This is a genomic window from Paenibacillus agaridevorans (assembly GCF_018604145.1).
GTDB classification, from domain to species: Bacteria; Bacillota; Bacilli; order Paenibacillales; family Paenibacillaceae; genus Pristimantibacillus; species Pristimantibacillus agaridevorans.
On sequence record NZ_CP075889.1, the window covers coordinates 5981855 to 6097197 of the forward strand.

The 115343-nt window shown below is 45.5% G+C and carries 101 protein-coding genes, 1 tRNA gene, 1 other RNA gene and 4 pseudogenes (2 of these 107 running past the window's edge); 35 read left to right on the forward strand and 72 right to left on the reverse strand.

Annotated features, from left to right (window positions below; genetic code table 11):
- Positions 1 to 123 carry the 3' end of a glycoside hydrolase family 55 protein gene (locus tag KJW29_RS23855; protein WP_214626511.1) on the forward strand. 2973 nt of this gene lie to the left of the window's left edge, so 123 of the gene's 3096 nt are visible here — the last part of the coding sequence; its start codon lies beyond the left edge, outside the window; it ends in the stop codon at positions 121 to 123.
- A 1153-nt stretch (positions 124 to 1276) separates the two neighbouring features.
- On the opposite strand, the gene KJW29_RS23860 is transcribed toward KJW29_RS23855, so the two are convergent.
- Together KJW29_RS23860 and KJW29_RS23865 are read right to left on the reverse strand one after the other, a co-directional pair.
- Entirely contained in the window at positions 1277 to 1567 is a 291-nt protein-coding gene (locus KJW29_RS23860) for a hypothetical protein (protein ID WP_214626512.1), read from the reverse strand.
- Positions 1568 to 1830: 263 nt separating this feature from the next.
- On the reverse strand, positions 1831 to 1992 hold the full coding sequence (locus KJW29_RS23865; protein WP_214626513.1) for a hypothetical protein: 162 nt from the start codon (positions 1990 to 1992) through the stop codon (positions 1831 to 1833).
- 413 nt (positions 1993 to 2405) lie between these two features.
- Here KJW29_RS23865 and nrdJ point away from each other — a divergent pair.
- The 6 genes and pseudogenes from nrdJ (at position 2406) to dcm (ending at position 9278) form a co-directional block, all read left to right on the forward strand.
- A pseudogene (gene nrdJ / locus KJW29_RS23870) lies at positions 2406 to 4629 on the forward strand (ribonucleoside-triphosphate reductase, adenosylcobalamin-dependent).
- Between the two features lie 23 nt (positions 4630 to 4652).
- A complete protein-coding gene (locus tag KJW29_RS23875) occupies positions 4653 to 4868 on the forward strand; it encodes a TM2 domain-containing protein (RefSeq protein WP_214626514.1) in 216 nt (71 codons plus the stop codon).
- Positions 4869 to 5160: 292 nt separating this feature from the next.
- The gene (locus KJW29_RS23880) at positions 5161 to 5370 is read left to right on the forward strand and encodes a helix-turn-helix transcriptional regulator (RefSeq protein WP_214626515.1); all 210 of its coding nucleotides are present in this window, start codon (positions 5161 to 5163) and stop codon (positions 5368 to 5370) included.
- A gap of 29 nt (positions 5371 to 5399) precedes the next feature.
- Positions 5400 to 7529 (forward strand): S-layer homology domain-containing protein, encoded by a 2130-nt coding sequence (locus KJW29_RS23885; protein WP_214626516.1) that lies wholly within the window; start codon positions 5400 to 5402, stop codon positions 7527 to 7529.
- A 310-nt stretch (positions 7530 to 7839) separates the two neighbouring features.
- On the forward strand, positions 7840 to 8394 hold the full coding sequence (locus KJW29_RS23890) for an AAA family ATPase (protein WP_214626517.1): 555 nt from the start codon (positions 7840 to 7842) through the stop codon (positions 8392 to 8394).
- Positions 8391 to 9278, forward strand: a complete 888-nt coding sequence (gene dcm, locus KJW29_RS23895) for a DNA (cytosine-5-)-methyltransferase (protein ID WP_214626518.1) — start codon at positions 8391 to 8393, stop codon at positions 9276 to 9278. Before KJW29_RS23890 ends, dcm begins: the two co-directional genes overlap by 4 nt.
- A 1334-nt stretch (positions 9279 to 10612) precedes the next feature.
- Here the strand turns inward: dcm and KJW29_RS23900 are convergent.
- Positions 10613 to 11167 carry a hypothetical protein gene (locus tag KJW29_RS23900; protein ID WP_214626519.1) on the reverse strand — a complete coding sequence of 185 codons (555 nt, stop codon included), beginning with the start codon at positions 11165 to 11167 and terminating at the stop codon, positions 10613 to 10615.
- Positions 11168 to 11194: 27 nt separating this feature from the next.
- Positions 11195 to 11431: a hypothetical protein gene (locus tag KJW29_RS23905; RefSeq protein ID WP_214626520.1), complete on the reverse strand. Its 237-nt coding sequence runs from the start codon at positions 11429 to 11431 to the stop codon at positions 11195 to 11197.
- A 275-nt stretch (positions 11432 to 11706) separates the two neighbouring features.
- On the opposite strand from KJW29_RS23905, the gene KJW29_RS23910 reads away from it, so the two are divergent.
- Positions 11707 to 12255 (forward strand): hypothetical protein, encoded by a 549-nt coding sequence (locus KJW29_RS23910; protein ID WP_214626521.1) that lies wholly within the window; start codon positions 11707 to 11709, stop codon positions 12253 to 12255.
- A 267-nt stretch (positions 12256 to 12522) separates the two neighbouring features.
- Here KJW29_RS23910 and KJW29_RS23915 read toward each other — a convergent pair whose 3' ends face one another.
- From KJW29_RS23915 to KJW29_RS23980, 14 genes are all read right to left on the reverse strand, one after another.
- Positions 12523 to 12906 carry a hypothetical protein gene (locus KJW29_RS23915; protein WP_214626522.1) on the reverse strand — a complete coding sequence of 128 codons (384 nt, stop codon included), beginning with the start codon at positions 12904 to 12906 and terminating at the stop codon, positions 12523 to 12525.
- Positions 12907 to 12935: 29 nt separating this feature from the next.
- Positions 12936 to 13250 carry a hypothetical protein gene (locus KJW29_RS23920; RefSeq protein WP_214626523.1) on the reverse strand — a complete coding sequence of 105 codons (315 nt, stop codon included), beginning with the start codon at positions 13248 to 13250 and terminating at the stop codon, positions 12936 to 12938.
- A gap of 31 nt (positions 13251 to 13281) precedes the next feature.
- Positions 13282 to 13599, reverse strand: a complete 318-nt coding sequence (locus tag KJW29_RS23925) for a hypothetical protein (RefSeq protein WP_214626524.1) — start codon at positions 13597 to 13599, stop codon at positions 13282 to 13284.
- Positions 13596 to 13889 carry a hypothetical protein gene (locus tag KJW29_RS23930; RefSeq protein ID WP_214626525.1) on the reverse strand — a complete coding sequence of 98 codons (294 nt, stop codon included), beginning with the start codon at positions 13887 to 13889 and terminating at the stop codon, positions 13596 to 13598. The genes KJW29_RS23925 and KJW29_RS23930 overlap by 4 nt, the downstream gene beginning before the upstream one ends.
- Before the next feature lie 45 nt (positions 13890 to 13934).
- Entirely contained in the window at positions 13935 to 14231 is a 297-nt protein-coding gene (locus tag KJW29_RS23935; protein ID WP_214626526.1) for a hypothetical protein, read from the reverse strand.
- A complete protein-coding gene (locus KJW29_RS23940) occupies positions 14212 to 14760 on the reverse strand; it encodes an AAA family ATPase (protein ID WP_214626527.1) in 549 nt (182 codons plus the stop codon). The genes KJW29_RS23935 and KJW29_RS23940 overlap by 20 nt, the downstream gene beginning before the upstream one ends.
- A gap of 598 nt (positions 14761 to 15358) precedes the next feature.
- Positions 15359 to 16483: a site-specific integrase gene (locus tag KJW29_RS23945; RefSeq protein WP_214626528.1), complete on the reverse strand. Its 1125-nt coding sequence runs from the start codon at positions 16481 to 16483 to the stop codon at positions 15359 to 15361.
- Positions 16484 to 17076: 593 nt separating this feature from the next.
- Positions 17077 to 17232 carry a helix-turn-helix domain-containing protein gene (locus tag KJW29_RS36900; RefSeq protein WP_425517574.1) on the reverse strand — a complete coding sequence of 52 codons (156 nt, stop codon included), beginning with the start codon at positions 17230 to 17232 and terminating at the stop codon, positions 17077 to 17079.
- Positions 17233 to 17393: 161 nt separating this feature from the next.
- A complete protein-coding gene (locus tag KJW29_RS23955; protein WP_214626530.1) occupies positions 17394 to 18998 on the reverse strand; it encodes a DNA primase family protein in 1605 nt (534 codons plus the stop codon).
- An 8-nt stretch (positions 18999 to 19006) separates the two neighbouring features.
- Positions 19007 to 19663, reverse strand: coding sequence for a hypothetical protein (locus KJW29_RS23960; protein ID WP_214626531.1), 657 nt, complete (start codon positions 19661 to 19663; stop codon positions 19007 to 19009).
- Between the two features lie 232 nt (positions 19664 to 19895).
- The gene (locus KJW29_RS23965; RefSeq protein ID WP_214626532.1) at positions 19896 to 21221 is read right to left on the reverse strand and encodes a hypothetical protein; all 1326 of its coding nucleotides are present in this window, start codon (positions 21219 to 21221) and stop codon (positions 19896 to 19898) included.
- Between the two features lie 94 nt (positions 21222 to 21315).
- A complete protein-coding gene (locus tag KJW29_RS23970; RefSeq protein ID WP_214626533.1) occupies positions 21316 to 23625 on the reverse strand; it encodes a hypothetical protein in 2310 nt (769 codons plus the stop codon).
- A 142-nt stretch (positions 23626 to 23767) separates the two neighbouring features.
- Positions 23768 to 23929 carry a hypothetical protein gene (locus KJW29_RS23975; RefSeq protein ID WP_214626534.1) on the reverse strand — a complete coding sequence of 54 codons (162 nt, stop codon included), beginning with the start codon at positions 23927 to 23929 and terminating at the stop codon, positions 23768 to 23770.
- A gap of 270 nt (positions 23930 to 24199) precedes the next feature.
- A complete protein-coding gene (locus KJW29_RS23980) occupies positions 24200 to 24436 on the reverse strand; it encodes a hypothetical protein (protein WP_214626535.1) in 237 nt (78 codons plus the stop codon).
- A 329-nt stretch (positions 24437 to 24765) separates the two neighbouring features.
- On the opposite strand from KJW29_RS23980, the gene KJW29_RS23985 reads away from it, so the two are divergent.
- The gene (locus tag KJW29_RS23985; protein ID WP_214626536.1) at positions 24766 to 25110 is read left to right on the forward strand and encodes a helix-turn-helix domain-containing protein; all 345 of its coding nucleotides are present in this window, start codon (positions 24766 to 24768) and stop codon (positions 25108 to 25110) included.
- 181 nt (positions 25111 to 25291) lie between these two features.
- Here KJW29_RS23985 and radC read toward each other — a convergent pair whose 3' ends face one another.
- From radC to KJW29_RS24005, 4 genes are all read right to left on the reverse strand, one after another.
- Positions 25292 to 25900, reverse strand: coding sequence for a RadC family protein (radC, locus tag KJW29_RS23990; RefSeq protein WP_246608352.1), 609 nt, complete (start codon positions 25898 to 25900; stop codon positions 25292 to 25294).
- 740 nt (positions 25901 to 26640) lie between these two features.
- Positions 26641 to 26856 carry a hypothetical protein gene (locus tag KJW29_RS23995; RefSeq protein ID WP_214626537.1) on the reverse strand — a complete coding sequence of 72 codons (216 nt, stop codon included), beginning with the start codon at positions 26854 to 26856 and terminating at the stop codon, positions 26641 to 26643.
- 310 nt (positions 26857 to 27166) lie between these two features.
- On the reverse strand, positions 27167 to 27376 hold the full coding sequence (locus tag KJW29_RS24000; protein ID WP_246608353.1) for a helix-turn-helix transcriptional regulator: 210 nt from the start codon (positions 27374 to 27376) through the stop codon (positions 27167 to 27169).
- A gap of 676 nt (positions 27377 to 28052) precedes the next feature.
- Complete coding sequence (locus KJW29_RS24005; protein ID WP_214626538.1) at positions 28053 to 28661, reverse strand: hypothetical protein; 609 nt, start codon at positions 28659 to 28661, stop codon at positions 28053 to 28055.
- 729 nt (positions 28662 to 29390) lie between these two features.
- Here KJW29_RS24005 and KJW29_RS24010 point away from each other — a divergent pair.
- Entirely contained in the window at positions 29391 to 30179 is a 789-nt protein-coding gene (locus KJW29_RS24010) for a hypothetical protein (protein WP_214626539.1), read from the forward strand.
- 23 nt (positions 30180 to 30202) lie between these two features.
- On the opposite strand, the gene KJW29_RS24015 is transcribed toward KJW29_RS24010, so the two are convergent.
- The 5 genes and pseudogenes from KJW29_RS24015 to KJW29_RS36910 all read right to left on the reverse strand — a co-directional run.
- The gene (locus KJW29_RS24015) at positions 30203 to 30754 is read right to left on the reverse strand and encodes a DUF4209 domain-containing protein (RefSeq protein WP_214626540.1); all 552 of its coding nucleotides are present in this window, start codon (positions 30752 to 30754) and stop codon (positions 30203 to 30205) included.
- 22 nt (positions 30755 to 30776) lie between these two features.
- A complete protein-coding gene (locus KJW29_RS24020; RefSeq protein WP_214626541.1) occupies positions 30777 to 31109 on the reverse strand; it encodes a hypothetical protein in 333 nt (110 codons plus the stop codon).
- A gap of 380 nt (positions 31110 to 31489) precedes the next feature.
- The gene (locus KJW29_RS24025; RefSeq protein WP_214626542.1) at positions 31490 to 32089 is read right to left on the reverse strand and encodes a hypothetical protein; all 600 of its coding nucleotides are present in this window, start codon (positions 32087 to 32089) and stop codon (positions 31490 to 31492) included.
- Between the two features lie 189 nt (positions 32090 to 32278).
- The gene (locus KJW29_RS36905; RefSeq protein ID WP_214631291.1) at positions 32279 to 32407 is read right to left on the reverse strand and encodes a lecithin retinol acyltransferase family protein; all 129 of its coding nucleotides are present in this window, start codon (positions 32405 to 32407) and stop codon (positions 32279 to 32281) included.
- Between the two features lie 69 nt (positions 32408 to 32476).
- Positions 32477 to 32578, reverse strand: a pseudogene (locus KJW29_RS36910) (hypothetical protein); the annotation flags it as partial.
- Between the two features lie 801 nt (positions 32579 to 33379).
- On the opposite strand from KJW29_RS36910, the gene KJW29_RS36915 reads away from it, so the two are divergent.
- A complete protein-coding gene (locus KJW29_RS36915; RefSeq protein WP_214626543.1) occupies positions 33380 to 33562 on the forward strand; it encodes a response regulator in 183 nt (60 codons plus the stop codon).
- 183 nt (positions 33563 to 33745) lie between these two features.
- On the opposite strand, the gene KJW29_RS36920 is transcribed toward KJW29_RS36915, so the two are convergent.
- The 5 genes from KJW29_RS36920 to KJW29_RS36925 all read right to left on the reverse strand — a co-directional run bounded on the left by KJW29_RS36920 (position 33746) and on the right by KJW29_RS36925 (position 35814).
- Complete coding sequence (locus KJW29_RS36920) at positions 33746 to 33856, reverse strand: hypothetical protein (protein ID WP_425517452.1); 111 nt, start codon at positions 33854 to 33856, stop codon at positions 33746 to 33748.
- On the reverse strand, positions 33841 to 34239 hold the full coding sequence (locus tag KJW29_RS24045; RefSeq protein ID WP_246608354.1) for a response regulator: 399 nt from the start codon (positions 34237 to 34239) through the stop codon (positions 33841 to 33843). Before KJW29_RS24045 ends, KJW29_RS36920 begins: the two co-directional genes overlap by 16 nt.
- Before the next feature lie 186 nt (positions 34240 to 34425).
- Complete coding sequence (locus KJW29_RS24055) at positions 34426 to 34773, reverse strand: hypothetical protein (protein WP_214631457.1); 348 nt, start codon at positions 34771 to 34773, stop codon at positions 34426 to 34428.
- Positions 34774 to 35180: 407 nt separating this feature from the next.
- Positions 35181 to 35378, reverse strand: coding sequence for a hypothetical protein (locus tag KJW29_RS24060; protein ID WP_214626545.1), 198 nt, complete (start codon positions 35376 to 35378; stop codon positions 35181 to 35183).
- Between the two features lie 97 nt (positions 35379 to 35475).
- A complete protein-coding gene (locus KJW29_RS36925) occupies positions 35476 to 35814 on the reverse strand; it encodes a JAB domain-containing protein (protein WP_425517454.1) in 339 nt (112 codons plus the stop codon).
- A 1756-nt stretch (positions 35815 to 37570) separates the two neighbouring features.
- Here KJW29_RS36925 and KJW29_RS24070 point away from each other — a divergent pair.
- The 3 genes from KJW29_RS24070 to KJW29_RS24080 all read left to right on the forward strand — a co-directional run bounded on the left by KJW29_RS24070 (position 37571) and on the right by KJW29_RS24080 (position 39693).
- Entirely contained in the window at positions 37571 to 37930 is a 360-nt protein-coding gene (locus KJW29_RS24070; protein ID WP_214626546.1) for a zinc-ribbon domain-containing protein, read from the forward strand.
- Between the two features lie 25 nt (positions 37931 to 37955).
- The gene (locus KJW29_RS24075) at positions 37956 to 38264 is read left to right on the forward strand and encodes a hypothetical protein (protein WP_214626547.1); all 309 of its coding nucleotides are present in this window, start codon (positions 37956 to 37958) and stop codon (positions 38262 to 38264) included.
- Positions 38265 to 38334: 70 nt separating this feature from the next.
- On the forward strand, positions 38335 to 39693 hold the full coding sequence (locus KJW29_RS24080; protein ID WP_214626548.1) for a hypothetical protein: 1359 nt from the start codon (positions 38335 to 38337) through the stop codon (positions 39691 to 39693).
- Positions 39694 to 40245: 552 nt separating this feature from the next.
- On the opposite strand, the gene KJW29_RS24085 is transcribed toward KJW29_RS24080, so the two are convergent.
- Genes KJW29_RS24085 through KJW29_RS24100 form a run of 4 tightly spaced genes read right to left on the reverse strand, consistent with a single transcriptional unit; the run spans position 40246 to position 48581 of the window.
- Entirely contained in the window at positions 40246 to 42372 is a 2127-nt protein-coding gene (locus KJW29_RS24085) for a dynamin family protein (protein ID WP_214626549.1), read from the reverse strand.
- The gene (locus KJW29_RS24090) at positions 42332 to 47137 is read right to left on the reverse strand and encodes a right-handed parallel beta-helix repeat-containing protein (RefSeq protein WP_214626550.1); all 4806 of its coding nucleotides are present in this window, start codon (positions 47135 to 47137) and stop codon (positions 42332 to 42334) included. The genes KJW29_RS24085 and KJW29_RS24090 overlap by 41 nt, the downstream gene beginning before the upstream one ends.
- Positions 47138 to 47175: 38 nt before the next feature.
- Positions 47176 to 47589 carry an SMI1/KNR4 family protein gene (locus KJW29_RS24095; protein WP_214626551.1) on the reverse strand — a complete coding sequence of 138 codons (414 nt, stop codon included), beginning with the start codon at positions 47587 to 47589 and terminating at the stop codon, positions 47176 to 47178.
- A gap of 14 nt (positions 47590 to 47603) precedes the next feature.
- On the reverse strand, positions 47604 to 48581 hold the full coding sequence (locus KJW29_RS24100; RefSeq protein ID WP_214626552.1) for an HNH endonuclease: 978 nt from the start codon (positions 48579 to 48581) through the stop codon (positions 47604 to 47606).
- A 564-nt stretch (positions 48582 to 49145) separates the two neighbouring features.
- Between KJW29_RS24100 and KJW29_RS24105 the strand changes: the two genes are divergently transcribed.
- Positions 49146 to 50378, forward strand: a complete 1233-nt coding sequence (locus KJW29_RS24105) for an IS110 family RNA-guided transposase (protein WP_214626553.1) — start codon at positions 49146 to 49148, stop codon at positions 50376 to 50378.
- Between the two features lie 98 nt (positions 50379 to 50476).
- Here KJW29_RS24105 and KJW29_RS24110 read toward each other — a convergent pair whose 3' ends face one another.
- The gene (locus tag KJW29_RS24110; RefSeq protein WP_214626554.1) at positions 50477 to 51601 is read right to left on the reverse strand and encodes an outer membrane protein assembly factor BamD; all 1125 of its coding nucleotides are present in this window, start codon (positions 51599 to 51601) and stop codon (positions 50477 to 50479) included.
- A 65-nt stretch (positions 51602 to 51666) separates the two neighbouring features.
- Positions 51667 to 51852: a hypothetical protein gene (locus tag KJW29_RS24115; RefSeq protein ID WP_214626555.1), complete on the reverse strand. Its 186-nt coding sequence runs from the start codon at positions 51850 to 51852 to the stop codon at positions 51667 to 51669.
- A gap of 686 nt (positions 51853 to 52538) precedes the next feature.
- On the opposite strand from KJW29_RS24115, the gene KJW29_RS24120 reads away from it, so the two are divergent.
- From KJW29_RS24120 to KJW29_RS36240, 3 genes are read left to right on the forward strand one after another with little or no spacing between them, the layout of a single operon-like run.
- Positions 52539 to 54044 carry a dsDNA nuclease domain-containing protein gene (locus KJW29_RS24120; protein ID WP_214626556.1) on the forward strand — a complete coding sequence of 502 codons (1506 nt, stop codon included), beginning with the start codon at positions 52539 to 52541 and terminating at the stop codon, positions 54042 to 54044.
- Complete coding sequence (locus tag KJW29_RS24125; protein WP_214626557.1) at positions 54041 to 54694, forward strand: hypothetical protein; 654 nt, start codon at positions 54041 to 54043, stop codon at positions 54692 to 54694. Before KJW29_RS24120 ends, KJW29_RS24125 begins: the two co-directional genes overlap by 4 nt.
- A gap of 4 nt (positions 54695 to 54698) precedes the next feature.
- Positions 54699 to 56777 (forward strand): coiled-coil domain-containing protein, encoded by a 2079-nt coding sequence (locus KJW29_RS36240; RefSeq protein ID WP_246608355.1) that lies wholly within the window; start codon positions 54699 to 54701, stop codon positions 56775 to 56777.
- A 358-nt stretch (positions 56778 to 57135) separates the two neighbouring features.
- Here the strand turns inward: KJW29_RS36240 and KJW29_RS24135 are convergent, their stop codons facing one another.
- The 4 genes from KJW29_RS24135 to KJW29_RS24150 all read right to left on the reverse strand — a co-directional run bounded on the left by KJW29_RS24135 (position 57136) and on the right by KJW29_RS24150 (position 59971).
- Positions 57136 to 57588, reverse strand: a complete 453-nt coding sequence (locus KJW29_RS24135) for an ATP-binding protein (protein ID WP_214631294.1) — start codon at positions 57586 to 57588, stop codon at positions 57136 to 57138.
- Between the two features lie 141 nt (positions 57589 to 57729).
- The gene (locus KJW29_RS36245; protein WP_246608357.1) at positions 57730 to 57834 is read right to left on the reverse strand and encodes a DNA cytosine methyltransferase; all 105 of its coding nucleotides are present in this window, start codon (positions 57832 to 57834) and stop codon (positions 57730 to 57732) included.
- 213 nt (positions 57835 to 58047) lie between these two features.
- Positions 58048 to 59364, reverse strand: coding sequence for an S-layer homology domain-containing protein (locus tag KJW29_RS24145; RefSeq protein WP_281426386.1), 1317 nt, complete (start codon positions 59362 to 59364; stop codon positions 58048 to 58050).
- A gap of 406 nt (positions 59365 to 59770) precedes the next feature.
- A complete protein-coding gene (locus tag KJW29_RS24150; protein WP_214626559.1) occupies positions 59771 to 59971 on the reverse strand; it encodes a hypothetical protein in 201 nt (66 codons plus the stop codon).
- 149 nt (positions 59972 to 60120) lie between these two features.
- Between KJW29_RS24150 and KJW29_RS24155 the strand changes: the two genes are divergently transcribed.
- The 4 genes from KJW29_RS24155 (at position 60121) to KJW29_RS24170 (ending at position 64009) form a co-directional block, all read left to right on the forward strand.
- Positions 60121 to 60528, forward strand: coding sequence for a MarR family winged helix-turn-helix transcriptional regulator (locus tag KJW29_RS24155; protein ID WP_214626560.1), 408 nt, complete (start codon positions 60121 to 60123; stop codon positions 60526 to 60528).
- Between the two features lie 143 nt (positions 60529 to 60671).
- Entirely contained in the window at positions 60672 to 61958 is a 1287-nt protein-coding gene (locus KJW29_RS24160) for an IS110 family RNA-guided transposase (RefSeq protein ID WP_214626561.1), read from the forward strand.
- 574 nt (positions 61959 to 62532) lie between these two features.
- Positions 62533 to 62682: a hypothetical protein gene (locus tag KJW29_RS24165; protein WP_214626562.1), complete on the forward strand. Its 150-nt coding sequence runs from the start codon at positions 62533 to 62535 to the stop codon at positions 62680 to 62682.
- Positions 62683 to 63070: 388 nt separating this feature from the next.
- Complete coding sequence (locus KJW29_RS24170; RefSeq protein ID WP_214626563.1) at positions 63071 to 64009, forward strand: WG repeat-containing protein; 939 nt, start codon at positions 63071 to 63073, stop codon at positions 64007 to 64009.
- A gap of 629 nt (positions 64010 to 64638) precedes the next feature.
- Here KJW29_RS24170 and KJW29_RS36250 read toward each other — a convergent pair.
- A pseudogene (locus tag KJW29_RS36250) lies at positions 64639 to 64854 on the reverse strand (transposase); the annotation flags it as partial.
- Positions 64855 to 65072: 218 nt separating this feature from the next.
- On the opposite strand from KJW29_RS36250, the gene KJW29_RS24180 reads away from it, so the two are divergent.
- Genes KJW29_RS24180 through KJW29_RS24190 form a run of 3 tightly spaced genes read left to right on the forward strand, consistent with a single transcriptional unit; the run spans position 65073 to position 68588 of the window.
- Positions 65073 to 66416, forward strand: coding sequence for a spore germination protein (locus KJW29_RS24180; protein ID WP_214626564.1), 1344 nt, complete (start codon positions 65073 to 65075; stop codon positions 66414 to 66416).
- Complete coding sequence (locus tag KJW29_RS24185) at positions 66409 to 67482, forward strand: GerAB/ArcD/ProY family transporter (protein WP_214626565.1); 1074 nt, start codon at positions 66409 to 66411, stop codon at positions 67480 to 67482. The genes KJW29_RS24180 and KJW29_RS24185 overlap by 8 nt, the downstream gene beginning before the upstream one ends.
- Positions 67479 to 68588: a Ger(x)C family spore germination protein gene (locus KJW29_RS24190; protein WP_214626566.1), complete on the forward strand. Its 1110-nt coding sequence runs from the start codon at positions 67479 to 67481 to the stop codon at positions 68586 to 68588. The genes KJW29_RS24185 and KJW29_RS24190 overlap by 4 nt, the downstream gene beginning before the upstream one ends.
- Before the next feature lie 253 nt (positions 68589 to 68841).
- Here KJW29_RS24190 and KJW29_RS24195 read toward each other — a convergent pair.
- From KJW29_RS24195 to KJW29_RS24215, 5 genes and pseudogenes are all read right to left on the reverse strand, one after another.
- A pseudogene (locus KJW29_RS24195) lies at positions 68842 to 69291 on the reverse strand (GNAT family N-acetyltransferase); the annotation flags it as partial.
- A 261-nt stretch (positions 69292 to 69552) separates the two neighbouring features.
- Positions 69553 to 70824, reverse strand: coding sequence for an ABC transporter substrate-binding protein (locus KJW29_RS24200; RefSeq protein WP_214626568.1), 1272 nt, complete (start codon positions 70822 to 70824; stop codon positions 69553 to 69555).
- A gap of 16 nt (positions 70825 to 70840) precedes the next feature.
- Positions 70841 to 71998 carry an efflux RND transporter periplasmic adaptor subunit gene (locus tag KJW29_RS24205; RefSeq protein WP_214626569.1) on the reverse strand — a complete coding sequence of 386 codons (1158 nt, stop codon included), beginning with the start codon at positions 71996 to 71998 and terminating at the stop codon, positions 70841 to 70843.
- A 37-nt stretch (positions 71999 to 72035) separates the two neighbouring features.
- On the reverse strand, positions 72036 to 72875 hold the full coding sequence (locus KJW29_RS24210; RefSeq protein WP_214631295.1) for a carbohydrate ABC transporter permease: 840 nt from the start codon (positions 72873 to 72875) through the stop codon (positions 72036 to 72038).
- Between the two features lie 57 nt (positions 72876 to 72932).
- Complete coding sequence (locus KJW29_RS24215; RefSeq protein WP_214626570.1) at positions 72933 to 73799, reverse strand: carbohydrate ABC transporter permease; 867 nt, start codon at positions 73797 to 73799, stop codon at positions 72933 to 72935.
- Between the two features lie 168 nt (positions 73800 to 73967).
- Here KJW29_RS24215 and KJW29_RS24220 point away from each other — a divergent pair, with 168 nt between their 5' ends.
- Together KJW29_RS24220 and KJW29_RS24225 are read left to right on the forward strand one after the other, a co-directional pair.
- The gene (locus KJW29_RS24220) at positions 73968 to 74681 is read left to right on the forward strand and encodes a response regulator transcription factor (protein WP_214626571.1); all 714 of its coding nucleotides are present in this window, start codon (positions 73968 to 73970) and stop codon (positions 74679 to 74681) included.
- A 1-nt stretch (position 74682) separates the two neighbouring features.
- Complete coding sequence (locus tag KJW29_RS24225) at positions 74683 to 76050, forward strand: ATP-binding protein (protein WP_214626572.1); 1368 nt, start codon at positions 74683 to 74685, stop codon at positions 76048 to 76050.
- 98 nt (positions 76051 to 76148) lie between these two features.
- Here KJW29_RS24225 and KJW29_RS24230 read toward each other — a convergent pair whose 3' ends face one another.
- A complete protein-coding gene (locus KJW29_RS24230; protein WP_214626573.1) occupies positions 76149 to 77885 on the reverse strand; it encodes a HAMP domain-containing sensor histidine kinase in 1737 nt (578 codons plus the stop codon).
- Positions 77882 to 78607, reverse strand: a complete 726-nt coding sequence (locus KJW29_RS24235; protein WP_214631296.1) for a response regulator transcription factor — start codon at positions 78605 to 78607, stop codon at positions 77882 to 77884. The genes KJW29_RS24230 and KJW29_RS24235 overlap by 4 nt, the downstream gene beginning before the upstream one ends.
- Positions 78608 to 78804: 197 nt before the next feature.
- On the opposite strand from KJW29_RS24235, the gene KJW29_RS24240 reads away from it, so the two are divergent.
- Together KJW29_RS24240 and KJW29_RS24245 are read left to right on the forward strand one after the other, a co-directional pair.
- Complete coding sequence (locus KJW29_RS24240; protein ID WP_214626574.1) at positions 78805 to 79491, forward strand: ABC transporter permease; 687 nt, start codon at positions 78805 to 78807, stop codon at positions 79489 to 79491.
- Between the two features lies 1 nt (position 79492).
- Positions 79493 to 80401, forward strand: a complete 909-nt coding sequence (locus tag KJW29_RS24245) for an ABC transporter ATP-binding protein (protein WP_214626575.1) — start codon at positions 79493 to 79495, stop codon at positions 80399 to 80401.
- 436 nt (positions 80402 to 80837) lie between these two features.
- On the opposite strand, the gene KJW29_RS24250 is transcribed toward KJW29_RS24245, so the two are convergent.
- The 12 genes from KJW29_RS24250 to KJW29_RS24305 all read right to left on the reverse strand — a co-directional run bounded on the left by KJW29_RS24250 (position 80838) and on the right by KJW29_RS24305 (position 98321).
- Positions 80838 to 82208, reverse strand: a complete 1371-nt coding sequence (locus KJW29_RS24250; RefSeq protein WP_214626576.1) for a PAS domain S-box protein — start codon at positions 82206 to 82208, stop codon at positions 80838 to 80840.
- A 1613-nt stretch (positions 82209 to 83821) separates the two neighbouring features.
- Positions 83822 to 86035, reverse strand: a complete 2214-nt coding sequence (locus KJW29_RS24255) for an S-layer homology domain-containing protein (protein WP_214626577.1) — start codon at positions 86033 to 86035, stop codon at positions 83822 to 83824.
- 537 nt (positions 86036 to 86572) lie between these two features.
- Positions 86573 to 87139, reverse strand: coding sequence for a hypothetical protein (locus KJW29_RS24260; RefSeq protein WP_214626578.1), 567 nt, complete (start codon positions 87137 to 87139; stop codon positions 86573 to 86575).
- Positions 87140 to 87787: 648 nt separating this feature from the next.
- Complete coding sequence (locus KJW29_RS24265) at positions 87788 to 88624, reverse strand: hypothetical protein (protein WP_214626579.1); 837 nt, start codon at positions 88622 to 88624, stop codon at positions 87788 to 87790.
- A 264-nt stretch (positions 88625 to 88888) separates the two neighbouring features.
- Positions 88889 to 89254, reverse strand: a transfer-messenger RNA (tmRNA) gene (gene ssrA, locus KJW29_RS24270).
- A 258-nt stretch (positions 89255 to 89512) separates the two neighbouring features.
- Positions 89513 to 89995, reverse strand: coding sequence for an SsrA-binding protein SmpB (smpB, locus tag KJW29_RS24275; protein WP_087572268.1), 483 nt, complete (start codon positions 89993 to 89995; stop codon positions 89513 to 89515).
- 222 nt (positions 89996 to 90217) lie between these two features.
- Positions 90218 to 90418 carry a cold-shock protein gene (locus tag KJW29_RS24280; RefSeq protein ID WP_068678946.1) on the reverse strand — a complete coding sequence of 67 codons (201 nt, stop codon included), beginning with the start codon at positions 90416 to 90418 and terminating at the stop codon, positions 90218 to 90220.
- A 324-nt stretch (positions 90419 to 90742) separates the two neighbouring features.
- Positions 90743 to 93913: a ribonuclease R gene (gene rnr, locus KJW29_RS24285; protein WP_214631297.1), complete on the reverse strand. Its 3171-nt coding sequence runs from the start codon at positions 93911 to 93913 to the stop codon at positions 90743 to 90745.
- 177 nt (positions 93914 to 94090) lie between these two features.
- The gene (locus KJW29_RS24290) at positions 94091 to 95581 is read right to left on the reverse strand and encodes a nicotinate phosphoribosyltransferase (RefSeq protein WP_214626580.1); all 1491 of its coding nucleotides are present in this window, start codon (positions 95579 to 95581) and stop codon (positions 94091 to 94093) included.
- Positions 95578 to 96396: a ribose-phosphate diphosphokinase gene (locus KJW29_RS24295; RefSeq protein WP_214626581.1), complete on the reverse strand. Its 819-nt coding sequence runs from the start codon at positions 96394 to 96396 to the stop codon at positions 95578 to 95580. Before KJW29_RS24295 ends, KJW29_RS24290 begins: the two co-directional genes overlap by 4 nt.
- A gap of 274 nt (positions 96397 to 96670) precedes the next feature.
- The gene (locus tag KJW29_RS24300; RefSeq protein WP_214626582.1) at positions 96671 to 97690 is read right to left on the reverse strand and encodes a Gfo/Idh/MocA family protein; all 1020 of its coding nucleotides are present in this window, start codon (positions 97688 to 97690) and stop codon (positions 96671 to 96673) included.
- Positions 97691 to 97703: 13 nt separating this feature from the next.
- Complete coding sequence (locus KJW29_RS24305) at positions 97704 to 98321, reverse strand: TetR/AcrR family transcriptional regulator (protein ID WP_214626583.1); 618 nt, start codon at positions 98319 to 98321, stop codon at positions 97704 to 97706.
- A gap of 151 nt (positions 98322 to 98472) precedes the next feature.
- Here KJW29_RS24305 and KJW29_RS24310 point away from each other — a divergent pair, with 151 nt between their 5' ends.
- The gene (locus KJW29_RS24310; RefSeq protein ID WP_214626584.1) at positions 98473 to 99681 is read left to right on the forward strand and encodes an MFS transporter; all 1209 of its coding nucleotides are present in this window, start codon (positions 98473 to 98475) and stop codon (positions 99679 to 99681) included.
- 287 nt (positions 99682 to 99968) lie between these two features.
- Here KJW29_RS24310 and KJW29_RS24315 read toward each other — a convergent pair whose 3' ends face one another.
- From KJW29_RS24315 to KJW29_RS24325, 3 genes are all read right to left on the reverse strand, one after another.
- Entirely contained in the window at positions 99969 to 100148 is a 180-nt protein-coding gene (locus KJW29_RS24315; RefSeq protein WP_214626585.1) for a DUF2961 domain-containing protein, read from the reverse strand.
- A gap of 391 nt (positions 100149 to 100539) precedes the next feature.
- Positions 100540 to 100776, reverse strand: a complete 237-nt coding sequence (secG, locus tag KJW29_RS24320) for a preprotein translocase subunit SecG (protein WP_087571782.1) — start codon at positions 100774 to 100776, stop codon at positions 100540 to 100542.
- 88 nt (positions 100777 to 100864) lie between these two features.
- A complete protein-coding gene (locus tag KJW29_RS24325; RefSeq protein ID WP_246608358.1) occupies positions 100865 to 102076 on the reverse strand; it encodes a YhgE/Pip domain-containing protein in 1212 nt (403 codons plus the stop codon).
- Positions 102077 to 102227: 151 nt separating this feature from the next.
- On the opposite strand from KJW29_RS24325, the gene KJW29_RS24330 reads away from it, so the two are divergent.
- Both KJW29_RS24330 and KJW29_RS24335 read left to right on the forward strand, forming a co-directional pair.
- The gene (locus KJW29_RS24330; RefSeq protein WP_246608359.1) at positions 102228 to 102866 is read left to right on the forward strand and encodes a TetR/AcrR family transcriptional regulator; all 639 of its coding nucleotides are present in this window, start codon (positions 102228 to 102230) and stop codon (positions 102864 to 102866) included.
- A gap of 68 nt (positions 102867 to 102934) precedes the next feature.
- On the forward strand, positions 102935 to 103246 hold the full coding sequence (locus tag KJW29_RS24335) for a YbjQ family protein (protein ID WP_214626586.1): 312 nt from the start codon (positions 102935 to 102937) through the stop codon (positions 103244 to 103246).
- A gap of 188 nt (positions 103247 to 103434) precedes the next feature.
- Here KJW29_RS24335 and eno read toward each other — a convergent pair whose 3' ends face one another.
- The 6 genes from eno to KJW29_RS24365 all read right to left on the reverse strand — a co-directional run bounded on the left by eno (position 103435) and on the right by KJW29_RS24365 (position 110755).
- Complete coding sequence (gene eno / locus KJW29_RS24340) at positions 103435 to 104727, reverse strand: phosphopyruvate hydratase (protein ID WP_087571780.1); 1293 nt, start codon at positions 104725 to 104727, stop codon at positions 103435 to 103437.
- Positions 104728 to 104788: 61 nt separating this feature from the next.
- On the reverse strand, positions 104789 to 106327 hold the full coding sequence (gene gpmI / locus KJW29_RS24345) for a 2,3-bisphosphoglycerate-independent phosphoglycerate mutase (protein ID WP_214626587.1): 1539 nt from the start codon (positions 106325 to 106327) through the stop codon (positions 104789 to 104791).
- A gap of 1 nt (position 106328) precedes the next feature.
- Positions 106329 to 107084 carry a triose-phosphate isomerase gene (gene tpiA / locus KJW29_RS24350; protein WP_214626588.1) on the reverse strand — a complete coding sequence of 252 codons (756 nt, stop codon included), beginning with the start codon at positions 107082 to 107084 and terminating at the stop codon, positions 106329 to 106331.
- Positions 107085 to 107096: 12 nt separating this feature from the next.
- A complete protein-coding gene (locus tag KJW29_RS24355; protein ID WP_214626589.1) occupies positions 107097 to 108281 on the reverse strand; it encodes a phosphoglycerate kinase in 1185 nt (394 codons plus the stop codon).
- 327 nt (positions 108282 to 108608) lie between these two features.
- The gene (gap, locus tag KJW29_RS24360) at positions 108609 to 109619 is read right to left on the reverse strand and encodes a type I glyceraldehyde-3-phosphate dehydrogenase (RefSeq protein ID WP_214626590.1); all 1011 of its coding nucleotides are present in this window, start codon (positions 109617 to 109619) and stop codon (positions 108609 to 108611) included.
- A 101-nt stretch (positions 109620 to 109720) separates the two neighbouring features.
- Entirely contained in the window at positions 109721 to 110755 is a 1035-nt protein-coding gene (locus KJW29_RS24365; protein WP_087571775.1) for a sugar-binding transcriptional regulator, read from the reverse strand.
- A gap of 316 nt (positions 110756 to 111071) precedes the next feature.
- Between KJW29_RS24365 and KJW29_RS24370 the strand changes: the two genes are divergently transcribed.
- A tRNA-Arg gene (locus KJW29_RS24370) sits at positions 111072 to 111146 on the forward strand.
- 192 nt (positions 111147 to 111338) lie between these two features.
- The gene (locus KJW29_RS24375) at positions 111339 to 111980 is read left to right on the forward strand and encodes a ThuA domain-containing protein (RefSeq protein ID WP_246608360.1); all 642 of its coding nucleotides are present in this window, start codon (positions 111339 to 111341) and stop codon (positions 111978 to 111980) included.
- A gap of 208 nt (positions 111981 to 112188) precedes the next feature.
- Here the strand turns inward: KJW29_RS24375 and KJW29_RS24380 are convergent, their stop codons facing one another.
- On the reverse strand, positions 112189 to 115182 hold the full coding sequence (locus KJW29_RS24380) for a family 78 glycoside hydrolase catalytic domain (RefSeq protein ID WP_214626591.1): 2994 nt from the start codon (positions 115180 to 115182) through the stop codon (positions 112189 to 112191).
- A gap of 144 nt (positions 115183 to 115326) precedes the next feature.
- On the opposite strand from KJW29_RS24380, the gene KJW29_RS24385 reads away from it, so the two are divergent.
- Positions 115327 to 115343: the start of a helix-turn-helix domain-containing protein gene (locus tag KJW29_RS24385; protein WP_214626592.1), read on the forward strand. 958 nt of this gene lie beyond the right edge of the window; only the first 17 of its 975 coding nucleotides appear in the window; it begins with the start codon at positions 115327 to 115329; its stop codon lies off the right edge, out of view.

Here is a 115343-nt window from a genome sequence, read left to right on the forward strand (position 1 = left end):
AACCAGGTATATATCGATGCTGCGATAACCGACATATCCCTCTTTGCCAATATCGGGCTGGGCAGTTTTGCAGCGACGAACAACAAGAGCGATCCTGACATCTGGATGAACATCAGGAAATAACAAGCTTGTCCGTAAAAATATGGCGCATATTGTCGGAAAGACCCCGGCATGGTCGGAAGGGATTATATATGTGTAGGTTATGGCTGGACTGGAGGGAAAGATTGGAAAGAGGACTATAATATTCATCAAAATGCCCCTCCAATAAAACCATTTTCCGCCCAATTATCCATTCGAGTGTTGTCCGCGCTGCCGGGGTATTGAATATCCACCCGGTCTACATGACCGGCGGATTGCTGTATTTCTTCCGGTCGTTCGGCAAATTCAGTATCTAGCTCTTGAACGATTCGGGAAAGCGGCTTTACATCGGCATCCGTACTTTCACCAAGATACTGAAGGGAGAGGAAATGACAGCAACTATGGCCATTACAAAGCACATCAATACAATAACAGTGCTACTAAAGTGCTGCCATTCCTTTGACAAGCAAAGCGGCTGCTTTTACGACCATTTTAATAACCCGTAGATTTAATCGCGCAGCTGCCTGCGCTCTTTGAAGCGTTCGCGGTTAGCAGTCATTCGCCGCGCATTTGTTCATAGCCTATTTGATTGGCGTTTCACTGATTTCATCTACTCCGATTTTAACAACCGTGCCAACTGCTTAAGTCCACGCTCAATGGATTTGCGCACCGTACTCTCATCTATTTGTTCCGACCGCGCTATCGCAACTTTGCTCATGCCCAACTATATCTGTATTAAAAAAATGTAGATATAATGTCTACAGATTCTTGTCAAAACTCGTATCATAATTTTTGCGTCTACAATCCGTCTACAATTTCCGCCCACAGAAAAACCCAGTCCTCACGCGGACTGGGTTTTCATGGTGGAGGCGAGGGGATTTGAATCCCCTGTCCTGCACTTTTCACTACGTTTTGCGTTACATTATTGAATCACGGGAAGCCTTATCCAATATGGTTTCCAGGGATTCCGACCGTTACGTAATCCCGTTCTGTTTTAACCATGTTTAGTTCTTGTTAAAGCGTTTGACTACATCGTATCTACACGTTTCGGACAGGATATCTGATCAATATCCGGCATAAATTAATGCGATTTGCGAAATATTATCGCGTATTCAAGTAATGTCGAGGCACTTCTTGATCTTGAACAGGATTCAGATATTTCAGCCCAAAGACCTCAGCTACTTGCTTAAAATCTTCATCATTGAGACAATACCCCTAATTGTTTGGCCTTCTGAGTAATATCAACATCTTGATAAGTCCTTGCACGAATTTCTTCAGGCACCTCGCTCTCTGGAACAATTCTTGTTTCGCTTTCAATAGTAATGATTTGCTGATGACTACTATATTTCCTTATACACATGCGCGACCAGGACTTAATTTTGTACTTAATGGTATTGACCCAGCTTTTTACATTTTCCCAGAACGCACTAAGCGCGACTCCGGCAATCAGTCCAATTATAATCCACTCAATAATTAACACTGCTTTCAAGACAACTCAACTCTTCTTTGCTTACATCTGTGGAACACTAGATATTCCAATAGTTTTAATATCAAAGAACTGTTCCAGGAAGCCATAAAAGTCCTCAAATTCGTATAGAAGCATTGCGTAACATAATGCTGTTTCTGATTAGAATTTAAGAGCTCTACCGAAAGTTTTTTCCGGGTTGTTGACTGCTTATCAATAACTGATTTACCATTGCATTCTCGTAATGAAGCTCATTTTTACGTTGAATAACATTAGTGATGAGTTTTTCATCTTTCCTCAATGAGTTGGAAAGAAGTTTGGCCAGAAACATATGTCATATTGCCCTTAGAAAGCTCTTCAACAATAGTTCTATCAGTACTTGCTGAGTAATGCTCAATTAACCCTTCCAGCGAAATTGCCTTTTTTTCGAAGATTTTAATGCGTTGCATACGAGACCTCCTGTTGCTATAGCGACAATTACTCCTCCAATTATGATCCACTTCGTCATTGCTCCAACATCCTTATCATTTTATTCTTCGAGAGGATTAGTTGCTTCATATTCAATTCTTTTTTCCCTCTTTAGCTTAGTTCTATTATCAAGAAGTAGGAGCGACAAATGTAGCTTATCACTTCTCCATGACTTACAGACCCACTCGCCAGAGTGTTGGAAAAATAATTCCATATAAATCCCAAAGTGTTCTTCATCAGGACCTATCTCAAAGTAGAACTTCCCTCCGACGTATTGCAACGTACGGAGAAGCGGCGGCTAGTGGTCGACGAGTGCGTGCAATGCAAGGAATACATCTTCGCAGGCGATGACGTTGCCTTATTCGATGAAGAGGAATTATTACACGAGGAGTGCGTGGAGCAATACCTATCTGAGCGTACCAGGTACGGCGAGATCGACATTCACGCAGAATATTACCGCACGTATAGCCGTTACCTCCTTGATAAGAAGCGTCGGGAAACGTGGAAAGAAACGGTTCGCCGTTCGGTCGAATATAACGTTGGCTTGGAGCGCAAGCACATCGAGAAAATCGGATATCCCGTCGACTACGGCCGTCTTCGCAAGGAAGCGCAAGAACTGTTCGACTCGATGTTCGATCTAAAACAATTTTTGTCTGGACGGACGTTATGGGTCGGTGGCGCAGAGAACGGCGTGGCCGACAAGTATCCGCTCGCTAACTTCAACTGCTCATTTATCGACGTTCGCTCGTGGGAAGACTTGGGCGATCTGTTCTATTTGCTCCTCGTCGGTACTGGCGTAGGATTCAAAGCGACAAAAGCGAACATTGCTAATCTGTCGCCGATCTGCACCAACACGACATTACTTCATTCCGACTATAAGCCGGTCGAGAAGCATCAACGGTTGCAGAGTACGGAGTTGCGTCTGCTGGATAATGGCTTCGCCAAAATCTATGTCGGAGATTCGAAAGAGGGTTGGGTGCAGGCGTTACGAACGTATTTCGTGCTTCTGACACAAGAGCGGTTCGAGAATATTCATACAGTCAAAATTTCTTATAATTCCGTCCGTCCGCTCGGTGAACGTCTGAAAACGTTCGGCGGTACTGCGTCGGGTCATACGCCTCTGCAGGAGATGTTCGATGGTATCGACAAGGTGCTGAAAAACCAAATCGACCTGAGCCTTGAGCCGTTGGAAGCCGTCTACAACACGACTTACAGCAAGGTGCGCCCAATCCATATTCTTGATATCGGCAATCTGGTAGGGAATAACGTTGTGGTCGGCGGTGTTCGTCGTACCGCTGAAATTTTCCTATTTGATGCCGACGACTATGAGTCCATGTTCGCCAAGTACGGCATCAACGGTATTTGGAACGAGGTTCAGCACCGCAAAGTAATCGCCCTGACGAAGAAGATCGGTCTTGAGGCGCAGGCAACGTTCTTAGGGAATCTGCCGCTGCTTGACGCCAATGCTCGGCCACTCCATCACCGTCGCATGTCGAACAATTCTATAGCTTTCGAGAAGCAGCCATCAAGAGAATTCTTGAATCTCGTATTCGAGATGATGCAAGCGGAAGGCGAACCTGGCTTCGTCAATCTCGAAGAAGCACGTCGTCGCCGTCCAAACGCGGAGGGTCTTAATCCTTGCGCCGAGATACTGTTGGATTCGTATGGCGTCTGCAAACTTGACGACGGTCAATATCGTGCAGTTCGTCAAATACGACGAGGTGCGTGGCAGATATGTTCTCGATGTATTGGGACTAGTCAATGCGCAACGACGTTCGGCGCGAGCTGGACTTCGCATGACGTTGGCGACGTTGGAATTGCCGCATTGGGACGCCATTCAACAACGTGACCGCCTGCTAGGGACTTCGGTAACGGGGTGGAAGGACGCTTTGGCGATGCTTGGCTTCAATGAAGAAGAAGAGAGCCGGCTTATGTCGGTGCTAGGGAATGCCGCTAGAAATGAAGCTGACGATGTGGCGAAGGGGCTGCGTGTAAATAGTCCATTACTCGTTACAACGGTTAAGCCCGAGGGGACGATCTCTCAAGTGGCAGGCGGTGTATCGTCGGGATTGCATTGGTCGCATTCTCCGTACTATATCCGTCGCATCCGTATTAACGCTGCCGATCCGCTGGCGAAGGCGGTTCAGTTCCTCGGTTGGAACATCAATCCCGAAGTAGGGACACCAGGCGCGAATCGCGAGGAGCAGCTTGCTAACGCTCGGACGTTTGTTATCGATTTCCCTGTCGCCAGTGGCGCATCGGAAACGAAGGATGACGTTTCGGCGGCTCGGCAGCTTGAGACGTACTTCATTTTCCAAGCGAACTACACCGAGCACAATTCCTCGAACACGATTACCGTCAGACCGGACGAGTGGTCGGAAGTCGAAGAGATAGTTTATGAGGGATGGGAAGATTTCACCGCAGTATCCTTCTTGGCGTTGGATGGCGGTTCGTATCAGCTCGCACCGTATGAAGCGATCACCAGAGAACAGTACGAAGAGATGGCGAAGGCGATGAAGCCGTTCGATACGTCGATTCTTGAGTACTTCGAGGTGGATGGTACTAGCGACCTTGACGGCGCTGATTCGTGTGAAGGTGGAGCATGTCCCATCAGATAGATAACGAAAGGAAGATAGACTTGATGACATTCAAAAGCGATAAATCATTCGTAGCTGCCCTAGTACTCGCGTTCCTGTTGGGAACATTCGGCGTACACCTTTTTTACGTCGGCAAATACGTGACGGGCGTTCTACAGCTCGTGACGCTCGGCGGTCTTGGTGTATGGGCGTTGATCGACATTATCCTAATTGCCGTTGGTAATTTCGAGGACTCCAAAGGCAATGTGATTAAGCCGTAATGGAAGAGCGGATCAGAAAACTACACGAAGATGCCGTCATACCGTCGTATGCATCGAATCTAGCCGCAGGTTTCGACCTAGTAGCGACCGAGGACGTTTTTATCGCACCAGGCGATACGGCGGTTGTCAAAGGTCATTTTCATCAACTCCATACTCACTATAGTTCACAAAACGTGATTGATCTATAATGTTCACGAAAAGTGATTATTTTTCATTGACAGTATTTGCCTTAACATGTAATATAGGGATGTAAAGGGAATCACGAAACGTGAACATCGTAGGGAGTGATAGAATGGCCAACAACAGGCTAGTTGCTTTACGGGCTGGCCTAAAACAGACACAAGCAGAGGTCGCTCAAGCGCTCGGAGTATCCAAGAGTACTTATGCGATGTATGAATTAGGCAAGCGATTTCCTCGCCGGCACATACAAGCCAGGATCGCAAACTATTTTGGAAGAACGGTCGACTATATTTTTTTTGTCTCAGAGAATCACGAAACGTGATTATTATAATTAGGGAGAGAAACCGACTAATGAAAAAACCACTAGCTACACTAACACTCGCAGGACTTATCGCATCCACTATTGCAACGACAGGCGCATTCGCAGCCGACCATGGCTTCACTGATATTGAAGGATCATTCGCAAAGAAACAAATCATTGAGCTTGTCGAGAAGGGCATCATCAAAGGTATTGACGCTGATACGTTCGACCCGAAAGGTCAGCTCACTCGCGCACAATTCGTTACTCTAATCGTTCGTGCGCTAGAATTGCCGATCGAGGACGTTGAGACAGATTTCACCGACGTCGAAGGATGGGCGCTACCTTACATAGAGGCGGCATTAAACGCAGGCATCATTATAGGTAATGGTAACGGCACATTCGATCCGAACGCTCCGTTGACTCGTGAAGCGGCCATAGTAATGATGGTACGTGCTCTACAAGCGCAATCGGATATCGAATTGGAAGACGCAAGCGCGCTCGACTTTACGGATTCCGACAGCATTTCCGATTGGGCGGCGGCTTACGTTGCTACGGCTAAGAAGCTCGGACTCATTAGCGGAAATCCGGACGGATTGTTTAATCCGCAGGGAACGGCTAATCGTGAGCAAGCGGCGGTCATGATGGTCAACGTGATCAAGGTATACGAAGAGATTACTTCTGAGCCTACTGAACCGACGGAGACGCCTGAGCCTACGCCGACTCCTACGCCGCCAGTTACGGGCGGTGGTGGCGGTGGATATATCCCTCCTGCGTCTGACACGACAGCCCCTAGCGTTCCGCAATTTGAAAGCTTTAATCCTGGTTATAACTCGGTTATCGTAAGATGGCTGCCCTCTACGGATAATGTAGGCGTGACGGGCTACGAGGTGTATAAAGACGATGAAAAGATCGCGACTGTATCTGGCACAGAGTACAATCTTACAGGCCTGGCCCCATCAACGTACTACAAGATCACTATCAAAGCGCGTGATGCGGCAGGTAACGTATCGAACGTAAGCCCTCCAACCCACTTAAGAACGGCGGCATACGCAACCAACGCTGAGGAGTTAACCGCCTTGTTAGCAGAGGGTGATAACTTTGATATTATTTTAGCAGACGGAGAATATACTGGTCAGTTCATAATCGATGGTCACGTAAGCATAAAAGGCGAGGGTGACGCAGCCATCATCAAAGCACCTGAGACTGCGGTCGCGCCGATTGAAGGGTTTGTTAATCATAACGGAGCTTCTATTCGTCCATTGATTTATGTCGCACCGGGCGCAGGTGCTATCATAAGGGGCATTACCATTGACGGGGCACATTCCGAAGACGTGAACCACCCCGAAGTTATTACCGGGGTCGGCGTCCAAAGCGCGGAGCATGTACGCCTAATCAACGTTACGATTAAGGGCATGATTGACCCCGATCCGAATCATCTCGGTATACAGAACGGTTACGGCGTGTACGCGGCTAATGCGGACCTGCGAGATTCGACAGTAATTATAGAAAACTCCAACATTAGGGAGTTCCAAAAAAACGGGGTATTCTTTAACGGTAACATCGAGGGAGCTGTCAATGATAACATGATAACAGGCTTCGAAGCACACCCACATAACGCCCAAAACGGCATCGTATTCTACAATGGAGCGTATGGTTCGATCCAACGTAACATACTCAGCGGTTTCCACTATACAGGAACGGCGAACGCTGTAGCGACTCCGATCCTAGTATTGACTGACGGCGAGGTCGTGGTAAGCGACAATAACGTGTTAATTCCTAACCCCGAAGACTTCGTAGCAACCGAAGACTTTAGCTTCACAACGGACATTGACGGCAACGGGACAGCGGCGTATAACGTAGGATTCAAGCTCAACACGAACGCTATTGACTACGCTAATATCACAGAGATCAAAGTATTCCTAATCGACGCCGTAGGAAACGTACTGGCGACTCGCACCGCTACAGGCGCTCAGATCGCGAAGCTCGCCGCTGACGACGTCGAGTACGGCGGTAAGGACGGACAACTCAGCGCAGCATTCAAAGAGCGCACAGCGGTTGACGCTAACGAATGGTGGACAAGCTCCACATATGCGTTCACAGAACCCGCTAAAGCCGTAATCACGATCAAGCTGAAGAACGATTCTGTATTCACGGTGGAGAACACTAATCTAGTGAAATAACGGAGAACCAAATAGATCAACAACAACAGCGATGATCGAGATAGAATTGCATTAAAGCTAGGGGAGGTGTTGGGAATTGTCGGGTTATCTGATGTTTACTGAGTTGCCAACACCGCTCAAGCTATTCGGTATACGCCTGTTTCGGGACGAGGACGGGCGATACTGGTACAAGATCAGAAACAACAGACGTAAGCGGTTATTTTAACTTGGGGCCTCCATTCGGAGGCTCTTTTTCTATGTCCTGAGACGGACAATCCTCGGTACCCAAGAGAAATCTTCTGTAGGGAAATTACACCGAGGAGGACAACATTTGCTAACGATTTTTCTATACGGTCCAATGGGCAGCGGCAAAGATACCGTCGCCGAATATTTGGAGCGTGAGCACAAGTTCTATAGCATCGCCCTAGCCGATGGCATCCGAAACTATATCGGCCACAACAATCCTGACTACGTTCCAAAGTCGGATCGAGCGCTTGGGATCGAGGTAGGCGAGAAGCACCGAGATTGGTTCGGCAGGGACTTTTGGTGCCATTATGCCGACGACTTGATCTTCAAGGAAACGGTTCACTTCCATGCTCCTTCGTACAATGGCGTCATCATCCGTGACGGACACTTCCCCCACGAATACGACCATTACGTCAACAGGCTCGGTTATGTGCCGGTACAGATCATCTCACACGAAATCAACCGTAAGAAGCGTCTCATGGAACGTGACGGACAGCTCAACGTGACACACTTCTACGACAAGAACGACATGGCGATTACTGACGACCCTGAATGGATCTTGCGGAACAACGGCGACCTGGAATCATTATACGAGCAATGCGACCGTATGTTGAAGGCGTATTGGGGCGGTGAGCTATGAGCTTCCGCTATGTATCGCTATTTGCCGGTATTGGCGGCTTCGACACGGCTCTGAATGAGCTAGGCGGCGAATGCGTCATGGCGTCGGAGATCGATAAGTACGCCGTCCAAGCGTATGAGCTGATCTATGGTCACAAGCCTGCAGGAGACGTCACCAAGATCGACGCTGTCGATGTTCCCGACCATGACGTGCTAGTCGCAGGATTCCCATGCCAAGCGTTTTCGGTCGCCGGTCAACGTAAAGGCTTCGAGGATACACGAGGGACGCTGTTCTTCGAAGTAGCTCGGATCGCCAAGCACAAACGGCCGTTGGAGAATGTAAAGGGGCTTATGTCGCACGACGGCGGTCGAACACTCGACGTCATCATCGCAACGCTGAATGAGATCGGATATACGGTAGATTTCGAGGTATTGAATTCGAAGTACTTCGGCGTTCCTCAGAACCGCGAGCGGATCTTCATTGCCTGCGTATTGGACGGCAAGGAGCAGCCATGGAATATCGAGGGGAATAACATGGTGGCGAAAGCCAAGTGTCGCCTGCAGGAAGCCGCCGCAAAGGTGTTCAACTTCGATTGGCCGACGAACAACACCGTCACAACTCGCCTGAGAGACATATTGGAGCCGGTAGTCTCCGAGAAGTATTATCTCGATAAGACGAAGACGGCAGCTCTGATCGTAAAGCTCGAAGCAGACCTGGATGCCGCTAGAATCCCCGTCACTGACGATCCCGAGGTTCAAATCGTTGGCAACCTCAAGCCTGACGATTGTACACGATTAGGACAGAGAGACGAGGTATATGCCGACAGCGGCGTCATTGGCGCTCTAAACGCATCTGACTATAAGGTGCAGCGGCATAAACGATCAGCCCGTTTTATTTATCATTAAGTTATCAAAGTAGGCAACGAGGGAAGCTTTAGTTCATACCAAATATCGCAAGTAACACATTCAACCTGATCTATGTCTGGGTACTCTAAGTCGTCGGGATCTTTATGGAACGTAGCCTTGAGCATAGAACCACATTCTTTACAATGGAAAGCTACCATTATCTCTGATTCGTCGTACTCGGAAGCTATCGGTGGTTTTCCTACGCCGAAGACTTTGCCGCATGAGCATGCTACCTGGTGCTCGTCGAGAGTATACTCATCTGATGTGAAGTTCTCCGTATGTGTTTTTCCGCATGAGCAAGTAAAGGTGACGCTGCTTGAGCTTCTATTATCAGAATAATTTTCCATAAAAACATCCTACTCCAATCTATTATTTTAATCGACGAATTAACAAGACTACTTTCTTAACTCGACCTTACCGTCGTCATAAATGTTCAACGACAGCTTGCGTCCATCCCGAACATGATAGCTGTAGACGCAGTATTCGTAGCCAAATCCGTCACGACCGAAAAACTCTAGCCTGCCGTATTGCTCGTAGAAAGCGACTGCTTAGGCATGAGACGAGAATTGCGGAAGGGGTTTGTTATTCGTCATTTTGTCCTCGTATCGTCGTACTGCGACACATCTAAGCATTACTGGAGAAAAAGATTAAACTTACGGGTAGGATATTTCAAATACAACGCGAATTTAAGTCATGGCGAGATTATGAAGGAAGCGAAGTCATGATATTTTTCGAAAAAACCAATAAACTGTCCAATGTCTTATTTTGTATTTTTATACTATTTCTCATTCTAACTGTAGTTTTCTTTGCGAGTAGCCAATTCACAGAAGTTCTTTCGCATAACTTCACCAATGATCTAAGAGGAACAATCTGGATGCTAGTTTGTTTAATGATTTCGATTTCTTCATTAGTTGCAGGAGTATCACTTAAGTATTTGATAAAAGAAGCTAATAATGAGATTCAAATACTTGAAGATAGAATGAAGAGGCATAAAATTTAGGTTTATACTTGAGGGATTTCTAAGTGGGCTATGACATCGTATAACACCTATTTACGCTTCTAGCAATTCGGCTCTCGGACAGTCGGATTATTAAGCTATCTGGAGACGATAGTTCAATTGACCGCCTTATCACAGAGGCGGTTTTTCATTCCTCTCTTTCGCAATATGGATCTACAACTCTACCTAAAACATATCGCGACGGTTTATTAATGCCTGAACGAGTAGCTTATACTCTTTGTCCCCAGCGTTCCCCAAGCCAGCCCATCAAGTCAAAATAATGCTGACGCCCCGAGTACAGTTCAACGGCAGCTCGCACGAAACCACTGGGATTACACTACCCTCTGTAACTGGTTTTATATGGCTTATTGCAAAGACATGCTCCGCAATCGCATCGTACCCATCTACATGTATAACAAGAATTATGCGTTTCCCTCGAAAGCCTTTTCTTGCATCTAAAACAATGTGTGGTTTTAGATTTAAGAGATTGCATCTTAAAAGCGCCTAATTGCGTTTCCTGATGTTTTTTTTCTTTGGCTTGCCTTCTATTTTCAGAAGCTAACTCTTCGGCTTTAACCTTCTCTTCATAATAAAGTCTAAGCTCTGTTACTGAGATAGATGGCGAAAGTGCTATTTTTAATCTTAACTTACTGCCTTCCTCACTTATTCCTACTATTATACCTCTTCTAGCGTCTGACTCATTTTTGTGCTGATCGCCTAAATGAACAAAATTCCCAGTCCATATACTAAGGACATTAATTTGATAATAAGTTGAGTAAATCCCTTTCATAAATCTACATTCCACTTCATGTAGATGTGCAACATGCCTTCTATCTATAAGGCATGTTAGTTCCATTTCATATATTCTTTTTTCTAAATCGATTAGATTCAACGCTCCACCTTCTTTCGCAATATGGATCTACCTTGCATCCCTGCGCCTAATTAACTCCTCCACTAGCTTTCGACACAACCACTCTTCCAGGCTTTCTCGCGTCACTACGTCTCCGTCAGCTCGTCTTAGTGCTGTCTCCAGCCCAACGAGTAGGTCGGCATAGGCGGATGCGTATATGTCATCTCTGAGCGTTTTGCGGGCGTCCAACTGCTCGGGGGCGAACTCAAACCGTCCGCCGCCCATGTTGCTTAAACGCTTAGACACTTTACCCCTCCTGTGGTATCCACTGGCGCTGAGACGATTCGGTCGTCCCGGCGCCTTTCGGCATGATTTGTTATGTCGCAATAAATCTAATACTGCAACCCTTAGTTCTTCAATGTGTCCTTCCGTATTCAGTACTATAATTTCCAGCATTCATTCAAAAGTGCCTTGATTGATTCGCTGTGCTAGTTGAACAGCGTAATTGAGAGAATGCAGGAAAATGGAATATACTTGTCGAAACTTGTTAATCTAAAACTATTAAAGGTGGATCAAGTTCAATGGAAACTACCCCAAAGCTGGAGCATAAGTCTTTTAATTGCATGTACTGTGGAGTATTTTCAAATCAAACTTGGCATACGGTGTTTTTCCTTCTAGAAGGAAAATACAATAACCCTGGAAATTATCATGCGTGTCGCTGCTCGCACTGTTTTAAAGTTTCTTACTGGTCAGGAGATGGAGCAATGTTATTTCCTAGAACTACATTGGCCCCAAAACCACATAACGACTTACCAAAATCAGCCCTAACGGACTACCAAGAAGCAAGGGCAGTGTATAACGATTCTTTCAGAAGTTGCATATTTCTTTTAAAAATCTCTTTAAGTAAATTGTTAAAGGAATTAGGGGAATCCGGTAATGATATTGAAGCCGATCTATCCTCCTTAGTATCCAAAGGTCTTCATCCTGAGGTATGTCAGGCATATATTAACTTGGCAACATCAGCGACAAATTTGGAAATCGTAAATAAACTGTTTGAGTTAGTCAATTTTATAGTCGAAGACCAAATTACAAAGAAAAAGCAAATCTCCTCGTTTTTCTCTATAAATTAACTAAGAAAGTTACAGGGTTTGTACCAATGTACAACCCTTTCCCCTTAATCTGCTACGCCTGCTGCATACTTGGTAAAGGTGCCTGCTTCTACGATTTGCTTTCCCCATTGACTGGTTCACCGCCTATCCAATATCGTCGTGCTACGCATTACTTTCTGTTAGACGCCCAGTGAAATGTAACTGTCAGATGAGACAGATTCATATCATCGATTTATTAAACGGGACTTGAACAAATTCGGACATTCAAAACACTCTCCATATTACCTTCTAAGGCAAGCGGTGGTATTTATGAAAAGCACCTATATATACAAGCTTCTTATCTCCCACATATACCTCTGATATATTTATCCACCCCAAATTATGTATTACGTACTCGGACTCCCCCATTAGTGCTTTGGTGAAGGATTCATCCCCAAAACCAATAGCAGTAAGACTTACTGAATAATCTTTGGATACTGCTTCTTCAAGTTCAGGCAAAGAAGGGTTAGAAGCGTACATTCCACTGAAAAAAAATGTAAATGATATGATAACAATGTATGTATTTCTGTTTTCGGTTTTTCTTCCAGACAAGCCCCGAATTACGGCAATGACGAAAGACAACGATATAATAATAAATACCACGCCTGCAAATAATAGTACTACTTCTTTCAACGGAAACACTCTCCCTCTATTGAATCACGCTAACCCAAGTAGAACTCCTTACGCTCGGGTACGCCCCAAGCGCCATTCGGATTGGCGATATGGTATCGATCGGCAACGGCTTTTTCTGGATCTCCGTCCTGGTACGTATCAAGCCATTCCTCGGCCAACGCCAATAGGTCGGATAGCTCGCCATTACGAGTAATCCACGCCTCAAGCGTACATAACCCGAGTACTTCACCTTCCCAATAGAATTTTATGACGTAAGAGCCGAAATGCATCTTCTCCAAATAAACGACGGCTTTGCCCGAACCTGCTGATAATAGTTCAAGTCGGGATTTCCGCTGAAATGCCATTCAGGGATCTCATACCCCCAATAAAGCAACCTCATGATTGATCCCCCTTTACACGTCGATGGCGTTCTGTCTGCGTCAATGCCGACTCAATAGCTTTCCCCGCAAGCATCGCCATCAGCTCTGTAACCTTTTCGACACGAATGCCTTGAGCAACGAGCTTACCGAACATAGCGGTCATCTGCGCTTCGATCATACTGAGAGACTGTGAGTCCGTCAGATTGCCGAAGCAAATAACCTCGATTCCTCGGTACTCCTGTGTAGCTGCGCCCGACTCGAAAGCCCCCATAACACCCTCGAACTCGAATAAATGACGCTCACCGTCAGCCTCTTCGATCAGAACCTTAATCATGCGCTTGTCTTGCTGATGATCTTGTCTGCGAATAGTTTGGCAGCATCGTGGCCACTATTGAAAAGCGCTCCAATATACGTATCGAATATGCCTTCGATGACGATTTTACGCTGCTTATCGAGCTTGCCGGCAGAATGGATCGCAGTTTCTATCGCTCTGTTGTATTCCTGGACGCTGAGCCTACGACCATAAACGTCTTCCATGCGCTCAGCTTCCTCGGCGAACTCCTCGAATATCTGCTTGAACAACGTAGCTTCCTTTTCCATTTCATCGAGCTGAATGAGTCTCATACGAAACACCCCCTAGTGGATAATTCCGACCTTGGCCAGTCGGATTTAATAAACGATATGAATGTTGCCGTCGTTGCCAATCTCGATTCTGGTGCGTTCGTCGAGGAATTGTTCGAATATCTCCGACTCTTCTTCGGTCGAGTAACTGCCAGTCGGCAGCGGCTCCTCGCGCTTGATGCTCGCCATGAAATCGGTGTACGCATCGATGTTGTTGACGAAATAATACGCCTGTCCTGTGTAATCTTCGCCTTCGCCGAATTTATCGCCCTCATACAGCTCGTAACCTTGGCGATTGAACCAGTTCAGCACGTCGACCTTGCGCTTATAGTTTTTCTCGCCCAAGATGCGCCTGATTAACACTAGTGTCTGTAGCGTTGTTCATATTTGTAACTCTCTTACTTAGCATTGCATCTGCTTCATCAAAAAACAAAATACTGTCAGTCCCTTCAGCCACTCGGAAAGCTTCTGTAATATTCTTTGGTGTATCCCCAACATATTTTGATTCGATATCAGCATAATTGACAATTATCATTCTCTTTCTAAAAGCATTCGCAAAGGCGTGAGCTTCCATCGTTTTCCTTTTCCCAGGAGGGCCATAGAGGTTAATTCCTACCTTACTTGAATATTTATGAGTCTCGCTTAACCCCCACGTATTGAACACGAAATCACTTTTTTCAAGTAATGCCATTGCATTTTTAATGGAGAGAATTGTTCTATCAGACAGAACTATATCCTCCAATCTATATTTCGGTAGCACAGCCTCAAAGATCGGAAGATTTGATTTTTCATCTTTTTTGACAGGTTCGACACTTGGTGTTGAAGTTGAAATTGGCCTGTATAAAGTCGAGCTATCCTTTTCTTTAAGTCCCATAACGTCATCCCCTTCTGCAATAAAAAGGACCGCTTAAATAAGCAGTCGCAGTTGAATGCTCTAAAAACAACCCACATTATCAACTAATTCTAAAGAACCATAAATTACGCCCTATAGCTTTTTCGATATTGTGTTTCTTTTAGATGTCCTATTGTTTTTCATTATAAATTTTTACAGCCTTATCAAACCAGTTCTTTTCTCCTATGTAAAATATACCATGTAGGGATTTGAATTTGAAGCGATTTTTATTATGAAATAAAACAGATTAGTCCTCTGGATATGTGCGTTGCGTACGTGTAGATCCTACTGTAATCTTCCTTGGTTAGTCTGAAGTAATAGGTTACAGTTAAAACAGCAAGATTGGGGTCTCCTTACACGCCCCACTTCTCATAACACACGCAGATGGCGAGGAACTCTGAGCTCTCTTCTCTTTTGACCGTAATTCTCACCGTCAAATGTAAGTTTATTGTCTGTTAGGGTTTACTATCAAATACTCGACCTATCGTCAGGGGCTTCTTCTTTTCTCGTGAGGATTACTAAATTTGAAGGCGGAGAGAGATGGGCGTTTACACTCGTTTAAAGGTAAACGCCTCTACATCTAACTATGATCACTCTTTTTTAATGCCCTGCTCATAGCAGTAACTGTATTCTTGTGCGTTTTATCAAATATGTGGGTGTAGATTTTGTTTGTTGTTCCGATGTCGGAATGACCAAGCGCTTCCGAAATGGATTTCAAATCAACCCCTTCGTTATGAAGAATACTTGCAAACGTATGTCGCAGGTCATGTAATCGAATTTGCGGCAAACCGTGGCGTTTGAGAAACACTGTGAACTGTTCAGTTACCGTGTTCACTCGATAATGCTTTCCATCTTCCCTTGTATAAACAAAGTCACTTTCAACATAATCTTTGCCGAGCAGTTGTTTATACTCATCTTGCTTCGCCCTTACTTTTTTCAGTAACTCCAGAATTTCGTCGTCGATATACAAAGACCGCTGACTCTTTGCAGTTTTCGGCTTCTTGATGACAACATTATCCCCAGCGCTTGTACGAACTGTTTTAACGTGTAGTATGCGTTGCTCCATATTAATGTTCTCCCACTGGAGTCCAGCAATCTCTGACCGCCTTAGTCCCAAATACGCCGCTAAGTAAACAGGAAGTTCAAGCTTTGTATCCTTAACTGTATTTAACAAATCGTGAAGTTGTTCTTTAGTAAGAGCCTTTCCCTCATAATCAATTTTTCGTGGCAGTGCTACCGCATCTGCCACATTCCTATATACATATTGCTGTTTCAAAGCATAATCCAGTGCTTTGCGAATATTGGCATGATGCTTTCGAACAGTATTCGAAGATAATCTTTTTTCTTCAAGGAGATGCTTATAGTATTGCTGAATGTGAGTTGGATTTAGCTTTTGTAACTCAATTCCACCTAGAAATGAATTAACATGCTTTAATATATTGCGGTAACCGTAAGCGGTTGTTTCTTCGCAGTTATATTTGACATAGATGTCGAACCAATGTTCAAAGAATTCGGAGACAGTAATTTTACTCGACTCCACATGAATATTCCTTTGTTGATTGTAATTGAATTCCGTTAACAACTTCTCTGCCTCGGCCTCAGTACTGGCGAAAATATATTCTCGCTGTCTCTTACCATCCGCACCCTTTCCGAGCTCTTTTGTCACCCGGAACCTTTTCCCAATTTTTTGTATACTTCCAGCCATGTTCTCTCTTCCCCTCATAATTAAGTTTGATTTAATTGTTTATTTGCAACCTTAAGCGCAATACGATTTGAATTCCTTTCGAATCCGTATTGCTTGGAGTGCTACTTGATAAACATCCTTGTCCCATAAAGATGAAGCTTGGGCAAGGTTTAGTCCCTCGTATTTATTCCAAAGATTAATCGCAAGCAGAACAAGAGCCTCCGTCTGCCCCGTTAACGCCTCTACTTTGCTGGTAACGTTCGTGTTTTGGCTGTTAGAATGATGCAGTGCTTCGAAAAACCAATCAAATGGACCATCCTTGTATTTCGATTGAAAAGCATTTAAAGATCTCTGGTACAGCGGCAATATAGGATGCTGCTGCGTATTCCGCATTACAGTAAGGGAACTTCTCAAACATTTTTGAGCAATGCTTTACGTGATCATCATTTAGGAAGTGTAAAGTGCCTAGTGGCATTCCGAATACTTTCATAAGAGTCCTCCCGATACAATTGAGCGTCACTTGAAACCTTATAGGATTCTCGATTGTGTGAGTTATCACTATCTTGTTACTACTTGTGCATCTCGTACAATAAGGAACGAGATGCCCTTCACACTTACTGTACCTCGACTCTTGCCTCAGTCCATTCCTTGAATTTTTTAGCCGGGATAATGATTCTCCTTCCTACTCTGATTTTGGGAAATCCCTTTTCGTTGACTAACTTGTAGATAGAATTACGACCCAAGGGCAGCAACTCATAAAGATCCTGCATTGTGTACCATTCTTTGAGCTCTGACTTTGACACGACTATCACTCCCTCTAATAATGTATAAATAAAGATCTCAGCGTTACGTTCTGAAGATACTCGTAGCCCTCATGTAGCCTTAGAGGGCTACGAATATTTGAAGCAAATGACCGTTAATTAAGGGGCTTTTAGGCTTCCGTAGACCTTGTAGACGTTGGTGGATACACCGTTACACCCCAGGATTGTTCAGCACTTGACTGCACAATAGCGTCATGCTCGTCTTCTTTAAGTTGAATACCCAGGAATCCTCTGAGCGGATTCGAAACATTCAGTCTGAATTTTTTTTGCTTCAAGCCAAGATTATTTAATTGGTTGAAGAAATCACTTTCACTCATCACTCGAAGACAATTGGATTTACAATATTCTTTGTATGCCTTTATAAGCGTACGCCGATGCTCCCGCAGGTTAATATCAGCTTTATTCACGATACATGCTTCATTAATAAAAGCCTGAACCGAATTTTTTTCATTTTTGTAGGCCTTACGAAAGGCAATAGCATCTCTACATTCCGTGAAAACGTAGTTATTGCCATGCAAGCGTTGTAAGCCTTCAATTGCCCAGGCAGCGATTATGTCCTTTTCCATTAGAAGCTTGGGAATTAACCCCTTATCACGCTTATCTTCAGGCACTTGATAATCAAAAGTTAAAAAATGTATCCGATCTAAGAAGGCATCTGTCATATCCGATCCTTCCGGAAGAGGCATACGATTTCCAGCTACAACAAGCTTGGATCTAGGATAGAAATGGAAAGGATCCTGTCCCTTTCGTTCGCCTGTCATCATATCACCACCGGTAATCATTTTAATTAAGTCTACCCCTTTAAGCATGCCCTTCTCGTCTAGCTCGGCGCTTATATTGAGCTTTGAGCGCGACAACTCCGCAATCATAAACCGATTGCTGCCTAGTTGATTCAGAGACACTGCCGTAGTAAATTGAGCACCAATTAAGCTTCTCCATATCTCTAACCAGACGCTTTTCCCGGTATGTGGGAGCCCAATTAACGCAAAGAACTTTTTAGCCCTCCACTCGTTGCTTATGATATAACCAGTCAATTCCTGTAACGATTGAATTTTTTCAGGATCTCGATCTGTGCAATCAAAAAGGAATTTTTGGAAGTGACTTTCATAGAAGTAATCATCAGCATTTCCGAGATATTCCGCATCGATGAAATTCGTAAACTTCCAATCTGGGCTGTGATGCTCAAGTTTGCCGGTTAGAAGATCAAAAACACCGTTTCGGAAATTAATTACTTGAGCATTACTATCCAACGAACTCAACTCAGCTTGAAGGGTTGGTTCACTCTTTATACGATGTAATACATCGCTCATCTTCGCCCGATCAAGATATATGCTTTGAGCTTTTGAAATACCCTTTCTAATGAGAACAGTCAGTGAAAGTTCATCATATTCATTAAAGTATCCATGAACATCGTCATAGACCAGAATCCTACCTTCTACACAGATCACCTCATAATAGGAAAGAACCGACTTTACAACCTCATATGCCAGTGGGTGTCGTAATTCTTTGGTATTTTTATTTTGGTCACCCATTTCTTGTTTTTGGGCATGCTGAGACGTATTTTGAATTGATTTTACGACATTCATAACATCATAGGATGGTGTATAGTCGTAGGGAGAGGTAGATTCTTGAGCCTTGCGAGCAAACATTCTTCTCGCTTCAGTGCTACCTAGCTTTTTCAGCTGATAATCCGGTATTTTCCGGGTTTCGTCCATAATTTCCTTTAGCCTCCTTGGGGTTGAGTGCCATTAGATTTGTCCAACTGACCAGCCAATTCGGGGAAAAGTTCCAATAAGTAGCCATATGCCAATATCCGATAAGTATTACTTTCCTTTGAGGACATAGTAAATAGTTCGGCCTCTTGATTTGGGGTAGCCCTCGAATCGAATATTCTTACTTGGAACGCATCAGGATCGCCTTTATATTCGGCACAGATGATTATCCGCATGCCATTTCCCCGATGCGCCCCCCCCACAGTTAACGAATAAATTTGTTTACCCGTTGAACAGTAATATCGATGATCACCATATTTCTTGTCTTGAATGATCATCTGAATATTGTTAAACGTCTCAGGATTACTACTACAAAATACATCTGCTTGGTTGAATTTCCCCATGCAAATTCTGAATTCGTCTGTGACAATCGCCACTACTGCTGTTTTAATATCTACCAGTTGGCCATTTAAAATGAGTGAGATTTTCCCCGATTCAACCTGAATAATCGAGATTGCTTCATCTCCTTTTTCAGCCTTTGAAAGCAACTTCATCATTTTTTTTGAAAGGGTACTTTGCTCTTCATTAAAGAACTCCCTTTGCTCTCCATGAATCTCGCTGCTCAAAACAATTTGATTGTCTGATTCCTTTACGTCTACTTTTTGCATTTTAGTACCTCCAGTATTTTTTGCCTCCCTTTCTCCACAATCTAAAGAGTAGGCTTGAATCAAAATTTACAAAAAACAGAGCAATAAAGTAAGATCAGTACCGTATTTACTTTTGACTTGAAATCATTTCCTTTCATTCCTTTCAAATATAAAAGACGGCATATGAGAAAAACTCATATGCCGTCTTTTATTTCAAAACTAGAGACTGCCCGTCTCTTTAAATCGAATGCTTTCAATAACGCAATTCTAATTCTTCAATAAACAGCTTCTCAACTCTGACTAACTCATTGATTATATTGCTTAACGAATCTATTTTACCTGACCTTTTAACCGCTTCATAATCTGTATCAGTACTTACCAGCGGCTCCCCTTTCAAACTTAAAATAAAATCGAATGGATCATTAGAATCGCGCAATTTACTATTCATTTGAATATATCGTCGTACTTGATCATATTTTGAGAATGACTCTTCATTAAACGGTTCATCAAAAAAGTTTTCAATCATTGGCTGTACTTTGTAAAGACTATCCAGATTCCTATTTCTACTTTGAAGTGACAAATTAAACAGACTAGAATGAATAACTTCAAACACAGGAATCGTGAAATAAGCTAACTGTATTATCATTCTTACAGCTACCCGATACCATGCAAATTCCTCTTCAATTGATATCTTTACATCAAAACTCTCCTCCTGTGAATCCATCTTATACTTCTTCCTGTTACTTAATCTCTTATCTATAGGCAGTCTACAAAGATAATTAACTAATTGAATTCTGCCAACTACATTAGGCAATAATGAAATTAAACTTAAGACTTTAAATACGTTATCCTTTTCATTAAAATGAGAAACATCAGCATTAATAATCGATTTTATCAAATTATTGTTATATTCTCTTTCAAACAAAAAATAGTTAACATCTGAAAGATCATCTGTCAGTTTGGTCATGAATTTTTTATAGAGAGATATATGCTGCAATATATGTTTGTCGTCTTTCTCTGAAAGTTTATTCTTCATGAGGACATAATGCCCTTCGCCGTATTGAATACATTGAAACGAAATATAGGGCCAGGCTGGGTGCTTAATAATGAAATTTGTAGCTTCTTCATTTTCCTGAAGCTTCAAATGAACCCCTAGAGACCCCTTTAAATTCTTAGTATAGTTTGTGTAATACTGTTCATAATGCTTCATTCCATCTTCATCTTTTTCAGCACTGACTATCGCATACAAAATATCTCTTGTTTCCTCAATGTAATCTTTAGTACTAGATTTATCAGGCTTTTTATATTCATTGCTGAATTCCGTGCTAAAAACAAGATACTGCGCTAATTCTTTTTTAAATTCAACATCAATTTCAAAACCATAATCGTTTGCGCCATACTCCTCAGGTAAAGACTTCGGAAAAAAAGAGTCCAATTCCTTTACAACTCTTAAAGCAATTTCATTTGACTCCTGATGCTCCCTAAAATTCATATGCAATCCATGTAGGTTCGGGTGCTCTATCCTTTCAATGAACTCTCTATACTCTAGAATATCTACCAAAGGTTGCACGTACTTCATTTAATCATCTCCTTCTGCATATCTAGAATAAATTATATAAAAAAAACATCAACCCAACAATTGTCAGGCCGATGTTTGTATCGGTGATTAAGATTTAGTACATACTGACAATCTGGTAGTGAGTCAGCACCAGACGTCCGTCATTTGCTTCCCTGATAGTTGCATTTGCAGTACCGATTAGCAAATAATTGGGATTTAGAGTGGAGGCTAAGTCTATTGGGTTGAATCTCGCTTCTTTCCTTTCCAACTTAATAGTATCGTCAGAGTCAAAGGACCAATCAATGTCATCATTCATAGATGTGTAATCGTCATAGATGCTTATTTCAGCAGTATATGTTCCATCGGCATTCATATATATTTGATTAACTTGTGAAAATTTTGTTGCGTCTACTTTAGCCCAACGATAAGTGCTCCATAAATATGCATTGTTCTCATATTGGTAGCCACTAACGCTTTTATGACGGATGTCTACGTCAAAAAACGTCTTTACGGTTTCAGTAATCATTTCCTCAGGCATAAAAAAGTAATCACCGCCCTCCAGCATAGCTGAATAGTCATCCGGGTAAATTTCGATGTTATGAGCAATTGCAAACCTGATTAAGTCATCTGTGCTGAAGTTGGCTATGCTTGAATCCTTGAGATAGGGATTGGTACCAAATTCAACCTCACTGAAGAAACTAAAGTACCTGTTTAACTCTATTTGTTGATCGATGCTCAGAGAAGACCAAATATCTTCAGTAACATCATCTTCCTCAAATGTCACTTCCTGCTCTTCAGCTTCTAAAGATTGAAGATGAATCCGATTAATCTTTTGGGTGCCCCCATCAACTGTTATATCCACTATGACAGACAATGAAAGCAGTTCCATCGAATTGTCCACGTAGCGATATTTTGTTTCTTCATCACTTCCCTCAATTGGAGTGCCTAATGCATCAGTAGCTTTATTCAAGTCATCGCCAATTCGAAGTCCATAAGCATTATACACACTTTTGGAAGACAAAATTATTTCCTTCACCGTAAAATTATTGTTGTCAACAATGATTTGGGTGCCCTCTAGCAGGTACGTAGTTTGATCAGAAGAGGTTTGTGTGTCCTTAACTTCATAGTTTTTGGTTATTTTCTCTTCCACTCCAAGCGGATTCAATAATTCCGAGAGATCCAACCCAGTAATTTCTGTACTTTCATTGTATGCGGCATAATTGATACCAAAGATCGCGTCCGACTTATAGTCGCTCCCAAAACTAAGCAAAAAATCATGATCTACCATGTATAATGCCGTTTTTTTATCATCGACTGTAAGAAGCATATCTGGCTTTCCTAATCGGGAGACATTTTCATCAAATGATGAGTTAAGATAGATGTCGGCAATTTTGTACTTCCCGTATGACTGCTTATCAACAAAATCTTTGATTAAGGTTACTTCTTCTGCTCCCCGCTCAGTTCCACGAACCATAAAACCGTTATCAAAGCCATACCAAAAGTTGTCGTTCTCATCAAACGTTATTTCATCCGGTGAGCCGAATTTTTCTTTAATTTGTTCTTTGTTCATTGTGCGTAATTCAGTCAACTCATAGACTTGCGTTCTCCCTCCTACCAAAATAATTACTGCTGCAAGAGCAATTACTCCAAACAGGATCCAGAACCAAAAACGTTTATAGATTGGTATAACATTTTTTTGAAACGTGACAGGATTAACCTTCGCAATCGGATCAGTAGGGGCCTCAGTAACGCCAGTAAAATCAACGAATGTATCTTCTTGTTTGAATTGACTCGCGGCACGCCCAGCAGACAGTACTAATTTTTTAATCAGATGATTCATAATCAGCGTATAAACGTACTGTTTGACTGAACCAATTCCATATCTTGTAAACAACAACTTTCTTGCGATCATCCTCGATCCAATTGTGTAACTACGGTTTCCTTCATCAATGAATAAGGTGTGAATAGTAGCTTTCATAAATATGAGTCTGATGTATTCAATTCCAATTAACCTCTCTTTTTTAACCTCAATATCTGAATGAATATGTGACCGTGATAAATACTCATAAAGTTGTGCTTCAGTAAGCGAGTCAGGAAATACTAGCTTTCCAGATCTCATTTTTATGCCAGTAGTTAAATTGTATACCAGGATAACGATCCCTATCCCAGCTAAAACAAAAAACAAGTAAAACATAATCCAACCCAAAACACGAAAACCTTGATTCTGAGATTGTTCAAGGCTTAAGCTCTCTCTTAAAGTATTGGCCCATGATTCAGATAGATAGAGTGCAGGTAGAAGAGCCACAACAATTCCCAACAGAATATACATAAAGAAGTGAAAACGCATATTTTTCAGCAATTGTTTTGTTACATTTGATGTCGGAATGAGCGAATTAAAATCGGATTCATTAAATTGAGTCTGCATGTACAGAACTCCTTTCCAATAGTATTGATTAGATGACCACTCTGGAAATTGCTTTATCTCTAAAAAGAAAAGTCCAGCAATAGAAAGAATAGAAGCGATGGCTGCCTCATTATCATTCCAGCTGGACCTTTCTATTATAATTCTATGCCTTGCTCTTCTTTCCCGAAATCAAAAAACCAACCCCTGACAACAGTGCTGTTAACGCCCCAATAATAGCAGCAATACCAATGTCACCAAACATCATCCCTCCTAAAAAGAGACCGATTATACCCAGAACTAATAACAGAATACCAATAACCTTCATCGTTCATTCCTCCAACTTTTATTAATGAAGTTCAAATGCTAGTGCGCTAATTTTAGGAATGGTTATTTGTCCACCCATTGTAGATTGATAAGTTTCCAATCCTTTTGACAAGCCCCAAACGCTAACTATATCATCTTCAAGAATGCGGAGTTCATCTTTACTTCTCTTATAGGTAACGTAAATCGTATCCTCGTAGCCATACTCTGTTTTTGTAATATCAATCCGATAGGCAACATTATTACCTGATTCGATGACTTGAATGACTTGGCCTCAATAGCCGACCTTCTTATCCATGTACTCTTTCGGATTACGAGCAAGATCTTTATAGGGATAAGAGGACGCTTCCAACTTGAATTGTGCTAGATCGAAAGGTTCTTCGGTTGGCTTGGTTGTTTGAATGTCATTGCCATTAGCAGTAGTAGTCGGTTCCTCATCACTGGCAAAGTAACCAATTAAAATAAAATTCCAAAGATGACACCGATTACGATAATGATGGATTTCAGGCATCCTCCGCGTTTCTTTGGACCTAGCAATTGATTTCTTGACTCCAAATCCTCTACTCTTACGTTTTGCATTTGTCCTCGATCTGCCGTAAGTGGTGATCCGTAATTGTTACAAAATTTTGCTTGGATATCGTTTAATGAATTGCATTTGAAACAGTTCAAATTTCCCCCTCCTATTTACCTAATTCATCCAAGCCGATTATACCCGCATTAGTCGAATAATGTCAATAACTATAGTTATTATAGTAATTAGAAATAATAGTTCGTTGATACGTATTTCAATACCTACTATGGTTTCCATAGATACTTATGGGTACCGTAGGAGTGATACATATGAATAAAATTTCAATTCTCATCGGTGATAAACTTCGCTCCCTTCGTCAGCAGCAGGGGCTAAGCCAAGAAAGTCTCGCTTTCAGGGCCGGTATTACTCCCACCTACTTAGGCCAGGTTGAACGTGCCGAGAAAAGCCCTACATTAGAAACACTTGAGAAAATTGTATCTTCCTTGGGAATATCATTCGAGGAATTATTCCGTTTTGACTTTGATCTAACTAACACCGTTGACTATACCATTGTACAGAAAATTGCTATACAGCTTCATGGCCGGTCTCAAGAAGAGCAGGATTCACTATATCGGATTATTAAGCAGTTAATTTCTTTTAGAGATCTAAAATAAGATTTACAGCCTTCTCGAAACACTGGTATGTTCCGTGTGATCAATGATCGCTATCTAGCATAGCGTCTACAACTATAATATATAAATTAATACTCGGATCATGCGAAGCTACCAGTGTTCTTGCTATTCCGATACAAATAGTTTTTTGGTTTAGCCTTGCTGTATGACTTGAAATTCCCCTTCATATAACTCCACGCTCTTTTAAACTTACATATGTTCCATTACCAACTACAATATGATCAAGTACCTCAATTCCAATTATCGCTCCTGATTCAATTAATCGTTGTGTTAATGAGATATCCTCTGGGCTGGGATCTGGATTACCGCTCGGATGATTATGTGCACATATAATCGATGCACAGCTTCGTTTTATGGCTGGGCGAAAAACTTCTCTTGGATGAACAATGCAAGCATTTAACGAACCGATTGATATAACTTCTTTTGCAACTACTCCGTTTTTTGTATTGAGAAATAGACAAACGAACTGCTCCTGCTTTAAATGCCGAAATTCCGGTTCTAGCAGCCTGTAAACGTCCTCGGGGGACCGAATTGTATCTATAGAAGGCAACGGCGCAGAAATGAAGCGGGAAAGCTTGAGCGTGGCTACAATTTGCCTTGCTCTTGCTTTCCCGACTCCTTCAATAGATAGAAGTTCTTGCTCTGTTACATCAATTAGATCAGCAAACGTCGGAAATCGGTGAAGAATTTCTTCGACGATATAACTCCCAGGCTTTTCGCGTAGCGAATACGCTAATAATGATTTCAGGTCATCAGAAGTGGATTTTATCAATGGCCCTTATCTCCTTCTCAAATAAAGTGATACTTTATGAAAAACAAAAAGAGCCAACCCTTATGAAACAGTTGACTCAATAACTATCTAACCTCCTATCCTAATACTTTAGATAACATAAACCCACGTCCCGATCGTTTTTCGAGTCTATGCTGTCTCCTCGAAATATCTACTGGATTTTTAACATCTCCTCTGAATTCTTAGACCTGGATAAATAGTCATATTATAATATAGACTTGAATATTAGATTAATACGTGAGATTGCACTTCATCAAAACTGCAGGGTCGGCCCCTTCGTTGCTCGGCAAGATTATGCCACAGCCAAGCTGCTCGAGCAGTCCCATGTAAATATGCCTCGGGGTCAGTTAGAAGTCCGACAATCAGGGCACATTGTACCTGACGGACAGTTAGTACCAGACAGCCGGAGGCTTCCCCGTCGTAATATCCGATAAGACGATGATGTGCAGACTGCGAAAAAATAGAGGACTTCTCCACGAGGCTATAAATGGATAGCAGCAAAAAAATCGTCCTTCCCTGTATGGTTGTGTGGTAACTTCCATTTTACAAGAAAAGACGATTTTTTTGCGTTTTTTACATACAACGAAAAACAGGGGCGGACCAGAAGTCAGTTTTCACTGACTTTCTGGACAACCCCTTTCATGGTGGAGGCGAGCCGTGGCTGTGCAAAACCACAATTCGCCGGAGTGTGATGATTCGGATGTTTGGGGTGGTTGCTTGATCTAACCAATTGAACCATGCTTTCCGAGATCGATCTTCTTCCCTTTTTTTATGGCGTAAAGCGCAATGCCACCAACAGCCGCTATTGCCAGAGTGCCAAGAAAAACAACCCCAACAGGATTTGCAACAATAAGAACACCTATAGGCCCAGTGCTGGCGGCAGCTTCTACAATTGTAGTGGCACCTGCTACTCCCGCACCAGCAATTAGTTTATTCATCTTTATTTGCCCCCTTATCCCCGTTTTTTCTCCGCTTCTTTTCGAATTGTACCGATTAGCTTATCACTCCGAGTATCTCTACCGTTATTATTTCTAATCGTCCCCGAAGGTAAACCATGCTTTTTCTCAAAAGTCCCTACCGTGCAATCACTTCGTGTCTTTCTAGTCATTGTTTCTCCCCTTGTTTCAAAATCAGGTTATTCTCCATTTTACAATTTTCTTAATTTCTTTACGTTCGAAGTGACGGTCTGTACAGCAACCAAAATACCAAGAATCAACCCTGCTGCTTTAATTACTTTTTCCAAGTGTATTACCCCTCCTTATTTCTAAATAAATCTGTTACTAGCCACCCTACAATACCAGCTATCAGAAGGGCAAGCAGAACATTTGGAACGGACTTTCCGTTTTCAATGTTTCTTATAGTTTCTCTACTCACGTTAGCGCGACGCGCCAGTTCCTCCTGAGAAAACCCTGCTTTTTCCCTAGCTTCAGCTAGATTTGACAAAAATTTAGGTTCCAAATCTTACCACCCCTTGCTTGAATTTATCTTACCATACTTGTCCAATTTACTGCAAGTATTCTTTGCAAAGTTTTATATGCAAAGAATACTTGCAAACGTATTAAAGCAAAGTACCATCAACAGCGTTGCCTTGACTCAACTAACGGTACTCTCAAAAAAGTGAAAAATTAAATGGAATCGAATTGAACCTCTGTCCAGCAATAAATGCTGTGGTCTTACATGGACAAGGATTCAAAACCACAATTCGCTACAGTGTAATGTTGAGGTTGCTTGGGGAGGTAGCTTAGGATGCCTGCCAATTTGGCAATCTGAAATACGTCATTCCCTTGATAGTACGGCCATCCTTAGCGTGACGACCAAATCCCCAGGTTTCAGGACGTTGGAGCATTACTTTAAACAAGATAAGGCCATAAAATTTTGCTGCAGATATATCGTCATATCCGAGTGCATAATACAGGGGTTAATAAACCGTTCCATGCCAGTCGTGTCTAGGGATCCAACTCGATGTTATAACTTCGTTTGAATCGGCTATGTCATTCAACGCATTTCGCACCTGATCATAAGCAGTATTATCGAATTTTTGCAGCTTCTTCAATCATTTTGCTTACTCGGTACGATGTGGAACATAGTTTATTTCCTTACCCGACTCAACTCTAAAAATCATTAGACACACCCCTTAGCTCTTGAAATATTGTAACAATGCAATTGCAGCGCGTGTTTTCCTCTCAATATCCTTTGAATCCATTTCTTCAGCAAGTATCGAAAGAGCCTTGCTCAGTAACTCATTGGTTTCAATGCCTAAAGTGACTGATTGTTGATTGAGGTATCTTTCAAGTTTTGCGACCTCAATCGGATGTTTGAACTGTGTTATACTTGGACGATTTCGGATGAACTCCTTCAATTCAGGTATCAATTCACTTCGAGGAATGACTGCTTTCCAATCGACAGAACGCTGATGGGATAATCCCACGTCATCCAAATCCCCCTTGAAACTATAGACCCCTAACACACCAACATGAACGTTACCGTTGTTTCGATCCTCAATAAGAACGAAATCCCCTGGCGACATGGTGTTACAAAAAGCATTAACCATCCCAAGATGATAACGGGTTCGTGCGGGATCTTCATGATAAACACGCTCTAAACGTTCGCGAATTTCCTTTTTGTTTAGACCGCTTAAATCACCTAAACCAGGATAACCAATTGCAACAAATTCTCCGGTCAAAAATTCATTAAATTTATCCTCTACATTTAGAGGATATGTTTTGCATTGAAACAACTCCATTGTAGATTACTCCCTTCGATCTAATCATCCTTGAAGATAACCCTCAAGGACCTCTATTCAAACAATAACATTCAGATATCTTATTGTCAATCTTGGAGATGTCCTTGAAGATACCCTTCATTTTGTTCTTTGGATGACACTTGAATTCTATGTTCTTGTTAGTTCTGAATATTGCTGCAGCTTGTGGGTGAATGAATCTTTCTGTATTCCATTTTCATCAAAAAAGTAAAAAGACAGTAGGGACAAAAGCGTCACTAAGACGCAATCGACGGTACTGTCAAATTGAAATCTGTACGTTACGTCATTGGAGAACGAAGTTGAACCCCTGTCCAACATAAACCATTGTTGTTTTATATGGACAAGGGTTCATAAATGCAAACCGTGTCTGTGCAAAACCACAATTCTCCGACGTGTGTTGCTTAGATTGTTTGGGGGAGGTAGCTTAAGACTATTCTATTAGGGGTTCCCCGTATCTCACTTGTTCAACAATAATCCTGTCGAAATATTCAACACGTTGCCTGGCCACTTTTATGACTTGATCATCAAAACCCCAAGCACCCCCATAATAAGCGACCATATCTTCAATTGTTAGCATTGTTCGACATTTCTTCATTATCTTCTCCACTTTCTTCATTGGGATTCAATGAGGTGTCGTTTTTTTATCGTTCCAAGAACTTCGACCACATGGTATCATATGGATATATGTCTATTGTCGGAAGGTGTCGTCTTATGAATATCAGTTCAAAAGAGCTTATAAGTAAAATGAAAGCTACTCTAAATAATATTGGCTATGATCTGAGCAAGGCGATCATCGAGCTTGGTCAAGTAAGCAGGTCAGAGCGTAGAGATCGAGGGGAATCATTTTCAATAGAGGAGCATCTAAAAGGATTAATTCTGGCGATGTTGAGTAATCAAAGACCTTGGGGACCCATTGTTGAGAACATGGAAAAGATTACTGAAATCTTCTACGGTTTTCAAATTGAAAAGATTAAGCAAGCTGATAAGAGTTCGCTGGCCACCCAATTAAAAGACATAAAATGCGGTAATCGTTCTATTGATAAGCAGATGGAAAGTCTTGATTATAACATTCGCATATTTGAGCAGATTGAAGTTGTTTATGGTAGCCTTGATCAATATGTCGTAAATGATACTCCGGATAATATTGCATGGGAATTAGGCCAAGGCAGAAAGTACAAGCTCAAACAAATGGGCTACACATTGGCACTTGAATATTTAAGAAATGTCGGTGTTAAAGCAATTAAGCCTGACTTGCATATTAGGCGTATCATTGGTGATGAAAGATTAAATTTATACAGCGGCTATCCATCAGAGATTGAGACAGTCAAAATAATGGGTACTATCGCTGAAGAATCCGGTGTAAACCTCACTTATCTGGATAACTTGATGTGGCTTTATTGCGCAGTCGATTATGCCAATATCTGTGGAAGTGACCCAAAATGCAATTTATGTGAGCTTCAACAAAGCTGCAATATGGGAGTATCAAAGCAAGCAGTATAAAAAATGCCTAAGAGCCAATCAGATCAACGGCTCTTAGGCATTTTTTGTACACGTAATTCTAAATAGTTGGTTGGTAACCCGTAAATTGTTAGCACCAAGAAAAGATGAAGTACAAGAACATTTATTGATTTATTACAGGCTTCAGCCTTAATTAATCCATGAGCAATGTTATTCCGCAAATTCATTCCTGATTGCTCTACCATAACAAATTGAATATACTTATGAACTGCGTCCCCTAACGATTGAATAACATCTTCTCTTTTTAAGAACTCGTTAAATGTTTCTTCATGTTGGGCCATTCCTTTCTTGATAGAAGATGTTGCTGCACCAGCTTTAACAAACATATGCCTTACACATACTTCAAATTGTGGAACTAGTACATGAAGTGAACTGATAGAATCTTCGTTGAAAAAGCTCCTAACACCCACTGATATAATAGTGAAGTTGTTCTCGTTCATTAATTCCCATGATTTTAACTTCTCCAGAAATACATCTGCATTAAGTCCCTTTTCTTCTGTGGTCAAATTAAATACAGATAACAGTGCTAATTCAAGAATAAGTTGTACATTAATCATGTAGTTACTGTTAAGACTCATTTCAAAATTTTCTTCGTCGGATGTTGGTTGGAAAATCTTTTTTCCATCCGATACAGCTCTTACTAATAAGCCATTGGAGAGTAAACGTTGACGCTTGGTCTTCTGTTAATTTTCTTATTCTATCAATATTCGGTATTAAGTCCTTGTCAACAGATATTAGCATTAATATCTTTTCTAATGTTAATTGCCGATACTTATCTAAAAGCCCCTCAATTTCTTTTTGTTGTCGTTCATCGAGCTTTAAGGGTACTGAAACTAATTTGAATTCAGGTTGGGCATCGACATACGCATCATATACTTGCTTTTTAATTTTTTCTATTTTTCTCGGTTTCACCAATATCAGCATAATGCTTCAACGCAAGCTCTAGGAAGTTTGCTTTTACAAGGTTACTTGTGTCAGCTCTCCCTTGTTGAAAAACTGTTTCTTGTTCAAATGACTTACCTATTTCCATCTCATAAAAATTCTGCCGCTTTAATGGTGACAAACAACGTTTTTACGTTTTCCTGGAGCCTCGCTTTCTGCTTCACGACTGGAACCCATTTATAAAAGCCATTTTGAGAGTTCTCTCTTAGAACTCGGCCTTACCATTAGTGATACGGAGTCGGAGTCTACAACATCGGGCGAAGCCATTTTACACAATAAATACGGACTTCACTCAGAATTCGGGATACTCTTCCTACTTTCTTTTTGCGTAACGGCTTGTCAGTTCTACCTTAACTTTCTTCCACTTTAATTTGTTTTTCAACATCTGTTATTTTGCTGAATAACTTCTCGTCGACTTTCAAGCTAATAGAAGGATCTTTGCTACCAAAGTATGCGAGAATAGTATGTAGTTCTACTATTTCGACACGATTCATGAGATCAACAATTCGCCCTACATCTTGTTGTACGAGTTTCTGAGGGTTGACTAAGATGTAATATTTCTTTTCAATTAGTCCTCTATCATTCCAGATCTTTAAATCGATTATGAAGGCATCTTCAATTTCTCGAGACTGATCTAGCTTAAACTTAGGCCGTCCCTGAACTACCTTAAGTTGGTTATATAGATTTCTAACATCTGGAGGAATATCTATATGTTTCGTGATTTGATTATGTAAAACCATATACTTACCAGGCTTATAGATTTCATACTTGTAAATCTCTCGACCATCAAAAAATCTGCTAATGATTACTAACACATTTTCTCCTGAGTTAACCCTTTCAACTCTGAGATACCCCTCGCAAAATTTATACGAGTCACGAATTTCTGTATTCTTCCCCTTATCTGTGACATAAACTAGTCCAGACCTTGTTACATTAATTTTCAGCTTCATTGATATGCTCCCCTTCCAAGTCCATTTTGCAACGTTAAACCTCTACTAAAATGACATACGTGAGTCCTCATATTGTCAAAGTATGGACGTGATCCAACCTATTCAATATTCATAACTCATAAAGTAGAAGACGACATCCTGTGATACGTCTAAACGCATTTCCAGATACAGAACAAATCAAAAACAGACTCAGTTTAAAGAATCTGTATACTTACCACCGCTTCTACACCATTTTACGAAATGTTCGCAGTTATCCTGAACTAAGGTATAATCACTTTCTCCGATCAGCGACTCGGCTCTTGAGATTACCTGTTCAATATCTTATACAATTTCACTGTCCATTACTTTAATTCCAGACAAGTAAAATATGTTGTCCATTGCCTCTACCTAATCTCGCCTACTTGAGCTATTGAAATTATGAATGACCTGGTCATCGCCTATGTAGAGAACGTGATGATAATGTCCAATTTGCCTGACGTAAATGTGATCCCCGCGGCATAACTTGACGGTGACCTATCAAGTTAACTACTAGGTAACTTAAACCGCGGAAAAGTTGTCGGTTCTATAGTTGGGGGTAATGGGATAGATCTTCTCCCGTTATTTTTGGTCTGGACTGCTCGATCCTTGTTATTCTCAAGTATTTCTTCTGAAAACCAATTCATTATCCTAATTTCCCATAATTCACTGACAGAGAGGAATTATACAAACAACAAACTGTACCTTGATTAATGTGACTCAAGTGTGACTTTATTTACTGGGTTGAATAAAGTCATCTGGTCAATAATAAATAATCTGCTAGGTTTTTAGCGATATGCAGAATAAGAGGAATCTATTTCAATTTAAGCGAAACCATGTGAACCAATGCCTCACGAATACAAATAAATCATCCCTATGAAAGGGAATGTAACCACTCCTTCCATCCCTAGTATAAAATATTTCATAAGGTGTGAATAGGAGCAGATAGAACATCCATAAGAGGCACGGCTCTAGCCCGGAGATTTGTAGTACTTCCCAAAAATTGTTTATTGGTGTTTCATCCCTTTGTTTACAGGTTAATTATTTTAATGGATAGAACATTGCGAAGGGATTTTCTTTCTTCCTTTCAGCCCTCGAAAAAGGATAATATAAACAATGAATATATTGATTGTAGACGATTACGAAACCAACCGCGTTGTACTGTTTCATATCCTCCAAAAACTGGGCTACACTGCTGAAATTCGCGACAAATGGCTTGGTAGCTATCGAGGCTGTTAAAATCCTATCCTATCAACTTATTTCCAAATGCCTCAGATGGACGGAATAACGGCTGCTAAATGGATTCTTTCCAATACGGTACCCTCTCCCCGCATCATAGCCGTCACAGGGAATACGTATGATAAGAATCAATGCTTGACCTTAGGTATGGTAGATTTTGTTGAAAAACCCGTTAATATGCTTAGAATTAGACAAGTCATCGATTCCCTTATCTTTTAAGAAGCAATTGGCTTTTTCGGCTGTCTAAAACTCAAAAGAATGTTCTATAGAAAATACATCAGCGTACTATACAAGGTAGCTACCGTACTTAAACATTACATATCTTTCCACTGATCTATTCGCTTCCTTATGCACGCAGCAACGACTGAAGCAGCACAATCGCCTGCACGCGGTCGGATACCTTCAGCTTGGAATACAGCATGCTGATATAATTCCAGACCGTGCCTCCGCAATGTATAGCTGCGCCGCAATTTCACGGTTGCTGCAGCCCTTAATGATCAGTGCGGCCACCATCTGTTCCCGCTCTGTATCGCCGACAACTGCTGCGCTGCACCGCCGCTCTCCTTCGACAACTCCGCGATTCGAATGGCCAGCTTCGCGGCCACCTCCGACGTCAGGATGTGTCGACCTTCATAGGCATCGCGAATGGCTTCGATCATTCTGTTCGTGTCCATATCCTTTAGCAAATACCCTATAGCGCCTACAATAGATTTCTCTTTCAGGTAAGTCGTTAGAACATGCACTTTCGTCTCTGGATAATCAGACTTGATACGCTTGAGTGACGTAATGCCATCGATACCCGGCATCTGGACATCCATTAGCACGATGTCAGGAGCAAGTCTTGCCGTCATCTCGTAGGCCTCGCTCCCGTTCATTGCAATGCCCAGCACCTCCATATCGTCCTCCAGCCCGATAATCGTAAGCTTCGTTCATGTAATACCTTAAAATCACAGGCTTGTTTCGCGCAATATCGTACTTGGCGTAGCATTCGGCAATCATGGCGTAATCGTGCAAGAATCCGCCTTCGTACGCAGCATTCAGTGCTGCGGCATACGCCGTCTCCGCCGCCGTATAATCGCACATCAGTCGGGATAACTCCGCCTTGGCCAACTGGTATTTGTGCAGATGATGTCCTGAACCTTCTTTGCCAACGCCCTGGAGCCGACAAACTCCGTTTGATCCGATGGACGTAGACATTGCGTTCCGTATCGGTCGCGGTCCCGTAAAGCTTCTTTTAGCACGAGAACAACATAATAATGCTGGCTGGATATATCCAAAATCTGATTGGGGTTCGACCGAATCATAATCTCGCATTGATCAAGCGCCCGCAGAGCTTTCTTATAATCACCGAATAAATAACTCGTAATATAGAGGTTTATGCACAAATTCGTGCTTCGAACAAAGCTATCCGCGTTCGCTACCAAGTCCATGGCCACATCTCCATGACCGGCAATCGGTGGAAATGGATCTCGCTCCGACCTTCTCCCTGTCAGCTTCGCAAGCAAGTCAGCGAGCATTGCTGCATGCTGGATATGATTGTCAGCTTTCGGCAATAAAAAAAGCCGGCATTGGCCATCATACTTTCATAGATTGATCCTAAGGGTAGCTGAATTCAATCTGTAACGCCCAGTTAAACATCAACGTCCAGTTAAACAAGGCCAGATTGCCAGTCTGAATCACGGAATCTCTCACTTCGTTTTCGTATTTCATCAGAAAGTCTGGCTCATGCTTGCGCCAACTCAGGAAACAAATCGAGAACTCGCTATACACGTGGGCCTAGATATCCGGTTTGGTTCGTGCAACGTCGCAGGCAGCCTTTCCCCAGCGGTAAGCCGTATCATAACGATGAAACGTAATCCAACAGCAGCGCGTAGCCTGCGAAGCCATGTCCGGATTCGGGCACGAGACTGTGCTCGGCCGTCAGCTCGATCATGCGGAAAATGGCGAAAACCCATTGCCTTTTATGCTCCACAAAGCTGGCCTGGCTCATATAGACGAGAATGGACATGACAAGCTTGAAACGTTCGTCCATCATGGGCGCAGACTTGCCGGTCATGCTTCAAGATACAAATAGATTTTTTGTTTAGCCATACTGTACGACTTGAAATTCCGCTTCATATAACTCCCCGCTCTTATAAACTTACATATGTGCCATTACCAACTACAATATGATCAAGTACCTCAATTCCAATTATCGCTCCTGATTCAATTAATCGTTTTGTAATTGAGTTATCTTCCGGACTGGGATCTGGATTAGCACTTGGATGATTATGCGCACATAATATCGATGCACAGCTTCTTTTTATGGCAGGACGGAAAACTTCCCTTGGATGAACAATGCACGCATTTAAAGAACCGATTGATATAACTTCTTTTGCAACTACCCCATTTTTTGTATTGAGAAATAGACAAACGAACTGCTCCTGTTTTAGATACCGAAATTCCGGTTCTAACAGTTTGTAAACGTCCACGGGGGGAACGAATAGTATCTATATCAGGCAACGGAGTTGAAATGAAGCGGGAAAGCTTGAGCGTGGCTATAATTTGCCTTGCCCTTGTATTCCCAACTCCTTCAATAGTGAGAAGTTCTTGCTCTGTTACATCAATAAGTTCGGCGAACGTATGAAATCGATGAAGAATTTCCTCGAAGATGTAACTTCCTGGTTTTTCTAGAAGCGAGTACATTAATAATGATTTCAGGTCATCAGAAGTGATTTTTATCAAAGTTCCTTATCTCCTTCTCAAAAAAAGTTATACTTTATGAAAAACAAATAAAGCCAACCACAATGAATCAGTTGAACTCAATACGAATGTCTGGACCTTTCTTGTATTTTTGTAGTATATTCCATCTCCTCACTACTGGATGTTCAATCGAGCCTCATCGAACTTCAACTCGCTCTGATTTCTGAGTACCTCCTCTAAATTCTATAAATCCAGATTGATAGTCATGATAATAATATAGATATAAATTTTAAATTAATACGTAACATTGTTTTTTCAAAGATATTCCTGCCCACTGATATTGCAAAAAATACCGTTCAAATGGGTACGTCGAAAGTTTCTTGAATTATTTCATGCACACAACTTGCCCACGAACTTCTATGCACACATCGTATTCCCATGGATTTATAAGCTGATTACTGAAGACAGTCGGACAAATAACTCACAAATAGACTCAAAAAACTGATAAAACGATTTTGTCTCATAGAAATGATGAATGCTATCTTTCGAATATTTACGGTATTCAATGGGGAAGACTATTTTATGTGGAAAGATCTAGTAGATAAAATTGTCGTCTCGTAGTAAAATTGACCTAATAATGACGCAATGAAGGTCAATAATTTTGCGGAGAGAGGAATAGTATTGTTAAGTAGCCAAACACCATCTCCTAGAGAATAACAAAGTATCATTCAATCACTATGCGAGATGAATCTTCAAAGTTATGATAGGCGCAGTTTAGCGCGTTCAATAAATCAAAATCCAGAGGACATATTTGGGAAGGACAGAATAATCCGCAAAGGGCTGACTCTCTCGTTACATGCGCGGTCCGGCATGGTATGAGTACGGAGTTAAGTTTTGAAATAGAGCAGACGAGGAGCAAAAATGCTCAATTTGGTACTACGAACATAAGTAAACTGGATGCACATATTGCCATCCAACTTTCCAAATTATATTCAGTACTACTTGAAAAGCTAGATGTAATAAACGCAATTGAAGAGCCGGCCTCGCCTAATTTATCGAAAGGAACGGTTGAAGATTTTACTCAATTTCATAATAAGTTGAAGAATAAAGCTAAATTTCCTCCAACAAATCAAGCTCTGGCATCGGTTTCGAAGATCATTTTGTTCTGTTAAGCGAAAGATTCTAATTTTTTTTCGAAGCGTATTCTCCTACCAATGGAGGGGCTCGTTTTATTAAGCAATGAAAACCTTTTCAATGCTTCTTCGCCACACTGAATCGGTTACTGCGTTTTTATTATGACTTGGCTGGCAAGATAAGATGGTTAGCTTGTTTGAAATTCCACCTTTAGAAGCCTTATACGTCCAGGTTCGCAACAAACCTTGATGGACTCAGAAGAAGCTTTGGAACACGAAAAAACAAACATCAACTTAACGGTAAAATCGCCATAAAAAACTCTTTATGTTATATTTTCAGCACACCTATTGTTTCCGTAGATTTCCATTGACTCGTATGGTGACAATTATCTCAGATAGGGTGATGACTAGCATGTCTTACTGTAACAAGTGTGGTCATGAAGTTCCAAATGGTAGTGCATATTGTTCAAAGTGCGGAAATGAATTACCCAAAGAGCTACAAGAAAACTCGATAGAGGAGAAGAAGCCAAACATAGCGGTTAATGCGGGCAATGATAACCCAAATAGTACAACCAACAAAGATGCAAAGCAGGGCCTATTTGGTTGCCTTGGATGTTTAGGTTTTATTTTATTATTCGCAATAATTATTGGAAGTTGTGGAGCAAGTAATAATAACGTTGTACCAAATGATTGGGACTTTGATGGGGACACTTTTGATAAAGGTGATATGAGAGAATTCTTTAAATATAAGGAAAGTCAAAGCAATGATTGATAATTGATAAGAACAGAGGTGAACTATGGTTATTAAAATGGTTGAGTTTGCACTTATTAAAGAAGGCACTAAGTTTAACCAAAAGCAAAAAGATGATTTGAAAAAACATATTATATTCGATCACCATTGGAGAGGCTTCACCGGACTAGAAGAGGTTCATTTTGTTGCAATCAATGACAACTCTTTTACAGTAAAGGTTGCCGAAGTTGAACGTAACTGGCACCAGCAGTTTTCTAATAAGCTATGCCAACTCTGTCATCTACAAGAACATTACGTGCCTGGTCAAAGCGGGAACAATCGATTGCTTCATGTTATTAACGAGCAAGTGATTTGATGCATCTTTTAACAATGGGGCGATAGTGCCCCATCACTGTTTTTTACAGCTACAATTTGGGGGGAGAATTTTGAGATTTGTATCTACACTTATCATTTGCTTTGCTATACTATTGAGCGGTTGTACCAAATCGAATCCTGAAGAAGATTATATAAACACTTTAAATGCGTTATTCGATAAGTCTGACCAAGCAATAGACGATATCAATTCCATTCTTGATACCGCAATAGAAGGGGAGTATTGGCAGCTCAAAGAGCCAGCAAAGAAACAAAAAGAAGTCTTAGATATGTTTTACAAAGCCCTTGAAATTGAACCGCCAGCTAAATTTGCTGAAGATCACAAAACAACCACCTTACTTTTAAATTCAATTAAAGAATTCAACAATATCATGGTTGATTTTAGTCAAAGCGGCAATAAGGCCGCCTTTGAAAAACTTGGCGTAGTAACGGAGAGCGTCGATAAATACATGAAACAATCAGTATTTATGAAAGAGTATCGTGTCGATGGATATGAAGAAAAATTTGATACAAGAGCAGCAATGAAAGAGATCGAGGAAAATTCTCGAATGAATGAAGATGAATACGCTACATTTGTTCTCAATAATTTCAAGAATTATACAATTGCTATTGAGGGATTAATTGAAATCATAAAAACCGTTCAGATGGGGATTGAAGACCCATTAGTAATTGATACAACTAAAACTATTATTTTGCAATTACAAGCCGTTCGGGAAACTTTTGGCCTTGCTAAGCCACCAAAAAAATATGAAACCCGCCACTCAGATTTTGCCAAACTGATTGATCATTACATTCTAGCTGCCGAAGAACTTGAACGAGGGATTCTTACTGGCGATGTATCTGCCCATGAAAAAATGAATAAATACTTAAATGATGCAAATATATATCTTGAAAGTACGCGCAAACTTGTCGATGAAGTATCCGGCACAGAGTTGTCAATTAATACACCTAACGCTACTCAAGCATCTACACCGACTCCTAAACCAAAATCAACACCTGAAGCAACTAATGCACCCGCTAATTCTTCCATAAAAATGAATACTTACAGCAACGGCAGATTCGGTTTTACAATCAACTATCCAGAAGATTGGACTCTTGGTGAAGAGCCAACAAATGGCGATGGTATTGAGATTACTGGAAAAGATGGAGCCACGATACTTGCTTATGGATCGATCTTTATGGAAGAATTTGCACCTGATTTAACCGATTACAAAAAACTCGATATAAACAATAATAAATTTTCTACATACCATAACTCCATTCCTCATAGCGATGCAACTCTTCATCACGCAGTATTCATTCGATCAGATAATCAAGTCATTTATCAACTAAAAATTACTGTAAAGAAGCAAGACAAGGAATTAGCGAACACCATAATTGAATCCTTTTATACATTCGAAGGGCTTGAGTAAGCTTGGGGAAAGGAATTTTGATGCCTTAGAGTGCCTTTTAACCATTCTCAGGTGTATCATCTGAATCCCAGTATCGGAGGGCTTTGTCCGAGAATCCTCCACCCACGGCATACGTCCTATGTTCGTTGTTTATCAGTATCGAGCAATATCGAAGATACAAAGATTGATTCATTAATGGTTTTCCAGGAATGTTCCCTGGCTTCATTAGTGCCAATTCAATGTTGACATCATTAAGTGCAGCCCATCAAGATATGTCAAACCTCATGGCCGACAAATACGATATTATGAAAGGTCATTCCTCACTATTCATCCATACTACGCACTATTTAAAAAGTCGCCATCCTATTATAGGGAGGGCGACTTTTTAAATTCATTAGCAAAATTATTCATTTCAGTCACATTGGGCAACATAGCTCATTTCCATCTACGAAAGTGAGTGTAAAACCATCATCAAAAACTCGCCGCATCTATCTCATAGACGATACGTTCGAGAACGGCTTTGGAAAGCATCGCATGACCCCTCATAAATAACTAAACCTATTAACCTTTTGCTTATGCGATTGGCTGTAGCAATGAAACGTGAGATAATTCTTCCTCCGCCGCGGCGAGCGCTTCCTTTATTTCATTCATATGCAGAAGGTGTTTCTCCAGGTTGTCTTTGTTGTTGTCATAGTCTCTGATGATCTTGTCCAGCTGGTTCTTAAGATTGGCGGAGAATAGGTTGAGCTGCCCATCGACGAATTTGACATAGCGTTCATTGGATGTGTGGATATTGGCCGAGAGCTCTTCGATCAGCTTGTCAATATGATCGTGCACATATTGGTTGAGACTGTCCCGAATCGGCGCAAGCTCAATGCGATGGATCTCCTGCGCACTAGCCCGATTGCTGAATAAATTTTTGAACAATCCGACTACCCCGCCGACAATGGCTCCCGCGATATTGCCGATACCCGGCAATATAATGCCCGAACCAAAGCCGATGCCAGCTCCTTTGAGGACATCCTTCATCATGCTTCCTTGCTCCTGCGTCTGCTCTTCCCGATGCGATTCGATGTTCTCCTCATCAATGTTGATCTGATTGGTCATCGTGTGTTCTAAATCGCCCATGCGGAACACTTGGAACTGAAGATTCATTCTTTTGCCGACTATCGCGTTGGCTTCTTCCGACAAGTCTGCGAAGGCTTTAACGAGCTTGTCATTGATTTCCCCTTGCGTATCCATGACCGATCGTTGGATCTTATCCGTTTCCCGGTTCAACATGACTTGAAGCGCGGACACGACGGTTTGTTGCATGGATTGAACCTGCTCGATCAAATAATTCTGGTCCGGGCCTTGGACATACTCTCGCGACATGTAGGTATTCAGGATCTCTTTTGACTGAGGAACCAAGGTAGCCAGAATCCCGTTAATACGCTGCTTCAAAACATCTATTACCTGTTTAGGAATGACTTTCAGTCTTTCCCCTTCTTGGCGAAGCTGTTCGATTCGTTTTTTGCTCTCTTGAACGTTCGTCAACAATTCCGCGTTATTGCGGGTCGATAGCTCGATTTGGGATTGGACGGCATTCCGGGAATTTCCAATGACCTGCTGCAGGCGGTCCACGGCATTATCGACCAGTTTGACGCTGGCGGTGCCGAAAATTCTGTCGATTATATTACGCTCGACATGAAGAATGCCGCTGTCTTCCAGAAGCGTCGCGGCAAACCGCTCCGGTTTCGGAACTACGGTGAAAAATTCGCCATCCATCTCCACTTCCCTTGCATACTTGACTCCATAATCCTTTTTCATCGCTTCTTTGGCTTCAGCGGTCGCCGTTCCGAGCATAACGCTGCGCGCAAGCTGGGCTTGCTTGGCCGAGAAAGCAAATACCTGAGGATCTTGGATAACGGGCGCATACGTCCGAATCAAACTCCGCACGCTCTCGATGACCTGTTCGACGGTGCCATCTTTGGCCTGCAGGGCATCAATCTTATTGACCAAGAAATAAATCTTGTTCTGGTCTCGCGCGAGATCCTCCCGATTCTCGAAGATGTTCCTCAAGATGGTTGCGTTGGTGTCCGTCTTTAATACTTGAAAATCAAGCAGCATAATCAATGCGTCGGAATCCCTTAATTTCTCCAGGGCGACTCGTTGAAGTTCGGATACATCCACGTCCGTTACTTGCGCTTCATTCGGTCCCGGCGTATCGACAAGAATAAAATTTTGCACCAAATCACGGTATTGCGTCTGTTCGAGAGCAAGCACGGGGCTTTCCACAAAATATTTCTCGATGTATGGTACTTCGTTTGTAGCGCGGGAGGCTCTCACATCCAGATGGAAGTTTTGCTCGAGCGTACGTTCGGCATCCGCTGAAATTTTGACGGAGCGGCCATCTTTATATACTTTAATTACTTCCTCTCCCCGCTTCCCCGCATGCTTGATTTCGGTGATGGCGGCCGTACAAGCCTGAGTTTCATTGGGAAGCAGATCCCTGCCGAGCAATGCGTTAAACGTTGTGGACTTGCCGGCCTTCATGGCGGCGATGATCGATACGACATATCGGCGATCATACAAATTGCTGCGGGTTTGAACGAGTATGGCTTGGGCTCGCTCGTCGTTTTTGAGAAAATCGTCTTTCGTAATGAAAGCTTCAAGCTTGTCAATCAATGATATGAGTCCCTGAATCTGATCGAGCTGCATGTGATCCCTCTTTCCGAGTATTCCTTCGCTTTTTTGTGTTGCGTTTGCTGATTATCATGTTCCAGCGGTTTGAAATTCCGCTTCGGCTTATGCCTTTGACGCCATTTTTTTCGCTCTTCGTTTTATTTATAAGTATCGAAGTCGTCCGTTCGACATAGACGGCGTGCATCGCGTTCTGCATGCACTCATTCCTCGTCAAGATTCCCGACGCTTGATTTTTCAAAGAAATTCCATGACCGCCATTGGCGTTCGCTGCGTTCTGCTCAAAGACAATTTGGACGTCATCTTCAGCCCGGATGCCATCGCCGCCATTCTCGTTTATTCTATTATTCACGATTGACGCGACGGATTCCCTTGTTACATGAATACCTGTCGACCGGTTTTTGACAATGCTGTTTCCGTCAGCTCTCACGTTCGCGTTGCCGCTGAGCAAGAAACCTTGTCCGTTCTCGCTGGCGGTATTGGACAAGAGCACCAGACTCGTTCGACCGTCGGCTCTCAGTCCGATTTGATTGACGCTAATCAGGTTGGAACGAATGACGCATTCCGCCTTGTCCTCGCTCAGAATTCCGATTTCGCTGCCAGACACCCGATTGTCGACGAGCTCGGGACATGCTTGCTCACCTATGTAGATACCCGTCTTCACATTGCCCGTCACGGTGTTCCTCTGGACGATACAAGCACTGTTGCTCCCAAGCAGAAGTATGCCTCTCTCCATGTTCCTGTCAACTCGATTCTCCCGAATAATCGCACCGGCACGACCATTCGCTTGCATGCCAATCTCATTCTCTTGGATGCTGTTGCCGGTAAGAACGGGATGGCTGCTTCCCCTGCACATAATGCCGACAGCGTTGAACTCTATACTATTCTCCGTTGCCTCGCCGGCGCCCGTGTCCCCATAAATCAAGCCAACTTTATTACGCATCAGCCTATTCCGTGCAAGCACCGGAACAGCTTGATCGTAAATGGCGATACCCTGTGCGTTTCCGCTGCAGAAGCTCTCTTCGACCTGAAGTTTTCCGTTGCTTCGAATTCGAATGCCGTCACCCGAACAACTCGCAATGTCCAATGAATGAAGCGAGCCGCTTGTCCGTCCATTCAACTCCATTCCCGTCGATCCACCTTGGATATGGATGGAGTGAAAATTGACGGCAGCGTCCTCTTTGGCCAAGATGCCCGTGGCGCAGGAAGACACCTTAAGTTCCGACGCTGTGCATAACGAGCTACCTGCGAGGGTAATAGCTGTGTCGGCGTGATAAGCAAAGCGCGAGCGATGGAGCGTCAACTCAGCCTCATCTGAACAACTTACTCCTTTATCGGTATGCGAGCATTCCCCGTTCTCGATCACGGCCGAGGACTTCTTGGAAATTACGTAACCGACCTTTCCTTGCCTAACGGCTCCACCATGGCTCTTCAGCAACGCTTGATCGGTGACGGCCATTCCTGTTCCATTGTTCTCGCAGACTGTGTTTTGAAGACTAGGCTTAGCAGCCCCGCTGACCATAACTCCAATGTTGTTGTTCGAACAGACGTTATTGCTGAAGTTTCCTGCCGCGCTTTCGCTGACGGCTATTCCGGCGGCCCGGTTGCCAATGCACCGATTATTGAATAACTTCGCTTCAGACTGACCTTGAAGCACAATGCCGTTCTCGTTATTCTCGCATTGGTTCTGAGATAGCCTAGGCTGTGCCTTGTCTAGCACGACGATGCCGGCCAGACGGTTGTCCACGCACGTATTAAGGTCCATTTGCGATTCGCTTGAGCCGCCTATGCATATTCCTGCCTCGTTGCCCTCGAATCTATTGTTCGTTACCTCAGGCTTCGCGCTCTCTCTCACTTCAACTCCGAACCGGCTATTATTTCTGTAAGTATTATTGTGGAGCTTCCCCGCAGCTGTGCCCTGCACGAGCATCCCCGTCTGGTTACTCCGGCATTCATTTCCATAGATGTCCGGATTTGCTTCATTCTCGAATTGGATTCCCACGGTATTGTCTTCGAATAGATTGTTCAAGATTTTTCCCATAGCTTGCCCTCGGACCGCAATGCCCGCCTTCTTGTTCTGGTGAAACTGATTGCCTGATACGTAGGCAGCCGACGCGCCGTCGGCTGCTAATCCGGTGGCATTAGCTTTGAATATGACACTTTTTATGATCGGCATCGCCTCGTCCGTCACATGCACAGCGGAACTTGTATGGACTGCGAGCTCGCAGTCCGTTATGGTCCCCCCTGCTTTCCCGGCGAATTGCACGCCTGTCCCATTCCTTTCGAAGCGGGTGTCGTTTAATTTAACTATACTTCCACCGGATCCTGTTATCCCGCTCTGCTTGCATTCCGTCAAATGGCTTCCGTATACCCGCAATTGGCAATGATCCGATGCCTCGATACCGACCGAAAAGCGATTGAATGTGCAGTTCCGAATCTCCGCTTCCAGATTTCCTTCCAGGCGTAAGCCTATCTGCCCGAGCTCGCCTTCAAAGGTGCATTCGTTAAAGGTCGCGAATCGGCCTCGAAGACTTACCGCCGGGCCGGAAGAGTGAACGGTTAAACGAACCTTCTCCATGGAGAACAGCGCTTCTTCACTCGCTAAATTGAACGCGCCTTTGGACTCCAATCGAATGACCGTATCGTTCCCTGCTCCTCGTATGACGAGACCGTGCTTAAGCTCGTGCCTCCTCTTGATTGTGAATGTTCCGGCAGGAAGCTGGATGAGTTCATCGGGGCCTGCGCTTCGGATCAAGGAGTCTAGCACGCCGTTTTCAGGCAACCTGACAGGTTCCATTTGCATTAGTGAAGCCGTGTGTCGCAAGAAGGCATTCGTCTGCCGTGCAGTGCTCAAGAAAATCGATTTGGATTGGATCTCGCTTTCGTATCCGGCCAACTCCGCGTCGATTGCTTTTATACTTGATTGAGTTCGAGTCAACGCTTCCATTATAGGGCTGATAACCAAGGACAACAAAGCTTTAGGGTAGCGTTCGTATTTCACTTGAATGATTTCGTCTTTCAGTTTTCTATCATACTTCTTGAGCGCCTCTCCCATCGCCAGCTTGGCATGTTGTACGGCGCTTGCAATCGAATACGAATAATTCGTGTCCGTAAAAAATAGCAAAAAGCTTTTCGTATGCGCTTCAGTCACAATTTCATTGCGAAATTGCTGTTGGTGCAATTGGACCGCATCCGCACGGTGCTCGCGGAGCATGTCTGGATGTACTATCAGCGATTCCGGCAATGCATCAAGACGCAGACGCTCGCCTAATTCCTGCTGGAGCGTCATTAATTGCCGATTCAATTCTTGCGCTCTTCTCCCGAAAGCAGCTGCCGTTTCGCCAAAGAAATTGCCCTTTCCTATCGTCGATAGCTCGCTTCTAAGCGAATTGTACAATTGTAATGGGTATTTCGAGGCCATATCCTCATACCACGCGTCAAAGATCTGAAGACCTGCCTCCCTAGCAGACGACGAAGCAGGGTAGGCAGCCCCGGAACTCATAGCGACAGGGACGGGAATGGACGGTACGTTATATTTGTGCGCGTTAAGCGCGGTCTGCTCCGTTGAGGCCTTCTTCGTTAAGCCTTCAAAATCATGAATGGCTTCCTCCAAAGCGAGAATGATGTTCTCAAGTGCTTTAAGCTGACGAACACCACGCTCAATTCGCTCTGTGATCCCCTTCATGTCCGAATGGGTTGCATCTTGCAGCTGATCAATTATATTCGAATAAAAGCGCAGAGTGGACGAGAGTCTATTGCCTGCCTCTCTCTCCGCTTCAAGCTCTATATGATCGTAGAGATGACCGAGTACTTTCTCTTCTAATGCAGAGAAACCGCTTTGTTCGAATATCAGTTCATGGTTCTTCTCTGGAGCTGCTCTGACCATGATGTGCTCCCCGTCGATCAGAACCGTCCGTTCCGGCATGTACGAGAGCATGACTCGTCTTTGTGACTCCGTTAGCTCTCCTTTTGGGGTCAGTCGGGCTATGAGAGCTTTTCTCGCGCTTACGGGATAAATCGGATTGCCTTCATATCCCCATGCGCGCAGTGTTTCCCTCACGTCCTCGACGAATTGAACTATGCTTGCGTCCTTGCTTTCATCTAAACGATCCACTTTATTAAGCGCAAAGATAACATGCGGGACAAGATCCGGCCGCAACCGTCGGAGCGAGGATAAGATCTCTTTGTTTTCTTCTGCCCGATAATACTGCGTATCGATAATGTATATAATAACCTTTGCTCTCGAGAGCGACTGATGAAAGATAGATTCGATATGGGCTTTCGTCAATCCGCCATGCTCCATCTCATTAATGCCGGGAGTATCGATGAGGTGAAATGGCATCGCTTTGGGCGCCCTGTCTTTCAGTGCATCCAATTCGTACCGCACCTCGTAGAAGTACGGCTCATGCTGAGGATTTCTTCTGCTGTCGCGGACATCTTCATGGAAGCTTACCGCGAGCTGCTCGCCTATTATAAATTCCGTTCGGTCAGCGAAACGTTTGGCCACCTTCCCGTCATGCGGGGCATGAATGACATCCGTTGTCGTTAATGTGCATGCTTCGGTCTCATTCGGCATGAGGTCGGTGCCTAGCAGCGCGTTAATAAAAGTAGACTTTCCGCTCTTCATCGCTCCAATAACAGCAACAGTAAACGGGCTGCTGTCTGGAGGCTCCGGTTTTAGCTTGCTTGGATCAATAATGTCACGCAGCGCTGGCTCCATATTCAAGCAGCTGGCTAGTAAGTCGTATATTCGATCGAGATGGCCGGTATAGCCGAATGACATCTGTTATGCTTGCTCCCTTCATTCAAGTCCGCCTTCCTCTAATAAAGCAATCCGAGAAATTCGCCAAACGAATCGGCGACAAATTCATAGGTGTATTCTTTTTCATGATTCCATAACACAACAACGGGCTCGCCTTGGCGATACTGATAATATAAACATAAGTAGTTGCCCGCTGAGTCCCCCGCGAAAGGGATCATGTTCGCTCCAATGCGGCCGCTTAACCAGGACGCCACGTCAAACACGTTGACAGTGTAGTCCTCGGTAACCGGCAGGAACGACTTGATCGCCGCCCCCGTTCTTTGGTCTGTGTTAAAACGGGTCAGGCAAGGTCTTGCTCCATGATGTTGTAATTGCACGTCAATATATAGAGCTGGCAAACGGATGTCAAAGGACGATTCAATTACTTTCATGTCCGATATGCTTGCCCTCTTTTTTTCATCAGACCATTGCATGCGCGCGAACTCCTCTATCCCTGTCTAAAATCGGATCCACCGCCCCATAAGGAACGGCCGCCGTCATGTCCGGACTGCATATGCAACTGCTCATCGACGAGCTCCATCTGACCAGGCACTTCGGTATGATGCCATACATAGCCATCCGGCGTTTCCCCGCGCAATATTTGAGCCAGATGGACTTCGTTGAATTCACCGGCAAGCTCCGGCTCGTTTTGAACGGAAGCTGCAAGTTGATGATTCATATAGGCGAATTGCTCTGCATCGGATTCCATGTACATGTCAGGGGGCAATTCACCTGCATATACGTACGGAAAATCCGGAAAGACGCCTTCAATGATGTCCCCGCTCGGCATCGTGACGACGACTGATTCGTAAGGCACTCCCGATTCAGGGTGCTCGATTCCCACCAGGTGGTCGTTAATCGTATCCAAGTGGTGGATGTCTTCTGCCGCTGGTTCAAGGACATCCGTAGGCATGACGGTTTCTGAATCGAGGGGAAGGGCATGAATAGGGTCGACAGGGCCGCTTTCCGGCGCCGCTGAATTCGCTGCATCCGAACCATCCAAAATTTCGAATAGACCGACTCCGATCGTACCGGCTACGGTAAGTTTAAGAAGGTTGGAAACTCCACGCCTTACCTTGGTCCGGTCGTTTGATGCAATCCCCCGTTCGACCTCTATTCCATCCTTGATCAGCTGTCGCACGCCATGCTCGGTATTTGAAATCGTTTCTTCGATTTGATTTCTAATCGTTACCTTCCCGGAGGCAAGCTTCTCTTCATCGCGGTCAACCAGGCCGGCTCCGATAATCAGCGCACCATCAGCCAGATTTCCAACCGATTCGAAAGTATACGCGGTCGACTGTTTAATCCTTTGGCCGAGTTCCCTTAGCGTTTCATTTTTTGCGAGATTCCCGATATTTTGAATAGAACCGCCTAAGACTTCCCCTGCAGACTCTCCAAATATCTTGCCGGCCTTATTCAGAGACATGGCTATTCTCCTATCCATGGATTTGTTATTGATTAGGTATTTTACAGGAGATTTATAATCATATATTTAACCACTAGTGGATCTTTTGTTCAGTATTTAACAGGACTATATTCCTTATTTTCGACATGAGACATCAAATCCCTCCTAAAGGAGTGAATTATTCACATTCCCATAATTAATTCAAAATATCTAAAGAAATATAAATGATGACATAGCCGTCCAAGCTTAATTAACATGTTGAGAGAAGAAAAAAAAGCACATTAACGCTGGAATATCCAATTATTCGCGATCCAGTTACTTGTGAAGCCGAAGGGGCTGTCTCAAACTACCATGGCCTTACGGCCACCACCATTAATGAAAATGAACTTGGCCTGTGACACTATTTGTTCCATACTGGAACTGCAGGTCACAGGCCGTTACTTTATTGGTAGGCCACACTCTGGGTCTCAAACCGGCCGACTGTATCCCACGAGCACCGCCGATTGTGCCAAGAGCACGTGTATAAAAAATCTTTTTCTATGAGGATACATGGCCTGCATAAATCCTACGGATGAGGTGATGGGGATGGAGGCGATTTTAGAACGCTGTGCAGGACTGGATGTTCATCAGGAGACCGTTGTTGCTTGTGTTCTTTACGGTGAATTAGAGCGCAAGCCAAAGCAAGAAATCCGTACCTTTTCTACAACCACAAGGGGATTACTTGCGCTTAATGATTGGTTGAATGAATGGGAATGTACGCATATCGCCATGGAAAGCACAGGAGTGTATTGGAAGCCGGTCTGGAACATTTTGGAGGGCGCGTTCACACTCATACTTGCAAATGCCAGAAGGATTAAGAATGTGCCTGGGCGTAAGACGGACGTTGCCGACGCTTTCTGGATTGCTCAACTCCTTCGCTCAGGACTCATTTCTCCTAGCTTTGTACCTCCCGTGGATATACGGAATCTTCGGGACCTGACGCGCTATCGCCGAAAATTACTTGGCCATGCAACAGCTGAGAAAAATCGAGTGCATAAGATTTTACAGGATGCAAATGTGAAGCTCACGACGTATATTAGCGATATATTTGGCGTATCCGGTCGTGCACTTTTAGAATCCATCATTAATGGAGAAGTTTTGGATGCTGATGAGGTCCGAGAAAAGGTAAAGACTTCCCTAAAACGCAAAGTCCCTGAGCTACTTGAGGCGTTAGATGGACGAATGAACAAACATCATCGTATGATGCTGGGAATGCACATTGACCACTTGTCCTACATCGAGAGGCAATTGGAGAAAGTGGAATCGGAAATTGATCAGTTTCTTAAGCCTTACTTGCCATCAATGGAGCTGTTGATCACGATTCCTGGTATTCAGAAGGATGCGGCGGCGGTCATCTTAGCTGAGATCGGGAACGATATGACTTGTTTTGGAGGCGATCCACAACTAGCAGCTTGGGCCGGGTTAAGTCCAGGCAATAACGAAAGTGCTGGAAAAAAGAAAAGCTCGCGAATTGCTAAAGGAAACAAAAGTCTGAAAGCTGTACTTTGCCAAGCAGCCTGGGCAGCAAGTAAATCCAAGGGCACGCGACTGGCATCTTTCTTTTACCGAATACAGAAACGACGAGGGCAGAGGAAGGCAACCATAGCGACAGCACATCTTATTCTAAGAATCATCTACCGAATGCTCAAGGAAAGAGTAGCCTACCGTGAAAAAGGCTGGGACTATCTAACCTCTTCAACACTATCTGTGGAATACTGGATAAAAAAAATCGAGGCCCAGGGATTCAATGTAAAAGTAGAATCCGCCGAAGCCTCTTAAAAAATTTTGACATTCTTGTTTAAGCGGAGAGTGTCTTTTTGCGTTTTTTTGAGGGGGCTATTTTCGTATAAAAGTTGAGTTACAACTTAATATAAGCACTACTTTACTTTTTTAGGCAACGTCGATAACTTTATCACATCATTACCATCGATATACCCTAATTCATATCCATCACGATCTGTTGTAAATACTAGATTAACTTGTCCGACATCACCTGGTAGAAGTTCTGCCGAATTTAATTCGTAATACCCCATTGAACCAATGAATCCTTGAGTGAATTCATTAATTCTAACAGATTGCTCTCCGACTTTTATGAGTACAAAATTACGAACATAAAGAGACTGTAATTTGTCAGTATTATTCTTGATCTTTAGATTGACGGTATAGCCAAGAATGGATATTTCGCTCGATATAATTTCAATATCATATTCAGTAGAAAAATTCATATCTCTTTCCATTGTGCTACCGTCACTCTCACCGATATCCGCATCTTCAACAGCATAATACTCAGAATAGAACTCGATAGTCGATAAGTTTACAAAATTATATGATGAATCTTCACCTACATTCATGGTCAATAGAGTACCGAATTTGTTCTTTCTGAAATAACCATCATTTGAGCCCTGAACCATGTCTGTTATATTAGCAAAACTTTTAGCAATCGTCTGAGGGTCATAATTGCTTACCACAATACTCACACTTCTGTCATTCTCATCAAAAAACATTGTCAGAAACCTACCACTAATCTCCCACTCATATGAAAGTGGGAGCTTTTTCCCTGTTGTATCTGATGTTATATTTTCTCTGCGTTCGCCTTCTCCAATAAGTCCTACAACTTCATCAAGCGTCATGCCTAACTTGAACCCCTCGACGTAAAAACCATCTGACTTCTCGTATATAGTATTTAAATCGATTGGTGCAATTGTTGGACTCGCCATTGGCGAAGGGGATTGAGTTACCCGAACCTCGCCACTATCCATATTGACCGATTTAGATTTTTCATTCTCGATCAACTTATTAGTCGCATCAATTTTTTCTAGAGCTGCTTTATCATCAGGTCTTGAATTCAGTGATTCTTCAAAAAAGATAATCGCTTTATCGTATTCGCCATCGCTCATTGCTTCAATACCTGATTTCATCATGCTATCATACATATCATTATCATTGGAGCAACCAATCAGCATCACTATTGCAACGATAAAGTACAACATTTTAAGGCGCATGATATTCGCATCCCTTCATCATTCTTGAATTACCATCATCTATCTTATTCTTGATCATACCATAATCATCCAAATTTAAGCATTGAATAAGAACATATATTGAAATAAAAAAGAGCAAAGCTCAGATTTTTACCACGGGCTTTGGGAGTTCCACTCTGCCGCCTTTCATTTTCTTGCGCTGGTAACTGGAAACCACGTTGAAGTCCTTCAGGTGCGGAAGGAGCAGCTTCAGTTTCTGCTTCATCAAACAAAGACAACTGCTGTGATTGTCAGAAGAAAATAAAGTTCTAGACTGAAAATGCTTCATTAACGGGCAGTTTAGTGCAGTACTAACGAATCCGTCTATTTAACCTTAATGACTCATGTGAACCTTAGTTCGTCCACGGTTTTTCTTTCCTTATCCATGAGGTCAATAAGATAGGTTTCGAGCCGGCCGAAATCAGACATAGCATAATTAAACGGCATGTTTGGAAATAACGTCAGTTCAAAGTTTCGATCACACGGCCCGGTATTTTATTAGACTAGTATTGGTGTAGATATTATATTGTTTTGTTTATCTTGAGGTGCCAAAATGACAATAATTAGGAGTCCTTAATGGTATGATTTAGACCAGAGCGTAATTGTTGGTAATATTCTCTACTTTCATCTGCCCACACAAGGATGAAAAATCTTTTTCCAATGGTTAAGCAACTGCTGATAAAAGCTATTTCCGGCCACAGAGAGTTGGCTTTCCTGCCTAAGAGGAAGAGCCACTCTTTGATAAAGGCGGCTCTTGCTTATTTGTTTAGGAGGAAGAGGTCGCTTTTTTGCCCCAGCCATAATCTCCAACGCTGGGATAAAAATCAATGACGATGACATTTCATAAGAATTTTGTGTTAATCTTTCCCAAGGTTTGATATAATTTTATGCAGATTTGAAATTATTATTGGAGGGCAAAATGGGTCACGATCTTATTGTTTTTAAGACCGAAACAGATGCTTATGGTACCAATAGAGGATTTGTGTATCAATATTTGAAAACGTTAATTCAGTGGCTAAAGATTTACAGTAATAACTCCACGTATGAACGTATTTTTTGTGAATATGAAGATGATACAAAATTACTCAATGAAGAAAAAAACACTGTAAGATTCACGCAAATGAAATGCTACTCAACGGTGTTTAACCTTGGTCACAGTGATATAAAAAAGTCGCTATATAATTTTTTTATTCTTTATCGTATGTATCCAGAATATGATGGCTATTTTTCATTCGAAACGAATTCACGTGTTTCTTCAAGAGATTATCTCTTGGACGAATGGACTAAAGCACAAAGCACTCTCAGTCAAAATACCAGTCTATTGGGGAAATGTATTGTAGAAATTCGCGATATTTTGAATGAAGCAATTATTGAGACTAGAGATGGTTTGATTACTGGGTTATCAAAGAAAATCTATAAGCTCGAAACAAACGCGAAAAGAATAACAAAAAAAATAAAAGATCAAAAGGCTGCATATAACAATGAAATCGAAGATCTTAAACAAAAAGCTAATGATGTATTAAGTAGCATAGCAGATACCGAAGTGTTAAGTGACTTTGTAACAAGAATTAATTGGCACTTTGATGATATTGATGCCGAAAAGTCAGTAGAGGTTTTAAAGTCAGAAGCCCTTAGTTACATAACAGGTCTAGGGTTAACGTACCCTCCAAACATGATTTTTGGTCGTTTGGTTTCTGAAATAGTATTCAAGTCAAAAGAAGTGACACCCGAAGCCCGTTGTTTAGACTGCTCATTAATGAGGGGGATACTAGCTGAAACTGAAACTGAAATTAAATCTAAGGTAGATCAAAGTATACTTGAACAATTTCAAGACATTATGAATAGGTTAGATTCGGGTTTTGAAGACGTTTCAATGGGAATTGAAGCTATAAAAACAGCTGTGGAAAGAATTGCACCTGCGTCACAAACTCCACTACCATTAGAATACATTGACCTACCAGATACGGATACTTTTGAACCTGAGAAACTTCAAGAAATACTAGATAAAGATCCCGATAAGCAAAGTAACCTTGAAAGAAAAATTAAAAAAATTGTTGAAAATGAGATCGATGAAACCGAACAAGTTAAATTCCTAGTTCAGGTCGCGACTGAACTGCGATGTCGCTATTTGCTGTTTCTTCAGGAACTAAAAGTTAGCAATAGACATAATACATATTCCAACGTAAAGACTCTAGAAGGTAAAGTGAAATATGAATGTACCACCTCCGCAATCAAGCTGAAAAGAGTAAATGATTTAAATCCAATTGATTTTTGGAGTTCGTTTCAAGAGGAATTAGTAAGCTTGGGTAAACAATTCAATCTTCGGGTAAATAAGGATATAGATAAAGAAATCGTTTATGCCCAAATGTATCAAATGGCTGCCGAATGTCATTTAAAGTGGCATAAGGAGGTTGCAACTAAATGAAAGATTACTCTGAATCAATAGATGCAATTAACTTATTTTTTGAAAAACTCGCTAATAACAGTATGGTTCCTGAGGCTGCATCTCTTGAAGAACAGGTTGTTTATGTAGAACCTGATGACGACTTTGACTTTCATGCTTATCGAATTCTTTTGCTAATTAGAACTTGTGGAATTATTAAAGAGCCATTCTTTAATAATTATACGATATACGGACGTAGAAAATTTTCATTTTTCGATTTTTTAATCCGCTATCCTTTTTATTTACAAAAGGTAATCCAAAAGAGTGGAAAGCATTATTTGTTAAATATTATGCATATGCAACCGTACGAAACTGAAAAAGCTTTTTCCCCAATGATCAAATATATTCGCGGGCCGTGGGATCCACGCTATGAGTCAATTTTTAATTATATGATTTGCAAAAAATTAATTGAAGTTAAGTTTTCAAATTATTCCATAGGTCAGAAGGCTTTCTGTATTAGCCTAACTAGCTTGGGGCTAGAAATATCAGAAAAAATCCGTGATATAGAAAAAGAATGGTCAACTAGGATGGATGTTATTAGTAAAATTTTTGCAGACAATACAACTGAAAATTTTATGGAAAAATACATTATTGAAAATTTCCCTGAATTGATCTTAGGCAATTGGAGATGAACCAATGTTTATTGAAGCTGTACTAATCAGGATAGTTACAAGAAATGGACAGAAATATGGCAGATTTATACCTTTTTTATTTAACCATGAGATACACGAGTTTAATATGATTTATGCGGAAAATACTTTAGGCAAATCAACCCTTGTAGAAAGCATTATTTACGGTTTGAATGGTGAAGATATTTATGGTTCGAAAAAAGAAGGAATCGTTAACTACAAAGACATTTTAAGAATGTATATCACTAAAGAACCTATAATAAACGCTGAGATTTTTTTACAACTGAAGTCACAAGAACTTAGAGTAGTAGTTATGAGAGATGCACTTAATCAGGGTCAACCTGTGGTTGTTTTTGAAGATGTACATCTAGAAGAAAAAGATGAGCCAGAGTCTTTATTTCAGAGAGCGCCTAAGCATCATTTTTATAAAATTAAAAAAGATAAAGGGATTAGGGGTAACAAGACATATCAGGAGTTTTTGTTTGATTTTATGAATATTTGTTCTCTAACTGCTCCGACCGATGAAGTTGATTTAATGGATGAGGAACAAGAGATAAAAGATGAACGATTAATATTTTATATACAAAATCTCATGCCCCTTTTTGTAGTGCAACAAGGGGCATGGCATGATATTCAAGCTGTTAATCCACGATATGGGATTCCTGAAATTAAAAAAACAGCTTTCGAAATGATATTAAGGCTATCTGGTACAGAATCCGTTCATTTAAAGAGTGAAATAGAAAAAACAAATGATTTATTAAGAAGTAAGAAGTCTTCTATAGAAGAAGTAGAACAGGTTTTAGGCTTATTGTCTGTCAAATCAATTCAATCTGTCGAGCAAGAAATAAATCGTACAAATGAGTTGATTGATAACTACAGAGACAGGCTTTCTAAAATGGAGCAGAGTGAGGATGACTCCAAAAACGTCATTGCAGAAATTAGAGAGAAATTTAGAAGGTCATCTCAGATTTATAAAAGACATCAAGAACATTTAAATACACTTGATTCTGAAATAGATGAATATACTTACTACATAAATAAGATTGCATCTGACATAGAGAAAAATGATAAATTAAGAACAGCTAAAAAGTTAATTGGAATTTTGCCAATTGAAATGTGCCCACATTGTATGTCAAATCTAAAACTCGATGTGGACCTGGAACTATTTCAGGATAACTGTGGGTTATGTGGAAGTCCCTTGAAAAAAATTGGTGTTTCAGAAAATGAGCAATATATGAACTATTTAAAGGACGAACGAAAGGATTTTGAAGGTTTAAGGAAAAAGAAGCTACAGGAGAAAAAGAATGCGCAAGGACGATTGGTGGTAGCCGAACTGGAGCAAGCAGAATTAAAATCAACATTGGACAATTATGAAGAACAACTCACGCCTAAAAATCTACAACAATACAGTTATTATTCCCGAGAAATAGGTAGATTGGTTAATCAGATAAAACAATTTGAAAAGGATAAAGAAGTCATTCGTCGTTATGATGCTTTAATCGATGAAATAAAAGTTCTAAACGAACAAGTAAAAGAGAAACGAAAAGCGCTTAGAGCTTTGGAATCTAATACCGAACAAGATGAAAACAAACTTAAAAAGTTTGAAGAGTATTTTAAAGCTAACTTAAAGGCGTTGGATTTTTTAAAGAAAGGTCTTGATGAAAACAAAATTGAAGACGAGAAAACAACTAAGAAAAAAGCCAAGATAGACATACAAACTATTTACGATAATATACAAATCGATCGAGATGATTATTTACCAAAAACCGAAGGGAAAAACTTATATTATTTAACTTCAAGCAGCGGTTTGATACGTATAATTTTGTCATACTACGTAGCTTTATTAATGACTGCACTTGACTTTAAGAATGATGTAAACCATCCATTTTTGCTTATCATGGATGAACCTAGGCAGCAGAATTTAGATCTCTTTAGTTTCAACGAATTCATGAAGCTTTTTAAAGAACTACAAGAAAATCACCCAAAAAAGTATCAGGTAATAATTGCTTCATCTGAAAAAGGTGATTGTGATGAAGAAGATATTACTCTGAACATGGGTAAAGAATATCTTATACAAGAAATGTGAACAACGAAAATTGCTTACTCATTGTATCGTGGTGCTCTTATATTCGTTTTATAGGATCCTAGTGGGAAACGATAGTTGAAAAGCAATACTAAAGCTGCCGGCTATAATCGGTAGCTTTTTACGTTAACCGGGAGCGTGGATGCAGCAATACAGCATTTTAGTTGGTTAATCGCTTGTAAAGCCTTTTGTTGGGTCTGCCAAACATTTAACGGGACTGGGAGTATCTTAACGATACTAGTTAATTGAATATTTCGGCGCGGTATAGCCACTCGGTTAAAGAGTGAGAGCCATGTTATTAATGAAATTGAGCCATGATGTTAAAGGGGAGAGCCCTCGTAGTGGGCAGCCACTGAAGGATTTAAGCTTCAATTAATTGTGTTTTGCGCTTTCGCATAGAATCTTCGCCATCAATAAGGATCTGATAGGAATTATGCACAATGCGGTCGAGAATGGCGTCTGCCATCGTATGCTCTCCAAGTTTGTCATGCCAGTCGTCTGGCGCAAATTGAGAAAAAAAGATGGTTGAAGCGCTCTGATGACGAGCTTCGATGATTTCAAGCAAATAACGCGACTCCATCTGAGCCAAAGAAACGAGAAGCCATTCATCCACGATGAGAAGGCGAACTTTCTTGTAGTGAGCGATGACCTTCTTATAGGTCCCTTCTCCACGAGCAATAGCTAAACACGAGCAATAGCTAAATCGGTTAAGAGTTCGGGCAACCACAATGTATTTGGTCGCGTAGAGACTGCGACAAGCGGCGTTTCCGAGCACACAGCCGATAAAGGTCTTACCTGCACCGGATGCACCTATCCCCGGGCGCTTAAAGGTGGCCTTACTCCTTCAAGCTGCTAAAGGAATCGTCACCAATGATAAGGTAATCGAGCACTTCAATACAGACGATATGAACAAGCGCTGAATTAACGGTTCCGACTGATATAATATGGATCCCGGCTACGGCCTAAGGTCGCTCTTAAAGGTGAACTTATCATCAAGTCCTTGGAGCTTCGCACATTCACGGATAGACAGGATCCGATTCTCTTCCGGATGAAGGAGCATCGATTTTCACGGGTTAACTAGCGTGTGACAGTAGGCTCATCCCATGCTAATTGCTTATACATATCGAGCGCCCAATCACCCGCCCAGGAACTTCCATCGAGATAATCCAGCTTAACACTGCGCTATTCCGAGAGATTCCGCGTAAAGCAAAAAAACTTGAAAAGCAGGCAACCCCAACCATTGGGATTGCCTGTTGTCATAGGTTTGATGGCATTAATCCATTTCGTTCATAATCCTTGTCAGCATTATAACCGCCTCGGCACGAGTAGCGGTTTCCTTCGGCGCGAACAAGCTTGGGGTGCGACCTTGTATAATCTGGAGCGAGGCCGCGGCTCTAACGGCATTTAGACCCCATGATGCAACTGCGGCTTCATCGTTAAATGCAGAAGCTTCCGTTTCATTTAGGTCGGTACCTTTCAACACCCTATAAGCCCGCATCATTACGGTTACCATTTCTTCACGAGTCATTCGTCCATTCGGATCGAATATCGAATCGCTCTTCCCTGTTACAATGCCAGCACCAACCGCCGATGCAATTGCTTCCTCGTACCAAGAGCCGGGGCGAATGTCCGTAAATGTAAGCTCACCCTCTGCTTCAATCTTCAACGCCCTCATCAACATGGCAATGAATTCAGCCCTCGTCGTCCATTTGTCCGGATCGAGGGTTTCCTTGCTCGTGCCGTTCACTATAAGCATAGCCGCTAGACGTTCAATCGCGCCGGAAGCCCAATGACCTGACGGCACGTCAGCGAAAGTCTTGTGAAGCGATAATACTCCGTATTGTCCTTGATGCTGCACTTCCGCGACCCATTGCCCGCCTTCCAGCTTCCCTCCAATAAATCCGAGAGTTCCATCCATATCAATTCGATAGATCCCAGATGCTTGAGGTCGAATGGATGGATCAACCGGGAACCGAAGGATTACCGGCTGATTAATCGTTTTTTCCGCACCATCATTCGCCACAAGCTTGATATCGATCTCAAATAAGGGACCGAACGGCTTCAGTTGCGCATATTGACTTACCATAGCTCGATTCAACAGTTTTTGCGCTTCAAACTCCTCAAGCTCGCTTATATTTATTTCCAAAGAGCCGTTCATCCATTGTTGGGCTGAACCCCTCCGACTACCAATCAAGTCGGTTGGCAAATCTAACGTCAGATTCGGCATTTCAACGCGCAGCCCCTTATGCTTCACAATTTCCGCTACCAAGATGGAAAGTTCGGCACGATTCTCATCTTTGTTGCTCGACATAATGATTGTATCGTCTTCTATAGTTTTGGTCCAAGCTACAGGATCGATTTGTCCCGAGTTACCTTCGCCGCTTCCATTGCCATTGTTTCCATTTCCGCTCGAATCGGAACGAATCACCGTAAGCGTATGGAACTTGTAATCTCCGTTACCGGCGGTAACTTTGATTTTGATCTTGTTTTCGCCAATGCTCAGCGGAATAGGCGCGGATGCTCCAGCGCTCTCCACGTCGACCCCATTAACCGTTATGGACTGTTCAGGGGAGTTGCCGACTGGCGTTATTGTTAACTTTTATTCTGGCTGTTCATGGCGGGAATGATGGTGCCTTACCAAATGGGCATAACGGTCCGGGAATGAAGCCAAAGCAGGCGGAGCACATTCTAATGTCAGTTTTCTATACCACGATATGTCTTCGGGAATAGGTTAAAGTTCCTGTCAAAACCGGGAATGGGATAAGGTTTTTATCTCCCGACAATTTCTAATATGCAGTGTCAGAACTTTTATCTTTTTCAATATCTGATTGTAAAATAACTTATCCTTCCTTCTAAATAAAATATAGTACTATAATAAAAAATTAAAGTGTTAGACTGAGAAAATAATATATTGGACTAGGAAAATAAAGTTGTAGACTGGCGCCCATTGGTTAAACGGGCAGGATAGTTGAATTGGGGGTGGGGGAATTTGAAAATTATAAAGTCTGCTTGTTTTTTTTGTCTTTCTTTTTCAATTTGGGAAATAGGAAAGGCGGCACCCCCACCCATTCATAATATTCAGTCAAACCATATATTTCAGCCAAACTGTAAACGACTAAAAATGGTAAAAGAACAATAGCGAAAACACCAAAAAATAATCCGAGGGAAATAGCTTTCACAATCTCGCTTATTTTCATAAAACTCAACTCCCAATCTAAATAGGATTTTGAAGACAAATCGCCATAGCCAATGGCATAATGTGATTAAATATCAACTGCAATAATGAATCGCTGGGCCTCAAATTAATATCGTAATACGATATAAATATGAAAAGGAGCATGTATAAATGCCAAAGCAAAACTTATCGAAATCCTTGTATGAGCAGTTGGCGGATTTTAGATATAAGCTGCGCATATTTGTTCACTTCAGTGAAAATGCCGCCAGGGAGGTAGGTCTAACCCCACAACAACACCAATTAATCCTTGCCATTCAAGGATATCCGGGACGTGATTACGCAACCATCTCCGAGGTGGCCGAAAAGCTGCAGATCACGCACCATGCTTGTGTTGGTTTAGTAACTCGCTGTGAAAAATCCGATCTGGTCAAGCGACGTCCTAATCCGGAAGATGCACGAAGCGTTCATATTGCATTAACGGATAAAGGCATCGAGCTCTTGGCGCTTTTATCGTCCGTGCATCTAATGCAGCTTCAAAATCTCCAATTTGATCTAACTTCGTTAAAAGATATTCACTAATCGAAAATTGCTGAAACCAACATATTTGCTTTTGGAGTGTTAACCTAAACATTCCTGTTGAGCCTAAGAAATGGGCTTTGAAAAAAAGGGAGCGCCTCGGTATGATGGGTTTGTCGACAACACATCAAGGAGGCGCTCTTACTATGAAGTTTAAGCAATCAGATGCACAAAATCAACGGATTGAACAAATTACAACTTCACATCTCGTTATCGGGATCGACATGGCTAAAGAAACGCATGTCGCACAAGCTACAAACTTCCGTGGTATCGTTGTTTCGAAACGGCATCTTTCATTTTCCAATAGTATCGAAGGGTTTACGAAACTGAGTCGCTGGTTAGCAGAACTACAACAAAAGCATCGATTAAACGAGCTCATCATTGGCATGGAGCCAACCGGTCATTATTGGTTTAACCTTGCCAACTGGCTACTAGATAAGGGTTTACACGTAGTCATGGTTAACCCGGCCACAACGAAGAGAAACAAAGAAAACCGAGATAATAGTCCATCAAAAAATGATCCCAAAGATGCACTGGTCATTGCAGACGCAGTCAGTCGTGGCTTTTACTACGAATATAAGCGTCAGTCGCTTGTGTTCCAGCGATTACGGACGATGATGAGCGACCGAGAATTTTGGGTGTCGAATAGTGTGCGGCTGCAGAATCGGATCGTGCGTTGGCTGGACATTCGCTTTCCCGAATATCCTTCAGTATTCAAAGACTGGACATGTAAGCGATCATTGGCGACCCTTAAAACGTTTCCTTGTCCGCGAGATCTGGAGACATACACCGTGACGGACGTAATCGATTCCTGGCGAGTCCATATGCAGCGTGCTGGAGGTTCTACAGGTACTGAGAAGGCCGCGCTACTCATTGCCAGGGCAAAGAACAGTGTCGGGGAACGAGCGGCTGTAGAAGAAGCAAAGGCAGATTTGCAACGGCTCATTGAAGAATATGAGCGAGTAAGCAGCATGCTTGAAGAAATTGAAAAAGAAATAGAGAATCTGCTCTCTGAGATTCCAATGGCGGAACAACTCCGCACAATAAAGGGCCTCGGCAGAATCTTCACAGCGGCCATACTAGCTGGCACAGGAGACTTAAGACAGTATGCGCATGGACGTCAGGTATTGAGGAAAGCTGGCCTAAACTTAGCTGAAAGCACGTCAGGAAAGCGAAAAGGACGAATTGTTCTTTCGAAACGAGGAGACTCAGCTTTGCGAAAATATCTTTATCTGGCGACGGTTCAGCTCGTATGGAACAACCCTGTGTTCCGCCATCTTCATGAACATAATGTACAAGAAAAGAAGATGAAAAAGCAGCAATCCATATTTAAGTTAATAGGAAAGCTGGCACGCATTCTAGTTGGGATTGTACAACGGGGAGAACAGTTCACACCAGAAAAAACAGTCCATACATGGGCAGAAGCAGCGTAACTTAAGTTAGCGGCAAACACGTATATTGACTCATTCGCAGGATTCTACAAAGAAAGCACGGAGGACCGAGTTCGTTCCCCTTAAGGGCTCAGACCCGTCCGCTAAACGCTATCGGTCTCCACACCTTGGACAAGTATAACGAAGGAATGTAAGGGCAATGACCCGTTGAGTCATGGGAGGGTGAACCCCAAGGGATTAGTGGAGTATGCGTGCAGTAGAAATGAATTGGGGAATATTCCCTAACGATTCCTCTATTTCCGCATGCCCAGCCGACCGCCACAACCGGTATTGTCTACGCTCAGTCCTAAGTTATATCTGACCGAAGGTGATGGAATCCTGCGAATGAGTGAGTATATGTGAGATAAATCCTTAAAAACGAGGGACGGGGAACTTTAGTTCAACACTCCATGGAGCAAATTGTGAATCAGCAGCTGCCCCATTTTACATTAAACTAAAGGGCAGTTTAACGTAACAAACTCATTAGTATTTGCGTATTAAGGTTACGTGGTAAAATATGGTGGGTTATGAGTGAGAACCTTTTAGGGTGTGAACAAAGGGCATTGAGGGATATGTGATGAAAAAAGACTTGGATGGTGAGCAACCCAAAACACCCGAGGAAGCCATTGCGATACAGCACAGTAGATCACCAGGTGGTCTCGATATTCCGCTGTATGACGTTGACGGTGAAACTGTAATTGGTGTGTTTCATGTTAGAGAAAAGTAAAAAAGTATATTATGTATGTTCAAGGTTACGCTAACGGGAAACGCTAGCCATACGACAGATGAACGGCAGCTAATCAAGCGATCGGTTGCCGTCATTCGTTAAAGTAAAGGGCAATGTAGCGTAATACACACCTTAAATTTTAAAAGCATATTTTGAAGTATGATCGCAAATTTCGTCGCATCTTTAAAGAAAGCAGACAAGTCACAAAACTCTATGGTCTATTAAACAACAGTAAAATTGAGGTAAACTAATCGCCGCATAATCACATCTGTTCAGTGATATATCGATGCGGACGTTATTAGAGGAACGATTCCTTCGATGAAGACAACACATGAATTATCGTGGACACCAGAACTGTAGGTTGCAGAATATGTGGAGGACAAAGTACATGGATAAATTAATTGGTATTTCTGACATGAATGGTGTACTTGTAACAGATAGAATTTTTAAAGAGATTAATAGATTTAATGAAGGATTTGCACTATTCACCGAAAATGGAAGGTTCAGATTTTTAGAAAGAAATAGCCTTACAGCGGGGCTAGAGGATTACGGCTATGCAACCGACTACTTTTATGGGTATGCTGCTGTAAGTAAAGAGGTGGGTGGTAAGACTGGTTTTATTAATTCTAAAAGCGAATTAAAAATTAACTACCAGTTTGACGGTTTTGCTAGGTTTACAAAAGATGGTATTGCCGTAGTTAGAAGTCAGGGTAAGTTTGGAGCTATTAATTCGAATGGAGATATATGTATTCCGATAAAATATAACCGTATGGATCCATATTCAGAAGGTTTATCGCTAGTGGAGATAAATAGGAAATGCGGTTACTTGAACAAAGAAGGTGATGTAGTAATTTCAGCACAGTGGGCAAATGCGCAGATGTTTTTTGATGGAATTGCGGTTGTAATTAATGATTCATTTAAGTCAGGATGTATAGATGTTAACGGAAATGTTAGAGTTCCTTTGAAATATAAACATATAGGGAATATGCGTTCGAATCGAGCACTATTCCAAAGAGGGAAAACATATGGTTTTTTGGATTCTGACGGTAATGAGATTATTCCTAATAAGTATAAAAATGTTGACGAATTTTCAGATGGATTAGCACCTGTTATTGAAAAAGATAGATGGGGCTATATTAACTTAAACGGAGATTATGTGATTGAACCAAAATTTGATTTTGCATTAAGATTCTTCAAAGGTTTTGCGCGGGTGACGTATAAGGGTAGGCAGGGTTTGTTGAACACGAATGGTGATCTCATTACATTTAAACAATTTCAATATATGGATTATCCTTCTGAGGGACTTGTGTTAGTTGGACTAGAATAATCGTAGTTTGGATTAAGGGAACTTCTTATCCAGCGATGTTTAAAGAGTGAGCCACTGGTATTGATAACAGCATTCCCGATCAACTCTGAACACGTCAAATCACCAAATGCAGTATAATACTTTATTTTGTTTGGACACCTTCTATTAGCTAGTATAGCTTAATACTACACCTCCTCCAGGTTTTATGGAATGGCGTTTCCGGGCGGAGCACTTTATTTTCTTCTGACACGGATACTAGAAATACAAAGAAAAGCAAAAAAGACAGGTTTCCCTGTCTCTTTTACCTCGGCTGGCAGCGGTGCGGTGAAGTTCCAGCTCGTACTCCTGATTCGTCCAGATGTGCCGGTACAGCAGAACGATACGCTGACGACTGTAAGACTTAATAGTAAAGTAATAGACTCGAGTAGACCTGCATTAAAGTCTGCAATAGCCCACAAAGTCTGCCACTGATCGCTTAAAGTTTACCACTAAGCCGAAGAATTTCAGGTATCCTACCCCTGATTTTCGCTCGGCTTTTTCTCATTCTTTTCACTAGACATCTTTTTCTCTGGCCTTTCCTCGATGCCTTTCCCAACTGTTCCTTTCACCTCAATAGTCTCGATGAATGCCGCATCACGTTTGCATTCTCAAGCTTTTTCCAAGTTGTTTCCTCGACGTACTTCCTTTAGCTCCTCCAAGAACTCGGTCCAATCGGATAGGCGAATCTTCGGATAGGTGTTGCGGATCTTGTGCACCACACAATGCTCGACATCCGCTTTGGGATAAGCACTTCTAAATGCATCCTCGAACCCCGCCAGGCCATCAAAAACACCAAGGAGCACTTCTGTGGCGTCACGGCGTTGTATCATGCCTCAACCTGCCGATGTCGGGCGCCATCCACTTCCCATCGCCGCAGACGTAGGGCCGGAATTGTCTTCTTTCGCGCTTTTCAATATTTGAGTATTCCATATCTCACTTAGAAAGGCCCAATCAGCCCCATACTCTAGATCCTTCTGTTGAACTTCATTTATCAAATGAGAATAGCGGATAACAAATTGTGCCAACATAAAACCGAGGTGAGATTATGCATAGCGCAGAATTCGAGAGTTTTTTTGCCAACCTATCCGATTCATTCAGCAACAGTTCGGACTTCACGATAAAGAACTACGTCATCCGCAATACGGAGGTACGCCTCTGCTTTCTTAGCTCGCTCGTGGATTTCCGGAAAACGAACGAATATTTAACGCGAATCGGATCATTGATGGCGGAAGCGGATTCCGTTATGGAGAAACTCGCCCTTCATGGCGGCGGGCAGGAGAACGTCCCTTACCGCGATGCTGTTTCCGCCTTGTCGAAAGGCAAATTGCTAGTCGTCTCCGATCCAGAGAATTACGTCCTGCTCGATCCGCCTCAAGTTCCTGTGGAACGTAATATTCAAACGTCGCTAAGTGAAAATATGATTCAAGCTTCCTTCGACGCGTTCACCGAGAATATTGATACCAATATCGGCATTTTGCGCTCGAAAATCGCAAGCTCGAATCTGGTTATCGATACTTTCGGCGTAGGATCGGTAAATCCCCGGCAGATGGCGGTCGTATATTACAGAGGAATCATAAAGAACGAGATCGTCGATAACGTGCTTGGGCGATTGAAGAATAACCATCGAAGAGAAATTAGAAACGTCCAAGACTTATGCAGAATACTAGGCCATAAATGGTGGAACGTCATCCCGACGTCTGTATCGACGGAAATCCCGGCTGAGACGGTCGAATATTTGACAGAGGGACGCATCCTCCTTTTTATGGACAATTTTCCATTCGCTTTAGTGATTCCTGCGATCGTATCGGATATTTGGTGCATTAAATCGGATGCTAATTTCCCCGTTATCTTTATGGCCTCCATTCGCATCGTTCGGATGATCGGGTTGCTTGTCTCCACGGTTGCCCCGGGCTTATACGTCGCGCTCGTTGCCGTTAACCCCGAGGCTTTGCGCATCCAGTTGGCTTTGGCGGTCGCGCGAAGCAGGGAAGGTGTTCCATATCCGGCCGTTATCGAGATCATTCTGATGCTGCTCATTCTCGAGATGATCGTCGAAGCAAGCGTTCGGCTTCCGAAAAGCATAGGGCCTACAATCACAATGGTTGGGGGCATCATCCTCGGGGAAGCCGTCGTGCAGGCCAAGCTCGTCAGCAACTTGCTGATCATTACGCTGGCAGCCACCACGATCGCCAATTTCACCGTCTCGGGAATCACCCATATGCTTATGATTCGTTTGATGAAATACGTCGTCTTGGTTCTAAGTGCCATTTTCGGCATCTTGGGGCTGATCGGCAGCTTACAGCTCATCGGCTGCTATATGGCCGCCATCACGACGATGTCGATTCCCTATCTATCGATAAAGCTGAAGGAAGCAGAACGATATGAGTAAATTTTACCTACTCTTCTCTTTCCTCGTCGTTCATATGGCCGTCTTTTTCTTCGCCTTTCCGGATACGGCCATCGGTGTCGACACATACGCTTATTGGATGCCGCTGTCGTTCCTGCTCGTATTCGAATGGGCGCTGCTGGGGATCTACATGAAAGGGTTGTCGTTTTTTCCGGGGCGAAATTTGGCCGATGCTTTGAACGAGACGACGGGGAAGTGGATCGCGAGCCTCGTTTTGCTCCCTATGATGATCTATATGTTGTCCGATATTATTTTGATGGCGCGCAATATCGCGGCGATGATCATCATCGTTTTTCTTCCGAAAACGCCGCTTTGGGCTCTATTGTGTTCGTTCATCGTCGTTCCCGTTTTTTGCGCCGCGAGCGGGCTTCATACTATTCTTCGATCCTGCGCGCTGTTCATTACGCTTTTCCTTCCGATCCTTCTGTTTTCGATTTTCAGCGCCGCAAGCAACGTCGATTTTTACAATGCGCTTCCGATCCTCGACCGGCAACCGTCATTTTTGACCGACCGCAACTTCTATTCCAGTACGTTCGCGATCAGTCCTTTTTTGTATCTGGGAATGGCAAGGGCGAGTCAATTAAAGCTATTTCCGAATCCGAGGTACGGATATCTTGCTTTTTTCGGTTTGCTGCTGTTATTGCTCGTTTCCGTTTACTGGCCTATCCTCATCTTCGGTAAATCGTCGGCAGAAACATTTCACTTCCCATTCGTCATGGCTCTGGATACGGTGAATCTGGAATGGTTCCTTTTCGATCGAATCACGATGTTTTTTATTATTTCCGTTGCCGTTTTTTCGTCCATGCACAGCGCCTTGACGCTTTGGGCATTGAGCAAAATAGCTCACAGTCTATTCGGCAAAATACGTAGGGAATGGTACATCGTCGTTCTCGGTTTTCTCTTTTTCGCGGGGGCTTATTCTATTCCCAATTACGATTGGATCGAACAACTGACGGTTTGGCAAATTCCCTGGCGGATGTATTCAATTGTCGGAATTCCCCTCTTCATACTAACCGTCGGCTTATGGCGAAGGAGGCGTTCGGCTTGAATCGACGGCTTCTCTTTACGGGCTGCATTGTACTTTCGATCTGCGCGTTCCTGCTTACGGCATGCTGGGATATCAAAGACATCAACAATCGCTATCTACCGATTGTAATGGCAGTGGACGACAGAGAAGGCGGCAAGTATCGTGTCGTTTTGCATTATCCGCTGCCGGGGGGCCAGGGCTTGGCTTCCGTAGAAGAGAGTGCCGCGACGGTCAGCAAAGCGATCGACTTGATGAGGACGAACGTGGAAAAAGATATCAGCCTGCTGCATATCAAATTGCTTATCATCAGCAAAAAGCTGGCCGAGAAAGGAATTGGCGAGCTGCTGGACGTGTCCTTGCGTTCCAGGGAAATCTCGCCGAAAGCGCTGCTTGCAATTGCCTCCGACGACTTCGATCTGATGAACGAAGCACTTGATAAAAGCAAAGGTACGGAAACAGCGTCCTTTGACTTTTTCAACAAACAAGCTGGCTGGACGCCGAATATTCCCATTACGCCTCTCTGGGAAGCCTACGGCGCCTGGCATAGCCGTACGGAGGACGTTGCCATCCCGCTGATTTCGACAGGAAAGGAAAAAGGGCAATTCGCCTTCGAAGACTCGGCCGTTATGCGGGAGGATCGGATGGTTGCCGCGATATCTAGGGATGACACGATGTTATATAATTTGTTTCATGGTCAATACGAGGGCGGGACGTTTGAAATCGATAAACAAGTCACCGTCAGGATAATCGAAAGCTCGATTACACATCGTACAAAGTGGGTACAATCCTTTCCGACGATGACAAGCCGGATCAAAATCGTAGCGCTAGTTTTGGAGAATAAAGGGGGGCCCGTTTCGAACGAAGAACTGAAGGCGATGATGGAACGCTCAATTCGCCGGAGATGCGAGGCTTTGATCGGAAAGCTGAACACGAGTCGCGCCGATCTGCTGGGGACGGGCAAATATTTCAGAGGAATAATGTCCGACTCCGAGCGCGAGCATTGGAAGTCGGACTGGTATCCGAAGCTTAAGCATGAGGTTGAAGTGAACGTGACGATCGGCAATGCCGGTTACCTTAAAAGCAAACAAAAGCATATCTCCACATATCGTGATCGAAATGAACGATAATTCGGATCAACTGCTGAAATCGATGTATTAGTTCGTCTTAAGCGGAATGGCAGCATGCCACCGTTCCGCTTGTCAATCTTTTTGGGTTCTCAATCCGAAAAGGCAGCGAATCTTCCGCGAGTGCAGGCAAAGAAAACGTCCCGTACATGCCTACAAGTTTGCGGATATGCTCCAACAACCCTTTTTCGCCTATTTATCCAGTTAAACGATCTCGTGAATGGTGAACCAGTTGCCGATATCTTCGAAGATTATATTACCCCTCGGCTCGCCATCGGGGCTGTGATAGACGACGATCTGTCCCTTTTTCCACTTGAGAATCGCATTCTTCTCCCCATGTTACTTGCTTCGCTTTAACATGCTGTTCGAGCGTCATTTCTCCTCCGTATATTCTGTAGAACGGATAAGCGAATGGCATCAGATACGATAATGCTTGACCCGCTTCCTTCATCACGGACAAGCTGTGAACCAGGAGCTTCACGCTCTTGTGGTATTCCAGCCTTGTCGCCACGTCCGCGATTACTCCCAAATCGTAAGGCACTCCATGAATGTATACCTCATGCAGAAGGACGATAACGGTCGGGGCCAATTCGCCTTCCGAGAAGTAGCCCCAAATCATCTCCAGAGCAGCTGCCACCAAGGATTCTTCGGTGATGTATTCGCGTTGAAACGCGAAAACAAACAATCCATGGCATTCCTGCATATCTTTCTCCGTTAAGGATCAGGTCTCGCCCCTAGTCCCCCTGCCATTCTTGATCGTCCCTTCTGAATTACATCACAACCGGAAGGCGGTTTGCCTGCTCTCGTAGGCCACTTCCTTGTTGTTTAGAAAGTTTCCTGAACGACATCCTTGGCCAGGTCCGAATCTTTGGTAATCGCATAAGCGGAATAAAAAATTTGCTTGTATTGAGAAGCATACATGACATTGAATTCTTCTTCCGTTACGCGACACCGCATTTCCTTGACGCTATTCATTGAGATACGTCGTCACTCGGTTTTGGATTAGCTTGCTAACTTCTTCGGCAGACTTCTGACCGCTCATATACGCCGCGAACTCTTCCATCGCAATCGAGGTGACTTTAAAATCGCTGTCGCTCTTTTTGCCGGCCTCCTCCAGCAGCTTCCGAACGGATTCAATTTGTTCATTATCGGAGCTTCCAAGCTCTTTGAATTTCTTGTCGACAACGCTTTTATTCAAAGGTATCCCTGTAAGATCCGGCGAAGCCTGCATCTCGTCCGAAAGCAAAAACTTGATGAATTCCCACGCTTCCTGCTGAACTTTCGATTTGCTGTTCATCCCGAGTTTAAAGTAAGTTTTAAATGAACCTCCCTGTCCATCTCCGTGTACGGTCGGTTTTTGAAAGAACGCCGACTTCGGATTACTCGCCAGTTCGGGACTGGAGAATCCCCCCAGCGACAACAACGCTTTGTCGTAATCGTACGAAAATTCTTCCTTTAGAATGCCATCGTCATACAACGATTTGACTTGCTGCATCATGTCTCTGAACAAGTCCGAATCGAAATTGGCCTTGCCGTGCTGGACGAGCTGCGAATAATTGCTCTCGATGTAATCGTACAATAACTGATTCGAGAACAAGTTGATGAAGGTAACATATTCCGGACCCGCTTCTTCTTTAAGCTTCTTAGAAATCTCTTTTACTTGGTCCCATGTCCAGGTCTTGTCGTCGATCTCGATATTCGCCTTTTTCAACAATTCGGTATTTCCTTGAATGAGGTCTAGCGCGAAAGCAACCGGCATGACATATAGGCCGTCCCCGCTTTGCGACGCTTTCAGAATGTTCTGGTAGTATTTCCCTCTATCAAAAGAGGAGTCTTTTGTCATCATCTCGTTTAAATCGACAAGTAAATTTTTTCCAATGAATTTGTCTTCGGGCAGATCGTTCATCAGGATCAAGTCGGTTGCTTTACCGGAGATGGCTTGCGTCGTTACGGTCTGAATGAACTTTTCCATATCCGCTTGAGAGATCGGCGGACTCATTCCGTTTTCCGATTTTGGCATAGCCAGGAATTCTTTGATTTCAATATGAATATCCGGTTGAAGCGCTTCGAATTTCTGAACCGCCGTTTCCAGAAACCGGCCGGAACTCATGACGGCAATGGAGACGTTTTTCTTGCCCCCCTTTGAATCGCCCTCCTGACCTTCCTTGTTTCCTGAGCACGCAGTCAACATTAATACAACTATAACGATCAGGATCAATAAACTTTTCTTCTTCAACATCCTCATCTCCCAAAATTTAATTTAGTCGAACCCGATTGCCGTCTTGCAGCGGTTCACTTGATTCTACGATGATGTCGTCTTGCGGAGAGAGCCCCCCAAGGACGATAATCACTTCTTCGTTTGCGTCTCCCGTCGTCACATATGCTTTCTGTACCTTATAGGTATTGCCGAGCGAGCTTTTGTTCTCGCGAACGACGAATACGTAACTTCCCGTACCGTCTTTTTTGATCAGCTCTTTGCGAATGACCAGCCCTTGTTCCTTGGCCGACTTTTCCAAAGCAACGCTCACTTGCTCGCCTCCTTGAAGACCTTCGCCCGATACCGAGACCACGATCGTTTTCTGGCTCTGCGAACCCTTCTCTTCGCCGCCGTTCATCGATCCGCCTTCATTGCCGGGTTGCCCTGCCGCCCCACCTCCTCCGCTTCCGGACGGCGCATCTTTGATTTCGACGATTGTTCCATCCACTCGTTTGTTTTTATCCCCTTTCACGTCGACGGCAACCTTCTCTCCGTTTTGCAACAAGGCGGCGGAAGCGTCATCCGCGACGAAATAGAATTGAAATCCGCTTCCGCTTTTCACCAACGTCAATACGGACTGTCCTTGGGGAACGTTTTGTCCTTCTTTTGCCTTCAAGTCTGTGATCCTTCCATCAGAAGGAGCCTTCAAGTTCATCTTCTCGGACAATTCTTTGCGCATGCTTTCGATTTTTCGCTGCGCGATATTCCGATCCAGTCGATCGCTTTCCAGGTCACGTTCCGCCTTGCGAGTCGCCTGCGCGTTTCCCCCTTGCTGGGCGGTGATAAATTGCTCCTTCAGCGCCTCTCGGTTCAAGTCCATTTTTTTCAGTTGATCTTCCGCATCCATAAGCTGCTGTTTCAGGTCCGTGCTATCGAATGTAACAAGAGTCTGACCTTTTTTTACTTTTTCATCTTCTTTGACATGAACTTTGCTTACCTGCCATCCACTATCGCTTACCAAATTCATTGTTTCTTTTGGAGCTATAACACCGCTGCCTTTAATAAGATGGGAAAGTGTTTTTTCGACGGGTTTTTCCGTTGCCACTTTGGGCAGCATAGCGGATTGAAGGGTATTGCTGAATAACGTCAATCCGGCCAATACGATAAAAAACAATACGAAAAGAATGCTAGCCAGTCGTTGTCGACGGATTACCATCTCCATGATCTCCTTCCATTCTGTAAAATCTGAATCATCAACCCTTCACGCCTGAAAGTTGGATACCTTCGATAAAGTACCGTTCGGCGCATAAGAACAAGAGCACCATAGGCATCATATATACAACGGATGCCGCAAACGAGACGCCAAGAGCATCTTCCTGCAAGCGAGACAGAAATACGGACAGCGGCTGCAACCCCGCATCCTGCAAGAAGATGAGCGGCTGCTCAACCATATTCCAGTAGTCGGCGAACAAGAGCACGACAAGCGCAGCAATTCCCGGTTTGACCATAGGCAGAGCAACCGTTACGAATATCCGCAAGTATCCGGCGCCGTCTATCTTCGCCGCTTCGATATAAGCCGAATGAATGTGAAGCATGAATTGCCGCAACAAGAACACGCCGAATGCTCCGAATATGCCGGGTAGAATGATGGAACTGGGGGTATTTAACAGCTCCAACCGATCCGCCATGATGTAATTGGGCACGAGGGTCACCTGAAAGGGCATCAACATCGTGATCAAATAAAGGAAGAATAGCGATTCCCGGCCAGGAAAGCGCAATTTCCCAAAGGCAAAGGCAGCCAACGTCGCTACTATGACTTGTCCGACAATAATAGGAAGCACCATGAATACGGAGTTCCAGAACATACGTAAAAACGTCGATGTCGAGACCAATACTTTTTTGAATTGTTCGAAAGAGACCCAATCGGGAATCATTTTCATATTGACTAAGACGCTTGTGTCGGTTTTTCCGAGCATGCCGTAGTTCGCTTGTATTTCTCGTTCGGTCATAAATGCATTATCGAACGTCAGAATAACGGGAACCAACATACATGCCGCGACCGCGAGCAACAGGATCGTCCGAAACAAAGGCATGCCAATGGCTTTTTTCACTTCAATCTACCTCCCGAAATGCTTCCCAAAGCGGGTTGCCTACTCCATATAGGAACGAAACGCTCGCTCCGTGCGGAACAGCACCGCTACGAGCACTAGAATACTGGCCGCCATCAATACCGCCGCTGCTGACAGCTTTTGAATATCAAGCGATAGGAACATATTGTTCATGTAATGCTGCATCATGTAAATCCGATCATGCGGATAAGCGCCGGCAACCAGATAGGTCTCGCGGAATACTTTGAAGGAGTTCAATATGGACATCAATACAACCAGAAACGTGGTAGGGGTCAAATACGTCAAGGTGATGCTCAGCTTGCGCATACGCCCTGCCCCTTCCAAATCGGCGATTTCATAATATTGATCCGGAATGTTCTGCAAGCCGGCCAGGAACAGGACGACGTTGTATCCGATGTTTTTCCATACATAGATCAGAACGATAACGAGCCCGGCCCAATCCGATTTCATCCAGTCGATACGGCTCGAACCGAAATGCTGTAACACGGCATTCAGCGCCCCGTTCCAGTCGAACAGGATTTGCCATACCAGCACGATTGAAGCCACCGGCACGACAAGCGGCAATACGTAGGCCGTACGCAGCCAATCCCGGAAAAAAACTCTCTGGTTCAAGAGCAGCGCCAAACCAAGCGATAACACCAACAGCAACGGTACGCTGATCGCCGTAAACAAGAAAGTGTTGGTCGCGGCTTTCTGGAACGAAGAACTAAGGAACAGTTCCCGGTAGTTGGATAACGTAAAGCTGCCTGGCCCAAGCCGATCTTGAAACGAGGTCAACACGCTCTGGGCGAACGGGATGAGATAAAAAACGGCGAATCCGGCCAGGCTTGGAATGAGAAATCCTAACGCAACGAGAAACTCCCTGCGCGCCAAACGCTGAATTTTCATAGATTTTTTCCTCCTAGCTGCTTAACACGATTGCGTGGAATCACAACATTTAGTGTACAGTCAACTTCCGGCAAAACTTCGGAGAAAGTGTGGAAAAAGTATGGAACCCGGTCACGAGTATGATAATTTTGTTACAATGATGAGGATCAATCGTATGGGAGGCATCGAATGAACGCATACCAAATCGCCATAGTGGACGACGATATACAAATTCGCGAAATCGTGGAAGCCTATATGCAAAAAGAAGGATATCGAACGATTTCGTTTCCGTCGATCGAAGACGCGTGGGAATTGTGGAAAAGCGATCCGCCGGACATGTGGATCCTTGATATTATGCTTCCGGGAATGAACGGCTTTGAGTTTTGCCGCCACATTCGCAAGGGGGCGGAAGTCCCGATTATTATGATCTCCGCGCGGGATGAGGAAGTCGATAAAATACTCGGCTTGGAATTGGGGAGCGACGATTACTTGACCAAGCCGTTCAGTCCCCGCGAATTGGTCGCGCGCGTCAATCGTCTGTTCCATCGCTTCAGTTCGATCAAACAAACGAAAGATCTCCCGATCGCTGCCGCCTCCCCCCGTACGCAGTTGGAAATCGGCGAGCTCCGGCTCCTCTTAGAGGAAAGGCGCGTATTTTGGCATGATGAGGAAATCGTAATGACGCTTAAAGAATATCAGTTGTTGCAAACGCTTGTCGAACATCCCAATCGGGCCTTTTCCCGTAATGATCTACTTACTTTGATTTGGGGAGACGACTATTTCGGAAGCGACAGGGCGATTGACGATCTGGTCAAGCGACTTCGCAGAAAAATAAAGGAACTCCCGGTCGAAACGGTGTGGGGACACGGTTACCGGCTACGGACGGAAGGAAAGGCGGAATAACATGAAACTGATCTATCGTCTCCATCTGTCTTTTGGACTCTTGCTTATTTTCATTTTGGCGGTTACGGCTACCCTCATCTATCCTTTGCTGCTCGACACCTTGGTCGAAAACCAGCGGAAGGATCTTCGCGAACAAGCCAGCAGGTTGATGACGTCGACGTTGGCAACTCCCCTGATACCAGCTAAGAAAACAGAGCCAGCGCAATTACAAAAAGCAATTCCACTGGCTCCGACGACACAAGCCGTTTTGGCCGCCCCCGGTGATAAAGTTTTCTTCAGCACGTTGACCGAGGAAAAAGCGAAGGAACTTCTGGATATCGCCAAGCAGGTTAATCCCCAGACGGGCATCTCGCAAGGGAAAGACGGAAAATATATCGTAGAAAAGTTTACGCTCCCTCCTCAAAGCGGACAACCAATGAGCGCTATTACAGCCGTAATGGCAACTCCGTTAAGCGAAGTCAAATCGATGCAGCTAGCCTTGTTTCAGCGCATGATGATCATCTTGTCCATAGGCGGAATCATGGCTTTCCTGCTAAGCATGGTGATCACAAGACGAATCGTAAAACCGCTCACGGAATTAAGGAAGGAACTGAAGAAGGTAGAAAACCGGAATTTCAACGAAGTTCGGCTGATCCGGTCGGGCGGCGAAATCGGGGAAGTCGCGAGCAGCGTCTATCAACTCGCGGGCGAACTTGATAAGTATCAACTCAGCCAAAAGCAGTTTTTTCAGAACGCTTCCCATGAGTTGAAAACGCCGTTGATGTCGATACAAGGTTATGCCGAGGGGATTAAAGACGGTATCTTTACGGGAGAACGAGCAGACAAAGGCTTGGACGTCATCGTGAACGAATGTGAAAGACTAAAGAAAATCGTGACGGAGATGATATTGCTCGCCAAGTTGGAAAGCGAGGACGTAATCTTTAATATGGATAAAGTTCCAATACAGAACTTGATTAACGAAGTGATTGAACGAATTAATCCGCTTGCCTTCAAAAAGGGATTGACAATTGAGTCAAACTGTAAAGTCAGCGAAAAAAATATATATATTGTGGCTGACCGCGAAAAGATATTACAGGCGTTAATCAATATTACTGGTAATGCAACACGCTATGCCAAAAAAACCATCAGCATCAATGCCGCCGCTGGCGATCATACAATCGATATCGAGATTACCGACGATGGAGAAGGAATTCCTAAACAGCTCCTCCCCTTTTTATTTCAGCGATTCACAAAGGGAAAGGGCGGAGAAACCGGTTTAGGCTTGGCTATATCCCGCGCGATTGTCGAGCGATGCCGCGGACAAATCACAGCCGCCAATCTTCCAAGCGGTGGAGCAGCATTTATTTTACGTATTCCAAGATCGAGATAAGTTATATCCCGAAGTTGATCTTTTACTTTCTTGAGAAAATAGTAAAGGTGGTCCTTGGACGATCATTGGGAGATACCATTGTACCGGCCCCATTATCGTTACTGAAAACGAAGGCCGGTATTAAACCGCAGCACGATTTCCGTACCGATTTCCTGCGTGCTGCTAACGGTAATCTCCCCTCCATGCGCCAATGTCAACTGTTTGGCAATGCTCATGCCTAATCCGGAACCGATCGTTTTTTCTTCCGAATTCGTGCCCCTGAAATACCTGTCGAACAAATTGTCGAGCGTAGCCTGATCCATCCCTATTCCATTATCCTTAATGGCTATGGAGAACCAGTGGTCTGCTTCTTCGCCTACAGTAATATCAATACGGATATCGGGAGGATTATGCTTTAGCGCGTTCGAAATCATATTATCGATGATGCGAGTGAACCACTTGGGATCAAGTGAGAATAGTATCGGTCTGTGAGACGGGCGGAACGTAATTTCATACGCCTCGTTCTGCGGATCGTTGATGAAATGGACGACGGTTCTGCGGACGACCTCGTTCACCTCCAGCCGTTTGCGCTCCAGAGGCAGGGCATCATTTTTCAATCGATAGGTCAAATTTAAATCATCGATTAATTCGGAAATAAACCCCGACTTCTCGCGCAACGTCTTGCCGATCATCCGCAGCTCTTCCTCCGACCATGGATAATGTGCCGATTCAAACAAATGAGCGTAGCCTTTAATTGAAGATAAAGGTGTTTTCAAATCATGAGATATGCCAACGATCCATTCTTCCCGTGTCCTTTCCGACTGCGCTCTCAGATGTTCGTTTTGCCGCAGTTGCTTCATTAATCCGTTTAACGAATCGACAACCTCCCGAAACACACGAAAAGATCGCTTCAGCTTGCCGCGACGGTCCATTATGTAGCTTCTGCCTTTCGCATCGTGGAGCTCGGTATAGTCGCCTGCAGCCAGTTTCTGAATGAAGACAATTATATATCGAAACGGCCGGCCTAAACGCCCAGCATACCAAATCGCAGCCAGCAGGACGAACAACAGAATACCCGCACCGTATAAGGAAATGAGTCTTCCCATAGGATATGCCGCCTTGACGTCGTCTATGGCGGAGCCGACATCTGCCTGCACAATCCATGTCTGCTTCGCGGAAGGATCATAATGGATAAATTCCCGACCTCTGCCCCTGCGGGCGTCCGCCTTGTTCCCGAGCAGATCCTCAAGCGACATTGTGGGCTTAGCGGCTTTCCCTTCCCCATAGGTGCGTGTAAGCCGTCCTTCTGCATTATAAATTTGCAGTCCGCCTGATTGCTGACGTAATAATTGTTCCCCTTTGGCCAATAGTTTTTCTCCGTCCCACTCGCCCCTTAGCAACTGAAACAGCGCTTTGGCGGCGTTTTTTTTACCGACAACGACTACATAGGATTGCCCGTTCTTTTCCTCTCTGCTTATCGTTACATCATATGGAAAGGCCAAGTCCTTTTGCCAGAAAGATACCAGCTCCCCCGGAGCATACCGATCAGGCACATCCGGAGGGGTTGCGGAGGAAGCCAATACGCCGCCGCCCGAATCCAGTACTTGAATCCATTCTCCCCGTTCCTCCATCCCGCTGAGCCATTGGGGAGCAAGCCGGACTTTTGAGTTATCGATTGAAAAAGAATACCGAAGTTCGCTCCGGCTCTCGCTGGTCGCATACCGGGCTGCCGTCTCGCCTTCCATTTGCATCCCGACGTAGACCAGAAATACGGCCGTGCCGACAATCAGCACCGCCATGATAAACGCGATTTGGGCAATAAACGTATAAGTGAGACGGCGAGCGATGCGATTCATGCTTCCCTCTCCTTGTAAATCAGCTTGTATCCAAGTCCGCGAACAGTCAACAAATATTCTGGGTTTTTCGGGTCTTTCTCGATCCGCTCACGAATGCGTCCAATATGAACGGTAACCGTATTGTCGTCGCCCATGCTTTCTTCCCCCCACACGGCCTCGTACAGCTGATTTTTGGTGAAAATTTGATTTGGATGTTTACAGAAATACAATAGCAGTTGATATACTTGAGCCGGGCACGCAACCGGCTTTCCTTCCACCAGCAATTCTCCGGCTCGCTCGTCTACCTGAAACCGCCCGAAGTGATAGACGGGATTTGGGATGACGGAAGGCCTTCCGTTGTCGTACTGATACGGTTTCGTACGGCGCATCTGCGCTTTCATTCGGGCGACAACCTCAAGCGGGTTGAACGGCTTCGTGATGTAGTCATCTCCTCCCATTGCGAACCCCGTCAGTTTCTCGAGATCCGATCCTTTTGCCGTAATGAACAAGATCGGGGCATCCGTCGTTTCCCTAAGGAATGGACATAATTCGAACCCGTTTCGATCCGGGAGCATGACATCCAGCAGGATAATATCGTATTTTTTTTGCTTACACAGTTCCAGTGCCTGCTGTGCCGTTCCCGCACTGTCTATATGCCGAAAGCCTTCTTTTTGCAGCACCATTCGCAGCATTTGCACAATAGAAGGCTCATCATCTATCAGTAATATTATCGTTTCTTCCATTCGCATCGTTTTTTTCGTCCCTCCTCGTAGCTAGTGTATCACGAAAAACGTCTGCTCCCGATTCTTAAACAGCCTTCCAAGAAAAATTTATCTACTCGTTATCTTCTGTTTCGCGGTCCGTTAGGCAAAGGGTTTATACTCAGGTAGCATATCACGACAAATCATTCAACCTATATTGCCCCAAGGAGGAACTACCCTTGCTATCTGTTTGGAAAAAAGAATTTATTCAGTCGTTTCGCAGCATTTTCTCGTTGATCACGATTTCCATTTTTATAGCCGTATCGTATTACTTGTCGGATTTCGTATCCAAAAGCAGTTCCATGATCGGAATCGAGCTTGCCGAAGCCGGTTACGTGGGCGGGCTTGTTTTTCTAATCTACATGATGGGTTTTTTATTTATATTCTCCATCTTTCACGATACGATCAACAGGGAAACAGAAAGTCGTACGATTCGGTTTTTAGTAACCAAAACGTCCAGAATGTCGATTGTGCTCGGGAAGCTACTCGGCATATTATCGTACTGGATTGTCTGTCTGCTGCTGTCTTTCGGGATCATCGCTGTCTTTTCCCATCAATTTTACGGAAAAACCTTCGGAAGCTTGTTCGTCATGCTGCTGTATATGGTGTCCTTGTGCATTATGATGTCGTGCCTGATTCCGAAGCGTTCCTTATCGATGTTCGCCGGATTGCTGGTCGGTCTGGCCATTCCTGTGCTTGGCATTTGGAGTCTGTTCTCCGAAAAGCTGTGGCTGAAGGCTATAAAATATGTTACCCCATATCATTACATGATCGAAGGCGGGAAGTGGGGTTGGGCGGTCGTCGTTCTATTCGCGGCAGGGATGATCGGGATCGCGATAATCAACCTGAACAGGAGGGATTTATAAAATGCAGGTCATTCTTACGAAAAACTTAAAAAAATCCTATCGGCAGCACGAAGTGGTGAAAGGAATCAGCCTGCAGGTGAACGAGGGGGAAATCTTCGGATTTCTGGGCAGAAACGGCGCGGGAAAAACAACGTTTATCAATATGCTGACAGGGATTGTCAAACCGTCCGGAGGGGAGTTTCATATCCTAGGTGCATCTGGCAAGCAGTTGGACAAAGTGAAGTGCGAAGTGGGAGTGTTACCGGATTATACCGAATTTTATTCGAACGATTCAGCTTTGGAGCATCTGCAATATTTCACCGGTTTGCAGAAACGGAAAGTAACCCGACAGCAATGCATGGATGTGCTGGAGCAAGTCGGATTGAAGAATGCCGCTTACGTCAAAACCAAAAAATACTCATTCGGAATGAAGAAAAAACTGGGAGTAGCCCAAGCGATTATCGGAAATCCCAGTCTGATCTTTCTCGACGAGCCTACGTCCGGCATGGATCCGGAGTCGGCCATCGAAATCCGGCATTTACTCGTTTCGTTATCAGCGCAAAAGAAAACGATCTTTATGACTTCCCATAACTTGTCCGAGGTAGAGAAGCTTTGTACCCGCATTGCCATGATGAAGGATGGAGTCATATCCGGCCTCGGAACGGTCGAGCAACTTCAACAGCAGTTTCAGGCGAAGGTCGAGGTGACGATCCGGCTTTGTCCCAAAAGCGAGTCGTCCTATCGATCAGCAATCAACGAGATCGAGTCTTTTTGCAAGGTTACAGGATGGGATCGGCGCTATATTGCGGTGGAAGTCGCGGATGATTCCGATATCGCCGCTATGGTCCGATTATTATGCTCCCATGGAGTCGATATATTCGAGGTTCAGGTCAATCGGCCTTCCTTAGAGGAAATTTTTATGCATGGATGAATGCAGAAGGGAGATCGTTCCCGGGCATTTGTTCCGTTATCATAATACTCAATTAAGGTGAACTTTTAGGTTCCCTTTTGTATGCTTCGGCGTTTGATTTTTACTAATATGCAGCAGCCCGTGCCACTCCCTTGATGGTGTACAAATCTGTTCAACAAATCAGCGGTAGTCAGTTCAAGGCTGCCGCCATTGGTAATACTGGGGTCAGTCTAAAACTTATTTTTCAATAAAACCGACTTAGCGCATTTCATGATTCTAGCATGACAAGGACTAACAACTGAAATATCGTTTATTGCCTAGAAAACGTTGACGTAAATTCAACGAAAAAAGAGACTGCCCGTTGCAGTTGCGTGGTGATGCAACTTACGGGATAGCCTCTAGTCGTAATTAGAAGTTAATGTGTCCAAATTAAAATTTGGTCCACCTTAGATGTAGATCATCCAGGGGTGGGTAGTATTACATCAATTGTCGTACCTTTATTAATAACACTGTTAATATGCATTCGCCCTTTATGTTCGTTAATGATCTTATAACACATCATCAAGCCTAATCCAGTTCCGTTATCTTTAGTGGTAAAAAAAGGTTCGCCTAAGCGGGTAATAATGCTCTCATTAATCCCTGAACCTTCATCAATGAAACGAATGAGGAGGTTATCTGTTTGGACAATGGCTTTGATACGTATAATTCCGCCATTCGGCATCGCCTCAATCGCATTTTTTAATATATTTACGAATACTTGCTTAATCTCAATTTCGGAACTCTCTACCAAAGGAAAATTGTCCTTTATTTCAACATGGAATTGGATATTATTCAGAGTAGCCTGAGCCTCCAGTAATGTTACAACGCTTCTCAGAATTATCCCTATATTATTTTCCTGAAAGCTTGTTGCATGTGGTTTCGAAATAATTAAGAGCTCACTTACAATACTATTGATGCGATCTATCTCGGAAATCATTATATCGAAATATTCTGATTTTCCTTCGTGACCAGATAGGAATAGTTGTAAAAACCCACGCAGCGAAGCTAATGGATTACGGATCTCATGTGCAAGTCCAGCAGCTAACTGGCCAACAACATTCAATTTATCTGCTTTCCGAAAAAATTCTTCCGATTTCTTTCTTTCAGTTATATCCCGGGCGATACCTGTCAAAGCAACAACTGCGTTCCTCGCATCTTTTATCGGTGATAAAGTTAAGAAGACATGTATCAATTCACCGTCTTTTCGTTTGCGCATCGTTTCAAAGCTTATAGCTTTTGTTCCAGTAAGTACTGGTTTGCAAATTTCTACAAGGCTATCATACAAATTTTCAGGAATATTAGGCAGTTTCTTACCGACGAGTTCTTTCTCAGACCAACCGTATATTTTTTCGAATGCGTCGTTAACTCGAATAACTTTACCCTCTATATCTGTAATACATACGCTGTCTACGGAATTCTTAATAACAGACTCTAACAATTCTTTCGTTGCTCTTAGTTCTTCTTCGGATCTCTTTCGTTCGGTAATATCGACACAGGAAGCGATTACTTCGATCACTTTGCCGAATTGCCTAATTGGTTGTAGTGATGCCATATAATATACTCCATTCAATTCGCCCTCATATATAATATCTTCATTCCCTTCCCATGCATCCCTATAAAATGTTTCTTTATATATTGCTAATTCAGCGGAAATAAAGTCCCTTAGTTCCCTTCCGATAACGATCCTCGGTGTTAAGCCTATTTTAGTTAACAATTTCCCTGCAATAAATGTATGAATATACCGACCGTTTACTTTTTTGAATTTAAATGTCATGCCTTGCTGTTTCATGAGAGTTTCTCCTATCTCTTCACACGAGAACTGCAGGGAATCTTCCGGAAAATTTTCCATAGGCTCTTCATTCTCCTTATTTGATATAAATTAATAAGAATTTCGTTATGATGAAATGATATTCTACATTAAACGTTTTTCCCCTTCTTATTATACTCTCTGAATTTCATTTGTTACTTTCAGGACTTATGTAGATAATTACAAAAAAAGTATTTTTTATAATTCCCTTAAATAAACAAGCCGTGGCGTCATTAAAAGACTCTTAGGCCAGTGATTGGAGATAAGGCTTGCAAAACGCCGCACCTCTGTGTCAAATTCAAGGTAGTTTCGCTTTGAACCCTTGTGGTTACTTACGCGAACCTGGCAACGAGCGTGGATGAACCCCTTAACCATTTCGCCATGGGTGTGGCTCTCATCACGCGTTTTTTCTTTGTTTACCTTCCATAAGGCATAGCCAAGGAAGGTAAATGCGCGTTGTTGTACGCACAAAAACTGCTCCGTCCTTTATGCCGTTAAGAAATAAGTTCAATTTCTCAAGCGTATCCCGATGATTGATTGTCTCCTCATAACTAAGCAAGAGTTGATACAGGTGTTAAGGGAGTTCCTCCTGCAGTTTGCCCTGTAGCATTATTTGCTTTAAACGAAGGGCTTCAATCTTAGAAATCTTGCCGATGTGCTTGGCATGCTCTTGAAAACGATCGTCTAGCACTAACTTCATCCATTCAGGCAATTCGTCATAGTACTATATGCTACCCTCAAGATACTTTGCAAAATTGTTGGCTTTGACGCATTTCAGCGATTAGTGAGTCACGTTCGTCACGGATAACTTCAAATTCTTTCCCAATCTCGACACGGCGAGCTAGCGTTGTCTCCTAACGGCTGTGTTCTAACAACCGGTAATATGAAGCCGAGCAAGGCTAAGCAATTGTTAATTGTTCCGAAACTTCATCTGATATGATAAGCCCTACAAGTGACTGGTTGTTCATACGGATGACCTCCCTACAAAAATTGTAGTTGTATAACAACTTCCTTTTATAGTATTTTCAAGTAATTCCATCGAAATAGTTGTATTTATTACATAACTGCAACTACGACAAAAAATGCCCATGCGTGTGAACGCATGAGCTTGGTTTCGTTTACCACTATACGTAATTGGCTCACAGGGACAGGACAGCTCCTGCAGTTGAGCTGACAACCATAGCCCACAACGTCTCAAGCACAGCTGACACAAAGAGCTTTGTTTTCATACGTATCCCCTCCTCGGTTTGAACAGAAACGACTCTCATACTGATGTACCGTAAGCGTCAAATAAGAACGTGTATTGAAATAAAAAAAGAGCAAAGCTCAGGTATTGGACCAGAGGCTTTGCTCTATTTGCATCTATCTCGAATTTCTGGACTCCAAGGAAGGTAATCATCTAACCATTCCGGATGCTGATGAAAGGCTACTGCCGGTAACTGTTTAAAGAGATAAACAAGATATTAATAAAGATTAAGACCATTGACCTTTGCGGTCTCGACCATACTGTATGGCAGCACTTGCCGCTGCTCCCTTAGGACTACCACTACTTTTAAAATTACCCTGAATTGAATTTTTTGGACTGTTTGTATTTATTATTTGAGGGATGCATTTAACTGAATAGTTTTCTCTATCGTCGTTGATTTACCCAATTTATTAGTTGCCACAATGGTGAATTTGTTTTCACCTTCAACTAAATTAACTGTTTTCGAGAAGTTACCATCCCAGTCTACGTTTACTGTTTCTCCGTTAATTGTGACAAAGGGATAGGTATCATTTTTATCTTTTACCGTGCCACGTATTGTTGCTGTACTAAGTTCTGAACTTGCTGGAGCCTGTGTTATCGTTAGAACAGGTACCCCAACACCAAATGTTATTGTTCGCTCTGCTGTTGAAACTTTACCCAATTTATTAGTTGCCACAATGGTGAATTTGTTTTCACCTTCAACTAAATTAACTGTTTTCGAGAAGTTACCATCCCAGTCTACGTTTACTGTTTCTCCGTTAATTGTGACAACGGGATAGGTATCATTTTTATCTTTTACCGTGCCACGTATTGTTGCTGTACTAAGTTCTGAACTTGCTGGAGCCTGTGTTATCGTTAGAACAGGTACCCCAACACCAAATGTTATTGTTCGCTCTGCTGTTGAAACTTTACCCAATTTATTAGTTGCCACAATGGTGAATTTGTTTTCACCTTCAACTAAATTAACTGTATTCGAGAAGTTACCATCCCAGTCTACGTTTACTGTTTCTCCGTTAATTGTGACAACGGGATAGGTATCATTTTTATCTTTTACCGTGCCACGTATTGTTGCTGTACTAAGTTCTGAACTTGCTGGAGCCTGTGTTATCGTTAGAACAGGTACCCCAACACCAAATGTTATTGTTCGCTCTGCTGTTGACACTTTACCCAATTTATTAGTTGCCACAATGGTGAATTTGTTTTCACCTTCAACCAAATTAACTGTTTTCGAGAAGTTACCATCCCAGTCTACGTTTACTGTTTCTCCGTTAATTGTGACAACGGGATAATTATCATTCTTATCTTTTACCGTGCCACGTATCGTTGCTGTACTAAGTCCTGAATTAGTTGGAGCCTGTGTTATCGTTAGAACAGGTACCCCAACACCAAATGTTATTGTTCTCTCTACTGTTTTTGATTTGCCTGATTCGTTAGTTGCGACAATGGTGAATTTGTTTTCACCCTCAACCAAATTAACTGTTTTCGAGAAGTTGCCATCCCAGTCTACGTTTACAGTTTCCCCGTTAATTGTGACAACAGGATAGTCATCATTCTTATCTTTTACCTTACCACGTATTGTTGCTGTATTAAGTTCTGAATTAGCTGGAGCCTGTGTTATGTTTAGCACAGGGGCTCCTATTTTATATTCAACGACTTCTTCAAGGACTTTTTTCTTTGCACCTTTGACAGCTTCAATTTTAAATGTTTTTGTACCTTCTTCTTCAAATGAATGTAACACCATACCACCAATATAGCCTTCATCTATCCAGCTCATCATAACTGCCTTGCCATCAACAGTAACCTTTGTACCTTCCTCTGCTACAATTGAAAGTGTTATATCACCAGCATTACTACCTTCAATAATTTCAGTCGAGATTTCTATTTCCGTATTCATTGACCCTACAGCACTCTTTGTAGCACGATTTAGTAAAACCACACTTTGCGCACGCGTTATAGGTCTTTGTGGGCCAAATGTACCATCAGTAAATCCCTGTATAAGCCCTCGCTCTGCTGCCACTCCTACCAGTTCAACTAACCCTGGCGAAATATCCTCAGCATCTACAAATTTACTAAATACATAATTCCGATCCTGTAGATCCTTTTCAGTTAATCCCATCATCATTACTAGTGCAACTGCCATATCTTCTCTCGTTGCAGCTTCCTCTGGACGAAAAGTAGGTTTTCCTCCAAATGGATTCGAATAACCAGTTAGAAAATCTTTACTCACTTCTATATAGGGTGATGACCATCTCGTTTTAGGTACATCACTAAATGTTGAATCCTCTGGTTGAATTAATGGTGCCTGAAAGGTTAATACTAGCATTTTGGCGAACTGTTCTCTAGTAACCATTTTGTCGGGCTGAAACTTTCCATTACCTGTACCCTCTACAATACCCAACTTGCTAAAATATTTAATTTCTTCCATTGCCCATTCGTAATTTTCAGTAACATCTGTAAAAATAATAGAATCCTTATTCTCAATTTCATCTGCATGAACAACCGCTACAGAGCTAAATAGCATGCATACTAACAGTACTATTAAAAAAGCTTTTTTAAATTTCATATCACTCACTCCTCGACTCTTATATATTATTTCATAATAAAAACAGTGATTATGTCCATTTAAACCTAGTTAATCGTATTTCGCCCCCCATTTCCCTTTAAAAAACAATACCCGTGTCTAAGGAACTATTAGCTAGATGTAGTTTATACTACCAAACTATCTTTGTCTAGACTAATGGACTATTCCATGTATTGTTCTATGTAATGAATTTAAGCTGGAACTTAGACTCATGTTTATCTGGTAGCATAACTCAATCGCAAACTCAAGTAGCTAAATTTAGAATTTCTTAAACAAGTTTTTGAGTGTCTCGTCAGTCACATTTGCTCAATGTATTGTGCATCTGCTTATCGCAACAATATCAAGATCATCAACTCTTCTATCGTCACCCTATTTTTGTAAAAGCATATGATTTCGACAACATCAACTAAGTAGTGTTTGATTGATACTGAGAGAGTTGCATCTCGCACACTGGCCTAATTAAGTAATAAGTGTACAGCAGCAAGGGACGAATAAGCCCCTCGTTATTTTTTCCTGCAGTTATTTAACACTCAGCCTCATATACAATGTTCCATCTATATCAGAAACAGTTGCCCGTTCAGTATCTATTAGTTCTGAATGCTTAAATAAATATGCATAAACCTCGTCGAAATAAATCTGGCTTTTGCCAGTTGATGTAGTTTTGAACACTAATAGGGCATTCTCAATCATGCAGGTTGCTTTAGCTTTGTCAACAAGCTCGACTATTCGCTCGAAATTTCGAACATTCATAATCCCAATAGCATTCATAGGAATGACCTCTCTGTTACAAAAAAGCTTATCAAGGGTCTCCTCATCTTTATTAAATAGATTTTCACGCTCAAGATGTAAGACTAGGTCATTCCAGTATTCCCCATCAAAATTATTCCACCATGTCAGATCCATTGGGCGATTCTTTCCATTGTAGGTGTCTTCCGTAAAAGGATGATACCCTAACATGGATCCAAGTCTAGAAAAATACTCAATCTCCGTCATTGTGAATGAATGTTTGCCATGATGTATAGTTAGGTTAAATGTATGGTAGTTACGAACATATCCATCGAATAGCTTCATTAAGTCTAGTTTCATATTACCCTCCGTATCGTTAAATCCAAATCAAAAACTCCGCTCTCTTTTCATCGAACACCGCTTGGGTTATGAAATTTAATTCAAGCAATTCTTTAAGCTTTTTCATCCCATCCTATAGCCCTTCATCCAACTGAGTATAGCGAGTTATGATGTTTTCCACTAGAATGGAGAATTGATATAATTCCATCATCTAAGCTTTCCTCAATTGTGCGATTACACTGTCTGTGTACATAGACGGATATCTGTCACACTTATCATTAAGTAAGCGTCTTATGAAATTAATGTGTGATAATATTGCACCTGTTGATCTAATTGTTTTGGGTAACTGCTCCTTGACCAACGGTAACATTTGTAACGCAGTCTTCGAATTTCCATGTTTATTAATGACAAGGGCATATGCCATGTCCTCTTGAACTGTATATTGATCACTCATTAATCCTCTCTCCTTTATCTACTTTTCACAGAATATTATGCTATATCAAATTAAATTATATTTAACTATATATTTAATATGGATCAATTTAGCCTGATAAAGTTCATTATTCAATATCGCCATTTTTCTAGAGAGGAAGCAACTTATTTACTTGTGGAGAGCTGGAAAACTCGCAAACCTTATTGGCTTGCGAGTTTCCTCTAATTTTCTCTAAATTATTGACTGACATTATTAGTCACGGTTATTAAGTGAGTAAAGCTTCCGCCCATAGTATTATCTACCTCTGTGCGTCCTACTGGGTAACTAGTAATTGTCACTTCGTCACCAACTTTAATACTTCCACTGGGAACCATACTAAAGAACTCCACTATTGTGCCCTCATAGGTCTCAATAACAATATCAGAGGCTAAGCCAGCTTTATATGTATCACTACCTGGCGGGAAGTCTTCGACTACTGCTACCACACCTGTGAAAGTAATAGGAGTTCCATAATAATTCCAAGGAGTTTTAATGACAGCCTCAGTATCCACGTACTCTCCTTGTGGCATATCCTTCAAGACACGTAACATTTCCACCGCAAGAAAAATATTTCCATTTTCAACCGCATCAACTTCACTGACATTCCACTCTGGATTTTTGAGTTTCTCTTCCTGAGCTTTAAGCTTCGCTTCTTCCTCAGCCTTTTTCTTAGCCTCTTTCTCAGCCTTTTTCTTTTCTTCGGCTTCTTTCTTTGCCGCTGCCTCAGCATTCTTCTTGTCTTCAGCTTCCTTTTTAGCCTGTTCCTTTGCTGCCTTATCTGCTTCTTTCTCTGATTCAGTTGAAACTTCTTGTGCAGTCACTTCTCCTGAAGATGCTGACTTATCAGCAATCGAATTATTCGAATCTTCTGCATCAGGGGTTAAAGATAAAGCAACTATAAATACTATGAAAAGCACACCCGTAACTAAGAATTGAATTTTCGCCTTTCCATTCTTCCGAAATACAGATACAATTGCGATAATAAGAAAAATGAAACAAGCTAACAATGACAATAGACCTATAAAAGCTAACATTGCATTCTCCCTTTTCTGTATATTTAATGCTATTGTACTATATCAGTCGGGATTTAGCGATAGTTGGAATAAAAAGAAATTCTTTCAATTAAAGAGAACTCATGATAACCGAGCTCACGATGTCAATTATATCTGTATTTAAAAAATGTAGACATAATGTCTACATTTTCTTTTCACAAACTCGTACCATAATTCTTGTGTCTACAATCCGTCTACAATTTCCGACCACAGAAAAACCCAGTCCTCATGCGGACTGGGTTTTCATGGTGGAGGCGAGGGGATTTGAACCCCTGTCCGAAGATCACGCCACACGGCTTTCTACGGGTGTAGTCACGAATTTGATGTCACCTGAGCAGACGCTTCGTAACCAGCTTCCGTTCAGGTCAGCCTGATTGCCTTCTTCAGCACACCCCAGGCGGAGATGTGACAGCGTATCCCACTAAAGTTGGGCCCTCATCCCGGTACATGGGCGATACAGAGCGAGAGCACGTGTGCAGGTTATTAAGCTGCTACAGCGTAGTTTGTTTGTTGTTTGCCGTTTAATAGGCTTTAGCGTTGATGAAGCAGACGACTCCCTGCTACCCGCTGGCTCGCGCTCGTCCAATCCCCGTCGAATCCATAAACGCCCCCGATGCGGCATAAACGTCACCCTGTCAGCCACTTCGCATATAGCGAATAACTAAACAGCCAACGATTAGCACAGATCACTGGGACTCCAGGATTAACGATGAGGCGACTACTACGAGTCGTTCATCCAGAACTTCATGTCTTGCGACTTGCCAGTCTTGCTCGTTGCTACAAACTTAGTATACCACGCATCCATGCAGAATGCTCGGAATTGTTGCTGGCAAAGCTGGTCTTAACAACCATGTAAAGCTGTTCCTCGGCTTAACGAGCCACCTTTTGCTTCTCCCGAAGAGCACGCTGAATGTCGCGCTGCGCATCGCGTTTGGCTGCGGTGTCGCGTTTGTCGAACTGCTTCTTGCCTTTGCCCAAGCCGATTAGCAGCTTTGCATAACCGTTCCGAACGTAGATCTTGAGCGGCACGATCGCGTAACCGTCGCGTTTGACCAAACCCAGCAGCTTGTGAATCTGCTCCTTGTGCAGCAGCAGCTTGCGAGCCCGAGTAGGATCAGTCGGATTATGCATATTGCCTTGCTCGAACGGACTGATATGCATATTGTGGATGAACATCTCGCCGTCTCGGATCGTCGCGAATGCATCTCCGATATTCGCCCTGCCGTTCCGGAGCGACTTGATCTCCGTGCCCATCAGCACCATGCCCGCTTCGAAAGTCTCCTCGATGAAGTAGTCATGGGATGCCTTCTTGTTCTGGGCAAGCACCTTGCCATCGTTTTTCTTAGCGCCCATGCCATTCACCTCGTTTTCGGTCAGCATCTCCAGCCATAGGCTTGCTGGTGTTTTTCATTGTAACAACTTTGTATAGGGAAATCAAGGATGCTGCGCCGTACCATTCGGCTTAAAAGATCCTCTACCGATGACGCCCTGCATAAGTCCCATAAAAACCAACCAAGAACGAGAAAGACCGCCCTCAACCGGATGGTCAAGGACGGTCTCATCGGAATTAAGCTATTACAGCTTAACTACGTTTTCAGCTTGAGGACCGCGGTTGCCTTCAACTACGTTGAACTCAACGCGTTGGCCTTCTTCAAGAGTTTTGAAGCCTTCGCCAACGATTGCGGAGAAGTGTACGAAAACGTCGTTTCCGCCTTCAACTTCGATGAAGCCGAAACCTTTCTCAGCGTTGAACCATTTAACTGTACCTTGTTGCATGTGGAATTACCTCCAAAAAGTGTATTAATATGCGCCTGTTTCGTTATTAAACAAAAAATTCACACATTGGAAAGGGTTTCATGACTCTAATGACACCCTTTTCAATATGTGAATTCAGGTTCATATCATCGATTCGATTGCCTTTAGTTTATAATACCCGCCGCCAAAAAGCAAGCGACAAGTCTAAATATATTTTCCCAGTTCATCCAGCCGACAGCGCGCTCCGGCATCACGGGCACTACGCCCCTCCAACACCGCGTAATTGCCCGTAATACTGAGCATTACCGTCTTATTATATCCTCTGCTTCCTTATCTTATACAAGACTATTTGCGATTTTTGCGAACGAATGCAGCTGTCGCGTTGCCGCCGCTTTTCTTCTTCCGCTTGCTCTTTACCGGACTGCCTGCGCTCGGGGCAGCCTCGCCGCCATTCCCGCCAGCCTTCCCGGCGTTGAATATGCCGCTCGTCGACGTATTCTTGCGACGACCGCCGCCTCCGCCTCCGCCGCTCGGACCGCGGCCGTTGCCTGCTCTGCCCTTGCCGCCTCCCGGCTTGCCACGGCCACCGCCGCCGCCTCGTTGGCGGCTGTTGCTATAAAAGAAGCCGTCGTCGTCGCCGCCATGCCCGCCGTCGCCTCCGTCATCCCGGCCGCTGCGACGCTCAGGCCGTTCTTCGCCCGACGGGATCGGCATTCCCCACATGTCCTTGCGGCTCTTGCCGCCTGCGGACAAGTTAATGCCCCCGCCTTCAGCGCCCTGCTCTCTCGAACCTCTCGAGCCGCGTCCTTCGCGAGCTCCCTCCCGCGCATCGGAATCGCCGCTCGCACCCTCGCGAGTGCCTGCTCCGTCCTCGCCTTCGCGGTATTCCACCCAACGGTTCTCCGCGTCAAATGCGCCGCCGCCGTTTACCCAAGGATTGGCTCCGCCCGATCCGCCTTGATCCGAACTGGAACCGGCACCGCCACGCCCGCGTTTGCCGCGCGCTTCCTGCCCAACTCCGGCACCGTTCGCAGCACCGCCACCGCGTCCTCTGCCTTGTGCATTCTGCCATGCCCCCGAGCCAGCACCTGCATCACGGCCTCTTCCGCCCTGCGCCGCTCCTCCAGGGCCACGTCCGCCTGCTGCATTGCCGCCGCGGCCTCGACCGCCTACAGCACCGGCGCGTTCGCCATTCCCGGCTCCTCGTCCAGCGCCTCCGCGCCCGCTATCGCCGCGGCTGCCGCCGGCGCCGCGTCCGCCTCGCCCATCATCGCTTCGCTTGCCGAAGCCGCCGCGTTTGCCCCCACGTCCGCCTCCTGCGCCGAAGCCAGCGTCGGCTACGCCTTTGTAGCTGCCCCGAGGTTTCATGTCGACGAGCTCAAAGTCGATATTGTACTCATCCATGTCCACGCGCGACACGCGGATCTTCACTTCATCTCCGATTCGGTATACTCGGGAGGTGCGTTCGCCGATCAATACCATATGAAGCTCGTGGAAGTGGTAGTAGTCGTCAGACATATCGCTCAGCCTGATCAGACCCTCTATCGTGTTCTCCAGCTCGATGAACATGCCGAAGCTTGTCACGCTGCTGATAATGCCGTCGAACTCCTCGCCGACCTTATCCAGCATGTACTCGCACTTTTTCAGCCGGTCCGTGTCCCTCTCCGCATCTACGGCGAGACGTTCCCGCTCCGAGGAATGCTGCGCGATGTCCGGCATACGTGCCGTCAGCGCCTCATGCCGCGCCTCCGTCAGCGCCCCGCCGCCTTCCAACACCTCGCGAATGATGCGATGGATGACCAAATCGGGATAACGGCGGATCGGCGACGTAAAGTGCGAATAAAACTCCGCGGCCAGACCGAAGTGGCCCAGACTCTCCGGATCGTATTTCGCCTGCTTCATGGAGCGCAGCATCATCGTCGAGATAACCGTCGCTTCCTTCGTTCCCTGAATCTCCTCAAGGAGAGTCTGCAGCGCGCGCGGATGGACGGAGTTGCCCTTGCCGCCCTTGACGACGTAACCGAAGTTCGCCGCGAACTGCATGAACGTCATCAGCTTATCCTGGTCGGGATCCTCGTGGATCCGGTACAGGAACGGCACGCGCAGCCAGTGGAAATGCTCCGACACCGTCTCGTTCGCGACGAGCATGAACTCTTCGATGATTTGCTCCGCAACGGAGCGTTCGCGCTTGACGATGTCGATTGCCTTGCCGTTCTCGTCCACGAGAACCTTCGACTCCACGAAGTCGAAATCGATCGCGCCGCGCTTCATGCGCTTGGACCGCAGCCGCATCGCAAGCTGTTCCATCAGAGCAAACATGTCGAGCAATCCGGCATAACGCTCTTTCAGCTCTGTTTCCGGCTCCTCTTCGGTTGCCGTCAGCAACCGTCGTACATTGGAATACGTCATTCGCTCCGTCGTCCTAATGACGCTCGTAAACACATCGTGGCTCACGCGCTTCAACGTCTTTGCGTCAAATTCCATATGGCAAGACAACGTCAGCCGGTCTACCTGCGGGTTCAACGAACAGATGCCGTTGGACAGCCTGTGAGGCAGCATCGGAATTACGCGGTCCACGAGGTACACGCTGGTGCCTCTGCGAAACGCTTCCTGATCCAGCGCGGACTTCTCCCGCACATAGTAACCGACATCGGCAATATGGACGCCCAGCAGGTAGTTGCCGTTCTCAAGCACTTTCACATGTACGGCATCGTCAAGATCCTTGGCGTCTTCGCCGTCGATCGTGACGATGACTTCGTCGCGCAGGTCCCTGCGCCCCTGATCGCGAATCTCTTCCTCGGTAATCTTATCCGGTGCCGCTTCGGCCTCCGCCATTACATCATCCGGAAAACCTTCCGGCAGCTGGTGCTTGCGAATGATTGACAAGATATCGACGCCGGGATCGTTTTTGTGTCCCAAAATTTCGACGATCTCGCCCTCGGCCGCCGAGCGCCCTTCCGGATACGAGATGATGCGTACGACGACCTTCTGTCCCGTGACCGCACCCTTGAATTCGCCCTTCGCGATAAAAATATCCCGGTTAATCCGTTTGTCGTCCGGGATAACGAAGGCATATACCTCGTGGTTCTCGAACGTGCCCACGACCTGCGTGACAGCACGCTGCACGATGCGCGCGACCTCGCCCTCCATGCGGCCGCCGCTTTCGCTCTTCGACGTGATGCGGACGAGCACGATGTCGCCGTTCATGGCGCTTTTCTGATCGTTGGCGTGAATGTAGACGTCGGGATGATCCTTCTCGTCCGCGATGAGGAAGGCGAAGCCTTTGGCGTGGATCTGAATCTTGCCTCGAAGCAGGTTCATCCGCTCCGGCACCCCGTAACGCTCGGTACGCGTACGGAGCACCTTGCCCTCTTCCTCCAATTTGTTGAGCAGCTTCAGGAATTCCTTGAATTCCGCCGCTCCCTCTATGCCGAAGTGCGCCTCCAGCTCTTGGTACGTCATCGGCTTGTAAGCCGTCTCTCTCATAAAATCAAGCAGTTCCTGCTCGCGTTCCACCATGGATGGCCTTCCCCTCGTGAACCGCCGCTTCTCGCCAGACTAGCAGGACGCTAGCAGCATTCGCGGCCGGTTGATAGATAGTCATATACCATGTAGTATACACGAAATAGGAGCCAATCAATCTTTCATGCAGAATATTTTGCCAAGCGGCGCCTTTGTCATGTCAGTTGCGACCTATTGCAGTTGCGCTAGCAGCCTGCCCCGGATATCCCCAAGCGTATGCTCCCGCACCAGCTTCCCGTCCACGAATACATCCTCCAGCAGATCGACCTCCGGGAAAGCCTCGTACTGCTCTCTGCTGAGGTTATCCACATAGGTTATGACGCCTTCTTTTTCGATGACGCGTACAAGCCCCGTTTGCGACTTTTTCATCTTGTTGCTGTCCGTCTTGGGATCTTTGAAAATAAGTCTCTCCTCTCCGTTTACCACTGTAAACGTCGACTTCAGCGCGAAGCCGAACGTATCCCGCGTATTATACTGGTACGTAAACGAGCCGATGCCGTAGACCATGTTGGTCGACGCGAACCCTTTGGCCGCCAGCTTCTCGCAGATCTCCCTGCAACGGTCGATGGTGATGGCGTCGCCGTAGATGGCGCCGATGTGGCTGTCGAGCTGCTTGTAGCCCTTCTCCGTAACCGTGCCTCCGAAAATTTCCCACAGCAGCTCGATTACGCCCTTACGCTCGAACTCGTCTTCGCCGTCCGGGTCGCCGCAAAGGATAAGTACGGGATCGCCGCTGTCCGGACGAATGACGACTTTGCCATCGCGGCTAAGAATGTCCTCTTTCAGCCCCCGAATGACGACGTCGATGACGCTCCACAGATCCCATGTGTCCGATACGATCGACACGAAGCCGTTCGGGTACACTTCCTTGATGAGGTAGCGGTACGATGCCATCTCGTCGCGGCCGTGCGCGCACATGACGCTGTGCTCCGTTGCCGGGATCGACGTGCCGACCAGCTCCGCCTCGATATTCGCGCCGTAGTAATTCTCCAGGTAAAGAATCGCCGGGATGGTGTCCGTCCCCGTGAACGACAGCAGGTGGCCCGCCCCGCTGCCCATCGCCGCCTCAAGCGAGCCCATGCCTCGCATCGAGAAGTCATGCCCCTGGAAAGGGACGAACGACGTATCGCCATTCGTGCGGAGCGCGTATTCCTCCAGGATTTGACGATACTCGAACGCAAGCGTCGCGCTGTTGGCGGGCATCCACAGCTGGCACGACATCAGCGTCTCCAGGTAGTTCGTCAGCCAGAAGAACTCCGGCTTCGTATTCTCGATCGTCAGCATCGGCACCTTGATCGGCACAGGCGTGCCTTCCTTCACCGCTTTGATCCGGATCGGCAGGTAACCCAGACCGTGCAGCTCCGCGATGTGGCTGGCATCCGGATCCGCGACGCCCAGCGCGTGGCGGATCACCCGGGCGTACTCTTCGACAACCGCCGTTTTGGGCCGCCCGAAGAAATGTTCGTCGAAGTAAGCGATCAGATATTCCTTAATAAAAGCCTGGAAACCGAACGCGATTACATGCACCACGTCCGCGAGGCGGCTCGTTCTTGCCGTCCAAGTCGAGTAGACGAGCTCCGTTCCCTTCGGATATTGGTTTTTGTGGCTTACCTTATAGAAGTCGCACAACAGCGTTGCCGGGTATACGAATTTGTCAGTCATGATAGAATCCCTCCGATTTCAGTTACACGAATACGTTCCGTTCCTTGCGCCGCGTCCAGAATCGTGTCGGTCGTGAACACCTTGTCGACGAGCCCGCTCCCCAGCATATCTCCTTTGAAAACAGCGTCTTCGCAATGGCCCACCAGCAAGTAAACTTCCGAAGCCCCGGCCTCTCTTAGCCTCTCGGCGCTCCGGAGGAATGTCCCCCCGTAGGAGCATAGATCATCGACGATGATGGCTTTAAATTCTGTTGTGTCGATGTTCCCGACAAGCTCCAGACTGCGAATTTCGCCGGTTTCGAAGTCCCGCGACTTAAAGCCCACCAGTTGCTTAAATCCCTTCACCTTGCTATAACGCTTCTGCGCCCCCGCATCGGGGAAAAACAAGATGTCTCGCGAAGCGTCGAAGCCCGTCTCTTCCATCACCCGTGCCAGCAGCAAGGACGTCGGATATTCTGCCTTGCTCCGGTCTAGCAGCGCGGTTGTTACGTCGGAATGCGGCTCCACCACCGTAATCTCCTCGAAGCCGAGTCCGTTCAGGAAGGACGCCGTATGCTTCAGCGTGAAGACGGAGTCTCCTTCCGTCCGGTCCATTCTGCTGTATGGCATGTATCGAATGAGCAAGGATACCTTACTCCGCATCTCGTCCAAGTGCTTCTTAACGAACATCAGCTTGATGAGGTCGCCATCGTTCCCGTATTTAAAGTCGAGCAGGTTGTTCTCTCTAGCCAGTCCTTTGATCTCTCCGCCGTCCACCAGCGTCTCCCCGTTCGGGAACGTCTTGAACGTCAGCCGCACTCCGTTTAACGCGATCATGTCGGTACACCCTCCAACAACTTCTATTTGATATTATCATATTGACTATATCAATAATTGTCAACCATCTTCCTGAAAAATAGGCTAATCGCCTTATCCAAAATAGTCCGTTTGGGCTAAAGTACAATAAAAAAACAGCTAAGTCGCCTCTTCTTTCCGGGCAGAAAAAAGCACCCTGACGGGTGCTTCAATCGCTCGGATGTGCAAGGCTGTCCTTCTGGCGGGCAAGACCATCTAAGCAACTTTTTTCTATATTTCGGCCCTATAACGGCACCTACAACATTACCTTCTGCCCTAGCTCGGCGCTTCGAACAGCGCCGAACACCATGTTCACGCTTTTAATATTGTCCAGGCTATCCGTTTCTGCCGGACGTCCTTCCTCAAGAGCGGCGAACATTTCGTCCAGGCAACCTGGATGACCTTCCGCACCGTGCCACGTATTTTCACTTTCGATACGAAGCTGCTCCCTAATGAAACCGTCGGGCTTGTCCGGGTTTGCCCTTTCGCCGTACGGCATGGATTGGCCGTCCCAGCGCACGCTTCCTTCGCTGCCCGTAATCCGCCAGTCCGCTTCCCAAGATGTGTTCAAGCCCTCCGCGCACCACGACCCCCGATAAGTAAACACCGACCCGTCGCTCATTTCGAAGATGCAGACGGCGGATGCATTGCCTTTGTACCATGAACCCGGAGGGTTGTATTCATGACAGTAGACGGATACGGGATCCGCTCCGCTGATGAACCGGGCTTGGTCGAACGTGTGGATTGCCATATCGACGATGAGCGGACTTTCCATGGCATCCCGGAAACCGCCAAAGTGAGCGCCGATAAAGAAGTCCGCATGAAGCGAGCCTACCTGTCCGATGCTGCCCGATCGCAGCATCTCCCGCAACGCCCGAATTTGCTTTAGATAACGCCGATTCTGCATAATGGCGTACCGCTTGCCGGTCGCCTGGCTAAGCTCCACGATCTCCAGCGCGTCGTCGTAAGACTCCGCCATAGGCTTCTCGCCGAACACATCACAACCAGCGCGCAACGCTGTCGTCACGATCTCTTTATGGCTAGCCGGGATCGTCACGTCGAATACAAGATTCGCCTCCGTCACCGCCAACGCTTCGCCAAGACTCGTAAAGACAGGCACATCCAGCCCCCGCTTCGCCGCCATCGCCTTGGCCGCCTCCTCATAGATATCGACCAAGCCAACAATTTCGGCATTCTCCCGCTGAGCCGCATAATCCAGCCACGCGTTCGACATGCCTCCGCAGCCTGCTACCACGATTCGATGTTTCATCGCCATTCCCCGCTCTCTGCTAATCTACTTCTTCCATATCAGGTTTTGTACGTGGGGGCGCTGTGAGTAACGACAGCGCTGAGTCAATGCAATTATCGATCCATTCCCGATTAGGATTTGATTTCTTTAATACGGTAATCCCGATGAAAGCTACCACTAAGGACTGAGCTATTGCCCGACAGTTGACCGATCCAACAATCTCTCCGGAGGTTACTCCCCGTTCAAGCGTATCCTCAAATATCGCTGCCAAATATTGTTGATGCTCTCGTGTCAAAATTTCAAACTTCGCGTCTTGCGGAGCCAATTCCACCATTGTATTAATGCAGAAGCAACCATTCCGCTCATGCCTTCCGTCAGGAAATGCCCCTTCAAGAAACAGTAGCCTGAAAGCAGTCTTGACACTCGTACTTTTGTTTAGCTTCATGCGAACGGATTTAGCATGTAATTGGTTATAATTTCGAAGAGCTGATTCAAACAAAGACAATTTGTCTCCGTATGCAGCATATAAACTAGGCTTCTGAATCCCCATGCGAGATGTTAAGTCACTTAGTGAAGTAGCCTCGTACCCTTTTTCCCAAAAAACATGCATAGCTTCTGTTAATGCCTTTTGTTCATCGAACTCGCGAATTCTAGCCATAACGCCTCCCGATAAAATACCTATTGGTACATTAAATATGATATCTCAACATTTCATATAGGTCAATAATTCGTTGACATCCTTGGTTACTTATGAGTTAATTGGATTCGAAAATAAAATACCGATCGGTACATTTAAGGGAGGTTTTTTAATGTCAAGTTCCCCGAAGCTCCGTCCGAATTACATGGAATCACAAGCTCAACTTTCGAGTGCAGCGCTATTACTGTATGCGGTCATTTGCGGGTCGGCTGTAGCCACAGTTTATTATTCCCAACCTTTACTTGATGCGATTGCTTTAGAATTTGGCATCAATAGCACTATCATCGGGACGGTAGTAACAGTGACGCAGATGTGTTATGCGTTTGGATTGTTTTTCCTGGTTCCGCTAGGGGATTTGCTTGACCCACGCCGGCTTGTAACCGGGATGTTGGTGTTTATGGCGATCGCTTTAAGTATCGTTGCGTTAGCTTCGAATACTTTGTCTCTGTTCATCGGCATGGGGATGGTTGGGTTCCAGGCTGTAGTTGCACAAGTCCTTGTTGCACTCGCTGCTAACAGAGCGTCGTTGCACAGTCGTGGCCGGGCCATTGGAGTCGTTACGAGTGGTATCGTAATAGGGATTCTACTGGGCCGCACCTTCTCGGGCACCTTAGCGGATATGGCCGGATGGAGATCCGTTTATATAGTCACGGCATTAATCATGCTCTGTATGGCTTATCTATTCCTAACCGTTACATCCGCTGCACGGCGTCCGCCAAGTCAAAGCACGTATCGGGAAATGCTTAGCTCCATGAAGGATTTATTCGTTCAAATACCGCTATTGAGAATTCGTGGACTACTTGCCTTCTTCATTTTTTCGGACTTTAGTATTTTATGGTCCTCAATGGTATTGCCGATGAGCTCCCCTCCACTTTCGTTCAGCCACAGTGTCATTGGATTGTTTGGACTTGCTGGTGTAGCTGGGGCGGTGGCCGCCAGCAGTGCTGGACGACTGGCCGACCGGGGACTAGGACAACGGACGACTGGCATCGCTTTGTTACTGTTAATGTTTTCTTGGCTACCAATAGGGTTACTGCAGCATTCCATGTGGCTATTTATCATAGGGGTCGTTATGTTGGATTTCGCAGTGCAGGCGGTTCACGTTACTAATCAGAGTATGATATTAAGTGTTCGTCCAGAAGCGAGGAGCAGGCTAACCGCAGGGTACATGATCTTTTATTCTTTTGGAAGCGCAACAGGTGCAGTATTGTCGACCTGGATTTATTCTTGGGCGGGGTGGTTCGGCGTGTGCATACTGGGGGCTCTGATAAGCATGATAGCGGTGTTTTTTTGGGCATGTACTTTGAAATGTTTAGGATAATCAATTTCTTTTGTGGACGAAACTAAACAACCAGTCTCCCATGTGGATTAGGAAACTGGTTGACCTATACATGATTTATACAGTCATTGTGGTAATGCGTAGTAGTAATAACAACTCAAATATTTGGTTTCAACCTTTGTTTTCCCTCTTTTCTTGATGTATAGCGTCATTCATTCTGCAGCGAAGCATTGCAATTCTTGCTCCTCCGTTTGGAAGTTCATCTTTACGTATAATCGCAGCATAGTGGTCAGATTTAGGAAAGCCCCAAGAGTATCCATATAAATCCTCTATCCCCAAGTATTCCATAAACGGTTTTGAATCACTAAGTATCCGGTATTTTCAGGGATTGGACTTAGCTGTTGTTCCCACTGAATATCCGTATATCCAATTAAATCTGTATTCGTAGGGTTCTCCAGTTCAATTCTGATCGACTTTTTAAACGGCATAGGAAAGATGATGTCTTTCATTGCTTTTTCATCTCTTGGCAATTCATTCTTTATATCAGTTAACACCCTGCGATCCATATAATTTGAAGCATGAATAGAAGAGTCAAACTATGGATCGTTCTCCGTCCTCCTCGAACTGATCCATGTCCTCATCCTATCGCCGAACAAAGCCGCAGTTAAAGAAGAAAAGACCAGAAAACTCATGATTTATAAACATCGCTTCCTCTAAAATGAAACCATTCTATTAAAAAATAAAGAAATCCGCTTAAAGCGGAATATTTCTCATCAAATATAATGTTACATTCACGGTGAATCATTCATGGACGAACTGTCGCGCTTAGCTTGGCAATCCGTCCACACAAAAAAAGAAGACGGGGTAAACCCCCGTCTTCATCTTACTAAACATCTTATGTTATTGATTGACGAAATAAGAAACGATCAGCGCCAAAATGAAAAACCCGGCTGCTAACGCAACAGTCAGACGTTGCAGGAACAAGTCCAGGCCACGCGCCTTCTGCTTGCCGAACAGGTGCTCTGCACCGCCCGTAATCGCTCCGGACAACCCGGCGCTCTTACCCTTTTGCAACAATACGACTGCGATCAAGCCGACCGAGAAAATAACGAGCAGGATCTTCAATGCGATATCCATTCCATCCACCTCCAGCGTACCACTCCGTAAAAACACATAAATCGATTTTACCATAGCTGTTCACAATTTACAATAGGACGGGCCCGGCTTACGAAGATGCAGATGTAGCCAGTTCAGCTCCGCTTGAGACCTTCTGCGGCTTCAACGCGGAGAGCAGCAGTACGATCAGGCTTCCCGCGCTGATCCAGAATAGCGCAGCCGTTGGCTCGTTCCATTCGAAGCCGTTGCCGAAGAAAAACAATTCCCGTAAACCGTCAACCATGAACCGCATCGGCATCCAGGAATGAATCCAGTCTCGGTAGAAGCCGTTCATAAATTCTGTCGGCAGCGCAAGAAGCGGAGCGCCGAAAAACAAGAGGAGCACGAACAGAGTGATTCCCCGGATTCCCGTCCACGACAGGACGGCGGAGATCATCAGGAAAAACGCCAGAATCGAAAACGATATAAACAATCCCATATCGGCCATGTTCGGGACGTCCAAATCCAGAAAACGGTCCGCAAGCCATGTGACCAGAAATCCCGACAATAGCGCTAGAACGACGCCGACTGCCGCTTGGGTCAGCCGGGCCGCGAGTTTGCTTCCCCTTGAGGAAGCGGAAGCCGCCGCTTTGCCAACCACTAGCGTGTTGATGGCAGCGCCAGCGATGCTAGCCATCCAGATCGGCTGGAACAACGATACCGGCGCATTGCCTCTGGCCGCGTTCGCCCCCGTCTCGTTCACGTTTGTGACCTGAACCAGAATAGGCGAAGCAACAATCGCCGCCTGGGAAGGCTTAAGCGTCGCTCCGCTCGCTTCAAGCTCTTGCAACAGCCCCGCGCTAATCGTTGCGTTAAGCTTTCCGACCATGCCGCTCACCATTTGAGTGACCATATTGGCGGCCGTCGCGTTCATGCCCTGGTTAACCAGCACTTCGATTTCCGGTTGCTGAGGTGCCGGAGATCTGAGCGATGCCTGCTTCGCGCTAAAATCTGCCGCAATGATCAGCGCCCCGTAATAGTCGCGGTTATCCATGCCTTCCCTGGCAGCTTCGGCCGATTCGAGCGGCACCCATTTGACAGGCGATGCCTCGCCTTCGGCAGCCTTACCGGAAGCTTGTTTCATTTGTTCGACAAGCTGGTCCCCCATATTAACCGCCGTACCGTCCGGCAACGCAGCCCCTTCATCCAGATTGACGATGGCGATCGGCAACAAGACAGGTTTCATTGTCGCCGACGGATACAACGCCAGAACGTAAATAAACAAAACCAGCATGGCGATCAACGGCGATGCGAGAAGCAATTTGTTTTTAAACACCCGCATGTCGGCCCTCTCCTTTACCTTATCTCAAATAAACACCGTGTTGATTAATATTCACACTGTAGATTATAATGATTTTAGTCTTATGTACAATAATCAAGTTTCTGCGAAATGCCGCATACTAAACAAATCGGCGAATACTGTTTAGGAGGGCTTGCCTCTGAGCGAAGATACACCAACGCCGGACAGGCGCGTACTGCGTACGAAACGGGTCCTTCGAGACGCGCTGACGGCACTAATGGAGGAGAAGGGCTTCGAAGGCATTACGGTAAAGGATCTGACGGAGAGAGCAGATATTAATCGTGGTACGTTCTACATCCATTACCGGGACAAATACGATTTGCTGGAGCAGAGCGAAGCGGAAATTATCGGAGTCATCGAATCGATGGCGGCCGAGGGGTTCCAGAACGTGGTGCAAGGGAAGTGGAGCAATCAGGACAACGGCGCGATCGATCCGTCTCCGTTCGTGTGCAAGCTATTTGTCTATCTGCAGGAAAACGCGCCATTTATGCGCGTCATCCTTGGGGCGGGCGGAGATCCATCCTTCCAGAAACGGCTCAGGGAAGTAATCAGGCAACGTGCTTTACCCATTTTGACGAGCTCAGGAGGGGAAGTGCTCGTTCCGGCCGATTATCTAACCGCTTACGTCAGCTCCGCCCATCTCGGCGTTATTCAGAACTGGCTGGACAACGGCATGGACTTGCCTCCGGAGCAGATGGCCGATATCCTGTCCAAGCTGACGCTGCTCGGCCCGGGACATGTAGCCGGCATTACACGCAAGAGAGAAACGTAAGCAGCATTTGTCACGTAATAACAAATATTCAATTGAGGCAACATACCACTAATCAGGAGGCAAACAAAATGATCATTACAACAACTTCAACGATTGAGGGACATCCGGTCAGACAATATCTTGGCGTAGTCACGGGCGAGGTTATTATGGGGGCAAACGTATTCCGGGACTTCATGGCTTCGATCACCGACATGGTCGGCGGACGTTCGGGCGCGTACGAGTCCAAGCTGCAGGAGGCGCGCGACGCCGCTTTCGCCGAGATGACGCAGAAGGCCTCCCGTCTGGGAGCCACCGCAATCATCGGTACCGACATCGACTACGAGGTTATTCGCGACGGCATGCTGATGGTTGCGGTCAGCGGTACGGCTGTAATTGTGTAAAGCGGCCTATATTTGTTAAAGGCAGCGTTCCGCAAGGATATACGAATGCGCTGTTCGTTCCATAAGAGTTGTACGAAAAAACGCCTGCCGACCTCCTTTAACCGAGGAAGTCGACAGGCGTTGTTGTTTGCGCGTTTATGAGACACGCATGTATACAAAGGACAAAGCGGCGCAGGGCCGCGCTCGTCTTATTTGAAGCTTTTAAGGTTGTAGAACGCCGCTTTGCCGCCGTATTGAGCTGTCGAGCCCAGTTGGTCCTCGATGCGAAGCAATTGGTTGTACTTCGCTACGCGGTCCGTACGGGATGGCGCGCCTGTTTTGATCTGGCCGGCATTTGTTGCAACGGCGATGTCTGCAATCGTGCTGTCTTCGCTTTCGCCGGAACGGTGGGAGATAACCGCCGTGTAACCAGCGCGTTTAGCCATCTCGATCGCGTCGAAGGTCTCAGTCAGCGTACCGATTTGGTTCACTTTAACAAGGATGGAGTTGCCCACGCCTTGTTCGATGCCGGAGGACAGACGCTCTGTGTTCGTTACGAACAGATCGTCGCCAACGAGTTGGACTTTGCCGCCCAGCTTCTCGGTGAGAAGCTTCCAGCCATCCCAATCGTCTTCGGAACAGCCGTCTTCGATCGATACGATCGGGTATTTCTCAACCCACGATGCAAGGAGGTCAACGAACTCGGCAGGCGTGAAGGATTTGCCTTCGCCGGCCAGTACGTATTTGCCGTCCTTAAAGAATTCAGTGGAAGCAACGTCCATGCCCAGGAATACGTCAACGCCTGGCTTGTAGCCTGCGCGCTCGATCGCGGAGATGATCGTTGTGATCGCTTCTTCGTTGGAGCCCAGGTTCGGAGCGAAGCCGCCTTCGTCGCCTACAGCCGTGTTAAGACCTTTGTCATGCAGAACGGCTTTCAGGTTGTGGAAGATTTCCGCGCCGATACGAAGAGCTTCTTTGAAGTCGGAAGCGCCAACCGGCAGAACCATAAACTCTTGCACGTCGATGTTGTTGTCGGCATGCTCGCCGCCGTTGATGATGTTCATCATCGGTACCGGCAAAGTTTTGGCGTTAAATCCGCCAAGGTATGTGTACAGAGGAACGTCCAGAGCGTCGGCGGCAGCGCGGGCCACAGCCATGGAAACAGCCAGAATCGCATTAGCGCCCAAATTCGCTTTGTTAGGCGTTCCGTCCAGTTGGATCATCTTGCGGTCGATCGCGACTTGGTCAAGCGCGTCCAGGCCGATAATTTCCGGAGCGATAATCGTGTTTACGTTGTCGACGGCTTTCGTTACGCCTTTGCCGAGGTAACGGGATTTGTCGCCATCGCGAAGCTCAACGGCTTCGTAAGCGCCAGTGGAAGCGCCCGATGGCACGATCGCGCGGCCTTTGCCGCCGGATTCCAGGGCTACTTCAACTTCTACAGTCGGATTCCCGCGGGAATCCAGCACTTCGCGTGCGTATACGTCAACGATAATAGACATATTCAATACACTCCTTTTCGATTTTCAAAGTAATGAACTTGCACATTCCCTTATTCTACTATTACTTGTTCAGCAAAGTCGAGCCGGTCATCTCTTCCGGTTTGTTAAGTCTCAGCAAATCCAGCATCGTCGGAGCGATGTCGGCCAAAATGCCGCCTTCGCGCAGCGTTGCGCCAACGCTCGTTACAATCAGCGGAACCGGATTCGTCGTATGCGCCGTATGCGGACGGCCATTCTCGTCGAATACCATATCCGCATTGCCGTGGTCCGCCGTAATGATGCAGACGCCGCCTTTGGCGAGCACCGCTTCCACCACCTGGCCCAGGCACTCGTCCGTCGCTTCGACCGCCTTGATCGTCGGCTCCAGCATGCCGGAGTGGCCTACCATGTCTGGGTTCGCGAAGTTCAGGATGATCGCGTCGTGCTTATCCGCCGCAATCTCGCGTACCGTGGAAGCCGCCAGCTCGTAAGCGCTCATCGCAGGCTGCAGGTCGTATGTGGCAACCTTCGGCGAGTTGATCAGCACGCGCGTTTCGCCCGGAAGCTCCTTGTCGCGGCCGCCGCTGAAGAAAAACGTGACGTGCGGGTACTTCTCCGTCTCCGCCGTGCGAAGCTGCGTCTTGCCGTTCTGCGCCAGCACTTCGCCCAGCGTGTTGTCGAGATTTTTCGGCGAGTAAGCGACATAGCCGCCTACCGTCTCGCTAAAGAGCGTCAGGCAGACGAAGTGCAAGCCTACCGGATGATTGAATCCACGGTCGAAGCCTTGGAAGTCTTCATTCATGAATACTTGCGACAGCTGAATGGCGCGGTCCGGACGGAAGTTGAAGAATACGACGGAATCCTCGGACTCCACGAGCCCGACCGGCTTCCCGTCAGCGCCCGTAATAACCGTCGGCATCACGAATTCGTCGAACACGGATTTCTCGTACGATTCCACGACCGCCGTCAATGGATCCGCATATTGCGGTCCATCGCCGTATACCATCGCGCGATAGGACTTCTCCGTACGCTCCCAGCGTTTGTCGCGGTCCATGGCATAGTAGCGGCCTTGCACCGTCGCGATGCGGCCTACGCCGATCTCGTCGATCTTGGCGAGCAGTTGCTCCACGTAACCTTTCGCGCTGTCGGGCGATACGTCGCGGCCGTCGAGGAAAGCATGGATGTAGACGTCCTCCAGCTCTTCCTTCTTTGTCAGCTCCAGCAGAGCGAACAGATGCGCGATATGGCTGTGCACGCCGCCGTCGGACAGCAAGCCGTACAGGTGAAGCTTCTTGCCCCGGGATTTGGCGTGTCTAACCGCGCCGAGCAGCGTCTCGTTGTCGAAGAACTCGCCTTCGCGGATCGACTTGCTGATGCGGGTCAAATCCTGGTACACGATCCGGCCTGCGCCGATGTTCAGATGGCCGACCTCGGAGTTTCCCATCTGTCCTTCCGGCAGGCCTACCGCCTCGCCGGACGCCGTAAGCGTCGTATGCGGATACTGCGACCAGTACCGGTCGTAATTCGGCTTGTTCGCTTGCGCGACCGCGTTGCCTACCACATCTTCGCGAAGTCCGAAGCCGTCGAGAATAATTAGCGCTACAGGTTTGCGGGAGGCCATCTTACTTGGCCCCCTCGATCAGCGCGATGTAGGATGCAGGCTCCAGGCTTGCTCCTCCTACCAACGCGCCGTCGATGTCCGCTTGGCCCAGGTATTCGGATACGTTGTTCGGCTTCACGCTGCCGCCGTACTGGATACGTACCTTTGCCGCTATCGCCTCGTCGTACAGACCCGCGATAACGCTGCGGATGTAGCCGATCACGTCCTGAGCGTCTTCCGAAGTGGAAGATTTGCCCGTGCCGATCGCCCAGATCGGCTCGTAAGCAACGACAACTTCAGCCGCTTGCTCGGCGGACAGGCCTTGGAACGCGCCTTCCGTTTGCACTTTGCAAACTTCTTTCGTCGCGCCGGCTTCGCGCTCTTCGAGCTTCTCGCCTACGCATACGATCGGAGTCAGGCCGTGTTTGAATGCCGCTGTTGTCTTTTTGTTGACGATTTCGTCCGTTTCGCCGAAGTAAGCGCGGCGCTCGGAGTGACCGATAATCACGTATTTCACGCCAAGATCCTTTAGCATAAGACCGCTGATCTCGCCCGTGAAAGCGCCGTTGTCTTCGAAGTGAACGTTTTGCGCGCCGATTGCGATTGTCGTGCCTTTCGCCGCTTCAACAAGCGCGGGAAGCGCCGTAAACGGAGCGCAGATGACGCTTTCCACGCCCGCTACTTCCGCTTTGCCTTTCACTTCTGCCAAGAAAGCCGTCGCCTCGGAGACGGTTTTAAACATTTTCCAGTTGCCTGCAATAATCGGTGTTCTGCTCATCGCATATACCCCCTATTTGTCGTTAAGTGCCACTACGCCCGGAAGAACCTTGCCTTCCATAAATTCCAGGGAAGCGCCGCCGCCCGTGGAGATAAAGTCCATACGATCCGCCAAACCGAACTTCTCGGCTGCCGCAGCGGAGTCGCCGCCGCCGATTACCGTGTAAGCGGATGTTTCGGCCGTTGCTTGCGCAACCGCGATTGTACCATGTGCGAACGGTTCGATCTCGAATACGCCCATCGGTCCGTTCCATACGACCAGCTTGGAATTTTTGATCACGTCCGCATACAGCTCGCGGGTTTTCGGCCCGATGTCGATGCCTTCCCACTCGGCAGGGATGCCGTCTACGTCCACGATTTGCGTGTTCGCGTTTGCGCTGAAATCGTCCGTTACGACGATATCGACAGGAATGTAGAAGTTTTTGCCCAGCTTCTTCGCTTTCTCGATGAATTCGAGCGCCAGGTCCAGCTTGCTGTTGTCCACGAGTGACTTGCCGATTTCATGGCCTTGCGCTTTGAAGAAGGTGTAGGACAAGCCGCCGCCGATAATGATGTTGTCGGCGATTTCGAGCATTTTGTCGATGACCGCGATTTTGTCCTTTACTTTGGAGCCGCCTACGATTGCCGTGAACGGACGCTCAGGGTTGTTCAGCGCTTTGCCCAATACTTCAAGCTCGCGCTCCATCAGCAGACCGGATACGGCCGGCAAAATGTGCGCGATGCCTTCCGTGGAAGCATGCGCGCGGTGAGCGGCGCCGAACGCGTCGTTTACGAACAGGTCCGCCAGCTTCGCGAATGCTTGCGCCAGCTCCGGATCGTTTTTCTCTTCGCCCGGGTAGAAACGCACGTTCTCGAGCAGCAGAACGTCGCCGTTGTTCAAAGCCGCCACTTGCGCTTCGACCGCTTCGCCGATGGCTTCGTTCGCTTTCGTTACGGGCTTGCCGAGCAGCTCGGAGAGACGAGCGGCGGATGCCGTATGGCGAAGCTCTTCTACGACTTGTCCGTTAGGACGGCCAAGGTGGCTCGCCAAAATGACTTTCGCGCCTTTTTCGATCAAGAAGTTGATCGTCGGAAGCGTTTCGCGGATCCGTTTGTCATCCGTAATTTTGCCGTCTTCGAGCGGCACGTTAAAGTCCACGCGCACGAATACGCGTTTCCCTGCCAGTTCTGCTACGTCGCGAATGCTTTTTTTGTTCATGGTACGTTCCTCCACGCCTCGTATTTTAAATTGAAAATAGAATAGCAGACTCATAGCGCGTGTTCAAAAAGTTCGATTATCAACCTCTAATACAAGTTCAAAAAGTTCGGTTATCAGCACCGAGAAGATTGGAGGCAGGTAGAAACTGAGGAGCGGAGCGTAGTGGGAGCTACGTGAGCACCGGAAGGTTCGCCTGCATTCAATATTCGATGTCGACTATGCCACTTGGCATACTTCGTGATGGGAAGCGGACTTTTTGAACAACCTCTCATAGATAAAGAGCGGAAACAAGTTTCCGCTCTATTAGCTTTACGCTGTCAGGCAATATTATTGGGACAGTTTGGCGAAGTGCTCAAGCGTGCGAACCAATTGAGCAGTATAGGACATTTCGTTGTCGTACCAAGCTACCGTTTTTACCAGCTGTTGGTCGCCTACCGTCAGAACTTTCGTTTGAGTTGCGTCGAACAGGGAGCCGTAAGTGATGCCGATAACGTCGGAGGATACGATTTCGTCTTCCGTGTAACCGAAAGTTTGCGGGTCGGAAGCTTCTTTCATAACCGCGTTAACTTGCTCTGCCGTTACTTTCTCGTTAAGAACGACAACCAGCTCAGTCAGGGAGCCAGTAGGCGTAGGTACGCGTTGAGCCGCGCCGTCAAGCTTGCCTTGCAGCTCAGGAATAACCAGGCCGATCGCTTTCGCGGCGCCCGTCGTGTTAGGGATGATGTTTTCTGCCGCAGCGCGCGCACGACGGAAGTCGCCTTTCGGATGCGGAGCGTCCAGCGTGTTTTGGTCGCCTGTGTAGGCGTGGATCGTCGTCATCAGACCTTGTACGATGCCGAATTTGTCTTGCAGCGTTTTGGCCATAGGAGCCAGGCAGTTCGTTGTGCAAGATGCGCCGGAGATAACCGTTTCGGAACCGTCGAGGATATCATGGTTAACGTTGTAAACGATCGTTTTCATGTCGCCCGTAGCTGGAGCGGAGATAACCACGCGCTTAGCGCCGCCTTTAAGGTGCTTTTCGGCAGCTTCTTTAGTCGTGAAGAAGCCCGTGCACTCCAGAACGATGTCTACGCCCAGGTCGCCCCAAGGAAGCTCTTCCGGGTTGCGGTTAGCGATAACTTTAACTTCTTTGCCGTTCACTTTAAAGAAGCCGTCATGAACTTCAACGTCGCCGTCGAAGCGGCCTTGCGTTGTATCATATTTCAGAAGGTGCGCCAGCATTTTCGCATCCGTCAAGTCGTTGATCGCAACAACTTCGATTCCTTCCACGTTCTGAATACGGCGGAAAGCCAAGCGTCCAATACGTCCAAATCCGTTAATACCTACTTTAACTGTCATGAGTATTAGCCTCCTAAGCATTTTAAATGCAAATATATTTCAAGACGTTCCGCATTTCGCGCCGACTGGGCCAGCGCCTTCGCTTCGCGTCATGATGCCTGCTATGATTCCTGCCCGATCAAGTCCGCAATCTCCAGCGCCGCCGCTTCGTCCGTCACCAGCACATCGTTGTGCCCGAACCGCATGACCGCCGCGATCGCTTCGCCCTTGTCCTTGCCGCCAGCTACGGCTATAACAACTTCAGTCTTCACAATATCGTCGAGCCGTAACCCGATTGTCTGCATTTTGTGCACGACGGCCCCGCTACGGTCAAAATAATAACCGAACGCCTCCGCCAGCGCGCCTTCCTCCGCAATCTCGTCGACCATTGCCTGCTCCAGCTTCCTTCGCCTCGCCATCACCATCGCGTCGCCGATGCCGTGAACGACGATTCTCGCGCTCCGGATCACTTCGACAAGCTCCTGGATGTTGGGCTCCTGCATTAATGAAGCGAAAGCTTCTTCGCCCAGATGGTCCGGCACGTGCAGCAGTCTGTATTGACCGCCCGTCCGCTTGGCCATCGTGGAAGCGATTGTGTTGGCCTGATAATCGTGGCTCTCGCCAAGCCCGCCCCTTGCCGGAACGAACCTTACCGACTTCAGCGCCGTCGAGGTCGCAAGCTGGTTTGCCACCTGCGCGATTGTCGTACCGCCCGTGACAGCGACGACATCCGTTGGCTTAAGCGCTTCGCGAAGCACCTGCCCCGCCGCCTTGCCAAGTTCACGCTTCGCTTGCATCGAGTTTTCGGAATCGCCCGGAACAACGATCACCTGCGATAATCCGAAATACGACTTGATTCGCTCCTCGAGCTCCGACAGACCGAACATCGAGTTGTACAGGGGCTCCAGCCGCTCCAGCAGCGTTCTGCCTTCTTCGCTGATCGACATCCCCGCCGTCCCGATCTCCAGCAGTCCTTGTTCCTTGAGGAAGTCCGTCTCCGCCCGCAGCACGCGCTCCGTCATCGACAACTCGCCCGCGAGCGTCCGCCTGCCGACCGTGCCTGCAAGCATGACGTGATTCAGAATGGAATACCGTGTCCTCATCGCAACCAGAAGTTCCGGTACAAGCTGCTGCTGCATTTCAATGAGTTGACGCATCTCTAGCCTTCACTCCATCTGATTCGAATTATTGCCAGAGACCGCCACGAATCGTTGGACACATTACGTCCCACTTACTCATTTTAAGTCCCACCTTTATTTTAACCAATTCATTTCCCGTCTGCAAGTATGAAAAGTCGGATGAAAGCGATTGCCGTCACATCTTACACAAATTTAATTTTCGAATTGCTCTTGCTTTCGATACGTCAATGTCATATAATCATTTTTGCTACTGTTTTTCATACTTCACCTTTATTTCTCCGACTGAAACGCGTCGCGTTCCCCCAAGGACGATGGAAGCCGTTTCAAATGACATGCGCCCGTGGTCCAATGGATATGACGTAGGCCTCCGGAGCCTGAGATCTAGGTTCGATTCCTAGCGGGCGCGCCACTTAAACTTAAGAGACAAGCCGTTCAGCTTCTGCTGGACGGCTTTTTTGTTGTTCAGGGTGTTGTTTAGGCGTTGTTCAGGCAAGGATGCCCCTCCGAACATTTGTTGAACGGCCAAAGAAAAACGCTTACAATTGGATGGACAGCCTGCGCCTGCCGCACAGGGCGATTCTAACGGAGGGGATGTGTACAGATGAACACGATCAAAGCGCTTGCGTTGGGACATTACGAGGATGCCAAATACCATCCTTTTCAAGGCGTCGATAAAGAATTGGAGCTCATATTCAAGGAGCGGATCGATGTCGCCTGCACCGATCGTTACGATAAACTCGAGACGTCGGAGCTAGCAAAGTACCGGCTATTCATTTCCTATGCGGAATTTATGGAGGAGCAGCCGCTACCCGCCACGCAGGTCGCCGCGCTGCTAAGCTACGTAGCGAACGGAGGCGGACTTCTCGCTATCCATAACGGCATCTCCCTGCAGCGGAACGACGAACTGACCTGTATGCTCGGAGGCAGATTCACGAGCCACCCTCCGCTCACGACTCTCTCGATCACGCCGACCGACAACGATCACCCGATCCTGCGCGGGCTGGATTCCTTTGCCATCGACGACGAGCCTTACCGGTTCGATATGAATCCGCTTATGACTACGACCGTCCTTGCCGAGTATGAGCATGAGGGGCGGCGATGGCCCGCTGCATGGGCGCATTCCTACGGACTAGGGAGAGTCGTCTATCTCATGCCTGGGCACGGTCTCTCCTCCTTCCACGTCGAAGCTTACCGCTGTTTTATTCTAAACGCGGGGCTGTGGGCGGCAGGACAGGAAGTGTAATTTTTTCATAGCTACGTTCCAGTCAATGCGAGAAATGTATACACAGTATAGTCCCGCTCCCCCTGTCTGCTTCGGCAATATGTATGCGATAGATCGTTTGGTACAAAGTGTTAACGGGAACAAATATGCGGGAAGGGAAGCCATGGGCTCTTATTGCGTATATACGAAAAGAAGCCCGATCAGACAAATCGCCTGACCGGGCTTCCGGTTACATTTGCAACGACTTCATACGTTTTGTCGACACCTCGCAGGCAGCCGGCACTCTGATGTCGAGCTCGATGCCCTCCGGCGCCGCGATCTCGAGCGTCGATATCCCGCCCTCGCTCGCCGTCCACGCCACCTCCACCTTGCCTCCATCCGGCAGCGGCACGGCTCCGCGCGCCCAATCCAGATCCCCCGCCTGAGGTTCGATGATAACCTTTGTCCAGCCCGGTGCGGCGGCGCGCACGCCCAGCACGTAAGCTCCCAGGAAGTAACCCGGGGCGGCCGACCATGCATGGCAGTGGCTGCGCGTCAAATCGTTTTCGTTCGCCCGGTTCATCGTCGTATGCCCGTACATCTCCCAGCATGTCGTTGCTCCGTTGTCGATCATGAAGCCATAGTTGTATCGCATATCTTCAAGCATGCGGGTTACATTGCCTTCTTGCTTCATAAGCGCTTCATAATAGAAGAAAGACATGAACGGGCTTCCGATCTCCACGAAGCCGTCCGGCGTTTCCGCCAGATAGCCGATCAGCCGCCCCTTGCGCTCTCCCTCGGCCACGCCGGACAGCAGCGCCATCACCTGCGTCTGCATGCTGAATATATCGGAGCGCCTCCCGTCCATATGGATGCAGTCCAGATAAGCCCCGCGCTCCTCGCTCCACAGATGGGCATTAATAGCTTCAGCCAGCTTCGCGGCTGTCTCCTCGCACCAGCGCCCGTCCTCTTTCGCGCCTCCCGCCCAAGCAACCAGGCCGGCTGTTTGCCTGAGCACTTGCGCGAACAACAAGTTCTGATGCGTGACGACGCCATCGTTCGGCTGATCGATCGGCGCCCAGTCGAGCAGGTTCCATCCTTTGATCTCGAGCAGCCCCTCTCCGTTCAGCCGCTCCGCGTAATGGCGAAGCGTGAACAAGATGTGCGGAAGCATCTCTGCGCCGAACTTCCGGTCGCCGGTATGCTCCGCATATTCCACGCAGGCAGCTGCCCAGAAGAAGGTCCAGTTCGGGATGACGCTGGTCCATCCGCTCGGCACCTGATCCACGTACAGCGGCGTCTGAAAGGCGGATCCCGGCACCAGCCGCAGACAACGCTCCGCAAGCTCTGTCCCCCCGAACAAATAATAACCCACCAGCGCTTCGTTGCGGCTGTCGCCTACCCAGAACGTCTGCTCATAGGCAGGGCAGTCGACGAACGTGTCCTCCATGCACAGCTTGGTCGTATGTCTGGCCATTTCCCAAATACCGTTTAGCTTGGCATCCGAGCTCTGGAACGCGCCGATCTCCGGCGCCGGGTAGTTGCTTTGCAGCACGCGGACGCCATGGAGACGCACTGGCTTCGTCGCGCCGCGGACCGTCACGATCAGGTAGCGAAACCCCCGACGTACGGGCGAGGTATATCGCTGAAAGCCTTCGCGAGCAATGTAACGCAGCGTGTTATCCAAACCGAAGGTGTGTTGGACGTAGTCTCCCTTACGATATTCCACGCCGTACCAATCGATCGTCACGCCCGGCTCAGCCTCCAGCTCGAACTGCAGATATCCGCTCCATTCTCTGCCGAAGTCCAGCGTAAACTCCGTATCGCCATCGGCGAATACCGGCACGATTCCCGGATCCGCCGAAGATACGGCGGCTTGGGCGAGCGATAGCGGCACGGCATAAGGCTCCGACACCCGCTTCGCGAATTGAGGGGCGAAGGCGTCCTCTTCATTGGCGTATAAATAAGGGATAGGCTTGGCGGGGAATCCGCGGCCGGCCAACTCCTCCAATGTAGCGCATTCCGCGACAGCCTCCGAGAGGACCGAACTTGCCGCCTCCCATTTGGCAAACAGCGCTGCCTGGTCCTCGTAGTCGACGATAGTGAAAGCGCCCTGCGAACCGATGATTGCGAACTGCGATGCCGCTTCCTCCCGCCTTGTCAGTGTTGTTTCATCTATTAGCGGTTCTCCCGGTTCTCCTGCCGCGGTCCGGCTGTCATCGGCGACAGGCGGCTGTAGCCACTCGATCGGTTTGTCGCAATCGATGCCGATACGTTGCATGCCGCCGTGATCCGGACCAAACGCCGTATACAAGAGCAGATGGTCCCCGGAGGGCAACGTCGTTCGGAAGTGATGCAACGGAGGAGCCTGCTCCGGCTTAAGAGTTACTCCGCCAACGCGGAGTATGCCAAGGCCGCTGACGTTAAGCATGATACGAACCTCTGCCTCTTCCTGCAGGCGCAGCGTCGTGGCGAATACTCCTGCATAACACAACGGGTTGGCATTTTCCTCCCCTTGCGGCTTCATTAACGCATAATTATCAATGAAAGCCGTCAACCGGTAAGGCTGCACCCTGTTCATCGACAACACGCTGACAGGCAAGACGGGCTCCTCCGTCAGGAAGGGAATATCGCGAGGCTGCGGCGACGTCCAAGGCGCCATGCCGACCTCTCCGATGACGTCGGCACTCGCCCATGCGCGATCATCATAATCGTTGCCGCTCCAGTTCGCATCGTATTGCCGGGCATCGATACGCTCCGCGAACGCTTGCTGACACGACATGCGCGAGATGCCCCGTCCGTGGCCGCCATGCCTTGACGTACGCCATTCTCCATCAGTTGCGGCTAGCGTCAGCGGCTCCCCGCCTTTATGAGAAACGGACAGCTCCGCCAACAAACCGCCTCTGCCGCGCAAATAATAAAAGTTGCTGATACCGAAGTGCATCACCTGGACGGCAAACGTATTCCGTTCCCCTTTGCGGAGCAAATGCCCTACCTCATAAGCATCGTAAAAAATAGTAGACGGGTAATATCGCGCCGGACCTCGTCCGATGCGCTTCCCGTTTACGTAGATTTCGTACCGCGAATCCGCGGTGATCCATAATGTCGCTTTCGCGTCCGGGGACAGCCCGGCTGGATAATCGAAGGAACGGCGGAACCATCTCCATTCGTTACGGGGACTCTCCTCCTCGCCACCCCAGATCCACTTCGCCTTCCATGCCCCTTCTTTGAGCACTCCAGTCATGTTGCGTCCTCCCTCTCATCGATTCACGAATGACATCGCTTAATTTCCATTGTAGAATGGGGACAGAGGCATTTTTATACCCTATTCAGACATTATTAGCCGTCAAACAGACATATCGAACGAAGCTTTGGAGGTCTTGCACGCATGACTGTGCAACGAAC

Excerpts from the sequence above, each read along its gene's own strand:
- KJW29_RS24045 (WP_246608354.1), bottom strand. The coding sequence starts at position 34,239 with ATGGAGGTGCTGGGCATTGCAATGAACGGGAGCGAGGCCTACGAGATG.
- KJW29_RS23975 (WP_214626534.1), bottom strand. The coding sequence starts at position 23,929 with ATGAAGGTTATTGGTATTCTGTTATTAGTTCTGGGTATAATCGGTCTC.
- KJW29_RS24165 (WP_214626562.1), top strand. The coding sequence starts at position 62,533 with ATGAAAAAAGACTTGGATGGTGAGCAACCCAAAACACCCGAGGAAGCC.
- KJW29_RS23940 (WP_214626527.1), bottom strand. The coding sequence starts at position 14,760 with ATGGGACTTAAAGAAAAGGATAGCTCGACTTTATACAGGCCAATTTCA.
- KJW29_RS24105 (WP_214626553.1), top strand. The coding sequence starts at position 49,146 with ATGGAGGCGATTTTAGAACGCTGTGCAGGACTGGATGTTCATCAGGAG.
- KJW29_RS24315 (WP_214626585.1), bottom strand. The coding sequence starts at position 100,148 with ATGAAAGACATCATCTTTCCTATGCCGTTTAAAAAGTCGATCAGAATT.
- KJW29_RS24225 (WP_214626572.1), top strand. The coding sequence starts at position 74,683 with ATGAAACTGATCTATCGTCTCCATCTGTCTTTTGGACTCTTGCTTATT.
- KJW29_RS36915 (WP_214626543.1), top strand. The coding sequence starts at position 33,380 with ATGGACGGAATAACGGCTGCTAAATGGATTCTTTCCAATACGGTACCC.
- KJW29_RS23960 (WP_214626531.1), bottom strand. The coding sequence starts at position 19,663 with ATGCAAAAAGTAGACGTAAAGGAATCAGACAATCAAATTGTTTTGAGC.
- KJW29_RS24200 (WP_214626568.1), bottom strand. The coding sequence starts at position 70,824 with ATGTTGAAGAAGAAAAGTTTATTGATCCTGATCGTTATAGTTGTATTA.
- gap (WP_214626590.1), bottom strand. The coding sequence starts at position 109,619 with ATGACAGTTAAAGTAGGTATTAACGGATTTGGACGTATTGGACGCTTG.
- KJW29_RS24310 (WP_214626584.1), top strand. The coding sequence starts at position 98,473 with ATGTCAAGTTCCCCGAAGCTCCGTCCGAATTACATGGAATCACAAGCT.
- KJW29_RS24255 (WP_214626577.1), bottom strand. The coding sequence starts at position 86,035 with ATGAAATTTAAAAAAGCTTTTTTAATAGTACTGTTAGTATGCATGCTA.
- smpB (WP_087572268.1), bottom strand. The coding sequence starts at position 89,995 with ATGGGCGCTAAGAAAAACGATGGCAAGGTGCTTGCCCAGAACAAGAAG.
- KJW29_RS24260 (WP_214626578.1), bottom strand. The coding sequence starts at position 87,139 with ATGAAACTAGACTTAATGAAGCTATTCGATGGATATGTTCGTAACTAC.
- KJW29_RS24160 (WP_214626561.1), top strand. The coding sequence starts at position 60,672 with ATGAAGTTTAAGCAATCAGATGCACAAAATCAACGGATTGAACAAATT.
- KJW29_RS23875 (WP_214626514.1), top strand. The coding sequence starts at position 4,653 with ATGACATTCAAAAGCGATAAATCATTCGTAGCTGCCCTAGTACTCGCG.
- KJW29_RS23965 (WP_214626532.1), bottom strand. The coding sequence starts at position 21,221 with ATGAAGTACGTGCAACCTTTGGTAGATATTCTAGAGTATAGAGAGTTC.
- KJW29_RS23995 (WP_214626537.1), bottom strand. The coding sequence starts at position 26,856 with ATGAATAAACTAATTGCTGGTGCGGGAGTAGCAGGTGCCACTACAATT.
- KJW29_RS23945 (WP_214626528.1), bottom strand. The coding sequence starts at position 16,483 with ATGGCTGGAAGTATACAAAAAATTGGGAAAAGGTTCCGGGTGACAAAA.
- KJW29_RS23980 (WP_214626535.1), bottom strand. The coding sequence starts at position 24,436 with ATGCCTGAAATCCATCATTATCGTAATCGGTGTCATCTTTGGAATTTT.
- KJW29_RS24095 (WP_214626551.1), bottom strand. The coding sequence starts at position 47,589 with ATGCAATGGTCTGATGAAAAAAAGAGGGCAAGCATATCGGACATGAAA.
- secG (WP_087571782.1), bottom strand. The coding sequence starts at position 100,776 with ATGGATATCGCATTGAAGATCCTGCTCGTTATTTTCTCGGTCGGCTTG.
- KJW29_RS24120 (WP_214626556.1), top strand. The coding sequence starts at position 52,539 with ATGGGTCACGATCTTATTGTTTTTAAGACCGAAACAGATGCTTATGGT.
- KJW29_RS23865 (WP_214626513.1), bottom strand. The coding sequence starts at position 1,992 with ATGCAACGCATTAAAATCTTCGAAAAAAAGGCAATTTCGCTGGAAGGG.
- KJW29_RS23955 (WP_214626530.1), bottom strand. The coding sequence starts at position 18,998 with ATGGACGAAACCCGGAAAATACCGGATTATCAGCTGAAAAAGCTAGGT.
- KJW29_RS24295 (WP_214626581.1), bottom strand. The coding sequence starts at position 96,396 with ATGATCGCGTTAAACGGAGTGCGGCTGACGTTCAAGACGTTCCCGAAC.
- KJW29_RS36900 (WP_425517574.1), bottom strand. The coding sequence starts at position 17,232 with ATGCAGGATCTTTATGAGTTGCTGCCCTTGGGTCGTAATTCTATCTAC.
- KJW29_RS24235 (WP_214631296.1), bottom strand. The coding sequence starts at position 78,607 with ATGGAAGAAACGATAATATTACTGATAGATGATGAGCCTTCTATTGTG.
- KJW29_RS24300 (WP_214626582.1), bottom strand. The coding sequence starts at position 97,690 with ATGGCGATGAAACATCGAATCGTGGTAGCAGGCTGCGGAGGCATGTCG.
- KJW29_RS24290 (WP_214626580.1), bottom strand. The coding sequence starts at position 95,581 with ATGACTGACAAATTCGTATACCCGGCAACGCTGTTGTGCGACTTCTAT.
- KJW29_RS24100 (WP_214626552.1), bottom strand. The coding sequence starts at position 48,581 with ATGTCTCTGAATAAGGCCGGCAAGATATTTGGAGAGTCTGCAGGGGAA.
- KJW29_RS24005 (WP_214626538.1), bottom strand. The coding sequence starts at position 28,661 with ATGGAGTTGTTTCAATGCAAAACATATCCTCTAAATGTAGAGGATAAA.
- dcm (WP_214626518.1), top strand. The coding sequence starts at position 8,391 with ATGAGCTTCCGCTATGTATCGCTATTTGCCGGTATTGGCGGCTTCGAC.
- KJW29_RS23885 (WP_214626516.1), top strand. The coding sequence starts at position 5,400 with ATGAAAAAACCACTAGCTACACTAACACTCGCAGGACTTATCGCATCC.
- KJW29_RS24015 (WP_214626540.1), bottom strand. The coding sequence starts at position 30,754 with ATGATTAATGTACAACTTATTCTTGAATTAGCACTGTTATCTGTATTT.
- KJW29_RS24215 (WP_214626570.1), bottom strand. The coding sequence starts at position 73,799 with ATGAAAATTCAGCGTTTGGCGCGCAGGGAGTTTCTCGTTGCGTTAGGA.
- KJW29_RS24075 (WP_214626547.1), top strand. The coding sequence starts at position 37,956 with ATGGTTATTAAAATGGTTGAGTTTGCACTTATTAAAGAAGGCACTAAG.
- KJW29_RS24250 (WP_214626576.1), bottom strand. The coding sequence starts at position 82,208 with ATGAAACAGCAAGGCATGACATTTAAATTCAAAAAAGTAAACGGTCGG.
- KJW29_RS23985 (WP_214626536.1), top strand. The coding sequence starts at position 24,766 with ATGAATAAAATTTCAATTCTCATCGGTGATAAACTTCGCTCCCTTCGT.
- KJW29_RS23920 (WP_214626523.1), bottom strand. The coding sequence starts at position 13,250 with ATGGCATTTCAGCGGAAATCCCGACTTGAACTATTATCAGCAGGTTCG.
- KJW29_RS24010 (WP_214626539.1), top strand. The coding sequence starts at position 29,391 with ATGAATATCAGTTCAAAAGAGCTTATAAGTAAAATGAAAGCTACTCTA.
- KJW29_RS24055 (WP_214631457.1), bottom strand. The coding sequence starts at position 34,773 with ATGGACTTGGTAGCGAACGCGGATAGCTTTGTTCGAAGCACGAATTTG.
- KJW29_RS24060 (WP_214626545.1), bottom strand. The coding sequence starts at position 35,378 with ATGATGGACGAACGTTTCAAGCTTGTCATGTCCATTCTCGTCTATATG.
- KJW29_RS24155 (WP_214626560.1), top strand. The coding sequence starts at position 60,121 with ATGCCAAAGCAAAACTTATCGAAATCCTTGTATGAGCAGTTGGCGGAT.
- KJW29_RS24375 (WP_246608360.1), top strand. The coding sequence starts at position 111,339 with ATGAACACGATCAAAGCGCTTGCGTTGGGACATTACGAGGATGCCAAA.
- KJW29_RS24110 (WP_214626554.1), bottom strand. The coding sequence starts at position 51,601 with ATGCGCCTTAAAATGTTGTACTTTATCGTTGCAATAGTGATGCTGATT.
- KJW29_RS24230 (WP_214626573.1), bottom strand. The coding sequence starts at position 77,885 with ATGAATCGCATCGCTCGCCGTCTCACTTATACGTTTATTGCCCAAATC.
- KJW29_RS36245 (WP_246608357.1), bottom strand. The coding sequence starts at position 57,834 with ATGCTCCTTCATCCGGAAGAGAATCGGATCCTGTCTATCCGTGAATGT.
- tpiA (WP_214626588.1), bottom strand. The coding sequence starts at position 107,084 with ATGAGCAGAACACCGATTATTGCAGGCAACTGGAAAATGTTTAAAACC.
- KJW29_RS24355 (WP_214626589.1), bottom strand. The coding sequence starts at position 108,281 with ATGAACAAAAAAAGCATTCGCGACGTAGCAGAACTGGCAGGGAAACGC.
- KJW29_RS24280 (WP_068678946.1), bottom strand. The coding sequence starts at position 90,418 with ATGCAACAAGGTACAGTTAAATGGTTCAACGCTGAGAAAGGTTTCGGC.
- KJW29_RS23880 (WP_214626515.1), top strand. The coding sequence starts at position 5,161 with ATGGCCAACAACAGGCTAGTTGCTTTACGGGCTGGCCTAAAACAGACA.
- KJW29_RS24150 (WP_214626559.1), bottom strand. The coding sequence starts at position 59,971 with ATGAAAATAAGCGAGATTGTGAAAGCTATTTCCCTCGGATTATTTTTT.
- KJW29_RS24305 (WP_214626583.1), bottom strand. The coding sequence starts at position 98,321 with ATGGCTAGAATTCGCGAGTTCGATGAACAAAAGGCATTAACAGAAGCT.
- KJW29_RS23930 (WP_214626525.1), bottom strand. The coding sequence starts at position 13,889 with ATGAGACTCATTCAGCTCGATGAAATGGAAAAGGAAGCTACGTTGTTC.
- KJW29_RS24205 (WP_214626569.1), bottom strand. The coding sequence starts at position 71,998 with ATGGTAATCCGTCGACAACGACTGGCTAGCATTCTTTTCGTATTGTTT.
- KJW29_RS24380 (WP_214626591.1), bottom strand. The coding sequence starts at position 115,182 with ATGACTGGAGTGCTCAAAGAAGGGGCATGGAAGGCGAAGTGGATCTGG.
- KJW29_RS23970 (WP_214626533.1), bottom strand. The coding sequence starts at position 23,625 with ATGCAGACTCAATTTAATGAATCCGATTTTAATTCGCTCATTCCGACA.
- eno (WP_087571780.1), bottom strand. The coding sequence starts at position 104,727 with ATGTCTATTATCGTTGACGTATACGCACGCGAAGTGCTGGATTCCCGC.
- KJW29_RS24180 (WP_214626564.1), top strand. The coding sequence starts at position 65,073 with ATGCATAGCGCAGAATTCGAGAGTTTTTTTGCCAACCTATCCGATTCA.
- gpmI (WP_214626587.1), bottom strand. The coding sequence starts at position 106,327 with ATGGCCTCCCGCAAACCTGTAGCGCTAATTATTCTCGACGGCTTCGGA.
- KJW29_RS24365 (WP_087571775.1), bottom strand. The coding sequence starts at position 110,755 with ATGCGTCAACTCATTGAAATGCAGCAGCAGCTTGTACCGGAACTTCTG.
- KJW29_RS24185 (WP_214626565.1), top strand. The coding sequence starts at position 66,409 with ATGAGTAAATTTTACCTACTCTTCTCTTTCCTCGTCGTTCATATGGCC.
- KJW29_RS24170 (WP_214626563.1), top strand. The coding sequence starts at position 63,071 with ATGGATAAATTAATTGGTATTTCTGACATGAATGGTGTACTTGTAACA.
- KJW29_RS24335 (WP_214626586.1), top strand. The coding sequence starts at position 102,935 with ATGATCATTACAACAACTTCAACGATTGAGGGACATCCGGTCAGACAA.
- KJW29_RS23925 (WP_214626524.1), bottom strand. The coding sequence starts at position 13,599 with ATGATTAAGGTTCTGATCGAAGAGGCTGACGGTGAGCGTCATTTATTC.
- KJW29_RS36920 (WP_425517452.1), bottom strand. The coding sequence starts at position 33,856 with ATGGTGGCCGCACTGATCATTAAGGGCTGCAGCAACCGTGAAATTGCG.
- KJW29_RS24245 (WP_214626575.1), top strand. The coding sequence starts at position 79,493 with ATGCAGGTCATTCTTACGAAAAACTTAAAAAAATCCTATCGGCAGCAC.
- KJW29_RS24025 (WP_214626542.1), bottom strand. The coding sequence starts at position 32,089 with ATGAAGCTGAAAATTAATGTAACAAGGTCTGGACTAGTTTATGTCACA.
- KJW29_RS23910 (WP_214626521.1), top strand. The coding sequence starts at position 11,707 with ATGGAAACTACCCCAAAGCTGGAGCATAAGTCTTTTAATTGCATGTAC.
- KJW29_RS24210 (WP_214631295.1), bottom strand. The coding sequence starts at position 72,875 with ATGCCTTTGTTTCGGACGATCCTGTTGCTCGCGGTCGCGGCATGTATG.
- KJW29_RS24085 (WP_214626549.1), bottom strand. The coding sequence starts at position 42,372 with ATGCAGCTCGATCAGATTCAGGGACTCATATCATTGATTGACAAGCTT.
- KJW29_RS24090 (WP_214626550.1), bottom strand. The coding sequence starts at position 47,137 with ATGTCATTCGGCTATACCGGCCATCTCGATCGAATATACGACTTACTA.
- KJW29_RS24070 (WP_214626546.1), top strand. The coding sequence starts at position 37,571 with ATGTCTTACTGTAACAAGTGTGGTCATGAAGTTCCAAATGGTAGTGCA.
- KJW29_RS24265 (WP_214626579.1), bottom strand. The coding sequence starts at position 88,624 with ATGTTAGCTTTTATAGGTCTATTGTCATTGTTAGCTTGTTTCATTTTT.
- KJW29_RS24125 (WP_214626557.1), top strand. The coding sequence starts at position 54,041 with ATGAAAGATTACTCTGAATCAATAGATGCAATTAACTTATTTTTTGAA.
- KJW29_RS24220 (WP_214626571.1), top strand. The coding sequence starts at position 73,968 with ATGAACGCATACCAAATCGCCATAGTGGACGACGATATACAAATTCGC.
- KJW29_RS24325 (WP_246608358.1), bottom strand. The coding sequence starts at position 102,076 with ATGCGGGTGTTTAAAAACAAATTGCTTCTCGCATCGCCGTTGATCGCC.
- KJW29_RS36240 (WP_246608355.1), top strand. The coding sequence starts at position 54,699 with ATGTTTATTGAAGCTGTACTAATCAGGATAGTTACAAGAAATGGACAG.